This is a genomic window from Pseudomonas sp. PF05, from assembly GCF_056521845.1.
The window spans coordinates 170,577-285,919 of the sequence record NZ_JBWLPW010000006.1 but is presented as its reverse complement, the minus strand read 5'-3'; the positions used below and the strand labels follow the sequence as shown (position 1 = coordinate 285,919).

General features: G+C 61.8%; 94 protein-coding genes and 3 pseudogenes (2 of these 97 cut by a window edge). 49 read left to right on the top strand and 48 right to left on the bottom strand.

The genetic code is table 11. The features are described from left to right. Window positions 1-19, top strand: the 3' end of a protein-coding gene (gene trxC, locus AC09SL_RS13135) for a thioredoxin TrxC (RefSeq protein ID WP_058546359.1). Its footprint begins 404 nt before the window's first position; the window shows 19 of its 423 coding nt (coding positions 405-423); its start codon lies beyond the left edge, outside the window; the stop codon is at window positions 17-19. Window positions 20-109: 90 nt separating this feature from the next. Here trxC and AC09SL_RS13130 read toward each other — a convergent pair whose 3' ends face one another. Beyond that, the gene (locus tag AC09SL_RS13130) at window positions 110-880 is read right to left on the bottom strand and encodes a ParA family protein (RefSeq protein ID WP_058543716.1); all 771 of its coding nucleotides are present in this window, start codon (window positions 878-880) and stop codon (window positions 110-112) included. A 350-nt stretch (window positions 881-1,230) separates the two neighbouring features. Between AC09SL_RS13130 and AC09SL_RS13125 the strand changes: the two genes are divergently transcribed. From AC09SL_RS13125 to AC09SL_RS13030, 20 genes and pseudogenes are all read left to right on the top strand, one after another. Then, on the top strand, window positions 1,231-1,959 hold the full coding sequence (locus tag AC09SL_RS13125; RefSeq protein ID WP_058543717.1) for a beta-ketoacyl synthase chain length factor: 729 nt from the start codon (window positions 1,231-1,233) through the stop codon (window positions 1,957-1,959). Then, on the top strand, window positions 1,935-2,744 hold the full coding sequence (locus AC09SL_RS13120) for a lysophospholipid acyltransferase family protein (RefSeq protein ID WP_058543718.1): 810 nt from the start codon (window positions 1,935-1,937) through the stop codon (window positions 2,742-2,744). Before AC09SL_RS13125 ends, AC09SL_RS13120 begins: the two co-directional genes overlap by 25 nt. After that, window positions 2,725-2,982 carry a phosphopantetheine-binding protein gene (locus tag AC09SL_RS13115; protein WP_058543719.1) on the top strand — a complete coding sequence of 86 codons (258 nt, stop codon included), beginning with the start codon at window positions 2,725-2,727 and terminating at the stop codon, window positions 2,980-2,982. The genes AC09SL_RS13120 and AC09SL_RS13115 overlap by 20 nt, the downstream gene beginning before the upstream one ends. 9 nt (window positions 2,983-2,991) lie before the next feature. Then, entirely contained in the window at window positions 2,992-3,246 is a 255-nt protein-coding gene (locus AC09SL_RS13110) for an acyl carrier protein (protein ID WP_058543720.1), read from the top strand. Continuing rightward, the gene (locus AC09SL_RS13105; RefSeq protein ID WP_058543721.1) at window positions 3,243-3,788 is read left to right on the top strand and encodes a COG4648 family protein; all 546 of its coding nucleotides are present in this window, start codon (window positions 3,243-3,245) and stop codon (window positions 3,786-3,788) included. Before AC09SL_RS13110 ends, AC09SL_RS13105 begins: the two co-directional genes overlap by 4 nt. Then, the gene (locus AC09SL_RS13100) at window positions 3,785-5,464 is read left to right on the top strand and encodes an ApeI family dehydratase (RefSeq protein WP_064106956.1); all 1,680 of its coding nucleotides are present in this window, start codon (window positions 3,785-3,787) and stop codon (window positions 5,462-5,464) included. Before AC09SL_RS13105 ends, AC09SL_RS13100 begins: the two co-directional genes overlap by 4 nt. Window positions 5,465-5,688: 224 nt before the next feature. Further along, window positions 5,689-6,423 carry a glycosyltransferase family 2 protein gene (locus AC09SL_RS13095; RefSeq protein WP_058546436.1) on the top strand — a complete coding sequence of 245 codons (735 nt, stop codon included), beginning with the start codon at window positions 5,689-5,691 and terminating at the stop codon, window positions 6,421-6,423. Further along, on the top strand, window positions 6,420-7,364 hold the full coding sequence (locus tag AC09SL_RS13090; protein WP_064106957.1) for an LpxL/LpxP family acyltransferase: 945 nt from the start codon (window positions 6,420-6,422) through the stop codon (window positions 7,362-7,364). The genes AC09SL_RS13095 and AC09SL_RS13090 overlap by 4 nt, the downstream gene beginning before the upstream one ends. Then, window positions 7,345-8,889, top strand: a complete 1,545-nt coding sequence (locus tag AC09SL_RS13085; RefSeq protein ID WP_064106958.1) for an HAL/PAL/TAL family ammonia-lyase — start codon at window positions 7,345-7,347, stop codon at window positions 8,887-8,889. The genes AC09SL_RS13090 and AC09SL_RS13085 overlap by 20 nt, the downstream gene beginning before the upstream one ends. Continuing rightward, entirely contained in the window at window positions 8,882-9,307 is a 426-nt protein-coding gene (locus tag AC09SL_RS13080; protein ID WP_058543758.1) for an acyl-CoA thioesterase, read from the top strand. Before AC09SL_RS13085 ends, AC09SL_RS13080 begins: the two co-directional genes overlap by 8 nt. After that, window positions 9,304-9,912, top strand: a complete 609-nt coding sequence (locus AC09SL_RS13075) for an outer membrane lipoprotein carrier protein LolA (protein ID WP_058543757.1) — start codon at window positions 9,304-9,306, stop codon at window positions 9,910-9,912. The genes AC09SL_RS13080 and AC09SL_RS13075 overlap by 4 nt, the downstream gene beginning before the upstream one ends. Further along, window positions 9,896-12,238: an MMPL family transporter gene (locus tag AC09SL_RS13070; protein WP_058543756.1), complete on the top strand. Its 2,343-nt coding sequence runs from the start codon at window positions 9,896-9,898 to the stop codon at window positions 12,236-12,238. The genes AC09SL_RS13075 and AC09SL_RS13070 overlap by 17 nt, the downstream gene beginning before the upstream one ends. Before the next feature lie 23 nt (window positions 12,239-12,261). Then, window positions 12,262-13,521: an NAD(P)/FAD-dependent oxidoreductase gene (locus tag AC09SL_RS13065; RefSeq protein ID WP_058543755.1), complete on the top strand. Its 1,260-nt coding sequence runs from the start codon at window positions 12,262-12,264 to the stop codon at window positions 13,519-13,521. Continuing rightward, a complete protein-coding gene (locus AC09SL_RS13060; RefSeq protein ID WP_058543754.1) occupies window positions 13,518-14,246 on the top strand; it encodes a class I SAM-dependent methyltransferase in 729 nt (242 codons plus the stop codon). Before AC09SL_RS13065 ends, AC09SL_RS13060 begins: the two co-directional genes overlap by 4 nt. Beyond that, window positions 14,243-14,725 (top strand): DUF3261 domain-containing protein, encoded by a 483-nt coding sequence (locus AC09SL_RS13055; RefSeq protein WP_058543753.1) that lies wholly within the window; start codon window positions 14,243-14,245, stop codon window positions 14,723-14,725. Before AC09SL_RS13060 ends, AC09SL_RS13055 begins: the two co-directional genes overlap by 4 nt. Then, window positions 14,722-15,918, top strand: a complete 1,197-nt coding sequence (locus tag AC09SL_RS13050; RefSeq protein ID WP_058543752.1) for a beta-ketoacyl-[acyl-carrier-protein] synthase family protein — start codon at window positions 14,722-14,724, stop codon at window positions 15,916-15,918. The genes AC09SL_RS13055 and AC09SL_RS13050 overlap by 4 nt, the downstream gene beginning before the upstream one ends. Further along, complete coding sequence (locus tag AC09SL_RS13045; protein ID WP_058543751.1) at window positions 15,915-16,382, top strand: hotdog family protein; 468 nt, start codon at window positions 15,915-15,917, stop codon at window positions 16,380-16,382. Before AC09SL_RS13050 ends, AC09SL_RS13045 begins: the two co-directional genes overlap by 4 nt. After that, window positions 16,379-17,107: a 3-ketoacyl-ACP reductase FabG2 gene (locus AC09SL_RS13040; RefSeq protein WP_058543750.1), complete on the top strand. Its 729-nt coding sequence runs from the start codon at window positions 16,379-16,381 to the stop codon at window positions 17,105-17,107. Before AC09SL_RS13045 ends, AC09SL_RS13040 begins: the two co-directional genes overlap by 4 nt. Then, the gene (locus AC09SL_RS13035; protein WP_058543749.1) at window positions 17,107-18,333 is read left to right on the top strand and encodes a beta-ketoacyl-ACP synthase; all 1,227 of its coding nucleotides are present in this window, start codon (window positions 17,107-17,109) and stop codon (window positions 18,331-18,333) included. Before AC09SL_RS13040 ends, AC09SL_RS13035 begins: the two co-directional genes overlap by 1 nt. Window positions 18,334-18,375: 42 nt before the next feature. Next, a pseudogene (locus AC09SL_RS13030) lies at window positions 18,376-18,522 on the top strand (excinuclease); the annotation flags it as partial. Window positions 18,523-18,852: 330 nt separating this feature from the next. Here the strand turns inward: AC09SL_RS13030 and AC09SL_RS13025 are convergent. After that, complete coding sequence (locus AC09SL_RS13025; protein WP_058543748.1) at window positions 18,853-19,386, bottom strand: PAAR domain-containing protein; 534 nt, start codon at window positions 19,384-19,386, stop codon at window positions 18,853-18,855. Window positions 19,387-19,700: 314 nt separating this feature from the next. Between AC09SL_RS13025 and AC09SL_RS13020 the strand changes: the two genes are divergently transcribed. Continuing rightward, the gene (locus AC09SL_RS13020) at window positions 19,701-23,747 is read left to right on the top strand and encodes a dermonecrotic toxin domain-containing protein (protein WP_058543747.1); all 4,047 of its coding nucleotides are present in this window, start codon (window positions 19,701-19,703) and stop codon (window positions 23,745-23,747) included. Between the two features lie 99 nt (window positions 23,748-23,846). On the opposite strand, the gene AC09SL_RS13015 is transcribed toward AC09SL_RS13020, so the two are convergent. Then, the gene (locus tag AC09SL_RS13015) at window positions 23,847-24,737 is read right to left on the bottom strand and encodes a LysR family transcriptional regulator (RefSeq protein WP_058543746.1); all 891 of its coding nucleotides are present in this window, start codon (window positions 24,735-24,737) and stop codon (window positions 23,847-23,849) included. 141 nt (window positions 24,738-24,878) lie between these two features. Here AC09SL_RS13015 and AC09SL_RS13010 point away from each other — a divergent pair, with 141 nt between their 5' ends. Beyond that, entirely contained in the window at window positions 24,879-26,135 is a 1,257-nt protein-coding gene (locus tag AC09SL_RS13010; protein ID WP_413468842.1) for an MFS transporter, read from the top strand. 177 nt (window positions 26,136-26,312) lie between these two features. Here the strand turns inward: AC09SL_RS13010 and AC09SL_RS13005 are convergent. The 12 genes and pseudogenes from AC09SL_RS13005 to AC09SL_RS12950 form a co-directional block, all read right to left on the bottom strand. Then, a pseudogene (locus tag AC09SL_RS13005) lies at window positions 26,313-26,489 on the bottom strand (type II secretion system protein GspL); the annotation flags it as partial. Window positions 26,490-26,730: 241 nt separating this feature from the next. Then, window positions 26,731-27,798, bottom strand: a complete 1,068-nt coding sequence (gene hemE, locus AC09SL_RS13000) for a uroporphyrinogen decarboxylase (protein WP_058543744.1) — start codon at window positions 27,796-27,798, stop codon at window positions 26,731-26,733. A gap of 253 nt (window positions 27,799-28,051) precedes the next feature. After that, the gene (locus AC09SL_RS12995) at window positions 28,052-29,470 is read right to left on the bottom strand and encodes an FAD-dependent oxidoreductase (RefSeq protein WP_003196992.1); all 1,419 of its coding nucleotides are present in this window, start codon (window positions 29,468-29,470) and stop codon (window positions 28,052-28,054) included. Window positions 29,471-29,503: 33 nt separating this feature from the next. Further along, entirely contained in the window at window positions 29,504-33,952 is a 4,449-nt protein-coding gene (gltB, locus tag AC09SL_RS12990) for a glutamate synthase large subunit (RefSeq protein ID WP_058542659.1), read from the bottom strand. 350 nt (window positions 33,953-34,302) lie between these two features. Next, a complete protein-coding gene (locus AC09SL_RS12985) occupies window positions 34,303-35,856 on the bottom strand; it encodes an AAA family ATPase (protein ID WP_058542658.1) in 1,554 nt (517 codons plus the stop codon). A gap of 9 nt (window positions 35,857-35,865) precedes the next feature. After that, complete coding sequence (aroB, locus tag AC09SL_RS12980) at window positions 35,866-36,966, bottom strand: 3-dehydroquinate synthase (RefSeq protein ID WP_058542657.1); 1,101 nt, start codon at window positions 36,964-36,966, stop codon at window positions 35,866-35,868. Between the two features lie 148 nt (window positions 36,967-37,114). Beyond that, window positions 37,115-37,633 carry a shikimate kinase AroK gene (gene aroK / locus AC09SL_RS12975; protein ID WP_003196983.1) on the bottom strand — a complete coding sequence of 173 codons (519 nt, stop codon included), beginning with the start codon at window positions 37,631-37,633 and terminating at the stop codon, window positions 37,115-37,117. 4 nt (window positions 37,634-37,637) lie between these two features. Next, window positions 37,638-39,725 carry a type IV pilus secretin PilQ gene (locus tag AC09SL_RS12970; protein WP_058542656.1) on the bottom strand — a complete coding sequence of 696 codons (2,088 nt, stop codon included), beginning with the start codon at window positions 39,723-39,725 and terminating at the stop codon, window positions 37,638-37,640. Then, window positions 39,722-40,267 carry a pilus assembly protein PilP gene (locus AC09SL_RS12965; protein WP_058542655.1) on the bottom strand — a complete coding sequence of 182 codons (546 nt, stop codon included), beginning with the start codon at window positions 40,265-40,267 and terminating at the stop codon, window positions 39,722-39,724. The genes AC09SL_RS12970 and AC09SL_RS12965 overlap by 4 nt, the downstream gene beginning before the upstream one ends. Beyond that, the gene (gene pilO, locus AC09SL_RS12960) at window positions 40,264-40,887 is read right to left on the bottom strand and encodes a type 4a pilus biogenesis protein PilO (protein WP_058542654.1); all 624 of its coding nucleotides are present in this window, start codon (window positions 40,885-40,887) and stop codon (window positions 40,264-40,266) included. Before pilO ends, AC09SL_RS12965 begins: the two co-directional genes overlap by 4 nt. Then, window positions 40,884-41,450 carry a PilN domain-containing protein gene (locus AC09SL_RS12955; RefSeq protein ID WP_058542653.1) on the bottom strand — a complete coding sequence of 189 codons (567 nt, stop codon included), beginning with the start codon at window positions 41,448-41,450 and terminating at the stop codon, window positions 40,884-40,886. The genes pilO and AC09SL_RS12955 overlap by 4 nt, the downstream gene beginning before the upstream one ends. Then, entirely contained in the window at window positions 41,450-42,514 is a 1,065-nt protein-coding gene (locus tag AC09SL_RS12950; protein ID WP_058542652.1) for a pilus assembly protein PilM, read from the bottom strand. The genes AC09SL_RS12955 and AC09SL_RS12950 overlap by 1 nt, the downstream gene beginning before the upstream one ends. A 207-nt stretch (window positions 42,515-42,721) precedes the next feature. Here AC09SL_RS12950 and AC09SL_RS12945 point away from each other — a divergent pair, with 207 nt between their 5' ends. Then, window positions 42,722-45,166 (top strand): penicillin-binding protein 1A, encoded by a 2,445-nt coding sequence (locus AC09SL_RS12945; protein ID WP_196764470.1) that lies wholly within the window; start codon window positions 42,722-42,724, stop codon window positions 45,164-45,166. Window positions 45,167-45,417: 251 nt separating this feature from the next. Here AC09SL_RS12945 and AC09SL_RS12940 read toward each other — a convergent pair whose 3' ends face one another. The 3 genes from AC09SL_RS12940 to rpmE all read right to left on the bottom strand — a co-directional run bounded on the left by AC09SL_RS12940 (window position 45,418) and on the right by rpmE (window position 47,919). Then, window positions 45,418-46,686 carry a malic enzyme-like NAD(P)-binding protein gene (locus AC09SL_RS12940; RefSeq protein WP_058542650.1) on the bottom strand — a complete coding sequence of 423 codons (1,269 nt, stop codon included), beginning with the start codon at window positions 46,684-46,686 and terminating at the stop codon, window positions 45,418-45,420. A 181-nt stretch (window positions 46,687-46,867) separates the two neighbouring features. Then, window positions 46,868-47,653 carry a thermonuclease family protein gene (locus tag AC09SL_RS12935; protein WP_058542649.1) on the bottom strand — a complete coding sequence of 262 codons (786 nt, stop codon included), beginning with the start codon at window positions 47,651-47,653 and terminating at the stop codon, window positions 46,868-46,870. Window positions 47,654-47,694: 41 nt separating this feature from the next. After that, window positions 47,695-47,919: a 50S ribosomal protein L31 gene (rpmE, locus tag AC09SL_RS12930; RefSeq protein ID WP_058542648.1), complete on the bottom strand. Its 225-nt coding sequence runs from the start codon at window positions 47,917-47,919 to the stop codon at window positions 47,695-47,697. 285 nt (window positions 47,920-48,204) lie between these two features. Between rpmE and AC09SL_RS12925 the strand changes: the two genes are divergently transcribed. From AC09SL_RS12925 to AC09SL_RS12880, 10 genes are all read left to right on the top strand, one after another. Further along, window positions 48,205-50,424, top strand: coding sequence for a primosomal protein N' (locus AC09SL_RS12925; protein ID WP_058542647.1), 2,220 nt, complete (start codon window positions 48,205-48,207; stop codon window positions 50,422-50,424). Window positions 50,425-50,686: 262 nt separating this feature from the next. After that, window positions 50,687-52,423: an arginine--tRNA ligase gene (gene argS / locus AC09SL_RS12920; RefSeq protein WP_058542646.1), complete on the top strand. Its 1,737-nt coding sequence runs from the start codon at window positions 50,687-50,689 to the stop codon at window positions 52,421-52,423. A gap of 1 nt (window position 52,424) precedes the next feature. Further along, window positions 52,425-53,129: an SPOR domain-containing protein gene (locus AC09SL_RS12915; RefSeq protein ID WP_064106960.1), complete on the top strand. Its 705-nt coding sequence runs from the start codon at window positions 52,425-52,427 to the stop codon at window positions 53,127-53,129. A gap of 264 nt (window positions 53,130-53,393) precedes the next feature. Then, window positions 53,394-53,924, top strand: a complete 531-nt coding sequence (hslV, locus tag AC09SL_RS12910; RefSeq protein WP_003186641.1) for an ATP-dependent protease subunit HslV — start codon at window positions 53,394-53,396, stop codon at window positions 53,922-53,924. A gap of 56 nt (window positions 53,925-53,980) precedes the next feature. Beyond that, window positions 53,981-55,318 (top strand): ATP-dependent protease ATPase subunit HslU, encoded by a 1,338-nt coding sequence (gene hslU / locus AC09SL_RS12905; protein WP_058543901.1) that lies wholly within the window; start codon window positions 53,981-53,983, stop codon window positions 55,316-55,318. Window positions 55,319-55,545: 227 nt separating this feature from the next. Continuing rightward, on the top strand, window positions 55,546-55,923 hold the full coding sequence (locus AC09SL_RS12900; protein ID WP_018606686.1) for a gamma-butyrobetaine hydroxylase family protein: 378 nt from the start codon (window positions 55,546-55,548) through the stop codon (window positions 55,921-55,923). A 279-nt stretch (window positions 55,924-56,202) separates the two neighbouring features. Further along, entirely contained in the window at window positions 56,203-57,882 is a 1,680-nt protein-coding gene (gene phaC, locus AC09SL_RS12895) for a class II poly(R)-hydroxyalkanoic acid synthase (protein ID WP_058543902.1), read from the top strand. Between the two features lie 260 nt (window positions 57,883-58,142). Next, the gene (gene phaZ, locus AC09SL_RS12890) at window positions 58,143-59,000 is read left to right on the top strand and encodes a poly(3-hydroxyalkanoate) depolymerase (RefSeq protein ID WP_003186648.1); all 858 of its coding nucleotides are present in this window, start codon (window positions 58,143-58,145) and stop codon (window positions 58,998-59,000) included. A gap of 112 nt (window positions 59,001-59,112) precedes the next feature. Continuing rightward, a complete protein-coding gene (gene phaC, locus AC09SL_RS12885; RefSeq protein WP_058543903.1) occupies window positions 59,113-60,795 on the top strand; it encodes a class II poly(R)-hydroxyalkanoic acid synthase in 1,683 nt (560 codons plus the stop codon). A 60-nt stretch (window positions 60,796-60,855) separates the two neighbouring features. Further along, complete coding sequence (locus tag AC09SL_RS12880; protein ID WP_058543904.1) at window positions 60,856-61,476, top strand: TetR/AcrR family transcriptional regulator; 621 nt, start codon at window positions 60,856-60,858, stop codon at window positions 61,474-61,476. Between the two features lie 128 nt (window positions 61,477-61,604). Here the strand turns inward: AC09SL_RS12880 and AC09SL_RS12875 are convergent, their stop codons facing one another. The 3 genes from AC09SL_RS12875 to AC09SL_RS12865 all read right to left on the bottom strand — a co-directional run bounded on the left by AC09SL_RS12875 (window position 61,605) and on the right by AC09SL_RS12865 (window position 63,467). After that, on the bottom strand, window positions 61,605-62,498 hold the full coding sequence (locus AC09SL_RS12875; protein WP_064106961.1) for a phasin family protein: 894 nt from the start codon (window positions 62,496-62,498) through the stop codon (window positions 61,605-61,607). Window positions 62,499-62,508: 10 nt separating this feature from the next. Continuing rightward, the gene (locus AC09SL_RS12870) at window positions 62,509-62,931 is read right to left on the bottom strand and encodes a phasin family protein (protein WP_058543905.1); all 423 of its coding nucleotides are present in this window, start codon (window positions 62,929-62,931) and stop codon (window positions 62,509-62,511) included. Window positions 62,932-63,191: 260 nt separating this feature from the next. Next, window positions 63,192-63,467, bottom strand: a complete 276-nt coding sequence (locus AC09SL_RS12865; protein ID WP_058543906.1) for a polyhydroxyalkanoic acid system family protein — start codon at window positions 63,465-63,467, stop codon at window positions 63,192-63,194. A gap of 155 nt (window positions 63,468-63,622) precedes the next feature. On the opposite strand from AC09SL_RS12865, the gene ubiE reads away from it, so the two are divergent. The 11 genes and pseudogenes from ubiE (at window position 63,623) to AC09SL_RS12810 (ending at window position 73,243) form a co-directional block, all read left to right on the top strand. Next, window positions 63,623-64,393, top strand: a complete 771-nt coding sequence (gene ubiE, locus AC09SL_RS12860; RefSeq protein ID WP_003196937.1) for a bifunctional demethylmenaquinone methyltransferase/2-methoxy-6-polyprenyl-1,4-benzoquinol methylase UbiE — start codon at window positions 63,623-63,625, stop codon at window positions 64,391-64,393. Then, a pseudogene (locus AC09SL_RS12855) lies at window positions 64,393-65,017 on the top strand (ubiquinone biosynthesis accessory factor UbiJ). Before ubiE ends, AC09SL_RS12855 begins: the two are co-directional and overlap by 1 nt. Then, complete coding sequence (gene ubiB / locus AC09SL_RS12850) at window positions 65,014-66,618, top strand: ubiquinone biosynthesis regulatory protein kinase UbiB (protein ID WP_058543907.1); 1,605 nt, start codon at window positions 65,014-65,016, stop codon at window positions 66,616-66,618. Before AC09SL_RS12855 ends, ubiB begins: the two are co-directional and overlap by 4 nt. 81 nt (window positions 66,619-66,699) lie before the next feature. Beyond that, a complete protein-coding gene (gene hisI / locus AC09SL_RS12845; RefSeq protein WP_003196931.1) occupies window positions 66,700-67,098 on the top strand; it encodes a phosphoribosyl-AMP cyclohydrolase in 399 nt (132 codons plus the stop codon). Further along, window positions 67,091-67,423 (top strand): phosphoribosyl-ATP diphosphatase, encoded by a 333-nt coding sequence (locus tag AC09SL_RS12840; protein ID WP_003186671.1) that lies wholly within the window; start codon window positions 67,091-67,093, stop codon window positions 67,421-67,423. The genes hisI and AC09SL_RS12840 overlap by 8 nt, the downstream gene beginning before the upstream one ends. Before the next feature lie 24 nt (window positions 67,424-67,447). Continuing rightward, entirely contained in the window at window positions 67,448-67,735 is a 288-nt protein-coding gene (locus AC09SL_RS12835; protein WP_058543908.1) for a twin-arginine translocase TatA/TatE family subunit, read from the top strand. A gap of 10 nt (window positions 67,736-67,745) precedes the next feature. Then, a complete protein-coding gene (gene tatB, locus AC09SL_RS12830; RefSeq protein WP_058543909.1) occupies window positions 67,746-68,165 on the top strand; it encodes a Sec-independent protein translocase protein TatB in 420 nt (139 codons plus the stop codon). Then, the gene (tatC, locus tag AC09SL_RS12825; RefSeq protein ID WP_058543910.1) at window positions 68,162-68,959 is read left to right on the top strand and encodes a twin-arginine translocase subunit TatC; all 798 of its coding nucleotides are present in this window, start codon (window positions 68,162-68,164) and stop codon (window positions 68,957-68,959) included. The genes tatB and tatC overlap by 4 nt, the downstream gene beginning before the upstream one ends. Further along, window positions 68,956-69,663, top strand: coding sequence for a 16S rRNA (uracil(1498)-N(3))-methyltransferase (locus AC09SL_RS12820; protein WP_058543911.1), 708 nt, complete (start codon window positions 68,956-68,958; stop codon window positions 69,661-69,663). The genes tatC and AC09SL_RS12820 overlap by 4 nt, the downstream gene beginning before the upstream one ends. Window positions 69,664-69,793: 130 nt before the next feature. Next, on the top strand, window positions 69,794-71,710 hold the full coding sequence (locus AC09SL_RS12815; RefSeq protein ID WP_058543912.1) for a methyl-accepting chemotaxis protein: 1,917 nt from the start codon (window positions 69,794-69,796) through the stop codon (window positions 71,708-71,710). Between the two features lie 1,191 nt (window positions 71,711-72,901). Next, entirely contained in the window at window positions 72,902-73,243 is a 342-nt protein-coding gene (locus AC09SL_RS12810) for a DUF6124 family protein (protein ID WP_064106962.1), read from the top strand. A gap of 94 nt (window positions 73,244-73,337) precedes the next feature. Here the strand turns inward: AC09SL_RS12810 and srmL are convergent, their stop codons facing one another. Further along, a complete protein-coding gene (gene srmL, locus AC09SL_RS12805; RefSeq protein WP_058546438.1) occupies window positions 73,338-74,480 on the bottom strand; it encodes a PheS-related mystery ligase SrmL in 1,143 nt (380 codons plus the stop codon). 430 nt (window positions 74,481-74,910) lie between these two features. Here srmL and AC09SL_RS12800 point away from each other — a divergent pair, with 430 nt between their 5' ends. After that, window positions 74,911-75,834 carry a CgnE/CgnB domain-containing protein gene (locus tag AC09SL_RS12800; protein WP_058546439.1) on the top strand — a complete coding sequence of 308 codons (924 nt, stop codon included), beginning with the start codon at window positions 74,911-74,913 and terminating at the stop codon, window positions 75,832-75,834. A 94-nt stretch (window positions 75,835-75,928) separates the two neighbouring features. Here AC09SL_RS12800 and mdoH read toward each other — a convergent pair whose 3' ends face one another. The 17 genes from mdoH to hutC form a co-directional block, all read right to left on the bottom strand. After that, on the bottom strand, window positions 75,929-78,499 hold the full coding sequence (gene mdoH / locus AC09SL_RS12795; protein ID WP_058546440.1) for a glucans biosynthesis glucosyltransferase MdoH: 2,571 nt from the start codon (window positions 78,497-78,499) through the stop codon (window positions 75,929-75,931). Next, on the bottom strand, window positions 78,492-80,261 hold the full coding sequence (locus AC09SL_RS12790) for a glucan biosynthesis protein G (RefSeq protein WP_058546449.1): 1,770 nt from the start codon (window positions 80,259-80,261) through the stop codon (window positions 78,492-78,494). Before AC09SL_RS12790 ends, mdoH begins: the two co-directional genes overlap by 8 nt. A 321-nt stretch (window positions 80,262-80,582) precedes the next feature. Continuing rightward, complete coding sequence (gene dtd, locus AC09SL_RS12785; RefSeq protein WP_058546441.1) at window positions 80,583-81,020, bottom strand: D-aminoacyl-tRNA deacylase; 438 nt, start codon at window positions 81,018-81,020, stop codon at window positions 80,583-80,585. Continuing rightward, window positions 81,017-81,988 (bottom strand): prolyl aminopeptidase, encoded by a 972-nt coding sequence (gene pip / locus AC09SL_RS12780; protein WP_003196909.1) that lies wholly within the window; start codon window positions 81,986-81,988, stop codon window positions 81,017-81,019. Before pip ends, dtd begins: the two co-directional genes overlap by 4 nt. A gap of 105 nt (window positions 81,989-82,093) precedes the next feature. Then, window positions 82,094-83,008 (bottom strand): alpha/beta hydrolase, encoded by a 915-nt coding sequence (locus tag AC09SL_RS12775; RefSeq protein WP_058546442.1) that lies wholly within the window; start codon window positions 83,006-83,008, stop codon window positions 82,094-82,096. A gap of 160 nt (window positions 83,009-83,168) precedes the next feature. After that, complete coding sequence (locus AC09SL_RS12770) at window positions 83,169-84,116, bottom strand: choline ABC transporter substrate-binding protein (protein ID WP_058546443.1); 948 nt, start codon at window positions 84,114-84,116, stop codon at window positions 83,169-83,171. A 297-nt stretch (window positions 84,117-84,413) separates the two neighbouring features. Then, on the bottom strand, window positions 84,414-85,217 hold the full coding sequence (hutG, locus tag AC09SL_RS12765; protein ID WP_058546450.1) for an N-formylglutamate deformylase: 804 nt from the start codon (window positions 85,215-85,217) through the stop codon (window positions 84,414-84,416). Window positions 85,218-85,228: 11 nt separating this feature from the next. Next, a complete protein-coding gene (gene hutI / locus AC09SL_RS12760) occupies window positions 85,229-86,431 on the bottom strand; it encodes an imidazolonepropionase (RefSeq protein ID WP_058546444.1) in 1,203 nt (400 codons plus the stop codon). Window positions 86,432-86,598: 167 nt separating this feature from the next. Next, window positions 86,599-88,131, bottom strand: coding sequence for a histidine ammonia-lyase (gene hutH / locus AC09SL_RS12755; RefSeq protein WP_058546445.1), 1,533 nt, complete (start codon window positions 88,129-88,131; stop codon window positions 86,599-86,601). A 129-nt stretch (window positions 88,132-88,260) separates the two neighbouring features. Continuing rightward, window positions 88,261-89,784 (bottom strand): histidine ammonia-lyase, encoded by a 1,524-nt coding sequence (gene hutH, locus AC09SL_RS12750; protein WP_058546446.1) that lies wholly within the window; start codon window positions 89,782-89,784, stop codon window positions 88,261-88,263. 175 nt (window positions 89,785-89,959) lie between these two features. Continuing rightward, entirely contained in the window at window positions 89,960-90,790 is an 831-nt protein-coding gene (locus tag AC09SL_RS12745; RefSeq protein ID WP_058546447.1) for a quaternary amine ABC transporter ATP-binding protein, read from the bottom strand. Beyond that, window positions 90,787-91,638, bottom strand: a complete 852-nt coding sequence (locus tag AC09SL_RS12740) for an ABC transporter permease (protein ID WP_058546448.1) — start codon at window positions 91,636-91,638, stop codon at window positions 90,787-90,789. Before AC09SL_RS12740 ends, AC09SL_RS12745 begins: the two co-directional genes overlap by 4 nt. Window positions 91,639-91,709: 71 nt before the next feature. Continuing rightward, complete coding sequence (locus AC09SL_RS12735) at window positions 91,710-92,678, bottom strand: ABC transporter substrate-binding protein (RefSeq protein WP_064106963.1); 969 nt, start codon at window positions 92,676-92,678, stop codon at window positions 91,710-91,712. 70 nt (window positions 92,679-92,748) lie between these two features. Beyond that, entirely contained in the window at window positions 92,749-94,215 is a 1,467-nt protein-coding gene (locus tag AC09SL_RS12730; protein WP_058546163.1) for a purine-cytosine permease family protein, read from the bottom strand. A gap of 154 nt (window positions 94,216-94,369) precedes the next feature. Further along, the gene (hutU, locus tag AC09SL_RS12725; RefSeq protein ID WP_064106964.1) at window positions 94,370-96,055 is read right to left on the bottom strand and encodes a urocanate hydratase; all 1,686 of its coding nucleotides are present in this window, start codon (window positions 96,053-96,055) and stop codon (window positions 94,370-94,372) included. Between the two features lie 473 nt (window positions 96,056-96,528). Beyond that, window positions 96,529-97,098, bottom strand: coding sequence for a HutD/Ves family protein (locus tag AC09SL_RS12720; protein WP_058545650.1), 570 nt, complete (start codon window positions 97,096-97,098; stop codon window positions 96,529-96,531). After that, window positions 97,095-97,805, bottom strand: coding sequence for a histidine utilization repressor (gene hutC / locus AC09SL_RS12715; protein ID WP_175360504.1), 711 nt, complete (start codon window positions 97,803-97,805; stop codon window positions 97,095-97,097). Before hutC ends, AC09SL_RS12720 begins: the two co-directional genes overlap by 4 nt. A 143-nt stretch (window positions 97,806-97,948) precedes the next feature. On the opposite strand from hutC, the gene AC09SL_RS12710 reads away from it, so the two are divergent. Further along, on the top strand, window positions 97,949-99,313 hold the full coding sequence (locus tag AC09SL_RS12710) for a formimidoylglutamate deiminase (protein ID WP_064106965.1): 1,365 nt from the start codon (window positions 97,949-97,951) through the stop codon (window positions 99,311-99,313). A 121-nt stretch (window positions 99,314-99,434) separates the two neighbouring features. Here the strand turns inward: AC09SL_RS12710 and AC09SL_RS12705 are convergent, their stop codons facing one another. Both AC09SL_RS12705 and AC09SL_RS12700 read right to left on the bottom strand, forming a co-directional pair. After that, window positions 99,435-100,004: a lipocalin family protein gene (locus AC09SL_RS12705; protein ID WP_058545946.1), complete on the bottom strand. Its 570-nt coding sequence runs from the start codon at window positions 100,002-100,004 to the stop codon at window positions 99,435-99,437. A gap of 31 nt (window positions 100,005-100,035) precedes the next feature. Next, window positions 100,036-100,290, bottom strand: coding sequence for a hypothetical protein (locus AC09SL_RS12700; protein WP_058545945.1), 255 nt, complete (start codon window positions 100,288-100,290; stop codon window positions 100,036-100,038). Between the two features lie 282 nt (window positions 100,291-100,572). Here AC09SL_RS12700 and AC09SL_RS12695 point away from each other — a divergent pair, with 282 nt between their 5' ends. After that, on the top strand, window positions 100,573-102,465 hold the full coding sequence (locus AC09SL_RS12695; protein WP_196764469.1) for a methyl-accepting chemotaxis protein: 1,893 nt from the start codon (window positions 100,573-100,575) through the stop codon (window positions 102,463-102,465). 108 nt (window positions 102,466-102,573) lie between these two features. On the opposite strand, the gene AC09SL_RS12690 is transcribed toward AC09SL_RS12695, so the two are convergent. From AC09SL_RS12690 to AC09SL_RS12670, 5 genes are all read right to left on the bottom strand, one after another. Next, window positions 102,574-103,170: a DUF924 family protein gene (locus tag AC09SL_RS12690; protein WP_058546249.1), complete on the bottom strand. Its 597-nt coding sequence runs from the start codon at window positions 103,168-103,170 to the stop codon at window positions 102,574-102,576. 3 nt (window positions 103,171-103,173) lie between these two features. Next, window positions 103,174-104,184, bottom strand: a complete 1,011-nt coding sequence (locus tag AC09SL_RS12685) for a class 1 fructose-bisphosphatase (RefSeq protein WP_058546248.1) — start codon at window positions 104,182-104,184, stop codon at window positions 103,174-103,176. A 238-nt stretch (window positions 104,185-104,422) separates the two neighbouring features. Continuing rightward, on the bottom strand, window positions 104,423-105,763 hold the full coding sequence (locus tag AC09SL_RS12680) for a DUF3999 domain-containing protein (RefSeq protein WP_419555149.1): 1,341 nt from the start codon (window positions 105,761-105,763) through the stop codon (window positions 104,423-104,425). 29 nt (window positions 105,764-105,792) lie between these two features. After that, window positions 105,793-109,416: a DUF2339 domain-containing protein gene (locus tag AC09SL_RS12675; protein ID WP_058546246.1), complete on the bottom strand. Its 3,624-nt coding sequence runs from the start codon at window positions 109,414-109,416 to the stop codon at window positions 105,793-105,795. Between the two features lie 322 nt (window positions 109,417-109,738). Further along, window positions 109,739-112,189, bottom strand: coding sequence for a glycogen/starch/alpha-glucan phosphorylase (locus AC09SL_RS12670; RefSeq protein ID WP_058546245.1), 2,451 nt, complete (start codon window positions 112,187-112,189; stop codon window positions 109,739-109,741). A 252-nt stretch (window positions 112,190-112,441) separates the two neighbouring features. On the opposite strand from AC09SL_RS12670, the gene AC09SL_RS12665 reads away from it, so the two are divergent. Beyond that, a complete protein-coding gene (locus tag AC09SL_RS12665; RefSeq protein ID WP_003196865.1) occupies window positions 112,442-112,879 on the top strand; it encodes a YkgJ family cysteine cluster protein in 438 nt (145 codons plus the stop codon). Between the two features lie 206 nt (window positions 112,880-113,085). On the opposite strand, the gene typA is transcribed toward AC09SL_RS12665, so the two are convergent. Then, complete coding sequence (gene typA, locus AC09SL_RS12660; RefSeq protein WP_058546244.1) at window positions 113,086-114,906, bottom strand: translational GTPase TypA; 1,821 nt, start codon at window positions 114,904-114,906, stop codon at window positions 113,086-113,088. Window positions 114,907-115,044: 138 nt separating this feature from the next. Next, window positions 115,045-115,343 carry the final stretch of a tRNA uracil 4-sulfurtransferase ThiI gene (gene thiI, locus AC09SL_RS12655; protein ID WP_058546243.1) on the bottom strand. 1,156 nt of this gene lie beyond the right edge of the window, so the window shows 299 of its 1,455 coding nt (coding positions 1,157-1,455); its start codon lies off the right edge, out of view — the gene reads right to left on this strand; the stop codon is at window positions 115,045-115,047.

The following is a 115,343-nucleotide window of genomic DNA, read 5'->3' as shown; positions in this document are numbered from 1 at the left end:
GCGCAGCCAGGGGATTTGAAGCACAGCCTGGAAAGATCGCAGCCTTCGGCAGCTCCTACAGGGTTAGCGCTCATCCTGTAGGAGCTGCCGAAGGCTGCGATTTTTTGCTTCAAGCCTGCTCCAGCAACCCATGCAACTCCACGAACTGCTGGGTCAGCTTGTGCCGCGGGTCAAGGTGGATCAGCGGCAGGCTGGCCTGGTGGGATTCGCGCATGCGCACCGAACTGCTCAGGTACACCGGCAATACCGGCAAGCCTTCGGCGATCAGTTCGTCGAGAATCTGCTGCGGCAGGCTGGCCCGGGCCTGGAACTGGTTGACCACGATGCCTTCGACTTGCAGGCCTTCGTTATGGTCGTCCTTGAGCTCTTCGATTTCCGCCAGCAGACCATACAGTGCCTGTCGGGAGAAGCTGTCGCAGTCGAACGGGATCAGCACCCGATCAGCGGCGATCAATGCTGAAACCGCATAGAAATTCAGTGCTGGCGGGGTGTCCAGGTAAATCCGGTCGTAATCCTCCCCCAGCTCCTCGAGCAGTTTGCGCAGCTTGTTGATCTTGTGCTTGGCCTCAAGCTTTGGCTGCAGATCCGTCAGCTCCGCCGTGGCCGTGATCACGTGCAAGTTGTCGAACGGCGTTTCGTAGATATCCACCTTGTTCTTTTTCGAGAAAGGCCCGGACGACAGGGTCTGCTTGAAGAAGTCGGCAATGCCCATGGGAATGTCATCGCCGGTCAGGCCAGTCAGGTATTGAGTGGAGTTGGCCTGGGCATCCAGGTCCACCAACAGCGTACGATAGCCCTCGCTGGCGCTGACTGCCGCCAGATTGCAGGCGATGCTGGATTTGCCCACGCCACCTTTCTGATTGAACACCACACGCCGCATGTCAAAACCTCCGTGTATCAAAGATTCCCGAGTGTAGTAGTCCGCGGCACCGCTTAGCTACCTTCTGCGTAGAAGGACTACAGCAACAGTGGCTTTTCCAACGATTCAAGCGTCAATTCGCCCAGACCGTAACAGAAACAACCTACAGACAGGCTCGTGCTGATCACGACAATGGTCCAAGCCTGGTCTTAAGCGGACCAACTCGTACATTTCACTGGACAAAATGTAACCAGTATTTGCTACAAGCCAACCGCACCGGGATAATGCGCGCCACTTGTGTCGCAAGGCCATGCAGGGTTGGACGCGGGTCAAACCACTGAACCGTGACAATAAAAGCCCGCAGGGGTGGGATGAATTTTGTGATCAATTTCAATATCGCCCAATGGCGCGCATGGGCCCCTGGGCTCGAAAGCGTGGACGATTGGCAGGCGTGGAGCCGACAGCCGGTCGTATTGCCAGCCAGCGATGCCGCCCCTGACGTTTCGTTCCTGCCGGCCATGCAGCGCCGGCGCCTCAGCCGCCTGGCGCGGATGGCCTTCAGTGTCGGCTGGCCGCTGGCCGAGGGCCGGCCGGACCTACCGTTGGTCTTTATTTCCCGCCACGGCGAAACCCCGCGCACTTTCGAGATTCTCAAGGACCTGGCAGCCGACCAGCCTTTGTCGCCGACCCAATTCAGCCTGTCGGTGCACAACGCGGTGATTGGCCTGTGGTCGATCATGCGCGGCGAAACCAGCGAAATGACGGCCCTGGCCGCTACCGGCGATGGCTTGGAACACGGCGTGCTTGAGGCCGTCGCGCTGTTGAACGAAGGCTCGCCGGCGGTGTTGCTGGTGATCACCGAAGAACAACCGCCGCAGGTCTACGCACCGTGGGTCAATGACGTGCCGTTTCCCTATGCCATGGGCCTGCTGCTGACCCCGGGCGACGATTGGCAACTGGATCTGCGTACACAGGACGACCAATTACCTGGCAGCGACTGGCCCCATGCCCTGGATCTGTTGCGTACCCTGCTTGATAACGAAACCACCTGCCAACATGCCTGGAAGAATCGTGTATGGACCTGGCAACGCAACCGGTGAACGGTAAACCTCGCGACGCCTATTACTGGCGCCTGGTCGCGACGGCCGCAAGCTTCGCCCTGTTCGGGCTGGGTGGGCTGTGCCTGCGTTTGCTGGTGTTCCCGTTGCTGGCCTGGTGGCCCGGCGATGCCCAGGCCCACCGCCAGAGGGCCCGTCGCACGGTCGGACGGCTGTTCTGGTTCTTCATCCGGTTCATGGCCCGCACCGGGGTGCTCACCTACCAGATCGATGGCGCCGAACGGCTCGGGCGCCCCGGGCAGATGATCATTGCCAACCACCCGTCGCTGATCGACGTGGTGTTCCTGATCGGGCTGGTGCGCGACGCCAACTGCGTGGTCAAGCAAAGCCTCTGGGACAACCCCTTTACCCGTGGCCCACTGCGTTCGACCCAATACATCAGCAACGACGGCAGCATGGACATGCTCGATGCCGCCAGCGATGCCCTGCAAGAAGGCCAGACGCTGATCGTCTTCCCCGAAGGGACGCGTACCCAGCCAGGCCAGGTGCCGGCCTTTCATCGGGGGGCGGCGGCTATCGCCCTGCGAGGTGCGAAAATTCTCACACCCGTCACGATCAAGGTCTGCCCCACGACCCTGACCAAGGCTGAACCCTGGTATCGCATCCCCCGGCGTCGCGTGCACTTCAGTTTTCGCGTCGGGGCCGATATAGACCCACAGGCGTTCGCCGCGCTCGGCCCGCCACCCCAGGCTTCGCGCAGGCTCAACGATTTTTTGCATCACTATTACATCAAGGAGCTCGCCGAAGATGAGCGATCTGCACCGTGACATCAAACAGCTGATCATCGACGCCCTCGGCCTGGAGGACATTGGCATCGACGACATCGGCGACGACCAGACCCTGTTTGGCGAAGGCCTGGGCCTGGATTCGGTGGATGCCCTGGAGCTCGGCCTGGCGATTCAGAAACAGTACGGCATCAAGATAGACGCCGACGCCAAGGACACCCGTAACCATTTCAGCAATGTGGCAAGCCTTGCGGCCTTCGTCACTGCAAAACGCCCCTGAGACCGGATCATGCAAACTCGTGACGATATTTTCCACACCCTGCGCGATGCTCTGGTCGAGCTTTTCGAGCTGGACCCCAAGCGTGTGACGCTGGAATCGAACCTCTATCAGGACCTGGAAATCGACAGCATCGATGCGGTCGACCTGATCGACCATATCAAGCGTCAGACCGGCAAGAAAATCGCCGCCGAAGAATTCAAGTCGGTGCGCACCGTCAATGACGTGGTCGAGGCGGTCTATCGACTGGTCCAACCGGCCGCATGACCCGGCTGATTGGCCTCGGCCTGCTGCTGGCGGGCCTGCTCTACCCCTTTGCGGTGTATTTCGGCATGGAGCACTTCGCCCCGTGGCAGTTCGGGCTGTTGCTGGGAAGCCTGTGGCTGGCCCGGGCATTGCTTGGCAAGGGTGGGGCCGGCAGCCGCTGGATGGCGGCCACGGCAATCGTGTTTTGCATATTGCTCGCGCTGTTCGACAGCCCGCTCCTGCTGCGCTGGTATCCGGTGCTGATCAGCGCGTTCATGCTCGGGCTGTTCGTGCTGAGCCTGAAATACGGCCCGCCGATGATCGAGCGCCTGGCCCGCCTGCGTGAACCGCAGTTGCCGGCCAAGGCGGTGGTGTATACCCGCCAGGTCACGGTGGCCTGGAGTGTGTTTTTCCTGTGTAACGGTTTGCTCGCCGCCGCCCTGACCCTCTGGGCGCCGCTGAGTTGGTGGATGTTGTACACCGGCCTGATTTCCTACGGATTGATGGGGCTGCTGTTTGCCATTGAATGGCTCATACGACAACGGGTAAGAGGCCGCCCATGAATTGGATAACACTTGAGCAGATGCTGCTCAAGGCTCAGCCGGAACGCGCCGTTGCGGTCGATCCGGCGCTGAATCACTCGCAACTGCGGGACGCGGCGTTGCGCCTGGCGGCCGGCCTGCATGCCCGGGGCGTGCGGCATGTGGCAGTGCACCTGGAAGATGCCGCCGACCTGGCCGTCGCCCTGCTCGGAGCCTGGCGCGCCGGGGTCCGGGTCCTGCTTCCCGCCGACCTGCAAGCGCAGACACGCCAGCGCTGGACGGCGGACGTGGACCTGTGGCTGACCGACCAGCCCGGCGATACACACCCCGGCGACCTGCAACAGGCGCCGATGGACGCCGCCGAGCTGGACCTCGATCACTGCTGGCTGAGCCTGTGCACTTCCGGCTCCAGCGGCGAGCCCAAGCGCATCGAGAAAACCCTGCGCCAGTTGAGTAACGAGGTCCAGGCCCTGGAACACCTGTGGGGCGCCGACCTGGGCCCGGCCTGCATGATCGGCAGCGTTGCCACCCAGCACATCTACGGCCTGCTGTTCCGCGTGCTATGGCCGCTGTGCGCCGGGCGTACCTTCGTGCGGCGGCAATTGGCCTTCCCCGAAGACCTGCAACGCGCCAGCCGCGAACAGCCGGACTTCGCCTGGGTCGCCAGCCCGGCGCTGCTCAAGCGCATGGGCGACAACCTCGATTGGCCGGCCTTGAGCTGCGTGCGCCGGGTGTTCTCCTCTGGCGGCGCCTTGCCGGCCGAGGCTGCGCAAAGCTTGCAGCGGCGCCTGGAGCAATGGCCGACGGAAATTTTCGGCAGTTCGGAAACCGGCGGCATCGCCTGGCGCCAGGGTGGCGGATTGTGGGAACCCTTTGCCGACGTCAAGCTGAGCCAGGACAGCGACGGCGCCCTGCTGATCGCCTCGCCCTATCTGCCGACCGGGCATGTGGAACACACCGCCGACGCGGCGCGAATCGCCGAAGATGGCCGCTTTGAACTGCTCGGGCGACTGGACCGTATCGTCAAGCTCGAAGAAAAACGTATCTCCCTGCCGATGCTGGAACAAGCGCTGGTGACCCACGACTGGGTCAGCGAAGCGCGGCTGGGGGTGGTGCAAGAGAATCGCGCCTCCCTCGGCGCGCTGTTGGTGCTGAGCGACGCCGGCCTGCTTGCCTTGCGCAACCAGGGCCGACGCGCCGTCACCGAAGGCCTGCGCCGGCACCTGAGCGAACATTGCGAAACCCTCGCCCTGCCGCGGCGCTGGCGCTGGTTGCGGCAGTTGCCGCTCAACGCCCAGGGCAAGCTGCCCCAGGCCGAGGTCGAGGCGCTGCTGATGGCGCCGCGCCCCAAGGCCCCTGAGGTATTGGAGCACGTCGAAACCGACGGTGAGTGGAGCCTGCAATTGGTCGTGCCGCCAGACCTGGCGTACTTCAGCGGCCACTTCCCCACCGCGCCGGTACTGCCGGGCGTGGTGCAGGTCGACTGGGCCTTGAGCCTGGGCCGGCAACTGCTGGACCTGCCGCCCCGGTTCGTCGGCATGGAAGTGCTGAAATTCCAGCAACTGGTGCGCCCCGGCGATGAAATCCAACTGCACCTGCGCTTCGACCGCGAGCGCGGCAAGCTGTACTTCGCCTACCGCAATGACACGGCGGCCTGCTCCAGTGGGCGGATTGTGTTGGGGGAAAACAATGCCTAGGCACCTGCACGTATCACTGTGGCGAGGGAGCTTGCTCCCGCTGGGCTGCGTAGGAGCTGTCGAGTGCAACGAGGCTGCGATCTTGTCTCTATCAATTGAGTCCAAAGCGAAAGATCAAAAGATCGTCCGAACGCGGCACCGAGCCTCCGGCAGCTCCTACGGCGGGAGCAAGCTCCCTCGCCACAGGGAAGCGCTGCACAGTGGATTTGTGGAGGGCAGAAAATATGCATAACCCCTGCGCCGTCATCCCGGTCTACAACCACGAAACCGCCATCTCGGCCGTGGTCCAGGCGTTGCTCGCCAACGGCCTGCCCTGCGTGCTGGTGGATGACGCCAGCAGCCCGGCGTGTGCCGCCGTGCTGGAGCGGCTGGCCGAGGGCGAGCGGGTTCATCTGGTCAGGCTGGCCGTCAACCAGGGCAAGGGCGGCGCGGTGATGACCGGCCTGCGCGAGGCTTCGCGCCTGGGTTTCAGCCACGCCTTGCAAGTGGACGCCGACGGCCAGCACGACCTGGGCGACGTGAAGACGTTCATCGAACAGTCCCGTGCCCACCCGGACGCGGTGATCTGCGGTTATCCGCGCTACGACGCCAGCGTGCCGAAAGGTCGCCTGTATGCGCGCTACCTGACCCACGTCATGGTCTGGATCAACAGCCTGTCCCTGCAAATCCGCGACTCCATGTGCGGTTTTCGGGTCTATCCCCTGGCACCGACCCTGGCGCTGATCGACTCGGCCAAGATCGGCAAGCGCATGGATTTCGATTCGGACATCCTCGTGCGCCTGGCCTGGCGCAATCAGCCGATGCACTGGCTGCACACGCGGGTCCATTACCCTCAGGACGGGGTCTCGCACTTTCGCCTGTTCCACGACAACGTGCTGATTTCCAGCATGCACACCCGGTTGTTCTTCGGCATGCTCGTGCGTTCCCCCCTGATTCTCTGGCGACGGTGGCGGGCATGAGCCTTCAGGAAGACAAGCAACATTGGGCCGACCGCCAGGAGCGCGGCAGTTTCTGGCTGATGAAACTCACTGCGGTCGCCGCCAAGGTGCTCGGTCGACGCTTGCTGACCCCGGTGCTGTACGGCATCGTCCTGTACTTCTTCATTTTCGGTCGCAGTGCCCGCCAGGCGGCCTGGCAATATCAGCAGCGCCTGGCCGACTGGAGCGCACGTCCCGAGCTGCGCCCGACCCGTTGGCGGGTATTCGGCCAGTTCATGGCCTTTGCCGATTCCCTGCTGGACAAGCTCGACGTCTGGAACGGCAAGCTGAGCATCGACCAGATCGAAATCGTCGACACGGCCCTGTTGCGCAATCATCTGCGCGATGCCCGCGGACAAATGCTGGTGGGGGCGCACCTGGGCAACCTGGAAATGTGCCGGGCCCTGGCCGAGCTGGGCGAGAAAGTCACCATGAACGTGCTGGTGCACACCAAGCACGCCGAGCAGTTCAACCGCTTGCTGGGCGAAGCCGGTGCCACGCACCTGCGGCTGATCCAGGTCAGCGAGCTGGACCCGGTGATCATGTTGCAGTTGAGCGAACGCCTGGAGCGCGGCGAGTGGCTGGCAATTGCCGGCGACCGCGTACCGCTGCACGGCGGGCGCAGCGTGACCGTGGACTTCATGGGCCACCCGGCCGCCTTTCCCCAGGGCCCCTGGCTGCTGGCCGGCCTGCTGAAATGCCCGGTCAACCTGCTGATGTGCCTCAAGCACGAGGGGCGCTATCGCGTCACCCTCGAGCCCTTCGCCGATGCCGTGGTGTGGAAACGCAACGACCGCGAGCAAGTGATCGCCCACTGGGCCGGCCGCTACGCCGAGTGCCTGGCGCAATACTGCCTCCAGGCCCCCCAACAGTGGTTCAACTTTTACCCTTTCTGGAAGACCGATGACGATGCCCACTCCTGAGCCGGTAACCTTCGGCGAACGCCCCTTGCGCATCGAAGATGTGCTGGCCCTGGCCAACCACCAGGCACCGACCCGGTTGCAGCATGACCCGGCGTTCCGCCAACGCATTGCCAAGGGTGCGCAATTCCTCGATTCCCTGCTGGACAAGGAAGGCGTGATCTACGGCGTGACCACCGGTTACGGCGACTCCTGCGTGGTGGCCGTGCCGTTGCACCACGTCGAGGCCCTGCCGCGTCACCTGTACACGTTCCACGGCTGCGGCCTGGGCAAGCTGCTCGACGCCCAGGCCACCCGTGCGGTGCTGGCGGCGCGTTTGCAGTCGCTGTGCCACGGCGTGTCGGGGGTGCGGGTGGAACTGCTGGAACGCCTCCAGGCCTTTCTCGAACACGACATCCTGCCGCTGATCCCAGAGGAAGGTTCGGTGGGCGCCAGCGGCGACCTGACACCGCTGTCCTACGTCGCCGCCACGCTGTCCGGCGAACGGGAAGTGATGTTCCGTGGCGAACGGCGGTTGGCCGCTGATGTGCATCGCGAACTGGGCTGGACTCCGCTGGTGCTGCGACCCAAGGAGGCCCTGGCGCTGATGAACGGCACCGCCGTGATGACCGGCCTGGCCTGCCTGGCCTTCGCCCGCGCCGACTACCTGCTGCAACTGGCAACCCGCATCACCGCGCTGAACGTCGTCGCCCTGCAAGGCAACCCGGAACACTTCGACGAACGCCTGTTCGCCGCCAAGCCACACCCGGGGCAGATGCAAGTCGCCGCGTGGCTGCGCAAGGACCTGGCGATCGACGCCCCAACCGCGCCGCTGCATCGCCTGCAAGACCGCTATTCCCTGCGCTGCGCGCCCCATGTACTTGGGGTATTGGCCGACAGCCTGGGCTGGCTGCGCGCGTTCATCGAAACCGAACTCAACAGCGCCAACGACAACCCGATCATCGACGCCGAAGCCGAGCGCGTGCTCCACGGCGGGCATTTCTACGGCGGGCACATCGCCTTCGCCATGGACAGCCTGAAAAACCTGGTGGCCAACGTCGCCGACTTGCTGGATCGCCAGCTCGCACTGCTGGTGGACGAGCGCTACAACCATGGCCTGCCAAGCAACCTGTCCGGCGCCAGCGCCGAGCGGGCGATGCTCAACCATGGCTTCAAGGCCGTGCAGATCGGCACCAGTGCCTGGACCGCCGAAGCCCTGAAGAACACCATGCCGGCCAGCGTGTTCTCGCGTTCCACCGAGTGCCACAACCAGGACAAGGTGAGCATGGGCACCATCGCCGCCCGGGACGCGATCCGCGTGCTGGAGCTGACCGAACAAGTTGCCGCCGCCACCTTGCTGGCCGCCAACCAGGGCGTGTGGCTGCGCAGCCGTGCCGAAGACGCGCGCCCACTGCCGCCGGCCCTGGCCGCCATGCACCAGCAACTGACCGAGGATTTCCCCCCTGTGATCGAAGACCGCGCCCTGGAAGGCGAACTGCGCCTGTGCCTGCAACGCATCGCCGAGCAACACTGGAGGCTGCATGCGTAACCAAGGTGTCTTGCACGTCGACACGCAGATCGTGGTGCCGTTTTTCGATGTCGATTCGATGAACGTGGTCTGGCACGGCCACTACGTCAAATACCTGGAAGTGGCCCGCTGCGCCTTGCTCGACCTGATTGGCCACAACTACAACGACATGCTCGAATCCGGCCACGCATGGCCGATCATCGACCTGCAACTGCGCTACGTGCGCAGCGCCGTGTTCGGCCAGGCCCTGACCGTACGCGCCAGCCTGGTGGAGTGGGAAAACCGGCTGAAGATCAACTACCTGATCAGCGACGCGGCTACCGGTGACCGCTTGACCCGTGCCAGTTCCGTGCAAGTGGCCGTGGACCTCGCCAGTCGCGAAATGCTGCTGGCCTCGCCCCGGGTGTTTGTCGAAGCCGTGGAAAGGAAACTGCCATGAAGCGCCTGTCTGCCCGGCTGTTGCTGTGCTGCCTGTTGCTAAGCTGCCTGGCGCCCCTGGCCCAGGCGTTCGACTTGCAACAGCTGAGCGACCAACTGGCCCGCCCGGAGGTGATCCACGGGCAGTTCATCCAGGAAAAACACCTGCGCGCCCTGCCCCAGCCCCTCACCAGCAAGGGGCGCTTCGTGCTGGCGAAAAACCACGGCCTGCTGTGGCTGCTGCAAACCCCGCTGCAACAGGATTACCGCATCACCCCTCAAGGCATCGCCCGACGAGACGGTAGCACCTGGCAGATGCTGCCGAACAAGAGCGCCGGCGCCGAGCAGAACCGATTGTTCCTGGCAGTGTTGCAGGGTGACAGCACAGGCCTGCAGCGGGATTTCGAACTGAGCCTGTCGGGCGAGCCGCAACGATGGAAGCTCACCCTGACCCCGCGCTCGGTGCTGCTCAAACAGGTTTTCAATCAAATCAACATCGACGGCGGCGAACTGGTGCAGCGCATCGAACTGCTGGAAACCCAGGGCGACAGCACCGTGCTGCGCATGCAGGACGCTACCGGCGCGCAACCTTTGAGCGAAGCGGAGCAACATGATTTTGCCGAGTGAGCGGATGCTGCCCCGGCTGTTCCTGATCCTGCTGCTGGCGGTGCTCGCGCTCGCCGGTTGGCAATGGCGCAACGGCGCGCCGCTGTCGGTCAACCTCATGGAGCTGGTGCCGGGCACATCACCCGATGCCCTGGAGCTGGTCGCCGAACAACGCATGCAGGAGCCGCTCAATCGCGAGGTGCTGGTGCTGGTCGGCCACGCTGATCGCCAGCAAGCCATCGCCCTGGCGCAAACCCTGGGCGAGCAGTGGCAGGCCAGCGGCCTGTTCGACAAGGTCCAGTGGACGTTGCAGACCGACTTGCCAGCGCTGCGCAGGCAATTGCTCAACGGGCGATTGGCGATGCTCTCGGCGGCGGACCGACAGCAACTGATCGAGCAGCCCGAGGCATTCATCCAACAGCGCGTGCAGGCACTGTTCGATCCGTTCAGCGGTTTCAGCCTGGTGCCGAGCCAGGACGACTGGCTCGGCCTGACCGGGCGCATCCAGAACAGCCAGCCGCAACGCGGCGCGATAAAATTCGACATCGGCAGCGGTGCGTTAGTCGCCGATGCCGACGGTAAAAGCTGGGTGATGCTGCGGGCCCGCGCCCAGGGCAACGCCTTCGACATGAACCTGCCATTGCAAGTGGCCCAACTGCTGCAACGCAGCCGCGACCAGGCGGGCCAGGCCCAAGGGCAACTGCTGGCGGCCAGCGGCCTGCTGTACGCCGCCAGCGGCCAGCAACAGGCCTCGCGGGAAATCACCTGGGTCGGCGGTGGCGCGACCGTCGGCATCTTGCTGCTGCTGTTGCTGGCCTTCCGACGCCTGCGCGTGTGGCTGGCGTTCGTGCCGGTGCTGGTGGGCGTGCTGTTTGGCGCGGTGGCCTGCGTGGCCATGTTCGGGCGCATGCATGTGATGACGCTGGTACTGGGCTCCAGCCTGATCGGCGTCGCGGTGGACTACCCGCTGCATTACCTGTCCAAGAGCTGGAGCCTCAAGCCGTGGCGTAGCTGGCCGGCCTTGCGCCTGACCCTGCCGGGGCTGAGCATGAGCCTGGTGACCACCTGCATCGGTTACCTGGCCCTGGCCTGGACGCCCTTCCCGGCCCTGACCCAGATCGCGATATTTTCCGCCGCCGGTCTGCTCGGCGCCTACCTGACCGCGGTCTGCCTGCTGCCGGCGCTGCTCAAGGGCGCAGAGCTGCGTCCGGCCCAATGGCCGCTCCAGGTCTGCCAATACCTGCTCAAGGCTCGCGAAGCCCTGCTGAAACGGGTACGCACGCCGGTCCTGCTGATGTTGCTGCTGACGTTCTGCGCAGGCGGCCTCTGGCACCTGACCACCAAAAACGACATCCGCCAGTGGATCGGCACGCCCCAGCACCTCACCGACGAAGCCCGCGACGTCGCGCGCATCACCGGTTTCCAGCCCACCAGTCAGTTCTTCCTGATCCGCGCCGACGACCAATCCCAACTGCTGGAGCGCCAGACCGCCCTCAACGAGCGGCTGGATCAGTTGATCGGCCTGGAAAAACTCCAGGGCTACCTGTCGCTGAACCAACTGGTCAGCCCGCCCGCCGAACAGCAGAAAGTGCGTGAGGCCCTGGCCCGCTTGCCAGCCTTCTGGCAACCGCTGCTGGACCTGGGCGTCCCGGTCGCTGCGTTGCAAGCGGAGCTGGCGCAATTACAGGCCCTGCCGGTGACCGACATTGACGCCGCCCTGGCAGGTCCCTTGGCCGAGCCATATCGCACACTCTGGCTCGGATCAACAGCGCCAGGCGTCGCGGCGGTGGTCAGCCTGCAAGGTTTGAACGATGCGGCGCTGCTGCGGGTACAGGCGGCAGATTTGCCGGGTGTCCAACTGGTGGATCGCCTGGGCGACCTCAACCGGGTCTTCGCCGCCACGCAGGTCAGCGCCGCCGAGTTGAAACTGGCTTCCTGCGTACTGATTGTGCTGGTACTGATCTGGCCGTTCGGCGTCGGCGGCGCCTTGCGCATCGTGGCATTGCCGCTGCTGGCCGCGCTGTGCAGCCTGGCGAGCCTCGGCTGGCTGGGGCAGCCACTGACCTTGTTCAGCCTGTTCGGCCTGTTGCTGGTGACAGCCATCGGCGTCGACTACGCGATCCTGATGCGCGAGCAGATCGGCGGCGCGGCGGTGAGCCTGCTGGGCACATTGCTGGCGGCAATCACCACCTGGCTGTCGTTCGGCCTGCTGGCGTTGTCCAGCACACCGGCGGTGAGTAATTTCGGCCTGGCGGTAAGCCTGGGGCTGGCCTTCAGCTTCATGCTGGCGCCGTGGGCCGGACGTCAGGAACACCCCACACCCGCTCAAGGACAAGACCTACGATGACTATGGATATTCGAGGAATTCCAATGCCTGTTACTGAAACGGAATATCGCCAGGTCGTCATCATCGGCGCAGGCCCTTCCGGCGCCATCGCCGCCGCGCTGCTCAAGCGCAAGGGCCATGATGTGCTGGTCATCGAGCGCCAGCATTTCCCCCGGTTCTCCATCGGTGAGAGCCTGCTGTCCCATTGCCTGGATTTCGTCGAAGAAGCCGGCATGCTCGAGGCGGTGAATGCCGCCGGGTTCCAGCGCAAGAACGGTGCCGCGTTTGCCTGGGGCGAGCGCTACAGTGCCTTCGATTTTGGCGATACCTTCAGCAACGGCAAGCCTACGACCTTCCAGGTACAACGCGCCGACTTCGACAAGTTGCTGGCCGACCAGGCCGCCCTGCAAGGCGTGGAGATCCGCTACGGCCAAGCGATTGCCAGCGCCGATTTCAGCCTCGCCAAGCCACAACTGGGCGTGCTGCGCGAAGATGGCAGCGAGTACCGGGTCGAGGCCGACTTCGTGCTCGATGCCAGCGGCTATGGCCGGGTCCTGCCGCGCCTGCTGGACCTTGAGGCCCCGTCGAATTTCCCGGTGCGCCAGGCGGTATTCACGCACATCGAAGATCGCATCGACGCACCGGCGTTCGACCGGGAGAAAATCCTGATCACCACCCACCCGAGCAAACGCGACGTGTGGTTCTGGACCATTCCGTTCAGCGGCGGGCGCTGCTCGGTGGGCGTGGTCGCGGCGGCGGAACATTTCGCCGGCCGCACCGACGACCTCGATGCCTGCCTGCGCGGTTTCATCGATGAAACCCCAAGCCTGGCCGGCGTGCTGCAAAACGCCGTGTGGGACACCCCGGCGCGGACCATCGGCGGCTACTCGGCCAACGTCAAGACCCTGCACGGCCAAGGCTTCGCCCTGCTGGGCAACGCCGCTGAATTCCTCGACCCGGTGTTCTCCTCCGGCGTGACCATTGCCATGCGCTCGGCGAGCATGGCCGCCGCCGTGCTCCATCGCCAGTTGCAAGGCGAAAGCGTGGACTGGCAACGCGAGTTTGCCGAGCCGCTCAAGCGCGGCGTCGACACCTTCCGCTGCTACGTCGAGGGCTGGTACGCCGGCACCTTCCAGGACGTGATTTTCTACACCGAAGGTTCGGCCGACATCCGGCGCATGATCAGCTCGATCCTGGCCGGCTACGCCTGGGACTCGCTTAACCCGTTCGTCAGCGAACCCAAGCGGCGCCTGCGCATGCTTTCGGAAATCTGCGCGAGCCCGGCGCCGAGTCAGCAACCATGAGCTACCTGAGCGACAACTACGTCGAAGAAACCCGCTTCGGTTTCTGGTTCCTGCGCAGCCACACCTGGCAGCACCATGTATTGCGCGTTGCGATCAACGACCTGTGCAGCCTGTTCAGCACCCCGCTGCCGACCAACCCGGTGCTGCTGGACGCCGGCTGCGGCCAGGGCAAGTCGTTTCAATACCTGCGCCAGGTGTTCGCGCCGCAGCGCCTGATCGGGGTCGACGCCGATCCCCACAGCCTCGACCTGAGCCGGGAGGAAGCCACGCGCCAGGACATGGCCGTGGAACTGATCGGCAGCGACTGCGCGACCTTGGCGGTGCCCGATGCCAGCGTCGACCTGTTGTTCTGCCACCAGACCTTCCATCACCTGGTGGAGCAGGAAAAAGCCCTCGCCGAGTTCTATCGCGTGCTCAAGCCCGGTGGTTACCTGATGTTCGCCGAATCCACCGAGGCCTACATCGATACCTGGGTGATCCGCTGGCTGTTCCGTCACCCCATGCACGTGCAGAAAAGTGCCACCCAGTACCTGGAGATGATCCGCAGCCAAGGCTTGCAATTCGAAGCCCGCAATGTGTCCTATCCGTATCTGTGGTGGAGCCGCGCCAAGGACTTCGGCTTGTTGGAGCGTTTTGGCCTGCGCCGTGCCAAACCGTTCGGCGAGCGAGAGGAAACCCTGGTCAATGTAGTGGCTCGCAAGCCCATCGAAGGGGCCCCCGGATGATTCGTGCCCTGCTTCTCGGCTGCCTGTTGCTGCTCAGCGCCTGCGCCAGCCATGCGCCGCTGCCCGAGCGCACGCCAACCCTGGCCTTGCCGATGCAACTGCACATCGAGCGGACAATGGCCGGCCAACGCCAGGACTGGCTGCTGGTGATCCAGCGCGAAGACGCAGGCCTTCGCTGGTCGATGATGGACCCGCTGGGCATTCCCGTGGCCCGCCAGCGCCTGGTCGCTGGCCGGTGGCAGGCTGACGGTCTGCTGCCGCCCAATGCCGAGGCCCGGGAGTTGTTCGCGGCGCTGTTGTTCGCCCTGACTCCTGAAACCGAACTGTCCGACAACTACCCGGCCGCCCGGCAACAGGCGTCGCAACGGACGCTCGATAGTCGCTGGCAGGTGCGCTACACGCAGCCGCTGGATTTTGAAATGAGCCTGCTCCAAGGCCCACGCTACCGCATCACACCGTTGACCGAGAACGCCCCATGACCGCCTATTTGAATGCCCTCGGGGTGATTTGCGCCCTCGGCCGCAACAAACATGAGGTGGCACGCAACCTGTTTGCCGGCGACTGCTCGGGCGTGCGTATCAAGGACGGCTGGGTGGCCGAACGTGCATTGCCGGTTGCCGCAGTGCCGGGTGAACTCGCCCCCATTCCCCCAACCCTGTTGGCGCACCGCAGCCGTAACAATCAACTGCTGCTGGAAGCCGGGTTGCAGATTCGCGCCGAGATCGACCAGGCCATCGAGGCCTACGGTCGCGCCCGCATCGGCATCGTGTTGGGCACCAGCACTTCGGGGATCGATGAAGCCAGCCAGGGCATTGCCCATTACCTGCGCGAGCAGCGCTTCCCCGATGGCTACGACTACCAGCAACAGGAACTCAGTGCGCCGGCCAATTTTCTTTCCGAATGGCTCGGCCTGAGCGGCCCGTCGTACGTGATTTCCACGGCCTGCACCTCCAGCGCCCGCGCCTTGATGAGCGCCCGGCGCCTGCTGGACCTGGGCCTGTGCGATGCCGTGCTGTGCGGTGGCGTGGACAGCCTGTGCAAACTGACCCTCAACGGTTTTTCCGCACTGGAAGCGGTGTCGAACGAACGCTGCAATCCGTTTTCGGTGAACCGCAGCGGCATCAACATTGGCGAAGCAGCGGTGCTGTTTCTCATGAGCAAGACGCCAGGCGAAGGCACACCGATTGCCTTGCTCGGCGACGGCGCCAGTTCCGATGCCCACCATATTTCCGCACCTGAACCCAGCGGTCGCGGCGCCCGCCAGGCCATGGAAAAAGCCCTGCGCTGCGCCGGCCTCGAGGCCAGCCAGATCGACTACCTGAACCTGCACGGCACCGCCACGCAACACAATGACGCCATGGAAAGCCAGGCAGTGGCCGGGCTGTTTCCGGCGGGCGTGCCCTGCTCGTCCACCAAGCCCATGACCGGCCATACCCTCGGCGCGGCAGGGGCATTGGAAGCAGCATTCTGCTGGCTGGCCCTGAGCACCGAAAACACCGCCCTGGCCTTGCCGCCGCATGCCTGGGACGGCCAGGCCGATCCGGCCCTGCCGGCACTGGACTGGGTCACCGCCGGCACCCGCCTGAACCCGGCCACCCCACGCCGCCTGATGAGCAATTCATTTGCATTCGGCGGCAACAACGTCAGCCTGATTATCGGAGACGCCCCATGATTGACTGGCCGCTCGCCGAACTGCTGCCCCATGCCGGCGACATGATCCTCATCGACCGGATCCTGTCGTTCGATGACGAACAGATCCATACCCACGCCACCGTCAAGCCCGGCGGCTTGTTCAGCCGCGACGACGGCGCGCTGCCGGCCTGGGTCGGCATCGAGCTGATGGCCCAAAGCGTCGCGGCGTTTGCCGGTTGCCATGCACGCCAACGGGGTGATGCCGTGGCGCTGGGCTTTTTGCTCGGCACTCGCAAGTTCGAATGCAACGTCGAGTGTTTTCCCGCGGGCGTCGAACTGACCATCCACGGTGTGCGCTCCCTGGAAGACGACAACGGCATGGGCGTGTTCGAATGCCACATCCGCGGCCCCGGCATCCATGCCACGGCCCGGCTCAACGTATTCCGTCCGCCCCAGGCCGCCCATTACCTTCATGAACCGTCCGCAACAGGAAACCCGTCATGACTGAATCCGTACTGGTCACCGGCTCCAGCCGTGGTATCGGCCGCGCCATCGCCCTGCGCCTGGCCCAGGCCGGGCACGACATCGTGCTGCACTGCCGCAGCGGCCGCGCCGAGGCCGAGACGGTCCAGGCGCAAATCCAGGCCCTGGGCCGCAATGCCCGAGTGCTGCAATTCGACGTGGCCGACCGTGCCGCGTGCAAGGCCATTCTCGAAGCCGATGTCGAAACCCACGGTGCCTATTACGGCGTGGTGCTCAACGCCGGCCTGACCCGCGATGGTGCCTTCCCGGCCCTGAGCGAAGACGACTGGGATGTGGTGATGCGCACCAACCTCGACGGGTTCTATAACGTGCTGCATCCGGTGATGATGCCGATGATCCGTCGTCGCGCCGCCGGGCGGATCGTCTGTATCACCTCGGTTTCCGGCCTGATCGGCAATCGCGGCCAGGTCAACTACAGCGCCTCGAAGGCCGGTTTGATCGGCGCGGCCAAGGCGTTGGCAATCGAGCTGGGCAAGCGCAAGATCACCGTCAACTGCGTCGCGCCAGGCCTGATCGACACCGCCATGCTCAATGAAAACGTACCCGTGGAAGAACTGATGAAAATGATCCCCGCCCAGCGCATGGGCACCCCGGAAGAAGTGGCCGGCGCGGTGAATTTCCTGATGTCCGCCGAAGCCAGCTACATCACCCGGCAGGTCCTGGCCGTCAACGGAGGCTTGTGCTGATGAAGCGCGTCGTCGTCACCGGCATGGCCGGCATCACCTCCATAGGCAGCGACTGGGAGACCATCGCCGCCAACTTCGCCGCCAACCGCAGCGGCATCCGGCGCATGGATGAGTGGGACCGTTTCACCGAACTGAACACCCGCCTGGCCGGCCCCATCGACGACTTCCAGGTCCCGGCCCACTGGACCCGCAAGCAACTGCGCAGCATGGGCCGGGTTTCGCGCCTGGCGGTCGCGTCGGCGGAACAGGCCCTGGCCGACGCCGGCCTGCTGGGCGACGCGTCGATCAAGGACGGGCGCATGGGCGTGTCCTGCGGTTCGTCCACCGGCAGCACCGACGAGATCAAGGCGTTCGGCAACATGCTGCTCAACAGCGTGGCCGAAGGGCTGAACGCCAACTCCTATGTGCGGATGATGCCCCACACCACGGCGGCCAACATCAGCATCTTCTTCGGGCTGACCGGGCGCCTGATTCCCACCTCCAGCGCCTGCACCAGCGGCAGCCATGGCATCGGCTATGCCTACGAGGCCATCAAGTTCGGACGCCTGCCGCTGATGCTCGCCGGTGGCGCCGAAGAGCTGTGCCCGACCGAAGCGATGGTGTTCGATGCGCTCTACGCCACCAGCCTGAAAAACGATGCGCCGCAAACCAGCCCGCGTCCCTACGACAAGGACCGCGATGGCCTGGTGATCGGCGAAGGCGCCGGCATCTTGGTACTCGAAGAACTGGAACATGCGTTGGCGCGCGGCGCGCGGATCCATGCCGAGATCGTCGGCTTTGGCAGCAATGCCGACGGCCAGCACGCCACCCGCCCCGAACTCCTCACCATGCGCCGGGCCATGGAACTGGCCCTGGAAGATGCCGGCCTCGAACCTTCGGCCATCGGCTACGTCAACGGCCACGGCACCGCCACCGAACAGGGCGACATTGCCGAAACCCTGGCCACCAGCAGCCTGTTTGGGGAACACATGCCCATCAGCTCGCAGAAAAGCTTCCTCGGTCACACCCTGGGTGCCTGCGGGGCGCTGGAGTCCTGGTTCAGCATCGAAATGATGAACCGCGACCTCTACGTGCACACCTTCAACCTCGATGAGGTTGATCCCCAATGTGGCAAGCTCGATTACCTGCGTAACGAGTTACGGTCGATGAGCCACGAATATGTGATGAACAACAACTTCGCCTTTGGTGGGGTCAACACCTCGCTGATTTTCCGCCGCTGGCACTGAATCGGATTCAAAACCCTGTTACTCCTCGTCAAGGAGACCTTGATGTCGTTGAAGAAAATCGCCGTGACCGCCGCCCTGTTGCTCAGCACCCTGCCAAGCCTCAGCCAGGCCCGTGATACCGCGCTGCTCCTGCCATTCGACAAAGCCGTGGCCGAAGCCATCAGCACCGGCGCGATCATGGCGGGGGTTGCGTTGAAAGGGGATTTGGCGAAGGTGCAATAACACCTTTTGAAGCCCCTCCGGAATGTAGGAGCTGTGTAGGCGCTGCGTAGGAGCTGTGTAGGAGCTGTCGAGTGCAACGAGGCTGCGATCTTCCCCCAGACACCCGAGTCTCAAGCGAAAGATCAAAAGATCAAAAGATCAAAAGATCAAAAGATCAAAAGATCAAAAGATCGTCCGAACGCGGCCCGAGCCTTCGGCAACGCCTACAGGATTCGATAGCGGAGAGTCAGTGCCAGTGATGTCGGCTGTGCCACCGTCATCGCGAGCAAGCTCCCACAGGTTTGAAGTAACCCTCACTCATTGGATGTCCTCCTTCATCGCATTCGAGTGCAAACAATGAACCTGCGCCAGCCTAAGCGCAGGCAAGAAATCCTCCGCCATCGGCACACCTTCACGCACGATGATCAAGAAACGTTTCTGAAGCGTATTGATGATTTCGTCGCCATTGCTCAAGCGACTGCCAACCAGTGCGATGTTGCTATTGTTTTCCCCGGCGCCGGTGATGATCCGTGCCGTGCTGCCATCGGCATACACCACCTGGTCGCCTTTCTGCGCGGCGCGTACTTTCCAGCCATTGTCCAAGGTGAACGTCAACGAAGATGACACCTGTTGGATCGTTCCGCCGTTACGCGTCTGGCTGCCTTCGGTGGCCACTCGATAAATAGCGATGGGCGGATGAGCTTCGACGAATGCTTTTTGTCGATTAACGAATGCCGCGACTTCTTCGCCGTAACCCTCCAGGTGGCGTTGCTCCAGGTACAAGTCATCCAAATGACGGAGCGCTTCACGGGAGATTTCGTTGGTGTAGCGGGCATCCAAAGATGAGTGCATTTCCAGGGGCCTTATTCATGGGCTTCAGGCTGCGTCCCTTGCCGCTGGGGAGGAGCACTGAGCCGGACGATTCGGAATGATGAATAAGACGTTGCAGCGCAGGCGAGCCGCAATCCCAGCGATGTGGTATCTGGTACGAATAGGAAGTGTCGCAACTCGAAATGCGCGTTTTCCTACAATCCAACGGCCCCTGACCATGGGTCAACACCGGACGTCGTACACCGCCTCCCTTGCTTATGTGCGGTATCCATCTACCACCCTATCGTCGCCCGCCCCCAATAAGTTGCTCTTCCGAAAACTCTCAGGATGAGAACATGCAGGAAGACACTTCCCCCACACCGCCTCTCGACTCGCCACAGGCCGACATCAGTCTGCTGATGACTTCGCAGCAACACATGCTCCGCTTGAATGGCGCCGTTCCAACGCCTTCAACGATCACAAGGCAGCACCTGAAGCAGTGGTTCAACGACAACTTCCCGGTATCGGCAAGCGACCTGATGGTCGAAGATTTATCTGTACGCACGCTGCAAGAGGAGCCGATCCCGCTCTCGGAGCGCGTGCCCGATGGGCCGACGTCCAGGCGGACAGTGGCGTCCATGTCGTACCTCGAGACGCTGTTCTGGCGTGCCGTCGCCGGTCAGATGGACATCCAGGCGTTTTTCTCCGAGATGGACTATCTCGAAGTTGTCGTCAATAACGGCTCCTCCACACAAACGCCCGCCGCGCTGAACAGCCGTGAAGCGAAGGAGCAAATCAAGCGGCTGCTGAACACCACGCAAGCATCCTATGAACAGCTGCTGACACAGAAACTGGACGAGTTCTGGACGACACCGGCCGACTTCACCCCGGGCCGCAGTGTCGCCGACTGGTTGGCCGAAGAACTCGGTACGCAACTTAAGGCGCAAGCGGATCTTCATCTTCGGGATACGACGTTGGACCGGGCCACCCACAACGCGGTGACGCGCCATGTGGCTGCAGCCTCGGGCCTTGGGGGCGCTCGCGCAACATCCGGCGTCTTCAGCTTGAGCCTGAGCCTCCAGCCTTGGGAGTTCAGCCTGCCGGTACGGGGTGCCGTCGTGCTGACACGGCCCGACGATGCCAGTCATTCGACGGGGTTCGTCTTGTACCGTCCAGGTCATCCGTTGGAAGTGTTCGCCAGTCAGGCGCTACTGACGTCCAGTTTGAAGAACGACGATGAGGCTGGGAGTGAGCTGGACACCGTACCACTGGCCAAGAACTTTCTGGTTCATCTGGTCGACGATTTGCGCTCGACGCAAAAAACAGCCATCAGCAATACGTTTTTGAATGGTCCCGTCGAAGGAGAGGGCATCGCGGCCTGGGTAAGACGGATGGATGCCGCGGCCGACATAGGCAATACGCTGGACCTGGCGGGCGTCATGGACGAGCGTGAACTGCGACTGAACCTGAAAAGACTGGACGAATGGCTTCACGATTCGCCACACATCACTGGTGCTGACCGCCTCGCCTGGTGGAAGGCTATCCAGGCGCTGCACCAGAGCATGGTGGACACGCCGCCTCCCCCGGACCCGGTGATGTTGGCCACTCCAGAGGCGCTCGAAGAACGGAGCCGCACGCTGCTTGCCCGCTATATCGCAGAAAAATACCCACCGGTTGACCCTGACAGCGTCTCGTTGAGTTTCAGAAGAGAACTTGTCGACCCGCGTGCGCCGACGGGCACATCGCCGTTTGGCTCCGGACTCTCGCAAGACCGCGTGAGAGGGATCGTTGATGACCAGCGCTCCATGACGCAATGGGCCATGTCCAACCTGACCCACGACGAACGTAACGCAGCCCACCCGACCGTCGTCGGGCCACTGAGCTTTGCGCAGATTGTCGAGGTCATTGAACGGGCAGACCTCGGTCGCCGGCTTCCGGCCGAACTGCAACTCGCTGCCCGGGAGCGGAAATCGCAATGGCTGGCCCTGAAAGCGAAGCAGATGCGGGCACAGGTCTGGGCGGCTCACATCTCGGGGGACTTGAGGCATGACAAGGACAATACCGGACTGAACCTGGTGCTGGCAGCGCTGGACAGTCCCACGCCGGATCGGCGCGCCAAGGTCAACGGGCACGAGGTGGTGGTCCGCCAGTTGCAATGGGGCGACAGCGTTTTGAAGTCGATCGTGGCATTTGGAGTCAGGAGCGTGGCGAGCCGTCCGTCGCTGACGTTGTATACGCCGGACGCGCCGGATGGCAAAGCGTTCAGGGACGTGGACGCTGCCAGCGGCCGGACATTGGAAGCCGCCCTGGCGCAGGCACTCACCGCTACGCCGCAGATGACCCGCTGGCTCATCGCGCAACTGCCGCTGCTGGAGCAGACCGCGCAACTCGCCAGCATGGTGCCGACCCCGGAAAACCTGACCCTTGATGAAAAGATCAAGAAGGTCACGCAATCCACTTTCACCTGGGCGAGGGCCAGGGCTCAAGCGGATTTTACAGCGAAAATTTCTTCGCCCATCGTAGGAGGGAATCTGTTCGAAGCACTGCATGAGACGCAAATCACCCATGCAATAAATACGGCGCAAACGCTGACAGTGAGCAACGCGCAGCGTGACAGCACGGCGGCGCGGGAAGGACGCCGCAACGGTGTCATGCTGTTGACAGGCGCGATGTCGATGGTGGCTGGCGGTCGGCTGGGCAGCCTATTCGGGCTGGCGATTCTGCCGACCATGGCCGGGGGCGCCGCAGTGTCGGCGATAGACAACGAGGGCGGCAGCTTCAGCCAGTGGACAAGTGATTTCATCAGTGGGATGGGTGAGGTCTTGGTCGAAGCCGGACAGGACGTGATCATGGCTCGCGCAAGCCGTATCCGACGCCAGGCATGCCCGATGCTCTCGTCTCTGCCCAGAATGCCGGATCCGGAGCTGGAACCCTTTCATCTCAAGGGGTTTGACGGCAAAGGGTTGGTGGCAGAGGGCCGTAATCGCTACCAGGACACGAACGGGCAGGGTTATCTGAAAATAGGCAGCAAGTACTTCAAGTCAGCCATGCAGGAAGGCGAGCGGATTATCTATGCCCCCAACAACCGTACGAACCAACGCCCGGTCACCTGGAAAAACGGCCGATGGCAGATCGAGGCGCCCTTGCGGCTACTTGGTGGCGGTGCTGTACAGAGTCTGATCAGTCGCTACCGGGAAACCCCGGAACAGAAGAAATACAACATATTAGTGGAGGGCGCTTTGATAACTGAATTCAGCCCCCCTGTCGAACTGGCCAACACAGTAAAACGTGTCGTTAACTCCATGCCTGAAGAGCTGGTTGTACGAATACTCCAGGAAAGCATGCAAGAGGTGGGCATACGAGACTTGGATACTTATCGCTCGCAACTAAGCCAGGTCTATCAAACACGCATAACCGCACACGAGAAGCTCTTACATAAAATCAATATGTGGATGCACGTCGACTCGGCAGCTAACTACATCGAAGCGAGGCCCGATGGCTTCACCCTGACGGCCGCCCAACAAATACTCATCTTCAATAAGATTGAACGACTGGGAGGCAGGCTGATTGATCGCAAAGGCAAATTCAAGACGGTGGTCTCCTCGTTGGAGGACAACGTAACGGGTGCAACATTCCTGGCAATCACCCCTGAGAAAGGAAAACTGAGAGAAGCCGTGCGTAAAATCTCAGATGCCCACGAAGACGTATTGAAAACGACAAAAAAGCAAATCCTGGACGAGCTACAACCGCTATTCCCGGGAGATGGACCTGATATAGAGACTGCCAAGTGGAAATATATTGCCTCTCCCGAACATCGCGAAGAGTACAAAACGAAATTCATCAGTATCTTCCGCGTGGAAATGCGCCGCAGAAACATGCCAGGACTCCTGACCGAGATCCGGCAGAACAGTCTTCCCTACGTCATTGTCAACCGAGGTAGATCACAGCAGAAGACGATGCTTGTTACCGAGGAAGACATCACGAGGTTCACCGGAAAACTATTAAGCTATGACGCGTTCGACATCGAGGTGATGACCCAGGCCCGCACAAATAAAGTGACAGGCACACAACCTCCAGCTGAGTCCCCAGCGCCAACGGTTCTCTTGTCAGCGCCGGACAAGTTCACGGTCAATACGAGCCCACTGGCTGAGTCACAAATGGCTTATGACAACTTTCCCGAAGCTGCCAGAACGAAAGTGCTTGAAATCATGGATGACATTCGTGCCGGCAGGGTGACCACAAAGAAAATCAACCGGTATTACTGGTACGACATGGCCAGGCTGGCGCCAGGGGGTGGCAGGGGCGCGTGGCGCGCCGCGTTCGAACGCCAGCGCGATACCTGGACACTCCAGGGCTTCTTTGACTACCACGCCAACAAACCTGCGACCGTTTGGGGGGATTGAGCCCGCTCCACAGGCGTTTTGCGCAGAGTGAAGGTGCTGCGACCACCCACGGTCAAGGGTGGGGCTTGCTCGCGAACACAGGCGTTTTTCGCTTAACCGCTACTCGGTATTGCCAGTCAACAACGCCACGAACGCTGCCGCCATCGGCGAACGCTGATCCTTGCGCTGTACCAGCCACACCGCCGACACCGCCGCCGGATCGAGCAGCGGGCGGTAGACAACCCCATCGATACGCATGCGCTGGTAAGACGCCGGCAATACCGAGACCCCCAGCCCCGCCGCGACCAGGCCGATGATGGTCATGGCTTCGCCGGCTTCCTGGGCGAAATGCGGGCTGAAACCGGCGTCGCGGGCCAGGTTCAGGAGTTGGGCGTAGAGGCCGCTGCCGTAGCTGCGGGGGAAGAACACGAACGGCTCCTGGGCCAAGGCCGAGAGGAACAGGCCGTCTTCATTGCCCTGGGCCAAGGGATGCTTGGCACTGAGCACGGCTACCAGCGGTTCGCGGCTGAGCTCGATTTCCGTCAGGGTGTCGGGCAGCGGCAATGGGCGCATGATGCCCACCTCGATCACTTCGTCCAGCAGTGCGTCGGCCACTTGGGTACTGCTCATTTCCCGCAGGTTCAGGTGCACCGCCGGGAAGCGTTGCCGGAATGAAAAAATCGCCTGGGGGATGGTGGAATTGAACGGTGCCGAGGAGGTGAAGCCGATTTTCAGCTCGCCCAATTCCCCCAGTTGGGCGCGGCGGGCGACGTCGGCGGCTTTGTCGACCTGAACCAATACCCGCCGCGCTTCTTCAAGGAACAACCGTCCGGCCTCGCTCAATTCGACCCGACGATTAGTACGCTCGAACAGCCGCGCGCCAATCTCCTGCTCCAGCGCCTGGATCTGCTGGCTCAAGGGCGGCTGGGAGATGCCCAGGGCCAACGCGGCACGGCCGAAATGCAGTTCTTCGGCAACGGCGATGAAGTAACGCAGGTGACGCAATTCCATGGGGCAATCCAATAGGTCGCAAAACGTCTTAAACAGGTCGAACAATATATTGGATAGAATCATTAGCCGGCTATATGCTTTTTTCATTGCCTGCCTGATCGTGCCCTTGCGAGGTCCACCGTGAAAATTGCTGTCGCTCCACTGGCCCATGAAATCCCACTGCGTACGCAGGATGATGCCGTCGCCGAACTCAAGGACATCTACATCGAGAAAGGCACGCCGATGTTCATGCGCACGGTGCTGGCGCTGTTCTGTGGTGGCTTTGCGACCTTTGCCCTGCTGTATTGCGTGCAACCGATGATGCCGCTGTTGTCCCGGGAGTTTTCCATCAATGCAGCGCAGAGCAGCCTGATTCTGTCGGTGGCGACCGGCCTGCTCGCGATCGGCCTGTTGATCACCGGTCCGATTTCCGACCGCATCGGGCGCAAGCCGGTGATGGTCGCGGCGCTGTTCGCCGCCTCAGTGTGTACGATTGCCAGCGCCATGATGCCGACCTGGCAGGGTGTATTGCTGCTGCGCGCCTTGGTGGGGTTGTCGTTGAGCGGGTTGGCAGCGGTCGCGATGACGTATTTGAGCGAAGAAATCCATCCCAGGCACATCGGCCTGGCGATGGGGCTGTACATCGCCGGCAACGCCATCGGCGGCATGTCCGGACGCCTGATTGCCGGGGTCTTGATCGACTTCGTCAGCTGGCACACCGCGATGCTGGTGATTGGCGGCCTGGCGCTGATCGCAGCAGCGGTGTTCTGGAGAATCCTGCCTGAGTCACGCAATTTCCGTCCCCGTTCGCTGCACCCGCGCAGTCTGCTGGACGGTTTCACCATGCACTTTCGCGACGCCGGCTTGCCGCTGCTGTTTCTTGAAGCCTTCGTGTTGATGGGCGCGTTCGTGACGCTGTTCAACTACATTGGCTACCGCCTGCTGGCCGAGCCTTATCATTTGGACCAGGCCTTTGTCGGGTTGCTGTCGGTGGTGTACCTGTCGGGCATCTACAGCTCGGCCAAAGTCGGCGCATTGGCGGACAAACTCGGCCGGCGCAAAATGCTCTGGGCAACCATCGCGCTGATGCTGGCCGGCCTCGTGCTGACCATGGCCACCCCGCTGTGGCTGGTGGTCCTGGGGATGCTGGTGTTCACCTTCGGCTTCTTCGGCGCCCACTCGGTTGCCAGTAGCTGGATCGGCCGCCGCGCCCTCAAGGCCAAGGGTCAGGCTTCGTCACTTTATTTGTTCAGTTATTACGCCGGCTCCAGCGTTGCGGGCACGGCGGGCGGCGTGGCCTGGCACCTGGGCGGGTGGAACGGTGTCGGCTTGTTCATCGGTGGTTTGCTGGTGGTCGCGTTGTGGGTGGCGGTGAAGTTGGCCAAATTGCCGTTGTTGCCGGGGAATGTTCAGGTTTAAGCCACACGCGGTCCCTGTCCAAACCTGGTGTAGGAGCTGCCGAGTGCAACGAGGCTGCGATCTTGTCACGGACAATTGAGTCGCAAGCGAAAGATCAAGAGATCGCAGCCTTCGGCAGCTCCTACAAAGCCCAAACCAGCGCACGCCAATTGCCTGGTCGCCGGCAAGCAGGTCGGCATCGACATGCACCGCACGCACATCGATGCCCTGCGTGGTGAGTAACGCCAGCAACGCCTGGAAACGGTCTCGCTGCGTCACCATCAGCGGATAACGGTGCTGACGGTCGCGCGGGCCGATGCTGATGTGCAGCGCCTCCAGGTTTTCACTCAGTTGCTCTTCGACGGCAAATGCCAGAAAGTTGGACTACCCCTATGTAGGATAAGTCTCTCAACATAGAAGGAAGGATCTCTGATTCTATTCTTCTTACATAAATAGAGAAAACCCTTACAAATAGAACTAGCTATCAAACACAGCACAAAAAAACAGAAACACCGAATAAAACAACCGACTAATTTCACGCAATATCTATCAAAAAAAGGACATTAAAAAGCCTGTCCGGCACAGGTCCGGACAGGCTGGGTGACAAGGGCCGCAATCAGAGGTGATATTGCGCCGACAACTCATGCACCGCCCGCAGGAAGGCGCCGGCATGTTCCGGGTCGACTTCCGGGGTGATGCCATGGCCGAGGTTGAACACATGGCCGCTGCCACTGCCGTAGCTGGCCAGGATGCGCCCGACTTCAGCGCGGATGGCTTCAGGCTTGGCGTAGAGCACAGTCGGGTCCATGTTGCCTTGCAGCGCGACCTTGTGACCGACGCGCTCGCGCGCATTGCCAATGTCGCAGGTCCAATCCAGGCCCAGGGCGTCGGCGCCAGCATCGGCGATGCTTTCCAGCCACAGGCCGCCGTTCTTGGTGAACAGGATCACCGGGACTTTGCGACCTTCGTGCTCGCGGATCAGGCCGCTGACAATCTTGCGCATGTAGGCCAGGGAGAATTCCTGGTACGCCGCCGCCGACAGGTTGCCGCCCCAGGTATCGAAGATCTGCACCGCTTGCGCACCGGCCAGGATCTGGCCGTTGAGGTAGGACGTCACCGACTGGGCCAACTTGTCCAGCAACAAGTGCATGGCCTGCGGGTTGTCGTAGAGCATTGCCTTGGTCTTGCGGAAGTCCTTCGACGAGCCGCCTTCGACCATGTAGGTGGCCAGGGTCCATGGGCTGCCGGAGAAACCGATCAGCGGTACGCGACCGTTGAGTTCACGGCGAATGGTGCTGACCGCGTCCATGACATAGCCCAGGTCTTTCTGCGGATCGGGAATCGGCAAGGCCTCGATGTCGGCCAGGGTGCTGATGACTTTTTTGAAGCGCGGGCCTTCGCCGGTCTCGAAATACAGGCCCTGGCCCATGGCATCGGGGATGGTGAGGATGTCGGAGAACAGGATCGCCGCGTCCAACTGCGGATACCGATCCAGCGGCTGCATCGTCACTTCGCAGGCGAACTGGGGGTTCATGCACAGGCTCATGAAGTCACCGGCCTTGGCGCGGCTGGCGCGGTACTCCGGCAGGTAGCGACCCGCCTGGCGCATCATCCACACCGGGGTGACGTCTACGGGTTGCTTGAGCAGGGCGCGAAGGAAACGGTCGTTCTTCAGGGCAGTCATGTCGGCATCCGGAAAAAAAGTGCGGGCATTTTCTCAGAGCGCGAGGCAAAAGGCACGGCAAGAGCCGTGCCTTTTATCTATCGGGGCAATTTGTCGCGGTGCAACACAACTTTCGCAACAGCACAACACACCTGTGGGAACAGTTTTTTGTGGGAGCAAGGCTTGCCCGCGATGAAAACACCTCGGTCTCTTGGGTACCGAGGCGCCTGGATCGCGAGCAAGCTTTGCTCCCACAGGGTTTTGTGTCGTTCGGTCAGACTTGCAGGTAATCGAGGATCCCTTCCGCCGCATTGCGGCCTTCGAAGATCGCCGTCACCACCAGGTCGGAACCCCGGACCATGTCGCCACCAGCGAAGATCTTCGGGTTGCTGGTCTGGTGCTTGTACTGACCTTGTTCCGGGGCCACGACGCGGCCCTGGCTGTCGGTCTGGATGCTGAACTGCTCGAACCACGGCGCCGGGCTTGGGCGGAAGCCGAAGGCGATGACCACGGCGTCGGCCGGGATGATCTCTTCGGAACCTGGGATCGGCTCGGGGCTGCGACGGCCACGGGCGTCCGGTTCGCCGAGACGGGTCTCGACCACCTTCACGCCTTCGACCTTGTCTTCACCGACAATGGCGATCGGCTGGCGGTTATAGAGGAACTTCACGCCTTCTTCCTTGGCGTTCTTCACCTCTTTGCGCGAGCCGGGCATGTTGGCTTCGTCACGACGGTAGGCACAGGTCACCGACTTGGCGCCCTGGCGAATCGAGGTGCGGTTGCAGTCCATCGCCGTATCGCCACCGCCGAGCACCACGACCTTCTTGCCCTTCATGTCGACGAAATCTTCCGGCGACTTTTCAAAGCCCAGGTTGCGGTTGACGTTGGCGATCAGGAAGTCGAGTGCGTCGTAGACGCCTGGCAGGTCCTCACCGGCAAAGCCGCCCTTCATGTAGGTGTAGGTGCCCATGCCCATGAATACCGCATCGTATTCTTCGAGCAGTTGCTCCATGGTCACGTCCTTGCCCACCTCGGTGTTCAGGCGGAACTCGATGCCCATGCCGGTGAAGACTTCGCGACGATTGCTCAGCACGGTCTTTTCCAGCTTGAACTCGGGGATACCGAAGGTCAGCAGACCGCCGATTTCCGGGTTCTTGTCGAACACCACCGGGGTCACGCCACCACGCACCAGCACATCGGCACAGCCCAGGCCCGCCGGGCCCGCACCGATGATCGCCACGCGCTTGCCGGTCGGCTTGACCTTGGACATGTCCGGACGCCAGCCCATGGCGAACGCGGTGTCGGTGATGTACTTCTCCACCGAACCGATGGTCACCGCGCCAAAACCGTCGTTGAGGGTGCACGCACCTTCGCACAGGCGATCCTGCGGGCACACCCGGCCGCAGACTTCCGGCAGGGTGTTGGTCTGGTGGGACAGCTCGGCGGCCTGGAGGATGTTGCCCTCGGCCACCAGTTTCAACCAGTTGGGAATGAAGTTGTGCACCGGGCACTTCCATTCGCAGTACGGGTTACCGCAGCCCAGGCAGCGGTGGGCCTGGTCGGCCGACTGCTGGGGTTTGAAAGGCTCGTAGATTTCCACGAACTCTTTCTTGCGTTGACGCAACAGTTTCTTCTTCGGATCCTTGCGCCCGACATCGATGAACTGGAAGTCGTTATTCAGACGTTCAGCCATTGTTAAAACCTCATCAAACTCTTCAGGCGCATATCACTGCGGGTTGGCACGAGTGCTGGAAAGCAACGATTTCAGGTTGGCAGCCTTGGGCTTGACCAGCCAGAAACGGCGCAAGTAGTCATCGAGGTTCTCGGCGAGTTCACGACCCCACTCGCTGTCGGTTTCCGCGACGTACTCGTTCAGCACGTTTTGCAGGTGGCTGCGATAGGCTTCCATCGCCTCGCCACTGATCCGCTGGATTTCCACCAGTTCGTGGTTGACCCGGTCAACGAAGGTGTTGTCCTGGTCGAGCACGTAGGCGAAACCGCCAGTCATGCCAGAGCCGAAGTTATAACCGGTCTTGCCCAGCACGCAGACAAAACCACCGGTCATGTACTCGCAGCAGTGATCACCGGTGCCTTCCACCACAGTGTGGGCCCCGGAGTTACGCACGGCAAAACGCTCGCCCGCGGTGCCGGCGGCGAACAGCTTGCCGCCCGTTGCGCCGTAGAGGCAGGTGTTGCCGATGATGGCACTGTCCTGGGACTTGTAGACGCTGCCCTTGGGCGCAACGATGACCAGCTTGCCGCCGGTCATGCCCTTGCCCACGTAGTCGTTGGCATCGCCTTCCAGGTACATGTTCAGGCCACCGGCGTTCCAGACGCCGAAGCTCTGGCCCGCGGTACCCTTGAAGCGGAAGGTGACCGGCGCCTTGGCCATGCCCTGGTTGCCGTGCTTGCGCGCGATTTCGCCGGAGATCCGTGCGCCGATGGAACGGTCGCAGTTGCAGATGTCCAGGTCGAACTCGGCACCGCTCAGGTCGTTGATCGCCGCAGCGGCCATGTCGACCATCTTCTCGGCCAGCTCACCCTTGTCGAACGGCGGATTGCGGTCGACCTGGCAGAACTGAGGCTTGTCTGCCGGGATGAGATCGCTGCCCAGCAACGGGGTCAGGTCCAGGTGATGCTGCTTGGCGGTCTGGCCTTCGATCACTTCCAGCAGATCGGTACGCCCGATCAGCTCTTCAAGCGAGCGTACGCCCAGCTTCGCCAGCCACTCACGGGTCTCTTCGGCCACGTAGGTGAAGAAGTTCACCACCATGTCGACGGTACCGATGTAGTGGTCCTTGCGCAGCTTGTCGTTCTGGGTCGCCACGCCGGTGGCGCAGTTGTTCAGGTGGCAGATACGCAGGTATTTGCAGCCCAGGGCGATCATCGGCGCGGTGCCGAAGCCGAAGCTCTCGGCGCCGAGGATGGCGGCCTTGATCACGTCCAGGCCAGTTTTCAGGCCGCCGTCGGTCTGCACCCGGACCTTGCCGCGCAAATCGTTGCCGCGCAGGGTCTGGTGAGTTTCAGCCAAGCCCAGTTCCCACGGCGCGCCAGCGTACTTGATCGAGGTCAGCGGCGATGCGCCGGTGCCGCCGTCGTAGCCGGAGATGGTGATCAGGTCGGCATAGGCCTTGGCCACGCCGGCCGCGATGGTGCCAACGCCCGCTTCCGCTACCAGTTTCACCGAGACCAGCGCCTTGGGGTTCACCTGCTTGAGGTCGAAGATCAGTTGCGACAAGTCTTCGATCGAGTAGATGTCGTGGTGCGGTGGCGGCGAGATCAGGGTCACGCCAGGGACCGCATAGCGCAGCTTGGCGATCAGCCCATTGACCTTGCCGCCGGGCAACTGGCCGCCTTCGCCGGGCTTGGCGCCCTGGGCAACCTTGATCTGCAGCACTTCAGCGTTGACCAGGTATTCCGGCGTCACACCGAAGCGGCCGGTGGCCACCTGCTTGATTTTCGAGCTCTTGATGGTGCCGTAGCGCGCCGGGTCTTCGCCGCCCTCGCCGGAGTTGGAACGCGCACCGAGGCGGTTCATGGCTTCGGCCAGGGCTTCGTGGGCTTCCGGGGACAAGGCGCCCAGGGAAATACCGGCCGAATCGAAGCGCTTGAGCACCGATTCCAGCGGCTCTATTTCACTGATGTCCAACGGCGTGTCGAGGGTCTTGACCTTGAGCAGGTCGCGAATCATCGACACCGGACGGTTGTCCACCAGCGAGGTGTATTCCTTGAACTTGCTGTAGTCGCCCTGTTGCACGGCCGCTTGCAAGGTGCTGACCACGTCCGGGTTGTAGGCGTGGTATTCGCCACCATGGACGAACTTCAACAGGCCGCCTTGCTGGATCGGCTTGCGCGGGCTCCAGGCTTCGGCGGCCAGGGCCTTCTGCTCGGCTTCGATGTCGACGAAACGCGCACCTTTGATGCGACTCGGCACGCCACGGAAGCTCAGCTCGCAGACTTCTTCGGACAGGCCGATGGCCTCGAACAGTTGCGCGCCACGGTACGAGGCGATGGTCGAGATGCCCATCTTCGACAGGATCTTGAGCAGGCCCTTGGTGATGCCCTTGCGGTAGTTCTTGAACACCTCATAGAGGTCGCCCAGCACTTCACCGGTACGGATCAGGTCGCCCAGCACTTCATAGGCCAGGAACGGATACACCGCCGAGGCACCGAAACCGATCAGCACCGCGAAGTGATGCGGATCGCGGGCGGTGGCGGTCTCTACCAGGATGTTGGAGTCGCAGCGCAGGCCTTTTTCGGTCAGGCGATGGTGCACCGCGCCGGTGGCCAATGAGGCGTGGATCGGCAGCTTGCCCGGCGCGATATGACGGTCGCTCAGCACGATCTGGGTACGACCGGCGCGCGCGGCTTCTTCAGCCTGATCGGCAACGTTGCGGATGGCCGCTTCCAGGCCGACGCTTTCGTCGTAGTTCAGGTCGATGACCTGGCGCGCGAAACCCGGGCGGTCGAGGTTGGTCAACGAGCGCCACTTGGCCGGGGAAATGACCGGCGAGCTGAGGATCACCCGCGAGGCGTGTTCCGGCGACTCCTGGAAAATGTTGCGCTCGGCACCGAGGCAGATTTCCAGGGACATCACGATCGCTTCGCGCAGCGGGTCGATCGGTGGGTTGGTCACCTGGGCGAACTGCTGGCGGAAATAGTCGTACGGCGTGCGCACGCGCTGCGACAGCACGGCCATCGGCGTGTCGTCACCCATGGAACCGACCGCTTCGTAGCCCTGCTCGCCCAGCGGACGCAGCACCTGGTCACGCTCTTCGAACGTCACCTGGTACATCTTCATGTACTGCTTGAGCTGGTCGACGTCGTAGAACGCCGAGCCGTGGTCGTTGTCTTCCATGGTCGCCTGGATGCGCAAGGCATTCTTGCGCAGCCATTGCTTGTACGGATGACGGGACTTGAGGCGGTTGTCGATGGCGTCGGTGTCGAGGATCTGGCCGGTCTCGGTGTCCACGGCAAAGATCTGGCCCGGACCTACGCGGCCCTTGGCGATGACGTCTTCGGGCTGGTAGTTCCAGACGCCGATTTCCGACGCCAGGGTGATGAACCCGTTGGTGGTGGTGACCCAGCGCGCCGGACGCAGGCCGTTACGGTCCAGCAGGCACACCGCGTAGCGGCCGTCAGTCATGACGATACCGGCCGGGCCGTCCCACGGTTCCATGTGCATGGAGTTGTATTCGTAGAAGGCGCGCAGGTCCGGGTCCATGGTCTCGACGTTCTGCCACGCCGGCGGCACCAGCATGCGCACGCCGCGGAACAGGTCGATACCACCGGTCACCATCAGTTCCAGCATGTTGTCCATGCTCGAGGAGTCGGAACCCACGCGGTTGACCAGCGGGCCGAGTTCTTCGAGGTCGGGCATCAGGTCGTTGGCGAACTTGGTGCGACGGGCCACGGCCCAGTTGCGGTTGCCAGTGATGGTGTTGATCTCGCCGTTGTGGGCGAGGAAGCGGAATGGCTGGGCCAGCGGCCATTTCGGCAGGGTGTTGGTGGAGAAGCGCTGGTGGAACACGCAGATTGCGGTTTTAAGGCGCTCGTCGCTCAGGTCCGGATAGAAGGCGGTGAGGTCCGCCGGCATCATCAGGCCTTTGTAGATGATGGTCTTGTGGGAAAAGCTGCAGATGTAGTGATCGGTGTCGGCGGCATTGGCCACGGACGAGCGACGACGGGAGCTGAACAGCTTGATCGACATGTCCTGGTCGCTCAGGCCGTCGCCGGCGATGAACACCTGTTCGATCTGCGGCAGGCGCTCAAGCGCCAGGCGGCCGAGGACACTGGTGTCGATCGGCACTTTGCGCCAGCCCACCAGTTGCAGGCCGGCGGCCAGGATCTCGCGATTCATGTTTTCGCGAGCCGCTTGGGCCTTTACCGGATCCTGGTTGAAGAACACCATGCCCACGGCGTACTGCTTGGGCAGGGTCACGCCAAACGTTTCCTGGGCAATGGCACGCAGGAACTCGTCAGGCTTTTGAATCAGCAAGCCACAACCGTCACCGGTCTTGCCGTCGGCGTTGATCCCACCGCGGTGGGTCATGCAGGTCAGGGCCTCAATGGCCGTTTGCAAAAGGGTATGGCTCGGCTCGCCCTGCATGTGGGCTATCAGGCCGAAACCACAGTTATCCTTGAATTCATCTGGTTGGTACAGACCTGCTTTCATAGACACTTTCTCACCAGGCTGCCTCTTATCGAGGCAAATTTCTTTTCAATTCAACCAGTTGCGTTCCGCGCCGAACGTACGCCAGCTTTGCGGGGGCAAAAGGGAGGTCATTGTACACACCGACACAGAGGCTCACAAATTTGACGACGAACTGTCGCAAATCCATGTCGCATTTGTGAAAGGTTTAAAGCTATACGCTGTGCTAGTCAAAACTTTTTTGGGTTCGACCGCTACGACTCAAACACTACTGTGACGCAGACACCACAAGGCGCGCGGCCTGAAAGGTCGCCCGCCCCTGCGGAATTTTTGAGGTTGCCGGGAGAGGCGGCCTGGGTAAGGCCGCCGAATCTTCAGCGAGTTGCTGCCAGTTCCTGTTGGACGCTGGCGACAGTGCGAGGCCAAGGTTTACCAGCCTGAACCTTCGCTGGCAAGGCCTTGATGGCGGAAACGGCGGCATCACGATTGGCAAAGCTGCCGTAGGTGACGACATACAACGGCTTGCCGTTGAGCAATTTCTTGAAATAGCGGTACTCGCCGCCCTGCTCCTTGACGAAGTTCTGTGCCGAGGCCTCGGAACTGGTGCCGAGGATCTGCACCACGTAGTTGCTCGGTGCCTGGCCGGCGTACCAGCTACCGCCCGAGGCCTTGGCAGGAGCAGGGGCAGGCTTGGCGGCTGGCGCTGGCGCCGGGGCAGGCTTGGCAGTGGCGACCTGGGTGGGCGCCGGGGTCGGCTTGGCGGCCGGGGCAGGCGTCGGGGCAGGACCTGCCGGCACGCCCTCAGGCGGTGCGGTGGTGGTCACGGTCGGCGGCGTGTCGCTGCTGTCGTCGATCGGTGGCGCTGCGCCGTCGTCGCCCTCGTTGATGCCACCGGCTGCTTCAGCCAGCGGGCTGCGCATGACCGGCTGCGACTGGCCGACCAGCGGCAACGGCATCGGCTGGGTGTTGCCGGCGAATTCCACTGCCGGCGCACTACCGCTGGGTTGCGAGGTCCCTTGACCGAGGGGCAGTTGCGCTTGTTCGTTGGCAGGGGCACCCGTGGTGGGTGCCTTGGTGCGACCCGGCATCAGCCAGGCGGCGGCAACCGCGACCACGACGACGGCGGAAATTGCCAATACGTGTTTCTTCGGCATGTTGAACCCCATACTTGGACGCTTCACCGCTGAGCGGCTGGCAATCATGACTTCGATCAGAGCATCGCGGGCGACCTGGTTGATGTTGCCAGGCCATCCGTCGGAGCTTTCGTGAATCTCAGAGATCTGATCGGCGGTGAAAAGTTCGATACCCCGGCCCGCCCCCTCAAGACGCTGGGCCAGGTATTCACGCGTCTCTTCCTCGGTATAGGGCGCCAGCTCGATGACGTGGAAGCGCTCTTGATCAAGGTTCAATTGGTCCAGGTCGGCGATCAGCGACGACTCGCCGAACAGGAACACATGAGGGCGACCCTCCGGCGCACCGGCCGCCAGGGCCAGCAGGGCCTCGAGGGCCGACTCGTCGAGTTGCTCGGCATCGTCCACCAACAGATAGACTTCCTGCCCGGTCAGCGCGAGCTGCACGATCTGATCGAGAATTGCACCGATCTCAGCCTGCGCGACGTTCAGCGCCTGGGCCACCTGACGCAATACACCGCCTGCATCGCCAGCGCCACGGGCCGACACCACCACGCTTTGCACGGACTGTTTGTTGGTGCTGGCCACCAGGGCCTGGCGCAGCAAGGTCTTGCCGCTGCCCTGGGGACCGGTGACCACCAGCAGCAACTGGCTGTAGCGCGCCAGGTGATGCAACTGGCCCAGCACCGGCTTGCGCTGGGCAGGGAAGAATTTGAAGCCCGGGACCCGTGGGGCAAAAGGGTCATGACTCAATTGGAAATGGCCGAGGAAAGCCTCGTCGGCATGCAAACTAGTCATCGGATCTTATTAACCTTTAAGCTGAGCCAGGGCGCGGTAGTCCGCTCCCAGCGTGGCCTGTAGAACTTCTTTCGGATAATCGTCGGTCACCACCGCTTCGCCCATGTGGCGCAGCAGCACCAGACGCAGACGACCGTCGATCACTTTTTTGTCGATTGCCATGTGTTCAAGAAAATCCGCCTCGCTCATTTCCTCGGGCGGAACCACCGGCAGCCCGGCGCGCTGGAACAGACGAATACCGCGATCACGCTCCTGTTCGCTGATCCAGCCCAGGCGCGAAGACATCTCCAGGGCCATGACCGTACCGGCCGCAACCGCTTCACCGTGCAGCCAGACACCATAGCCCATGTGGGTTTCGATGGCATGGCCAAAGGTGTGACCCAGGTTGAGGGTGGCGCGCACTCCCGACTCACGCTCATCGGCACCCACCACGGCAGCCTTGGCGGCGCAGGAACGTTCGATAGCGTAGGTCAGCGCCACTTGATCCAGCGCACGCAGACGGTCGACATTCTCTTCGAGCCAGCCCAGGAACGGTTCGTCGCAGATCAGCCCGTACTTGATGACTTCCGCCAGCCCCGCAGACAGTTCGCGGGCCGGCAAGGTATTGAGGGTGGCGGTGTCGATCAGCACCACGTTGGGCTGATAGAAAGCACCGACCATGTTCTTGCCCAGCGGATGGTTGATCCCGGTCTTGCCGCCCACCGATGAGTCGACCTGGGACAGCAGCGTGGTAGGAATCTGGATGAAATCGACGCCGCGCTGATAGCAGGCGGCTGCAAAACCGGCCATGTCGCCGATCACACCGCCACCCAGGGCAACCACCGTGGTGCGGCGATCATGGCGCGCGGTCAGCAGGCCGTCGAAGATAAGTTGCAGGGTTTCCCAGTTCTTGAAGGCTTCGCCGTCGGGCAACACCACGGAAATGACCGAGAAGGCCGACAGGCTGCGGGTCAGACGTTCCAGATACAGGGGCGCGACGGTCTCATTGGAAATGATCGCCACCTGCCGTCCGGCGATATGCGGCGCCAGCAGTTCGGGCTGGTCCAGCAAGCCTTCGCCAATATGAATCGGGTAGCTGCGCTCGCCCAGGTCGACCTTAAGTGTCTGCATGTGTCCCCACAGTGAAGATGGAATCAGGCGTCCTGCCTGCAATTAACGAAAGTCCACGGTGCTTGTTCTGGGGCCAGTTAATGGCCATCCGCCACGCCCCAGGCGGGCCATGACGGGACGTCGAGGATAGCGCATTTCGCCATGCGCATTAACGGGGAGGCAGTTGCTGAAGGCGATCGAGAATGTCCAGCACCACCATCCGCGGCGGCCGCTCATCGGTTTCCACCACCAGGTCGGCGATTTCCCGATACAGCGGGTCACGCAGCTCCAGGAGGTCGCGCAGGGTCTTGGCCGGGTCGGCGGTGCGCAACAGCGGCCGGTTGCGATCCCGGGCGGTGCGACCGACCTGCTGCTCGACAGAAGCATGCAGATAGACCACTCGTCCGCCGGCATGCAGCGCCCGACGATTGGCTTCGCGCATCACCGCGCCGCCACCGGTGGCGAGCACCACGCCATCGAACGCGCACAGCTCGGCGATCATCGCCTGCTCACGGTCACGAAAGCCCGGTTCGCCTTCCTTGTCGAAAATCCATGGGATATTGGCGCCCGTGCGCAATTCAATTTCCTTGTCGGAATCTTTGAATGGCAGGCGCAGCTCTTTGGCCAGCAAACGGCCGATGGTGCTTTTTCCAGCGCCCATCGGCCCAACAAGAATCAAATTTCGCACAGAATCAACGACTCACAGCAATCGCCTGGTTATTCATGATACGCGGAGTGAGGAACACCAGCAGCTCGGATTTGCTATCCGAAACCACATCACGCCGGAAAAGGCGGCCAAGATACGGCACATCGCCAAGAAATGGCACCTTATCTACAACCTTGCTCTGAGTATTTGAGAAAACCCCGCCAATCACAATGGTCTCGCCATCATTGACCAGGACCTTGGCATTGACCTCGTTTTTCTTGATCGGCGGCACATCATTCACCTTGTTCAGGTAGTCCGGCTCATCCTTGGTGACCTTGACCTCCATGATGATCCGGTTGTCTGGGGTGATCTGCGGGGTCACCTCCAGCGATAGCGAAGCCTCCTTGAACGATACCGACGTAGCGCCGCTGGAGCTGGCTTCCTGATAAGGAATTTCCGTGCCCTTGAGGATCTTTGCGGTCTCCTTGTCGGATGTCACCACCTTGGGCTGGGAGACAATCTCCCCATTACCGGTTTTCTCCATGGCCGTCAGCTCAAGGTCCAGCAATACGTTGTCGGTGATGAAGGCGATGCCGATGCCCGAGGTGTTGCCCGAGGCGCCCAGGTCGACGAACGGCTGGTTGGTGCTGGTGCTGCCCGGCGTGCCGATAGTGGTGGAGTCGCCCGTGGTGACCCCCGAGGAGCTCCAGTTGCCCTTGTTTTGAACCGAACCGCCCCAGCGTACGCCCAGGCTTTTGTCGTAGTCGACGTTGGCCTCGACAATCCGCGCCTCGATCATCACCTGGCGCACTGGAATATCCAGCTGCGCCACGATCCGGCGCAGTTCGTCGAGGCGGTCCTGGGTCTGGTAGGCAATGATGTTGTTGGTGCGCTCATCGACCGTGATCGTGCCGCGCTCATCGGCTTTCGCCTCGGCACTGGTCACCGATTGGAACAACTTGGCGATGTCCGCCGCCTTCGCATAGTTGACCTGCAACAGTTCACGCCGCAGCGGTGCCAGGTCGGCGATCTGCTTCTGCGACTCCAGTTCCTGACGCTCACGGGCGGCAATTTCATCGGCCGGCGCCACCAACAGCACGTTGCCGACCTTGCGCTTGTCCAACCCCTTGGTCTTGAGCACCAGGTCGAGCGCCTGGTCCCAGGGCACATTCTGCAACCGCAGGGTGATGCCTCCTTGCACTGTGTCGCTGGCCACGAGGTTGAGGTTGGTAAAATCGGCAATCAGTTGCAGGACCGACCGCACCTCGATGTCCTGGAAGTTGAGCGAGAGCTTCTCGCCAGTGTAGGCCGCGCGGTCGGCGTTGCGTTTTTGCAGGTCGTCGACGGTCATGGGCCGGACGCTGACGGTGAGCTTATTGTCGGTCTGGTAGGTCGAGTAGTCGAAGGTGCCGCTGGGTTCGATGCTGATGGTCGCCCGCTCACTGCCGGCACTGGCATTGACGAATTGCACCGGGGTGGCGAAGTCCTTGACGTCCAGGCGCACCCGCAGTGGCTCGGGCAATTGGGTCCTGGCGAAATTGAGGATGATCTTGCCTTCGCGCTCCTGGATGTCCGGGGTGATGGACGGGTCAGACAGATCGATCACCACGTTACCTTCGCCCTGGGTCCCGCGCTGGAAGTCCACTCCACGGATCGCCTTGCCCACCGGCGCACTGGCCCTCGCAGGCGCAGCGCTGGCAACCGCCGGGCGCGAGGCTTGGGCCGCGCTCTTCGGTGCAGTGCCCGTCGAGGTGGCGCCCTTGCCAACCACCACGAACAGGTTGTTACCTTCGACCCGGGTGTCATACGGCGCCAGCTGGGTAAGACCGATGATCAACCGGGTGCGATCCCCAGCCTCGACCACGGTAGCGCTACGTGCATTGCCCCCGCCCAGGTCGTGGCGCTTGCTGGCCAGTTGATTGGTCACGCCCGGCAGATCCAGTGCAATCCGCGCCGGTTGTTCGGTGGTGTAGCCCCGGGGCGTCGGCGGCGGCCCATCGAAGGTCAGCTTCAACTCGACACGGTCCCCCGGCAACGCCGCCACATCCAGCGTCTTCAGGCTGGCCCCATGAACCATCGGCGACAACAGCGCTATCCATAGCGAAATACCGAGGGCTGGAAAAATCCTGTTCATTGTTCGAGTTCCACTAATGAGTGCTCTTTCAAAGGAATGGTCTTTGGTCGCTCCAGCCAGGCACCCTCGCCATCGGGAACGAGCTCGATCACATCGACCTGGGTGGCACTGATGTTGACGATCCGCCCGTCGTTGCGCCCCAGATAGTCACCGACCTTGAGCCGATGCACCCCGCCCGCGCCTCGCAGAAGCGCGAAGGAACCACCGGCGTTGGAGATCGTACCGACCATTTCAAACTGCTCGATGTTGAAGCCTTCCAGGTACTGCTTGACCCGGTTCGGGTCGGGCCGGACGTTGCGTGAACCCCGCTGCCGGTCGGCCTGGTCCACGCGGATCTGCCGGGAAAACGGGCTGCGCAGGTTGGCGGCACTGTAGGTAAAGGTCTCGTGGGGCCTGAACGTCGGCGTCGGCTCGATCTTGCCGGGTGGCCGCAGGCGCACTTCGTTCATGTAGGCGTCCAGGTCGCTGAAACCGTCGTCGTTGTTGCACCCCGCCAGCGCGACCAGGCCTGCCAGCAGACAGATGCGACACACCGACCTCATGGTTGCGCCTCCTGCTCGTTGTATCGGTAGGTCTTGGCCTGGATGCTCATGCGCAGCTTCGCGCCTGCCTCGGGTTCCGTCGGTGCAATCTCGAAATCGTGCAGCGTGACAATCCGGGGCAGCCCGGCCACCCCACTGACGAATGTCGCCAGGTCGTGATAGCCGCCGGTCACGGTGATCTGGATCGGCAACTCGATGTAGAACGGTTGGGTGACCTCCGGCAGCAGCTTGATTTCCTCGAACTCCAGGCCGCTGCCCAGGCCAGTGCGGGTAATGTCCTCCAGCAGGCCCGGCACTTCGGTATCGCTGGGCAATTGCCGCAACAGCACACCAAAGGATGTTTCCATCTGCTTCATCTGCTCGGTGTAGCGCTCCAGGTTCGCGGCCATGTGGGCCTTGCCCGCGAATTGCGCCTTGAGGGTGTTTTCTTCTTCGCGCACCTGCTGCAACTGGTTCTCCAGGTCACTCAAGGCAAAGTTATAGCCCAGCCCCAGCACCAGGACCACCAGCAGGATACCGGCCAGCCATTTGATGGGTGCCGGCCAGGAACCGATGTTGTTGGTGTCCAGGTCACTGAGGTCGATCTTGCGCAGCGCGTCGAACCACTCCCCAGGTTTCATTGGGCGTCCTCCGCATCGGCAGGGCGGGTCTGGCGAACCGTCAGTTGGAAAACGTTGGCCTGGTCGAGCTGCCCGGCGGTGGTGGCCTTGACCTCCGTCAGGCTGGGCGTGTCGAACAGGTCCGACGAGTCCAGGTTGCGCATCAGGTCCGAGACCCGGTTGTTCGATTGCGCGGCCCCCTTGATCGAGAGCGTCCGGTCTTCCATCTTCACTTCAGTGAAATACACCCCATCCGGCAAGGTCCGCACCAACTGGTCGAAGATGCGCCCGCTCACCGGCCGGTTCCCTTGCAGATCCTGGATGATGCGCATGCGCTCCAGCAACTGCTGGCGACGAGCCTTCAATTCGCTGATCTGCTTGATGCGCTCGTCCAGTACGGCGATCTGCTCGGAGAGATGGCTATTGCGAGCGACCTGGTGGTCGATGGCGTTGTCGATGTACCGGATCGCAACCAGGACCACGCCGACCGCACCGACCAGCGCCCCCACCAGGGCCAGCAAAAAGCGTTTGCGCCGCTCTTCGCGCAACTCTTCGCGCCACGGAAGCAGATTGATCCGTGCCATCAGTCGAAACTCCTGAGGGCCAGCCCACAGGCAATCATCAGTGCGGGCGCATCACCAGCCAGGGCGCCGGCATTGACCTTGCTGCTCAGGGCCATGTTGGTAAACGGGTTGGCCACCTGGGTCGGCGTGCCCAAGCGCTGCTCGATCAGCCGATCCAGGCCGGCGACCGAAGCCGTGCCCCCGGCCAGCAGAATGTGGTCCACCGCACTGTACTGGCCCGAGGCGAAGAAGAACTGCAGGGACCGCGAGACCTGCTGTACCAGGGCCTCACGAAAAGGTTGCAGCACTTCGCTGAGATAATCGTCCGGCAGGCCACCCTGCTTCTTTGCCAGGCCGGCCTGCTCGGGAGTCAGGCCATAGCGGCGCTGGATTTCCTCGGTCAGCTGGCGGCCACCGAACAATTGTTCGCGGGTATAGATGATGCGTCCGTTGTGCAGCACGCTGAGGGTGGTCATGGTGGCGCCGATGTCGACAACCGCCACGGTCAGCCGCTCCTGGGACGCGGCCAGTTGCGTGGCGAGCATGCCAAAAGCCCGCTCCAACGCATAAGCCTCCACATCGACCACCCGCGCCGTCAGCCCGGCGAGCGCCAACGCGGCCTCGCGGACCTCGACGTTTTCCTTGCGGCACGCCGCCAGCAGCACTTCGACGCGCTCGGTACTGCGCGGCGAAACACCCACCACTTCGAAATCGATGGCCACCTCATCCAGGGGATAAGGGATGTACTGATCGGCCTCGATCTTGAGCTGGTTTTCCATGTCATCGTCGGACAGACCGGCGTCCATCTCGATGGTCTTGGTGATCACCGCCGAACCCGCCACGGCCACCGCCACGCTACGCAAGGGCGTCTTGGCCTTGGCCAACAGCCGCGACAACGCCTGGCCCACCCCTTCGAGCTCGGCGATGTTCTTCTCGACCACGGCGTTGACTGGCAGCGGTTCGACCGCGTAGGACTCGACGCGGTATCGCTCGCCCTGGCGGCTCAACTCCAGCAGCTTCACCGACGTCGAACTGATGTCGATCCCCAGAAGCGCATGGGCTTTTTTATTGAAGAGTCGTAGCACTACCAATTCCCTATGACTATCCGTGAGTTACGGACTCTCTAATACGCATTGCGTTCAATCACTCCAGCCCGACGGACGTCCGGATGGCATTCCCGACGAAAAAAAATGCTTATAATGCCCAGCGTTTTTTTTCGCTTTGTTGCAAGCACGGGTCCATCCCTGCACCTGGCGCCTTTTCATTCTTTGCCTGGATATCCAAAAGCCTTGATTCGTCTGCTGAAATTTTTCGGATGGTCCATCGTCGCCGTTTTCTGCGGACTGCTTTTGGGCCTGAGCGGTGCCTTTCTTTACCTTAGTCCGGGATTGCCGTCCGTGGAGGCGCTGAGAAGCATTCAGTTGCAGATTCCCCTGAGGGTGTACAGCAGCGACGACAAGTTGATCGCCGAATTTGGCGAAATGCGCCGCACACCGATCCGTTTCGCCGACATTCCCCCCAATTTCATCAATGCGTTACTAAGTGCTGAAGACGATAACTTCGCCAACCACTATGGCGTCGATCCAGGCAGCCTGATGCGCGCCGCCAGCCAGTTGATCAAGAGCGGACACATCCAGTCCGGCGGCAGCACCATCACCATGCAGGTGGCCAAGAACTTCTTCCTGACCAGCGAACGCAGCTTCTCGCGCAAGACCACCGAGATTCTCCTGGCCCTGCAAATCGAGCGGCAGCTGACCAAGGATGAAATCCTCGAGCTGTACGTGAACAAGATTTACCTGGGTAACCGCGCCTACGGCATCGAGGCGGCGGCGCAGGTGTATTACGGCAAGTCGATCCGCGATGTGAGCCTGGCACAGATGGCGATGATTGCCGGCCTGCCCAAGGCACCCTCGCGCTTCAACCCGTTGGCCAACCCGGCGCGCAGCAAGGAGCGTCGCGACTGGATCCTGGGGCGCATGTACAAGCTCGGCAAGATCAGCGAGGCCGACTACACCGCCGCGATCAATGAGCCACTGAACGCCAGCTATCACGTACCTACCCCGGAAGTGAATGCCCCGTATATCGCCGAGATGGCCCGTGCCGAGATGGTCGGGCGCTATGGCAGCGAGGCTTACACCGAAGGTTTCCGCGTGATCACCACGGTGCCGAGCAACTTGCAGGAAATGGCCACCACCGCGTTGCACGAGGGCCTGATGACCTACGATCAGCGCCACGGCTACCGCGGCCCCGAATCGCGCCTGCCGGGCAAGACCAGGGAAGCCTGGGCCCTGGAGTTGTCCAAGCAGCGCACCATCAGCAGCCTGGAGCCGGCGATTGTCACGTCGGTGGACAAGGACGGCATCAAGGTGCTGACCCGTAACGGCGAACAGGAGGAACACGTGGCCTGGGACACCATGAAATGGGCCCGTCCGTTCCTCAATACCAACAGCATGGGTGCCAACCCACGACAACCGTCGGACGTCGCCCAGGTCGGCGACCTGATCCGCGTCCAGCGCCAGGCGAACAACACGCTCAAATTCAGCCAGATCCCGGCCGCCCAAGGCGCACTGGTGTCCCTCGACCCGCAGAACGGTGCCATCCGTTCGTTGGTGGGTGGCTTCGCCTTCGAGCAAAGCAACTACAACCGGGCATTGCAGGCCAAGCGCCAGCCAGGCTCGAGCTTCAAGCCGTTCGTCTACAGCGCTGCCCTGGATAACGGCTACACCCCCGCCAGCCTGGTGAACGACGCGCCGATCGTGTTCGTCGATGAGTACCTGGACAAAGTCTGGCGACCAAAGAACGACACCAATACGTTCCTCGGCCCGATTCGCTTGCGTGAGGCGCTGTACAAATCCCGCAACCTGGTCTCGATCCGCCTGTTGCAGGCACTGGGCGTAGACCGCACCATCGACTACATCACCAAGTTCGGCTTCAACAAGCAGGACCTGCCGCGCAACCTGTCCCTGGCCCTGGGCACCGCAACCTTGACGCCGATGGAAATCGCCACGGGCTGGAGTACGTTTGCCAACGGCGGGTACAAGATCACCCCCTACCTCATAGACAAGATTGAAAGCCGCAACGGCGAGACGCTGTTCGTCGCCAACCCGCCACGCGTTCCCACGGGTGAGCAGGCCAGCGATGGCGTCGCCGCACCGGCCACCGAGTCGTTCACGGTCAATGCGACAGCGGGTGAAGCCACTACGGCCCCGGGCCTGCCGCAGGCACCCGCCATCGCCGAGCGCATTGTCGATGGCCGCACCACCTACATCCTCAACAGCATGCTGCAAGACGTGATCAAGCTCGGCACCGGCCGCCGCGCCCTGGCCCTGGGTCGCACCGACCTGGCGGGCAAGACCGGCACCACCAACGAATCCAAGGACGCTTGGTTCTCCGGCTACAACGCCGATTACGTGACCACTGTCTGGACCGGTTTCGACCAGCCTGAAAGCCTGGGTCGCCACGAGTTCGGCGGCACCGTGGCGCTGCCGATCTGGATGAGCTACATGGGCGCCGCCCTCAAGGACAAACCACCTCACACCCAGCCGGAACCGGAAGGCATCCTCAGCCTGCGGGTCGACCCGGTCAGTGGCCGCGCTGCGACACCAAGTACTCCGGGTGCGTACTTCGAACTGTTCAAGAGCGAAGACACGCCACCGTCGGTCAACGAACTGGGCAACGGCGTCGCACCGGGCAGCCCGCTGCCGGCGGACGAAGCAGCGCCGATCGACCTGTTCTGACCGGACACCATCCAAAAGCCCCGCCTTCGGAAGAAGTGCGGGGCTTTTTTCAACCCCTCAAAATACCCCCCCTGTGAGCCGAGCTTGCTCGCGATGGCGGCGGGTCAGCTTGCATCCATGTTGAATGCCAGACCGCAATCGCGAGCAAGCTCGGCTCCCACAGGGATTTGCGGTGGTCACACAAGATCGGCATGCACAAAAAAGCCCCGGCTCACAGGAGCCGGGGCTTTTTGTTGAAGCGCTACAACGGCTTAGCCGTTGAACACATCATCCACGCTCTTGAGCGGGTAGTTCTTCGGATACGGCAGGGTGGCCACACCAGTCTCGATCGCGGCCTTGGCCACGGCGTCGGAGATCAGGGTGATCAGACGGGCGTCCATTGGTTTCGGAATGATGTACTCACGACCGAATTCCAGCTTGATGCCGCCGTAGGCGTCGCACACTTCCTGAGGCACCGGCAGCTTGGCCAGTTCGCGCAGGGCGTTGGCGGCCGCGACTTTCATTTCTTCGTTGATGCGCTTGGCGCGAACATCCAGGGCACCGCGGAAGATGAACGGGAAGCCCAGTACGTTGTTGACCTGGTTCGGGTAGTCCGAACGGCCGGTGGCCATGATCACGTCGTTACGAGTCGCGTGAGCCAGTTCCGGGGCGATTTCCGGGTCCGGGTTCGAGCACGCGAACACGATTGGGTTCGGCGCCATGCGCAGCAGGTTTTCCGCGCTCAGCAGGTTCGGACCCGACAGGCCCACGAACACGTCGGCACCGTCCAGCGCGTCCGCCAGGGAGCGCTTCTCGGTTGCGTGGGCAAACACAGCCTTGTACTGGTTCAGGTCGTCACGGCCGGAGTGGATCACGCCGGTACGGTCAACCATGAAGATGTTTTCGATCTTGGCGCCCATGCTCACCAGCAACTTCATGCAGGAGATGGCCGCAGCGCCGGCGCCCAGGCAGACGATCTTGGCTTCCGGCAGGGTCTTGCCGGCGATTTCCAGGGCGTTGATCATGCCGGCCGCGGTCACGATCGCGGTGCCGTGCTGGTCATCGTGGAATACCGGAATGTCGCACTGCTCGATCAGGGCGCGCTCGATCTCGAAGCACTCAGGTGCCTTGATGTCTTCCAGGTTGATGCCGCCGAAGGTGATGGAGATGCGCTTGACGGTGTCGATGAAGGCTTGCGGGCTCTCGGAATCGACTTCGATGTCGAATACGTCGATACCGGCGAAGCGCTTGAACAGCACGCCCTTGCCTTCCATGACTGGCTTGGAAGCCAATGGGCCGAGGTTACCCAGGCCGAGAATCGCGGTGCCATCGGAAATGACTGCAACCAGGTTGCCTTTACCGGTGTATTTGTAGGCCAGTTCAGGGTCGCGAGCGATTTCGCGGACTGGTTCGGCTACGCCGGGGCTGTAGGCCAGCGACAAGTCGCGAGCAGTAGCGGTGGCCTTGGTGAGCTCGACACTCAGCTTCCCTGGACGAGGATTAGCGTGATATTCGAGAGCGGCAGTTTTCAGATCAGACATGTGGGCATTCCGCTTTTTACTGTGTTGGACAGACGGACCGCCGAGGATACGCGCCTCGCAAAGTCCCCACAAGACTGACCAGTCACTGCTGTCAAGCGCCCTGCCCTACGACTTTGGGCCAAGAGCCGCGAAACACAAGGGCTACATGCATACAATCCAGCAAGTAAATGTCTACAATTTTCTATCGAGGCGTTGCGCCCAACATGGCCGGATCCGTCAACGGCAGCAGCCAGCGCGCCTGGCCTTGCTTAAGCCCACCACGCCGTGAACGATCAACCAGCCAGCCACGGGCTTCAATCTGCCGACCTTTGAACCCCTCAAGCGAAGCCTTATCGAAACGACTCACGAGATTGGGCGCAACATGCAATACAACCGAATCCGGCAATTGGAGCCATATACCGCCCCGATTACGCCTGACTTCACTCACGCGCCCGCTGAGCACGGCGAAACCCGATGCCTTGATTTGCCATGTGTTGAGCACAGGCGAGCGTTTCCACAGCCCTAGCCCCGCTGCACGCGCCTGACGTTCGGCAGCACGTTGGCAGGCCACCAGGTCGACATTCGGTGCCACCGCCACATGAAAACCCAAACCCTCGGCGAGCAATTGCGCTTCGAGATTCGCGCCCTGGCTACTGTAGACATGGGCCAGGGTTCGACCGTAGCGGTCCTTGCCTTCCTTGCCAGGCAGCAATCCCACGCGCCCCTCGCTGTCAGCCACCAGCGCCTGGAGCCGACGGCGAGCCGCAACAGCGAAGGGTTCATCGGAACGCCCTTGCCGCCCCAGCTCAGGGCTATTGAGGCCGATCATGCGCACGCTGCGGCCATCCGTCAGGCGTAACGTATCGCCATCCACCACCCGCTGTACCGTCACCGGGACAAGACCCGCCGGCGCCGGGCAAAAGGCCTGGGCATCCGCCAGCCAAATCGCAGACACAAAAAAGGCGCCCACAAGGGACGCCTTTTTCATCAGTCTGGAGCGGTCGAGACGACCATCCAAAATGATCAGCCTCAGGCTTTTGGAGTAACTTTGCCGAAAGCACCGAAACGATCGGCGAACTTCTGAACACGGCCGCCGGTATCCAGAGTCTTTTGCTTGCCGGTGTAGAACGGGTGGCATTCGTTGCAAACGTCGATCGCCATGGCTTTGCCGTAGGTCGAACGCGTTTCGAACTTGTTGCCGCAGCTGCAGGTTACGGCAATTACTGGGTATTCCGGATGGATATCGGTTTTCATGCTGTTTTCCTCAGGCTAGCGTGCCGCCACCCAACACTATTGTTGAATACCGCACGTAATTAGGCCGCGGATTCTACCAGACAACATCAATCACGCAAGCTATGACTTGTACCAACCGTCTGCTAGGCTCCCGGCCTCATGCGCGATCCCTGTGGGAGCGGGCTTGCTCGCGAAGGCGGCGTGTCAGGCACGTCATTTCTGCCTGATACTGCGCCTTCGCGAGCAAGCCCGCTCCCCCATTCAGCGCCAGCCTCACCAAATGCCTGTTTATTGAGATTGCCCCGCGTGCCCGACGCCATCCTGCGCCTCGCCCTGCCTTCGCCCCTGCGCCGCCTGTTCGACTATCGCGCCCCGGCCGGGGTCCTGCGCGCCCAGTTGCATCCGGGCATGCGCCTGCGGGTGCCGTTCGGCCGGCGGGAGATGATCGGCATCCTGGTGGAGGTCACCGACCACAGCGAGGTCCCGGTCGACAAGCTCAAACCGGCCCTGGCTCTGCTCGATGCCACGCCACCGCTGCCCGCCGCGCTGTTCAAGTTGTGCCTGTGGACGTCCCAGTATTATCAGCACAGCCTCGGCGACACCCTGAGCTGGGCGCTGCCGGTGCTGCTGCGCCAGGGCGAACCGGCCGAGGCGCGCCAGGAGCGGTTCTGGTCGGTGGCACCCGGCGCCTCGCTGGACGATCCACGCATCGCCCGCGCGCCACGCCAGCGTGAGGCCTTGGCGACCCTGGCCCAACACCCCCACGGCGTGGCTCATCAATTGCTGAGCAAACTGATGCTCAGCAAGGACAGCCTCGACCTGTTGCTGGCCAAGGACCTGGTCCAGGTGGAAGTGCGCAGGCACGCCCCCGGCGCCCGCCATGAACATTGGCTGGCCCAGCCGGAACTGCCGCTCAACGCCGAACAGCAGGCCGCTTGCGAAGCGATTCGCGCAGGTTTCGACAGTTATCACGCCTTTCTGCTGGCAGGTGTCACCGGCAGCGGCAAGACTGAGGTCTACCTGCAACTGATCCGCCAGGCCCTGGAGGCCGGCAAGCAGGCGCTGGTGCTGATTCCGGAAATCAACCTCGGCCCGCAAACCCTGGCGCGCTTCGAACAGCGCTTCAACGCCCGGATCGCCCTGGTGCACTCGGCGGTCAACGACCGCGAACGCCTGGAGGCCTGGCTCGCCGCCCGTGACGGCGAGGCCGATATCATCATCGGCACCCGTTCGGCCCTGTTCACGCCGATGAAGAACCCCGGCCTGATCATCATCGACGAAGAACACGACGGCTCTTATAAACAGCAAGAAGGCCTGCGCTATCACGCCCGCGACCTGGCGCTGGTGCGCGCCCGCCAGGAAAACATCCCGATCGTCCTCGGCTCGGCCACGCCATCGCTGGAAAGCCTGCACAACGCCTACACCGGCCGCTACGGCCTGCTACGCCTCAATGAGCGGGCCGGCGGCGCCAAGCAACCGCGCTTCCTGCGCCTGGACGTGAAAAGTCGCCCGCTGGACAGCGGTATTTCCGGGCCGATGCAGCAAGCCATCGGCCAGACCCTGGCCGCCGGGCAACAGGTCCTGGTGTTCCTCAATCGCCGCGGTTTTGCCCCGACCCTGTTATGCCACGACTGCGGCTGGATGTCCGGCTGCGAACGCTGCGACGCGCGGATGACCGTGCATCAACGCCATGGCGAGTTGCGTTGCCACCATTGCGGCCACGTCGAGCGCGTGCCAAGGCACTGCCCCCAGTGCGGCAAAGTGGACTTGCGCCCGGTCGGCGCCGGCACCGAGCGTGCCGAAGAACGGCTGGGCATTCTGTTTCCCGATTACCCGGTCTTGCGGGTGGATCGCGACAGCACTTCGCGCAAGGATGCGATGAACCAGTTGTTCGCCACGATCCAGAAGGGCCAGCCGTGCATCCTGGTGGGCACGCAGATGCTCGCCAAGGGGCATCACTTCCCACGGGTTACGCTGGTGTCGATCCTCGACGCCGATGGCGGACTGTTTTCCGGTGACTTCCGCGCCAGCGAGCGCATGGCCCAGTTGATCGTCCAGGTCGCAGGCCGGGCCGGGCGGGCCGAGGAGCCGGGCAAAGTGATCATCCAGACCCACCTGGCCGATCATCCATTGCTGATCCAACTGACCGAGCAAGGTTATTTCGCCTTCGCCGAACAGGCCTTGAGCGAACGCCGCAGCGCCGGCCTGCCGCCGTTTGCCCACCTGGCGCTGTTGCGGGCCGAAGCCCACAAGCCGGGGCAGGCCGAAGGCTTTCTCGATGAGGCCTGCAGCGAGGCAGAGCGCTTGCTGGCGCAGCAGAACCTCACCGGCATCGAACTCTTGGGCCCGGTGCCGGCGCCGATGGAACGGCGGGCCGGGCGCTATCGCGCGCAGCTTTTATTACAGGCCAATGCCCGGGCACCGCTGCATCGACTGCTGAACGCCTGGCTGCTGGTGCTGGAACAGATGCCCAGCGGGCGTGCGGTGCGCTGGTCGCTGGATGTGGATCCGGTGGATTTGTATTGAATGGATTGCAAGCCTGGCCTCTGTGGGAGCGAGCTTGCTCGCGATAGCGGTCTGGCATTCAACATCAATGCAAGCTGACCCGCCGCCATCGCGAGCAAGCTCGCACACAGAGGATTGTGTACATCCAGGCCACCAAGAATAGTCACCACACATCCCCAACCAACCCGCTACAGTTGGCAAGCCCGTCTTCGCCACGGATAATGCTCAGTTTTTCCACCAGCGCATCGAAGCGCCGCCGCGCCTGCGGTTGAAAGAGAAGACCATGAAAGACACCATTCGCCAGCTCATCCAGCAAGCCATCGCCCAACTCGTCACTGAAGGTGTGCTGCCAGAAGGCCTGTCGCCGGCAATTCAGGTCGAAAACACTCGCGACAAGACCCACGGCGACTTCGCCAGCAACATCGCGATGATGCTCGCCAAACCGGCCGGCATGAAACCCCGCGACCTGGCGGAAAAAATCATCGCCGCGCTGCCTGCCGACGAGAACGTCACCAAGGCCGAGATCGCCGGGCCGGGGTTCATCAACTTCTTCCAGAACACCCAGGCCCTGGCCTCACGCCTCGACGCAGCCCTGGCCGACGAACGCCTCGGCGTACGCAAGGCGGGCCCGGTGCAGCGCACCGTGGTCGACCTCTCGGCCCCCAACCTGGCCAAGGAAATGCACGTCGGCCACCTGCGCTCGACCATCATTGGCGATGGCGTGGCCCGGGTCCTGGAGTTTCTCGGCGACACCGTGATCCGCCAGAACCACGTCGGCGACTGGGGCACCCAGTTCGGCATGCTGATGGCCTACCTGCAGGAAAACCCCATCACCAGCAATGAGCTGTCGGACCTGGAGAACTTCTACCGCGCCGCCAAGCAACGCTTCGACGAGTCGCCCGAATTCGCCGACCGCGCCCGTGGCCTGGTGGTCAAGCTGCAGGCCGGCGATGCCGAGTGCCTGGCGCTGTGGAGCAAGTTCAAGGACATCTCCCTGTCCCATTGCCAGAAAATCTACGAGCTGCTGAACGTCAAATTGACCATGGCCGACGTGATGGGTGAAAGCGCCTACAACGACGACCTGATCAACGTGGTCAACGATCTCAAGGCCAAGGGCATGCTGGTGGAAAGCAACGGCGCCCAGTGCGTGTTCCTCGACCAGTTCAAGACCGCCGATGGCGAGCCGCTGCCGGTGATCATCGTCAAGGCCGACGGGGGCTACCTCTATGCCACCACCGACCTGGCGGCCGTGCGCTACCGCAACCGCGTGCTCAAGGCCGATCGGGTGCTGTACTTCGTCGACCAGCGCCAGGCCCTGCACTTCCAGCAAGTGTTCGAAGTCGCGCGCCTGGCCGGTTTCGTCACCCATCCGATGGACATGGAGCACATGGGCTTCGGCACCATGAACGGCGCTGACGGCCGCCCGTTCAAGACGCGCGACGGCGGCACGGTGAAGCTGATCGACCTGCTGACCGAAGCCCAGGACCGCGCCTACACCCTGGTCAAGGGCAAGAACCCGGACCTGGCCGAGGACGAACTGCGCAAGATCGCCAAGGTCGTGGGCATCGACGCGGTGAAATACGCCGACCTGTCCAAGCACCGCACCAGCGACTACAGCTTCAACTTCGACCTGATGCTCAACTTCGAAGGCAACACCGCGCCGTACCTGCTGTACGCCTACACCCGCGTGGCGGGAGTGTTCCGCAAGCTCGGCAAAAGCTTCAACGAAGTGGACGGCCAGATTGTGCTCGAGGCCCCTCAGGAACAGGAGCTGGCGGCTAAGCTGGCGCAGTTCGGCGAGGTGCTGAACAACGTCGCCGACAAGGGCACGCCGCACACGCTGTGCGCCTACCTGTACGATGTCGCCGGCCTGTTCTCCAGCTTCTACGAGAACTGCCCGATCCTCAGCGCGCAAACCCCAGGGCAAATGCAGAGCCGCCTGCGCCTCGCCGCGCTGACCGGGCGTACGCTCAAGCAAGGCCTGGAACTGCTGGGCCTGGAAACCCTGGAGCGCATGTAAGTTGGCCGCCAAGAAAAAACCTGCACCCAAACGCGGCGCCAGTCGTTACCAGCCTCCAGCCAAAAAACCGATTCCGGGCTGGTTGTGGATGGCCATCGGCCTGACCGTCGGCGCTTTCATTGTGTTTCTGATGAAGCTGGAGCCGGGCCAGGGCGATGACGTCAAGCGCGTGCGGCAAGAGCAGCAGAAAGCCACGCGGATCGCCGAGGCCAACAAGACCCCGCCGAGCCCGACGCAACCGGTGAAGCCGAAGTACGACTTCTACACCTTGCTGCCGGAATCGGAAGTCATCGTGCCGCCCGAGGCCGTGCCGGAGAAAACCCTGCCGACACCGCAAGTACCGCAGGTACCCGCCACGCCAGTGACCCCGGCCGAAGCGGCGAAGATCGATACCGCTCGCGCCCAGGCAGCCCTGGCCGGCATCACGCCGCCACCGGCCCCGCCGGTGCAGAAAGCCGCGCCGGTGACGAAGTTCTTCCTGCAGGCCGGTTCGTTCCGCAAGGAAGCCGACGCCGACAAGGTCCGGGCGCAGATCATTCTGCTGGGCCAATCCGTGTCGGTGGAGTCCGGCACCGTGAAGGACGAAACCTGGTACCGAGTACTGGTCGGCCCGTTCAGCAACCGCGAGGAACTGACCAAGGCCCAGAAACAGCTGGCCGGCAGCGGGTTCAGCAATTTGTTGTTACAACAACGCCAGAGCCGCTGATTTCCGCCGAGGACAGGCTTTTGTGGCCGCTGGGTTTGTAGGCGCTGTCGAGCGCAGCGAGGCTGCGATCTTTTGATCTTTTGATCTTTTGATCTTTTGATCTTTCGCTTGGGACTCAATTGGCTGGGGAAAGATCGCAGCCTCGCTGCGCTCGACAGCTCCTACGTGACTCGCACCACTCGTCCCCCGCAGTTGAAAAACCCCACGCCACCCCCATATGAGTTCCATCCGGGCATTTTCGCCCCGCTGCGTGGAGACTCTCCCTTGACCACCATCGTTTCAGTCCGCCGTCATGGCAAAGTCGTCATGGGCGGCGACGGCCAGGTTTCACTGGGCAACACCGTGATGAAAGGCAACGCGAAGAAAGTCCGCCGCCTGTATCACGGCCAGGTCATCGCCGGCTTTGCCGGGGCCACTGCCGACGCCTTCACCTTGTTCGAACGTTTCGAAGGCCAGCTTGAGAAACACCAGGGCCACCTGGTCCGTGCCGCCGTGGAACTGGCCAAGGAATGGCGCACCGACCGCTCCCTGAGCCGCCTCGAAGCCATGCTCGCGGTCGCCAACAAGGACGCGTCCCTGATCATCACCGGCAACGGCGACGTCGTTGAGCCCGAAGACGGCCTGATCGCCATGGGTTCCGGCGGTGCCTATGCCCAGGCTGCGGCCAGCGCCCTGCTGAAAAAAACCGACCTGTCGGCCCGTGAGATCGTCGAGACTGCCTTGGGCATTGCCGGCGATATCTGTGTCTTCACCAACCACACCCAGACCATTGAGGAGCAGGACCTCGCGGAATAAGCCTGTCCAGGCGACCCACGCCACGGCCCGTTCCTGCTTGAGGACCACCTATTATTATGTCCATGACTCCCCGCGAAATCGTCCACGAACTCAACCGCCATATCATCGGCCAGGACGATGCCAAGCGCGCCGTCGCCATCGCCCTGCGTAACCGCTGGCGCCGGATGCAACTGCCCGAAGAACTGCGCGTCGAAGTGACCCCCAAGAACATCCTGATGATCGGCCCGACCGGCGTCGGTAAAACCGAGATCGCCCGTCGCCTGGCCAAACTCGCCAACGCGCCGTTCATCAAGGTCGAAGCCACCAAGTTCACCGAAGTCGGCTATGTCGGTCGCGACGTCGAGTCGATCATTCGTGACCTGGCCGATGCCGCCATCAAGTTGCTGCGCGAACAGGAAATCACCAAGGTCCGCCACCGCGCCGAAGACGCCGCCGAAGAGCGCATCCTCGACGCCCTGCTGCCACCGGCGCGCATGGGTTTCAACGCCGACGCCGCCGCGACCCAGGATTCCAACACCCGCCAGCTGTTCCGCAAGCGCCTGCGCGAAGGCCAGCTGGACGACAAGGAAATCGAGATCGAAGTGGCCGAAATGGCCGGTGTCGACATTTCCGCGCCGCCAGGCATGGAAGAGATGACCAACCAGTTGCAGAGCCTGTTCGCCAACATGGGCAAGGGCAAGAAGAAAAACCGCAAGCTCAAGGTCAAGGAAGCGCTGAAACTGGTGCGCGACGAAGAAGCCAGCCGCCTGGTCAACGAAGAAGAGTTGAAGGCCAAGGCGCTGGAGGCGGTCGAGCAACACGGCATCGTGTTCATCGACGAAATCGACAAGGTCGCCAAGCGCGGCAATGTCGGCGGTGCCGATGTGTCCCGCGAAGGTGTGCAACGCGACCTGCTGCCGCTGATCGAAGGCTGCACGGTCAACACCAAGCTGGGCATGGTCAAGACCGACCACATCCTGTTCATCGCCTCCGGTGCGTTCCACCTGAGCAAGCCGAGCGACCTGGTGCCGGAGTTGCAGGGTCGCCTGCCGATCCGTGTCGAACTCAAGGCACTGACGCCGGAAGACTTCGAACGCATCCTCAGCGAGCCCCACGCGTCCCTGACCGAACAGTATTGCGCGCTGCTCAAGACCGAAGGCCTGAGCATCGAGTTCACGCCAGAAGGCATCAAGCGCCTGGCCCAGATCGCTTGGCAGGTCAACGAGAAGACCGAGAACATCGGCGCCCGTCGCCTGCACACGCTGCTCGAACGCCTGCTCGAGGAAGTCTCGTTCAGCGCCGGCGACCTGGCCAGCGCCCACAACGAAACGCCGATCCTCATCGACGCCGAGTACGTCAACAGCCACCTGGGTGAGCTGGCGCAGAACGAAGACCTGTCGCGGTATATCCTGTAAGCCACACCCAATGTGAGCGAGCTTCTGTGGCGAGGGAGCTTGCTCCCGCTGGGCTCTGTAGGAGCTGTCGAGTGCAACGAGGCTGCGATCCTTCCACCGCCAATTGAGTCTGGCGTGAAGATCAAGATCAAAAGATCGCAGGCTTCGCCAGCTCCTACATCGTCCAGCGGGAGCAAGCTCCCTCGCCACATATCGTGCATGCAAGGCTTCAAGAGACTGACGACCCCATGACCAAACTCCCCACCGCCATCAACTTGCACAAAGCCTCCAGGACCCTGACGCTCAAATACGCGCCGGACGAGGAGTATCACCTGCCCGCCGAATTCCTGCGGGTGCACTCGCCTTCGGCCGAGGTCCAGGGCCATGGCAAACCCATCCTGCAATACGGCAAGCTCAACGTTGCCCTGACCAAGGTCGAACCGGCCGGCCAGTACGCACTGAAATTGACCTTCGACGACGGCCACGACAGCGGGCTGTTCACCTGGGACTATCTCTACCAGTTGGCGGTGCGCCAGGAAGACTTGTGGAACGATTATCTTGGCGAACTCAAGGCCGCCGGAAAAACCCGCGATCCGAACGAGTCCGTCGTCAAGCTGATGCTCTAATTCAAGGGCTGGCGCTTTAGGGCGAATTTTCTAGACTCATCTGCTTGAATGCCCGCGCGGCAACGTCAATGACTGGCCTGCTTGCGAAAAAAATTAAACTCGGGTAACCAATGGAGCTGGCAAGTTACCTGCAGAGGAACTGCCGAGTTCCTGGCACACGCTTCCTCATTGGCCCCTCGATGCGGAATTAATGGTCACCCGAGCAGCGTACCTGGTATTGGCTGTGTGGCTTCATGGCACGATCCGGGTACTCGTCTGAAGGACAATGGAGCGTCGTAGATGAGCAACAAGAACAACGATGACCTGAAGTATCAAGCCTCGGAAAATACCCTGGGGTTGAATCCCGTCGTCGGCTTGCGCAGAAAAGATCTGCTGGCCTCTGCCCGCATGGTGCTGACCCAGGCCATCAAGCAACCGCTGCACAGCGTCAAGCACGTCGCCCATTTCGGCGTCGAACTCAAGAATGTCCTGTTCGGCAGATCCGAACTGCAACCGGCCGGCGACGACCGTCGCTTCGCCGACCCGGCGTGGAGCCAGAACCCCCTCTACAAACGCTACCTGCAAACCTACCTGGCGTGGCGCAAGGAGCTGCACGCCTGGATCGACGACAGCAACCTCTCGCCCGCGGACATCAGCCGTGGCCATTTCGTGATCAATCTGATGACCGAAGCCATGGCCCCGACCAACTCGGCGGCCAACCCGGCGGCGGTCAAGCGCTTCTTCGAAACTGGCGGCAAGAGCCTGCTCGATGGCCTCTCCCACCTGGCCAAGGACCTGGTGCACAACGGCGGGATGCCGAGCCAGGTCAACATGGGCGCGTTCGAGGTCGGCAAGAGCCTGGGCGTGACCGAAGGTGCCGTGGTGTTTCGCAACGACGTGCTGGAGCTGATCCAGTACCGGCCCATCACCGAGCAGGTCCACGAGCGACCGCTGCTGGTGGTGCCGCCACAGATCAACAAGTTCTACGTATTCGACCTGAGCCCGGACAAGAGCCTGGCGCGCTTCTGCCTGCGCGGCAACGTGCAGACCTTCATCGTCAGTTGGCGCAACCCCACCAAGGAGCAGCGCGAGTGGGGCCTGTCGACCTACATCGAGGCGCTCAAGGAAGCGGTGGACGTGGTCACGGCCATCACCGGCAGCAAGGACGTGAACATGCTCGGCGCCTGCTCGGGCGGCATCACCTGCACCGCGCTGCTGGGCCATTACGCCGCCCTCGGCGAGAAAAAGGTCAATGCCCTGACCCTGCTGGTCAGCGTGCTCGACACCACCCTGGACACCGACGTGGCGTTGTTCGTCGACGAGCAGACCCTGGAAGCGGCCAAGCGCCACTCCTACCAGGCCGGTGTACTCGAAGGTCGCGACATGGCCAAGGTGTTCGCCTGGATGCGCCCCAACGACTTGATCTGGAACTACTGGGTCAACAACTACCTGTTGGGCAACGAGCCACCCGTGTTCGACATCCTGTTCTGGAACAACGACACCACGCGGCTACCGGCAGCGTTCCACGGCGACCTCATCGAAATGTTCAAGAACAACCCACTGATCCGCCCCAACGCACTGGAAGTGTGCGGCACGCCCATCGACCTCAAGCAGGTCACCGCCGACATCTTCTCCCTGGCCGGCACCAACGACCACATCACGCCGTGGAAGTCCTGCTACAAGTCGGCGCAGCTGTTCGGCGGCAAGGTCGAGTTCGTGCTCTCGAGCAGCGGCCATATCCAGAGCATCCTCAACCCGCCAGGCAACCCCAAGTCACGCTACATGACCAGTGACGACATGCCGGCCAAGGCCGAGGACTGGCAGGAGAACTCAACCAAGCACACCGACTCCTGGTGGTTGCATTGGCAGGCCTGGCAGGCCGAACGCTCGGGCAAACTGAAAAAAGCCCCGACCGTGCTGGGCAACAAGGCCTACCCGGCCGGTGAAGCGGCGCCCGGCACTTATGTGCATGAGCGGTAATGGATGCAACTCGTCTGCTGCGGGGGTGGGCTTGCTCACGAATACATCCCGCCAGCCGACACTGAATGCAAGGCCCACAGCGCTGGGGAACATACAACTCATGTTCACAGCAGATCCCATGTGGGAGCGAGCTTGTTCACGATGACGGCGGTACATTCAACACCTGTATGTGCTGACACATCGCAATCGCGAGCAAGCTCGCTCCCACAGGGGGTAGGGGAAAAATGAAAGACAGCGACCCAACCCACAGGGCTTGAAGCATGCCGCAACCGTACATCTTCCGTACCGTCGATCTGGATGGCCAGACCTTGCGCACCGCGGTACGTCCCGGCAAGCCTCACTTGACGCCGCTGCTGATTTTCAACGGCATCGGCGCCAACCTCGAGCTGGTGTTCCCGTTCATCCAGGCCCTGGACCCGGACTTGGAAGTCATCGCCTTTGACGTTCCCGGCGTCGGTGGTTCATCGACGCCCAACCGGCCGTATCGCTTTCCTGGCCTGGCCAAACTCACCGCGCGGATGCTCGATTACCTGGACTACGGGCAGGTCAACGTGATCGGCGTGTCCTGGGGGGGCGCCCTGGCCCAGCAGTTCGCCTATGACTACCCCGAGCGCTGCAAGAAGCTGGTACTGGCGGCCACGGCGGCCGGGGCGGTGATGGTGCCGGGCAAACCGAAGGTGCTGTGGATGATGGCCAGCCCCCGGCGCTACGTTCAACCGTCCCATGTGATGCGTATCGCCCCGCTGATCTACGGCGGTTCGTTCCGTCGCGATCCGAGCCTGGCGGCCAGCCATGCGGCCAAGGTTCGTTCGGCGGGCAAGCTCGGTTATTACTGGCAACTGTTCGCAGGCCTGGGCTGGACCAGCATCCATTGGCTGCACAAGATCCACCAGCCGACCCTGGTGCTGGCCGGCGACGACGACCCGCTGATCCCGCTGATCAACATGCGCATGCTGGCCTGGCGCATTCCCAACGCCCAATTGCACATCATCGATGACGGCCATCTGTTCCTGATCACCCGGGCCGAGGCAGTGGCGCCGATCATCATGAAATTCCTGGAGGAAGAACGTCAGCGTGCAGTGATGCATCCGCATCCCTCGCCGCTGGGCGGCGGCTGAAACCGCCCATTTGCGCCTGGCAGGACGCCGGACCGCGCAGCGACCCGAAACAGCGACTATGTTGTCTGGTTCGGTGTGTTTGTTTTTTGCCTGATGACGAAGGAGTTGACTCATGCGCGACAAACCGGCGAAGGGTTCCATGCCCGCCCCTGCCAGCTTCATCAACGTACAAAGTGCGGTCACCGGCCTGCGTGGCAGGGACCTGCTGTCCACCTTGCGCAGCGTTGCCGTACACGGCTTGCGCAACCCGGTGCACAGTGCCCGGCATGCGTTGAAGCTGGGCGGTCAACTGGGTCGCGTGCTGCTGGGCGAGACCCTGCACCCCACCAACCCCAACGACCAGCGTTTCGCCGACCCCACCTGGCAGCTCAATCCGTTCTACCGCCGCAGCCTGCAGGCCTACCTGAGCTGGCAGAAACAGGTGACGAGCTGGATCGACGAAAGCACCATGAGCCAGGATGACCGCGCCCGCGCCCACTTCGCCTTCGCCCTGCTCAACGACGCCGTTTCGCCGTCCAATACCTTGCTCAACCCGCTGGCGGTCAAGGAACTGTTCAACTCCGGCGGCACCAGCCTGGTTCGAGGCCTCAGCCACCTGGTGGACGACCTGCTGCACAACGACGGGTTGCCGCGACAAACCACACCCCATGCCTTTGAAGTCGGCAAGACCCTGGCGACCACCCCCGGCGCGGTGGTGTTTCGCAACGAATTGCTCGAGCTGATCCAGTACCGGTCCATGAGTGAAAAGCAATACGCCAAGCCGTTGCTGATCGTGCCGCCGCAGATCAACAAGTTCTACATTTTCGACCTGAGCCCTTCCAACAGCTTCGTCCAGTACGCCCTGAAAAACGGCTTGCAGGTCTTTATCATCAGCTGGCGCAACCCTGACATACGCCACCGCGAATGGGGCCTGTCCAGCTACGTCGAGGCCGTGGAAGAAGCCATGAACGTCTGCCGGGCGATCACCGGCGCCCGCGAGGTCAACCTGATGGGTGCCTGCGCCGGGGGCATGACCATCGCCGCCCTGCAAGGCCACCTGCAGGCCAAGCGCCAGCTACGCCGGGTCGCCAGTGCCACCTACCTGGTGAGCCTGCTGGACAGCCAGATCGATAGCCAGGCCACGCTGTTCATCGACGAGCAGACCCTCGAAGCCGCCAAGCGCCGCTCCTACCAGAAAGGCATCCTCGATGGCCGCGACCTGGCCCGGGTGTTCGCCTGGATGCGCCCCAACGATCTGATCTGGACCTACTTCATCAACAACTACCTGCTGGGCAAGGAGCCACCGGCCTTCGACATCCTCTACTGGAACAACGACTGCACCCGCCTGTCGGCTGCTTACCACGGCGACCTGCTGGACTTCTTCAAGCACAACCCACTGACCCATCCCGGCGGCCTGGAAGTGTGCGGCACACCCATCGACCTGCAGAAAGTGACAGTGGACAGTTTCAGTGTGGGCGGCATCAATGACCACATCACGCCGTGGGACGCGGTGTATCGCTCGACGCTGCTGCTCGGTGGCGAAAAACGCTTCGTGCTTTCCAACAGCGGCCATGTCCAGAGCATCCTCAACCCGCCGGGCAACCCCAAGGCCAACTACATCGAAAGCGCAAAAATGAGCAGCGACCCACGGGCCTGGTACCACGACGCCAAGCACGTCGATGGCAGTTGGTGGACCCAATGGCTGGGCTGGATCCAGGAACGTTCCGGCGCCCAGCACGAAACCCAGATGACCTTGGGCAACGCGAACTACCCGCCCCTGGACGCAGCTCCCGGCACCTATGTTCGCGTGCGCTGAAAGCCTTACCCCACGGCCAGGCGATTGGCCGTGGCACGACTTGATCATTAAGAAGACCGGATGAAAACCCGCGACCGCATCCTTGAATGTGCCCTGCAGTTGTTCAACGAAAAGGGCGAACCGAACGTCTCCACCATGGAAGTTGCCAACGAAATGGGCATCAGCCCGGGCAACCTCTATTACCACTTTCATGGCAAGGAACCGCTGATCCTCGGGCTGTTCGAGCGATTCCAGGGCGAACTGGCACCGCTGCTGGACCCTCCGTCAGACGTGCAGTTGGCGCCGGAAGACTACTGGCTGTTCCTGCACTTGATCGTCGAGCGCCTGGCCCAGTACCGCTTTCTCTTCCAGGACCTGTCGAACCTGGCCGGGCGCCTGCCGAAGCTCGCCAAGGGCATCCGCCAGTTGCTCAATGCCCTGAAGCGTACCCTCGCCTCACTGCTGGCGCAGCTCAAGGCCCAGGGGTTGCTGGTCAGCGACACCCAGGCCCTGGGTCAGTTGGTGGAGCAGATCACCATGACCTTGCTGTTCTCCCTGGACTACCAGCGGATCCTGGACCGCGAAGGCGAGGTGCGGCTGGTGGTCTACCAGATCATGATGCTGGTGGCCCCACACCTGCCGCCCGCGACCAAGGTAGCGACTGAGCAACTGGCGTTGCGCTACCTGGAAGAACACGAGTAACCACCGGCAGTGGCAGATCCATTGTGAGCGAGCCTTGCTCCCACAAGGCTCGCTCCCACAGGTTGACCTGCGTACAAACAAAAACGCCCGACCTTCACAGGCCGGGCGTTTTTGCATGTCCCGCAGAATCAGGACTGGGTGGTAGGCGTCGTTGGAGCCGACGCTGGAGTTGGCGTGGCGACCGGGGTCGGAGCAGCGGCAGAGTTCGCCGTGCTCATCGGGGCCGTTGGTTTGGCGGCCGCGGTCGGCGCCTTCGGTGCAGCGGCTTTCGGCGCGGCCGGTTTTTTCACGGCCGGTTTTTTCGCCGCAGCGGGTTTGGCCGCCGCTTTTACCGCAGGCTTGGCGGCGGGCTTGGCTGCCGGTTTGGCTGCCGCCTTAGCCGCGGGTTTGGCCGCAGGCTTGGCTGCCGCTTTGGCCGCAGGTTTAGCCGCTACCGGTTTGGCCGCCGCCTTGGCAGCAGGCTTGGCCGCAGCAGTTTTAGCCGCAGGCTTGGCCGCTGCTTTCGCCGCAGGTTTGGCAGCGGGTTTTGCCGCAGCCTTGACCAGTGGCTTGGCCGCCGTTTTAGCGGCCGGCTTGGCCGCTGCAGTCTTGGTCGCCACCGGTGCGACTTTGGCGCCGGTGAGTTTTTCGATCTGCTTGGTCAGGGTGTCGACCTTGCTGTGCAGTGCCTTGACTTCATTACGGCTCGGCACACCCAGGCGCGAGATCGCACTGTTCAGGCGCTTGTCGAAAGCCCCTTCCAGTTCGTCCCATTTGCCCAGTGCCCGATCCTTCACGCCGCCGATTCGCGACTTGGCGGACTCGGCAGAGTCCTTGGCTGCATCGACTTGTTTGCCGACTGCCGTCTTGGTGAGTTTTTCGGCCTTTTCGCCGTCCTTAACCAGGGACTCGAAGAGCTTGCTGCCGTCAGTGTCGATCTTCGAGTACACGCCTAAACCAGCAAGCCAGATTTTGCGGGAATACTTTTCAATCTTCCCGGCCCACGAGCTGCCCTCTTTTTCTGTGATTTTTTTGCCAGCCATCCCGTTCTCCTTAATGTTTACGCGCGACACGTTCGAGCAATGCTGTCAGCTCATCGAGCTTAGCAGAGAGTGTCTCAACGTCATGTTTAGACGGAATGCCGATACGATTCAAGGCACTTGCAACACGGGCATCGAATACCTTCTCGACTTTATCGAGTTGTACTTCAACCCGGGCCTTGAAAGTATTGACGTCGCTCTTGGCTTCAATCAATTCGCTGTTGGCCGCTTCAAGTTTCCCGGCAATTTTCTTTTTGCCTTTGGTTTCAATAACTTCACCAGCCTTTACCAGCTCCTGGAAGTACTCGCTGCCTTCCTGGCCAACCTTCGTGTAGGCGCCCAGGCCAGCCAGCCAGATCTTGCGCGCGTACGTTTTCACGTCGCCGAGCGTGGAAGATTCAACGTCGGTTTTTTTCTTCAGAATAACTTTGGCCATGGTGCACCTCACTCGAAAAAGGTTTGAGGAACTGCCCGCACATGGACGGGCTCAGGCACAAAGTAGTGACAATAATTAGAAAGGGCACCCTAACAACTGACACAAACTGGATAGCGAGTGGCCTCATGTGGGAGCGGGCTTGCTCGCGAATGCGGTGGGTCATTCACTATTGATGTTGACTGGTCCAACGCTTTCGCGAGCAAGCCCGCGCCCACAGAGTTTGGGGGTGAACTTGAGTGCTGCATCCTCCTTTCGATCAATCAGGCCAACGCCTTATCCAACGCCTTTTCGATTTCCGTCTTGATCGTGCCGCTCATGGCCGACATCAACATGCCCAGCTCCACGTCGACGCGGATCGAGTCATCGCCCACATGCACCTCGCCCTTGACCCCGGAACGCTTGAGTTTCAGGGTGTCGCCCACCCACTGCGGCTCCAGGCCATAGCTGTCGGACAACTTCTGCGCCAGCTTGTCGGCTTTCTCTCGTGCCGCTTCCTTGCCCAGGCCATGGGCACGCTCAACAGTTATACGGGCCATCGGGTAACTCCTGCTCTATCGGGACTTGCCTGAACGTTTCAGACCCTGGCTGCGTCAAAACGTCCCGGCGGTAGCCCATCTTACCTTCAGCCTTGCCAAGACAAAGCCCTCCACCGGGATTAGAATGTCCCGCATTCTTTTTTGGTGACCGCGATATGACTGATCAGCGCAAAGGCAGCGATGCCGAACCCACCACTCACTTCGGCTTCAAGAACGTGCCGGAAAGCCAGAAAGCGGAAAAAGTCGCTGAGGTTTTCCACTCCGTCGCCGCCAAGTATGACTTGATGAACGACCTGCTCTCGGGCGGCATGCACCGCCTGTGGAAGCGTTTCGCGATCGAACTGTCGGGCGTGCGCAGCGGCAATCGCGTGCTGGACATCGCCGGCGGCACGGGCGACCTGACGAAGAAGTTTTCCCACATCGTCGGGCCGACCGGCCAGGTGGTCCTGGCCGACATCAACGAATCCATGCTCAAGGTCGGTCGCGACCGCCTGCTGGACCTGGGTGTGGCCGGCAATGTCGAGTTCGTCCAGGCCGACGCTGAAAAGCTGCCGTTCCCCGACAACCATTTCGACTGCGTGACCATCGCCTTCGGCCTGCGCAACGTCACCCACAAGGAAGATGCCCTGCGCTCGATGCTGCGAGTGCTAAAGCCCGGTGGCCGCCTGCTGGTGCTGGAATTCTCCAAGCCGACCAACGCGCTGATGTCCAAGGCCTATGACGCCTACTCGTTCGCCTTCATGCCGCTGATGGGCAAGCTGATCACCAACGACTCGGAAAGCTATCGCTACCTGGCCGAATCGATCCGCATGCACCCGAACCAGGAAACCCTGAAGTCGATGATGGTCGAGGCCGGTTTCGACCGAGTGACCTACCACAACATGACCGCAGGCATCGTCGCCCTGCACCGCGGTATCAAGCCCTGATGCTGCTCACCGGCCTGCTCGCCAGCGTCGAACTCGGCCTCAACCGGATGCTGCGCCTGGACAGCACGGCGCTCGCGCGCCTGGCGCGCTTGAGCGGCCGCGTGATCGCCGTCGACTGCCGCAGCCCGGCGTTGCGGTTGTTCATCCTGCCCAGCGACGAAGGCCTGATGCTCGCCGCGCACTGGGAAGCCGAGGCCGACTGCACGCTGCGCGCCCCGGCGTCGAGCCTGCTGAACCTGGCCCTGGGCAAGGACAAGACCGCGGTGCTGCATAGCCCCGACGTGGAGCTGGACGGCGACAGCGGCGTACTGCTGGAGCTGGCGGCGATTCTCCAGGACCTGGAGCTGGACTGGGAATACGAAGTGTCCCGCTGGATCGGTCCGGTGGCGACCCAATTGCTCAGCGGCCATTTGCGCAGCCGCAGCCGCTGGTATCGCCAGGGGTTCGCCAGCCTGGGGCAGAATCTGAGTGAATACCTGGCCGAAGAATCGCGTACCCTCGTAGGCCAACGCGAAGCGCAAGCCCGTTTTGATGAACTGGACCGGGTCAAACTTGACCTGGAACGTCTCGAGGCGCGTTTCGAGCGCCTTTCCCGATCCCTTGAAACCAAGCGATAACGCATGAAGCTGCTTGCCGTCCGCCGTTTGTTGCGCATCCAGCGCGTCGTGATCCGCTACCGCCTCGATGACCTGCTGTTCGCCCTGCCGCTGCCCTGGTTTCTCCTGGCCCTGCGCTTCGTGCTGCCGTGGCGCTGGTTCCCCCGGCGCCCCCTGGACCTGAGTCGCGGTGCACGCCTGCGTCTGGCCTTGCAGGACCTGGGGCCGATCTTCATCAAGTTCGGGCAGATCCTTTCGACCCGTCGCGACCTGTTGCCCGAAGACATCGCCGATGAACTGATGCGGTTGCAAGACCGCGTGCCGCCGTTCGATTCCAAGGTATCGGTGGCGCTGATCGAGGAACAACTGGGCAAGAAGATCGGCGAAGTCTTCAGCCGTTTCGATGTCGAGCCCCTGGCTTCGGCCTCCGTCGCCCAGGTTCACGCCGCCCAGCTCAAGAGCGGCGAAGAAGTGGTGGTCAAGGTCATCCGCCCGGGCCTCAAGCCGATCATCGCCCAGGACCTGGCGTGGCTGTTCATCCTCGCTCGTGCCGCCGAGCGGTTGTCGGCCGATGCCCGCCTGCTGCACCCGGTGGACGTGGTCCAGGACTACGAAAAAACCATCTACGACGAACTCGACCTGCTGCGCGAGGCGGCCAACGCCAGCCAGTTGCGTCGCAACTTCGAAGGTTCGCCGCTGCTGTATGTACCGCAAGTCTATTGGGACTGGTGCCGGCCGAAAGTATTGGTGATGGAGCGCATCTACGGCATCCAGGTCACCGACCTGGCGACCCTGGCCGACCAGCGTACCGACATGAAGATGCTCGCTGAACGCGGCGTGGAAATCTTCTTCACCCAGGTGTTTCGCGACAGCTTCTTCCACGCCGACATGCACCCGGGCAACATCTTCGTCAGCACGGTGCAGCCGTGGAGCCCGCAATACATTGCCATCGACTGCGGCATCGTCGGCAGCCTGACCCCCGAAGACCAGGACTACCTGGCGCGCAACCTGTTCGCCTTTTTCAAGCGTGACTACCGTCGCGTCGCCCAGTTGCACATCGATTCGGGCTGGGTGCCGGCCGAGACCAAGCTCAACGAATTCGAAGCGGCGATCCGTACCGTGTGCGAACCGATCTTCGAAAAACCATTAAAAGATATTTCCTTCGGCCAGGTGCTGATGCGCCTGTTCCAGACTGCACGACGCTTCAACATGGAAGTCCAGCCACAGTTGGTGCTGTTGCAGAAAACACTGTTGAACATCGAAGGTCTCGGCCGCCAGTTGTACCCGGACCTCGACCTGTGGAACACCGCCCAGCCGTTCCTCGAACGCTGGATGCGCGAGCGTGTCAGCCCCAAAACCTTGCTGGGCAACGTGCAGAGCCAGTTCGAGCAGCTCCCGCACCTGGCCAACATGACCCGCGACCTGCTCGAACGCATGTCCCAACCCCACGCCCACGACCCGGCGCCCCCATGGCACCGCCGCAAGGACGACTGGCTGTTGCGCCTGCTGGGCGCCGCTCACCTGGGAGGCGGCGCGGTGCTGGCGACCGGTGGGCCGCTGAGCCAAATGGGTCACTGGCCCGCCGGTATCATGATGGTGGTCGGTCTGTATCTGGTCGTTCGCCGATAGCCAGCACCGGTTCACGCTGGCACACTGTTTCAACGCTGGGCCCGCCGTCCTCAGGTGCGCGGCCCATGGTCGGAGTCAAAGATGAAAAACTGGCAGGACGAGATCAAATGGGACGCTGACGGCCTGGTGCCGGCCATCGCCCAGGACCACAAGACCGGGCGCGTATTGATGATGGCCTGGATGAACCGCGAGGCGTTGGCCCTGACCGCCGCCGAGAACCGCGCCATTTATTGGTCACGTTCGCGTGGCAAGCTGTGGCGCAAAGGTGAAGAGTCCGGGCATGTCCAACACCTGCATGAGATGCGCCTGGACTGCGACGGCGACGTCATCATCCTGATGGTCGAGCAAGTCGGTGAGATTGCCTGCCACACCGGCCGTCAAAGCTGCTTCTATCGCGTCTTCGAGAACGGCGACTGGAAAACCGTCGACCCGGTGCTCAAGGACCCGCATGCCATTTATTCAGGACATACCCATGAGTGACACCCTGACCCGCCTGGCCCAGGTGCTGGAAGAGCGCAAGGGCGCCGCGGCCGACAGTTCCTATGTCGCCAGCCTGTACCACAAGGGCTTGAACAAGATTCTGGAGAAAGTCGGCGAAGAGTCGGTCGAGACCATCATCGCCGCCAAGGACGCCGCCATCAGCGGCGATTGCAGCGACGTGATCTACGAGACCGCCGACCTGTGGTTCCACAGCCTGGTCATGCTGGCCCAACTGGGGCAGCATCCGCAGGCCGTACTGGATGAACTGGACCGTCGCTTCGGTCTGTCCGGGCACGTCGAGAAAGCCTCGCGCCCGTCTGCCTGATCAACTTTTGAGAGGAATAGTCCCATGGGTATTTTTGACTGGAAACACTGGATCGTCATCCTGGTCGTCGTGGTGTTGGTATTCGGTACCAAGAAACTGAAAAACCTTGGCACCGATGTTGGCGAATCGATCAAGGGCTTTCGCAAAGCCATGAACGATGACGAAAAACCGACCGATCCGACGGCGGCTCCTGGCCAACCGGCGCAGCCGACCCAACCGGTACACCCCCAGGCCGCCCAGCCTGTGAATGCGCCGCACACCATCGACGTGCAGGCCCAGAAAGTCGAAGAGCCCGCCCGCAAAGACTCGTGAGCACTGACTAATGTTTGGGATCAGCTTCACTGAACTGCTGCTCGTCGGCCTCGTCGCCCTGCTGGTACTGGGCCCCGAGCGTCTGCCGGGTGCTGCGCGCACCGCCGGTCTGTGGATCGGGCGCCTGAAGCGCAGCTTCAATGCGATCAAACAGGAAGTTGAACGTGAAATCGGTGCCGACGACATCCGTCGGCAACTTCACAACGAACATATTCTGTCCCTGGAGCAAGAAGCGCGGAAAATCTTCACGCCGACCCAACAGGAACCGACGCCGGTCCAACCTGCGGTCGAGCCGACGATTGCGCCACAGGTGCCGGTGGATGACCCGGCGCCCGTGGTGGCCGAGCCTGCCAAACCGGTGGAACCCGCCCCGACGGCGACAACGCCAGAAGTGCCCAACGACCCTACATTGCCGTCGCGAGCCCCATGAGCAATATCCCAGAGAACGACCAGCCGATGCCGCTGGTATCGCACCTTACCGAGTTGCGCACCCGCCTGCTGCGTTGCGTCGCGGCGATTTTCATCATCTTCGCCGGGTTGTTTGCCTTCACCCAGCAGATCTACACCTTCGTCTCCACACCGCTGCGCCAGTACCTGCCGGAAGGCGCAACGATGATCGCCACAGACGTGTCGTCACCGTTCCTGACGCCGCTCAAGCTGACGATGATGGTCTCGCTGTTCCTGGCGATCCCGGTGATCCTGCACCAGATCTGGGGCTTCATCGCGCCAGGCCTGTACAAGCATGAAAAACGCATCGCCGTGCCGCTGCTGATGTCCAGCATCCTGCTGTTCTACACCGGCATGGCCTTCGCCTATTACCTGGTGTTCCCGCTGATCTTCAAGTTCTTCGCCGCCGCAACCCCGGCGGGCGTAGAGATGATGACCGACATCACCAGTTACCTGGATTTCGTCATGACGCTGTTCTTCGCCTTCGGCGTGGCGTTCGAAATCCCCGTGGCGGTGGTGCTGCTGGTGTGGATCGGCGTGGTTGACGTGAGCTACCTGAAGAAGGTCCGCCCCTACGTGATCATCGGCTGCTTCGTGGTCGGCATGATCCTGACCCCGCCGGACATCTTCTCCCAGACCCTGCTGGCCGTGCCGATGTGGTTGCTGTTCGAGATCGGCATCCTGTTCGGTGGCCTGGTGCGCAAGCGCCGGGAAGAAGAGCCCGAGGAACAGCCAGCCGATGACCACAACGACCAGCCGCCAGCGACCCAAGCGTGAACCTGCTGCTGCTCGAAGAGGCCGACTTCATCGGGCCTGACCGCGTGATCCTGGGTGATCGCCGGTTGACCCACATGCAGGAAGTCCATCGCTGCGCGGTCGGTGACAGCCTGCGGGTCGGGCGCATCGGTGGGTTGATGGGCACGGCCCAGGTGCTGCGCCTGGAAGCCCGCGAGGCCGAACTGCAAGTGACTCTCGACCAGCCGGCACCGGCCAAGTTGCCGCTGACGCTGGTGTTGGCACTGCCGCGTCCGAAAATGCTCCGAAGGGTGTTCCAGACCATTGCCACCATGGGCGTGCCACGCGTGGTGCTGGTCAACAGTTATCGCGTGGAAAAGAGCTTTTGGCAGACGCCATTCCTTGAGCCCGAGGCCATCCGCGAGCAACTGATCCTGGGCCTGGAACAAGCCCGGGACAGCGTACTGCCAGAAATCATCATCGAAAAACGCTTCAAACCCTTCGTCGAAGACCGCCTGCCGGCCATGACCGACGGCACCTTGGGCCTGGTCGGTCACCCCGGCAACTACCCGCCCTGCCCTCGCGCACTGACCGAACCGGTGACATTGGCCATCGGCCCGGAAGGCGGCTGGATTCCATACGAGATCGACCTGCTGGCCAAGGCCGGCCTGCAACCGGTGCAGCTGGGCGAGCGGATCCTGCGGGTCGAGACGGCGGTTGCAGCGCTGCTTTCGCGGTTGTTCTGAGAGGTATCGCTGCTTTCCCCTCGCCACAAACAACCCACTTCGAGATTCCTGAGCTCATTTCTACAGATCCCGCCCAAGCCGCCGATATAGTCCCCATAAAACCAATACAACGCTCCAAAGGAGTATCAGCATGGTCCGGTGGCTTGCCCAAGGCTTGGGAAACGTAAGCGTTAATCGCAAACTCGGCGCAGGCTTCGGCCTGGTGCTATTCCTCACCTTGATGATTGCATTCACCGGTTGGTCCGGCCTGGGCAATGTCATCAGTCGGGGTGACAAACTGGGGTTCATTGCCAGTCTCAACGACTTGAGCAAAGACTTGAACCTGGCCAGCATCGACTACAGCACCACGCGGGGCGAGAAAGGGCCACAACAGGTCAACGACCTGCTGGCCAAGCTCGAAGAGGGCCTGCAGACTGCTCGCCAATTGATCGAACAACCGGCCGATGTGGCGCTGATCGATGCGCAACTGGCCGCCGTCGCCGAATACAAAAGCGCCTTCGCCCTGATGACCAGCGCCACCGTCAGCCGCGAAGACGCCCGCAGCAAGCTCGGCGCCAGCGCCGACAACGCCGTGGCCCACGTCGCCAAGGTGGAAAAAGCCTCGCTGCAAAGCGGTGATATAACCCAGTTCAACAGTGTGGTGGCCCTGAGCAAGGCGATCCAACAGGCGCGCTATCAGGTTCGCGGCTACACCTACAGCGGAAAAAGCGAGGCCCAGCAGCCGGCCATCGATGCTATCACCGATGTCCTGAAGCTACTGGCACGCTTGCCGGCCCAGCTACCCGAGGAACACGCCGATACCCTCCAACAAGCCAGCGACTCGATGAACGTCTATCGCGCGGCGGTCAGCCAGTTCCGCGACTCCCAGTTGGATAACGGTGCAGCACTGCAACGAATGAGTGAGCAAGGCAAGGTACTGATCGACTCCAGCCAGAAGCTCACCGTATCCCAGACGGCCGTGCGTGACCATGATACCGGCCAGGCCAAGTCTGTCCTGATCGCCGCCGCCGCCCTGGCGCTGCTGTTTGGCGTGATCGCTGCCCTGTTCATCACCCGGCAGATCGTCGGTCCACTCGGCGAAACCTTGAAGGTCGCCGAGCGCGTGGCCGCCGGCGACCTGACCCACAATCTCACCTCAGAACGCCGCGACGAACTCGGCCAATTGCAACGCGCCATGCAAAGCATGACCGTGGGCCTGCGGCAATTGATCGGTGGCATAGGCGAAGGTGTTACCCAGATCGCCAGCGCCGCCGAACAACTCTCGGCCGTGACCGAGCAGACCAGCGCCGGGGTCAACAGCCAAAAAGTGGAAACCGATCAGGTGGCCACCGCCATGCATGAAATGACCGCTACGGTGCAAGAAGTCGCCCGCAACGCCGAGGAAGCCTCCGAAGCCGCCGTCGCCGCCGATCAGCAGGCGCGCGAAGGTGAAAAAGTGGTCGGCGAAGCCATCGCCCAGATCGAACGCCTGGCCCTCGAAGTGGGCAACTCCACCGCCGCGATGGGCGACCTGAAGCGTGAAAGCGACAAGATCGGCAGCGTGCTCGACGTGATCAAGTCCGTGGCCCAGCAAACCAACCTGCTGGCCCTCAACGCCGCCATCGAAGCGGCCCGCGCAGGGGAAGCCGGACGTGGCTTTGCGGTCGTGGCCGATGAGGTTCGCAGCCTGGCGCAGCGCACCCAGAAGTCCACTGAAGAAATCGAAGAGCTGATCGTCGGCCTGCAATCGGGCACCCAGCAGGTCGCGACCATCATGGACAATAGTCGCAACCTGACCGACAACAGCGTCGAGCTGACCCGCCGCGCCGGGGGCTCGTTGGAGAACATCACCCGTACGGTTTCGGCGATCCAGTCGATGAACCAGCAGATCGCGGCGGCAGCCGAGCAGCAGAGCGCAGTGGCTGAGGAGATCAACCGTAGTGTGCTGAATGTGCGTGATGTGTCGGAGCAGACGGCGTCGTCCAGTGAAGAGACTGCGGCCTCCAGTGCTGAGCTGGCGCGGTTGGGGGTGCATTTGCAGACGTTGGTGGGGCGGTTTCGGGTTTGATTTGGGTATTGGTTTCGTGGGTATATCCGTTATTTAGGTAACGGCTACTTAGGGTTCCGCTCTTACAGCGGCTCACTTTTGAGAAGCGCAAAAGTAAGCAAAACGCTTCTGCCCCACCACTTGGTGCCTCGCCTAGGCTCGGCATGCCCTCACTCCGGTATTGCTCCGTGGGCCGCCGCGAAGGGCCATCCATGGCCCAGCGCGGCTAACCCGGCATCCATGCCGGGTTGCCCACTGCGCAATGCCTGCGTTCGGCCATCGTGGTTAACGGGGCGCCCGAGATCAACGTCCACCACGAGGCGGCCTAGTAGCCGACCTGGTTCTTGATGGGGACCGCGTTCCTCCTGTGGGAGCGGGCTTGCTCGCGAAAGCGGTGGGTCAGTTTGCATCAGTATTGGATGTGCCGCCGTCTTCGCGAGCAAGCCCGCTCCCACATTAATTGGCTCGGAGTACGACCGGGAGAACCAAGCCGGCTGTCAGGCCGCCTCGCGAGCGAGCTTTGCTCCCACAGATCTGACGGGTGTATGACCGGGAGAGCCAGGTCGGCTACCAGGCCGCCTCGTCGTGGATGTTGATCTTGGCGCCCCGTTAACCACGCTGGCCGAACGCAGGCATTGTGGAGTGGGCATCCCGGCATGGATGCCGGGATAGCCGCGCTGGGCCATGGATGGCCCTTCGCGGCGGGCCCACGGAGCAATGCCGGAGTGAGGGCACACCGAGCCTAGGCGAGGTGCCAAGTGGTGGGGCATAAAGCGTTTTGCTTACTTTTGCGCTTCTCAAAAGTGAGCCGCTGTAAGAGCGGAACCGTCAGCAGCCGTGACCTAAATAACGGATATACATACAAAAATACCTGCGTCCCACAATCCGTCATCCCAAGGCTACGGAGCCTTGCGCCATTGCCTACAACTACGCCAGAATCCGCCGGCTTGTGCGCCTTGGCCCTGGGCTCTAACGTTTGCGGGTCGCTGTCAGTTCAGCGATCGGGTTTAGCAGCCTGGACAATCCTAGACGTACACTCTCCACATGCGTGAGCAGGCTTCAGCGCCTGCGCATCTTTGTCATGGCGGTTGTGCGTGGGAGACCTTAGGGTCTGCCGGGTTCTAGGGTCCCGGTCTGCTAACCCGCGTACAGTCGCCACCATTCTCGTTTAGCAGCGATATCTGGCGGCTCCATTACCCTAGGAGCGTCACTATGTACAAAGTCACACCCAACCCTCCAGAACCAGAAACCGACCCCAAGAAAATCCAAGAAGCCATCGATCGCACGCTCGATGACTACCTGAATCCCAAACAGGCCAAATCCGGGAAGAAAGCGTCGCCAGGCCAACTCTTCACCGTCATCGACGACATCGACACCGAAAGCCTGCTGGCCAACCTCAGTGAAAACCTGGCCTCAGCCGATGCCATGGTCAGCGACCTCGCGTTCGACCTGAAAGGCTCGCGGCGCCACGTTGCCTTCGGCATTCAGCAACTGATCGAACTGAGCAGGTTATTGGCAAACCGGATGTTGGATAGCATCAATCCACAACATTGACCGACATCGCCACAATAAATAGCCCCGCACTCTTTCAGAAGCGGGGCTATTTTGATTTATCTGGGAGACGCAACCAGCACAATTGGCGAGTGCATTAACGTACCGTCAAATCCATTCTGTACCCTGCTCCCGGAGCGCCCTCGTGCAACGCCGACTGAATCCTTTCATACAAAGCATTGGCCTCCGCAGTCGTGATTGACCGAGAACAATCACGCAGTACGACGCGCAGTAGAACATTCTCCTGATCGGCCAGAAGGCCGAGCCGCTCAATAGCTTGGGGGGGCAATTCAGACGAGACCCAACGTCCTTTGATCTGCATTTCCTCGATCCAGCCAGAACAGTCCCCGGCCGCCTGCAGCATCCTTTCAGTCAGCACCTCCTCACTCAATCCAGGAGACACCGCCACCGAAATATCCCTAGAAATCGAAGGCAAGCGCGAAACGGCGTTCCACGGCCGCAGATCTTGCATTTGGGCCTGCACCCGCTCGTTAGAGTCACGCAACAAACGGATATCTGGAATGCCCTTGCGTAGCATCGTCAGCCGATCCAGGCCCATTCCCAACGCCAGTCCACCATGGCGCCGAGGATCAATTTCTAATCGCCGCAGCAGCGAAGTGGCGATAAGGCCACATTCGAGTACTTCAACATGGGCGCCGTCGTTCAATACATTCACTTCGATTCCGCCCTCGGTGTAGTGATGCGGGCTGTCGCTGTAGACCCAAGGTTTATCGGGTACCGCGGCGCCGAGAATATCGCCGACCAGACGCAACAGATGCTCGCGATCCGAAAGTTCTGGATCGCCCAGAACCCAAATATCCATTTGATGCGGTTCAGCGCAATGCCATCTATCCCGACTGTCGCGGCGAAAGGTGATGCCCGGAGCGGCCAGCAGGATCATCGCCCCCTTCTTGCGCTCTTGAGCAGCCCGTTGAAGGGCGGCGGGAATCTGGCTGGTGGTTTGCGTGCGCAGTAGCGAATGTTCGCTCACCCAGCGAGTGTGTTCACTGCCCAAGGTGATCTCTGCCGGGTCGTAGCCTAGCAGTCCATAGTTTTCTTCAGCAGATACGATACGCGGGCCAGTCTGAATACGTGCCCGAGGCCAGCCTCTACGGATCAATCCCTCGACAATTTCATTAACCATCAGCCGAACCGCATGGACGGGTGTTTCCGTCAGGTCTGTTACGGACAGCGCCTGCTGGAGAGCTGCATCAGACAAATATTTTTTTGTACCTGCCATTTCCGACCCCTCAGTTTAAAACCTCAAACGGATAGCAATAAAACCTATCAACACTAGACCACCAAAACAATGTCAGAGAGTCATTTACTTAAATTTCAGAAATCCGCTACAGACACTTCCCACACAAATAACCTATTCACAGACGACCGACAAAAAACAGCACGATTCATTCTAATAACCCTCCAACAAATCCATTCCAAATTTTAGAAAAACTTGAATTAATAGACCTCCCCTGTTCGACAAAGGGGTTCCCAACAAAAAGGAGGGTACATATGGAACAGCAAATAGATACATCAGAGAAACTGAGTCGCCTGAGCTCGGGCCCGGAAAACTTTGGATGGGCTCCATTGGCTTGGGCCTACACGGAGGACTGACTTCCGCTAACCAGCGGACGGCATGTACATGCCGTCCGCCTATCCAGGAGCACCCCATGTCATCCATGACCAATATCCACACACTTTTTGGAGAAGAAGAATTCTGGGTTATCGCAGACTCACAAGAATTCCTTGATGAGTGCAGTCATCAAGGATTGAACACAGCGCACATTCACGAGCTCAGCACTCTTCCTCGAAATAGCATAATTTTCTCGTTCAGCAATACCGCGGCCAAGCTCACATTGGAGATTGCCAAGGCCACCCCAGTCAAGAAAAGCGTTTTCTGCGCAGCACAGGTCTTTGATCCGTCTTTCAGAAGCGCGAACTACAGTTTGCATTTACTGCTTAACAGCGATTTCAAAAAATCATTAGAAAGACAGCGTTTCTTTTTAAACATGCTTAACTCCCATGGCTCATTCTTCCTATCAGGCGAAGGCACTTCCGGAATAGTCACACTCCGCTGCCAAGCAGAACCCTACGCGTTGATAGAGGAAGACGTTTCAGAGAATTTCATACACTCAGCAGCCGAGTTCTTCGAAGTGCACTATGCCCACATGAATATCCATGAAAGCTGTCCGTTTTGCTTGAACGGAAAACTTAAGATTTCTGGAATCTTAACGGTATTAAGAAAAGCCAATCCACAACTACCTGATAACATTCGAGTCATGCTCGAACAGTTATCAGATTCGATAGCCAAGGCGGGGGGGTGGCTGACAGTCGTGGAAAACAAGGTCACGTCCCTACAAGCCGACAACGAGGAACATATCGAAACCTTGAAATCAGCTGCCGGGGTTCGAGGACTCGGACTGACCGAATTCGCCATCGGCGTCAACGAAGAAATAGCAGCCTTCATAGATTACAAGGTGAACTCTCAAATGAATGAGGGTATCAACGGTGTCCATTTAGCTATCGGAGATGGCTCCAGCGGTTTTCACATTGACTTCCTCAGTCCAGACGTCAATGTCACCCCAGTTGTTTAACAACGCTGGTCGCTCGAAATCCGGAAGTCCCAGGCACAAACCCTCAAGCCAACAAAAAGCCCCGCTTCCTTCCAGAAGCGGGGCTTTTTGCGTATCAGGCCACCTGAGGCTGTGCGCTCACCGGCTGTAGCGGCAACAGCGGTGCATGGGGATCGGCCTTGACCGACTCACGCCACGCCGCCAGCCACTCCGGATGAGCCTCGCTCCAGACCTGCTCATGCAGGCGGGACAGGGCGACCGGGTCGCTCAGCAGGGCCAGTCGCTCGGCGTTGCTGAGACCGGCCGGGCCGACCTTCAGGGCGTGACGAACACGTTCGACCCGCAGCCATTCGATCGGCTCGGCCTTGCCGTGACGCGAGGTTGCCAACGCATACGCCAAGGCATTCTGTTGCGGATCGACCACCGCCCGGATGAAACCGTCTTTGAGCGCATGCCAACGGTTTTCATGGGTGTACTGGTCTGTCGACAGCAGCTCCTGTGGCGGTGCGTATTCCTCAGGGATCAGGAACAGGCTTTCATCACGGGACTTCAAGCCCAGGCCCACGCGGCTGGAAATCACCGATACCGGGATCGACAGCATCAGCGACCCGACGATCGGCACCAGCCACCACAGGAAGCTTGGGTTCAGCCAGATCACCAGCAAGGCCCAGAAGAAGCCCAGCAAGGTTTGCGGACCGTGGCGCTTGACCGCTTCGCTCCATGGCGTGGAGTCGTCGTCACGCTGCGGCGAGTTCCAGGTTGCGGCCCAGCCCAGGAATGCGGCGAGCACGAAGCGGGTGTGGAAAATCATCCGCACCGGCGCCAGCAGCATGGAGAACAGCATCTCCAGCAGCATCGACAGCGTCACCTTGAACTTGCCGCCGAACTCCTTCGCACCCTTGGCCCAGATCAGCACAATGCTCAGCAGCTTGGGCAGGAACAGCAGCACGATAGTGGTGGAGAACAGGGCGATGGCCTTTTCCGGGTGCCATTGTGGCCACAACGGATAGAGCTGGCGCGGCTCAAGGAAGTACTGAGGCTCCATCAGCGTGTTCACTGCCAACAACGCAGTGGACAGCACCAGGAAGAAGAACCACAGCGGCGCCGACAGGTAGGACATCACGCCGGTCAGGAATACCGCACGGTGCACCGGGTGCATGCCCTTGACCAGGAACAGCCGGAAGTTCATCAGGTTGCCGTGGCACCAGCGACGGTCACGCTTGAGTTCGTCCAGCAGGTTCGGCGGCAGCTCTTCGTAGCTGCCCGGCAAGTCATAGGCAATCCACACGCCCCAGCCGGCGCGGCGCATCAGCGCAGCTTCGACGAAGTCGTGGGACAGGATGGCACCGGCGAACGCGCCTTTACCGGGCAGCGGCGCCAGGGCGCAGTGCTCGATGAACGGTTTCATGCGGATGATCGCGTTGTGGCCCCAGTAGTGGGATTCACCCAACTGCCAGAAGTGCAGGCCGGCAGTAAACAGCGGACCGTACACCCGGGTGGCGAACTGCTGCATGCGCGCATACAGCGTGTCCATGCCCGAGGCGCGTGGCGCGGTCTGGATGATGCCGGCGTCCGGCGTGGCTTCCATCAGGCGCACCAGGCTGGTCAGGCACGTACCGCTCATGACGCTGTCGGCGTCGAGCACGACCATGTACTTGTAGTCGCTGCCCCAACGACGGCAGAAGTCGTCGAGGTTGCCGCTCTTGCGCTTCACGCGACGGCGACGGCGGCGATAGAAGATCTTGCCGAAGCCACCGGCTTCACGGCAGACGTCCAGCCAGGCCTGTTGTTCGGCGACGCAGATATCGGTTTCGTTACTGTCGCTGAGCACGAAGAAGTCGAAGCGATCCAGGTCACCGGTGGCGGCCACAGACTCGAACGTGGCGCGCAAACCGGCGAATACCCGTGGCACGTCTTCGTTGCAGATCGGCATCACCAGGGCGGTGCGGGCGTCCTTGGGAATCGGTTCGTTGCCGGCGCTGGCACCGGAAATACGGTATTTGTCATGGCCGGTGAGCAATTCGAGAAAGCCCATCAGCGCCGTCCAGAAACCTGCCGAGACCCAGCAGAACAGGATCCCGAACAGAATCAGGATGCTGGTTTGCAGCGCATAGGGCAGCACCTGCGTGGCGGTCTGCAACAGCGGTTGATGCAGGACTTCTTCCAGGTCCACGAACGACCAGCCCTGGTACGGCATGATGCCTTTCATGTACCAGCCGGCGACGATGGTCTGGCCAAGCATCAATATCAGCAGGATGTAGCGGCGGGTCGAGCCCACGGTACGCCAGCGTGCATGGGGCAGCACGCGCTCATCCTTGGGCGGCTTCGGCGGGTTGGTACGACCGGTCAGGCGCCGCCAGGCGCGCACCAGGATATTGGTGCGCCACGGCTCCGGCACGACCTTGGTCCGACGAATGGGCGGCGTGGCTTTCAGGCACACCCGACCACTGGTGTCGAGCCCCAGCATTTCGGCGTCCTCGAGCTCTTCGGCAGTGCTCAGGGTCAGCCGGCGGCCCACCGAAGCTTGCGCCGCCTCGGCAGGCGCGTCAAAGGTCGAGGAGGACAGGCGTTCGTGCAATTCGCTGAAGGACTTGCAGCCCGCCAGTTCGGCGCGCTGCTCGTCGGTCATGGGTAAATGGGCCAGGTACTCGCTGAGCGTCTCTGGCTGTACTGGAGTATTACTCATCGGCTGGCAACTGATAGCTCCAGGTCTCGGTCAGGACTTGTTCAGTCGGTTCCGGTTCCTGCTGGGTTGGGGTCGGTTCAACAGCAGCGTCCGCCGTCTTGACGGCCTTGGCTTCGTCTTTCGCTTTTTCTTGGGCGAGTTCTCTTTCGGTCTGCTGCCGGGCAACCTTATCGGCCTTGGCCAGGGTCGTGGTCACGGAGTGCGAGGCGGCCGGGGCTTCGACAGGCGTCAATGGACGAACCAGCGCCGCGCGCATTTCGGTGGCCTGTTTCGAATCCTTGATCTTCAACCGCAGGGTCAAGCGCCAGCCCTTGGTTTCAGGGTTGTAGCGCACGCTATTCTCGACGATCTCGCCGTTTTCGCCGACGCTCACCTGGCTACGCACATCGGCGTCTTCCGGCAGCGCTTGCAGGGACGGACCTTCGAAATCCACCAGGTAGGCCACGCTGCCATCCGGCTGACGAATCAGGTTGGACTGCTTCACGTCACCGGTGGAGCGCAGGGTCTGCTTGACCCAGGCGCTGTCAGGCGAGTGCAGGCTGGCTTCGTCGAGGGTCCAGTGCAGGCGGTAGCTGAAGTCCAGCGGCTGGCCTGGCTCCGGCAGTTTTTCCGGGCTCCAGAAAGCAACGATATTGTCGTTGGTTTCGTCGGCGGTCGGAATTTCTACCAGGTCGACCGACCCCTTGCCCCAATCGCCTTTAGGTTCGATCCAGGCACTTGGACGCTTGTCGTAGCGGTCATCCAGGTCTTCGTAATGGCTGAAGTCACGCCCCCGTTGCAGCAGGCCGAAACCACGCGGGTTTTCTACCGAGAAGTTGCTCACGGCCAGGTGTTTCGGGTTGTTCAGCGGGCGCCAGATCCACTCGCCGTTACCGGCATGGATCGACAGGCCACTGGAATCGTGCAGTTCGCGACGGTAGTTCAGCACCTTGGACGGTTGGTTGGCGCCAAACAGGAACATGCTGGTCAACGGGGCGATGCCAAGCTTGTTGACGCGATCACGCAGGAACACGCGCGACTTCACGTCAACGATAGTGTCGGTGCCCGGGCGCAAGATCAGCCGATAGGCGCCAGTGGCCCGCGGCGAATCCAGCAGGGCGAAGATCACCAGGTGCTTGTCGGTCGGTCTCGGACGCTGGATCCAGAATTCGCGAAAGCGTGGGAACTCTTCACCTGATGGCAACGCGGTGTCGATGGCCATGCCACGAGCCGACAAGCCATAGACCTGGCCCTTGCCGATGACGCGGAAGTAGCTCGCGCCCAGCATGGTCATGATTTCGTCTTGCTTGTCTGCCTTGTTGATCGGGTACAACACGCGAAAACCGGCGTAGCCCAGTTGCTCGGTAGCCTTGGGATCGAATTTCACGTCGCCGAAATCGAAGCGCGACGGGTCGTACTTGATCTCATCGACGGTGGTCGCGGTGATTTCGTTGATTTTCACCGGCGTGTCGAAATGCATGCCCTGGTGATAGAAGGACAGCCTGAACGGCGTCTTCTGGTCGGCCCATTCGGCCTTTTCGGTGCGGAAACGGATTTTTTGATAGTCAGCGAATTTCATATCGCGGAATTCATTCGGCAGATTGCTGCGCGGGGCTTCGAATTTTTGCCCGGCCAGTTCTTGAGCCTTCGCCGATACATCATCGAGGCTGAATGCCCACAGTTGGCCTGCGCCGAACAGGCAAAGCAGGGCCGAGCCCGCTACCAAAGCGCGTCTAAACCGTTTGGCAGTCATTTTTGGTGCATTACAGGGACTAACAATCACGAGCAACCCTCGCCGAAAACTGATCAAAAAACCAACGGCCAGATAAAGTATCTGCACGGTAACGGCGCTGAAAAACCGTTCCTGCTGACCACTCTTGCCAAGTTGGCGAGCATTGTTCCGACTCCGATGGGACAAAATGATTCCCCAAACGGTTCAGGACAAGTCTCTACCTAAAGTCAAATGGACCAGCGAGCGCTGATCCCCCGTAGCGCGCGATTATCTAGTAGCCCGCGTGACAACGCATCAGGGGCCGCAAAGTATTTATCGAGAAAACACCCTGTTTTGCCCCGAAACAGGACCGAAAAGATGTTTCAAACGCTTTCAGGCCTGTAACAGGAAGGTTACCGGGCCATCATTGACCAAATGCACCTGCATGTCGGCGCCGAATCTACCTGATGCCACAGTGCCATGCACCTGTTTCGCCTGGCTCAGCAGATAGTTGAACAACTCTTCTCCCAGGGCCGGTGGCGCGGCGGTCGAAAAGCTCGGGCGCAAACCACTTTTGGTGTCTGCCGCCAAGGTGAACTGCGACACCAGCAACAAGCCACCACCGACATCCACCAGGGACAGGTTCATCTTGCCGTCGGCGTCACTGAACACTCGATAGTTAAGCAGTTTATGCAAGAGCTTGTCGGCACTGGCCCGGGTATCCCCGGGCTCGACGGCCACCAACACCAGCAAGCCTTGATCCACCGCCCCGACGATCTCGCCTGATACTTCGACCCGCGCGCCGCGAACTCGTTGCAACAGCCCCTTCATGCTTCTTCAGGCGGCAGGTCGAGCAGGCGCCGGGCCATTTGCGCAGCGGCGCGCACCAGTGCGTCGGTGATCCCAGGCTCCGAAGCGGCGTGACCTGCGTCGCGAATCACCTGCAGTTCGCTGTTGGGCCAGTTCTGGTGCAGCTCCCAGGCATTGTCCAGTGGGCAGATGACGTCGTAGCGGCCATGCACGATGACGCCCGGCAAATGGGCGATCTTGCCCATGTCGCGAATCAACTGGTTGGGTTCGAGGAAGGCGTTGTTGGTGAAGTAGTGGCATTCGATCCGGGCGATCGACAGCGCCCGCTGCGGCTCGGAGAAGCGATCGACCACCAGCGGGTTCGGACGCAGGGTCGCGGTGCGCCCTTCCCAGGTGGACCAGGCCTTGGCCGCGTGCATCTGGGCGATCTGGTCATTACCGGTCAGGCGCTTGTGGAAGGCGCTGAGCAGGTCATCGCGCTCGTCCAACGGGATCGGGGCGATGTAGTCCTGCCAATAGTCGGGAAACAGACGACTGGCGCCGGCCTGGTAGAACCACTCGATTTCCTGCGGCCGGCAGAGAAAGATCCCACGCAGGATCAGGCCATGTACCCGCTCCGGATGAGTCTGGGCGTAGGCCAGGGCCAGGGTCGAGCCCCAGGAGCCGCCAAACAGCACCCACTTCTCGATACCCAGGTGCTTGCGGATGCGCTCCAGGTCTTCGACCAGATCCCAGGTGGTGTTGTTTTCAAGGCTGGCATGAGGGGTGGACCGACCGCAGCCGCGCTGGTCGAAAGTGACGATGCGGTACAGGTTCGGATCGAAGTAGCGGCGGCTCTGCGCATCGCAGCCAGCACCCGGGCCGCCGTGAATGAACACCACCGGCAGGCCTTCGGGGGAGCCGCTTTCATCGACATAGAGCGTGTGGGTGTCATCGACAGCCAGATCGTGCCGGGCATGGGGTTTGATCTGCGGGTACAAAGTCTGCATTGCGCGCTCCGTAAGGGGTCGAGTCATCCCTGTGGGGACGTCTATTTAGTCTGCCGTCCGGCATCATAAACCCGAATTACCTTAATGAGCATGTCCCCTGCGCAGTCAAAGCATGTCAGCCAGGTACGCCAGCAGCGTGCGATACATCTGATCGACCTCCGGCACCTGGCCCCGACCGCGCAGGCAACCGTGGACCAACCCTTCGCCGACAGACAGCGCAGCCGCTACCCCTGCGGCGTTCAGCCGCTCGCTATAAAGGACACCATCGTCGCGCAGCGGGTCCCATTGCGCCACGAGGATCAGTGCCGGCGGCAGGCCGCCCAGGTGATCTGCAAGCAACGGCATGGCATAGGGCGAGGGCCGAACGCCCCCCAGGTACAGCGCCTCATAGCACACCAATTCGCGGCTACTCAGGAGTGGCGCATCGAAACATTCGTGACGCGAGGGCAGGTCCGCGGGGCCACCGAGCGCCGGGTAAATCAAGACCTGAGCCCGGGGCACCGGTTGCCCCGCATCGCGCAAGGCCAGGCACAACGCGGCGGCGAGATTGCCGCCGGCACTGTCGCCGACCACCAGCCGGCGACATGGGTCAATGGCCAAGGGCGCGGCTGCCAGATGACGCCACACGGCGAGGCAATCGTCCAACCCGGCTGGAAACGGATGCTCTGGTGCCAGCCGATAATCCACCGCCAACACCAGCACACCCAGGGCAGCCGCCAGCTCCATGCAGATGAAGTCATGGGAGTCCAGGTCCCCCACTACCCAACCACCACCGTGCAGATAGAGGATGCACGGCCAGCCGGCGGGTGGCGCGGCGCCCCGTGGGTGATAGGCGCGCACGGCCACACCGGCCAGTTCGAAATCCTCGATGGCCAGTGTTGGCGGGCATGCCGGGGTGAACGCCCGGCACATTTGGCTGTAGGCCTGGCGCAGACCGGCGAGGCTGTCGTCCGGGCTGGTGAAGCTCAGGGTTTTGTCGATGAAGGCTGACATCTGTTCTGAGAGTGGATATGAGGCCATGAAGAACACCACCTATTGAAATGTGGGAGCAAGGCTTGCCCGCGATGGCGGTGTGTCAGTCGACATAATGTTTGGCTGTACCACCGCCATCGCGGGCAAGCCTTGCTCCCACAGATAGCTCACTCCACCACAGATAGATCGCCCGCCACGATATGCAAGGTCACTTCTTGAGACTGGCCTGCACCGCCGCCACGCCATCCTTGCCATCGAAGCTGGTCACGCCAGCCAGCCAGCGCTGCAAATCTTCGGGATGCTCGCGCAGCCATTGCCGGGCGACGTCCTGGGGCGTCTTGCGCGCCATGATCGGCACCATCAACTGACTCTCCTGGGCGGCGGTGAAGGTGAGGTTTTCCAACAAGCGGTTCACATTCGGGCACCGTTGGGCGTAGTCCGGCGCGGTGACGGTGGAGACGGTCGCGGCGCCTTCGTTCGGGCCATAGACGTCCTCGCTGCCGGTCAGGTAGGTGATGTTCATGTTGATGTTCATCGGGTGCGGGGTCCAGCCGACGAAGACCACGAACTCCTTGCGATTCACCGCCCGCTGCACCGCGGCCAGCATGCCCGCTTCACCGGATTCGATCAGCTTGAAGTCCTTGAGGCCGAAGTGGTTGGTTTCGATCATGGTCTTGATGGTGGTGTTGGCCCCACTGCCCGGCTCGATCCCGTAGATCTTGCCACCGAGCTGGTCCTTGAACCGGGCGATGTCGGCAAAGGTCTTGAGCCCCGCCGCCGCCACGTAGTCTGGAACAGCCAGGGTGGCCTGGGCGTCGGCCAGGCTCGGCTGGTCCAATACCTTCACTTGGTTGGCCGCCAGGAACGGCGCGATGTTCTTGTCCATCGCCGGCTTCCAGTAACCCAGGAAGATGTCGAGGCGCTTGTCGCGGATGCCGGCGAAGATGATCTGCTGCACGGCGCTGGTCTGCTTGCTGTCGTAGCCCAGCCCGGTGAGCAACACATCGGCCATGCCGCTGGTGGCGATCACGTCGGTCCAGTTGACCACGCCCATGCGCACGGTCTGGCACGACGCAGGCTCGGCGGCCATCGCCCCGACGCTCAAGAGGGTGGTACCGCAGAGGATCGACAGACAGCGTTTGAACAGTCTTTTCATCGGGAAGGTCTCGTGCGGCAGCGGATTATTGTAGGTCGGTGTCTTGCTGCACCGTGCCCAGAACATTACGCAGCGCCGAGGGGCTGAAGATGAACTGTGGCGACTCGGTTTTGCACGGTGGCGACAGTTCCCATTCCAAGGAATCAGGACACATACACTTGTGGCGAGGGAGCCTGTGGGAGCAAGGCTTGCCCGCGATGAAAACAACGCGATCGCTCTGAAACCGCGGCGCCTGTATCGCGAGCAAGCTTTGCTCCCACAGATAAATCCCCTCGCCACAGGATATTGGGTAGGCGTTTATTTTTTGTAGGTTCGTTGTCCCCACGCCAGGAAGCCTTCCAGCAACTCCCTGAGCACCACCTGAGTCGGTGCCGCCAAATCAGCGCGGTAGTTGAACGGTTCGAACTCTTCCATGTAAGTGCTCTGGCACAGTTCCAGTTGCACCGCGTGGATGTCTTCGGCCGGGTTGCCGTACTGCCGGGTGATGTGTCCGCCCTTGAACCGCCCATTGAGCACGTGAGTGAACTGACCGTGACGGGCGCAGATGGCTTCGAGCTGGCTGGCCACGATCGGGTCGCAACTGGCACCGTTGAACGTGCCGAGGTTGAAGTCCGGCAGCTTGCCGTCGAACAGGTGCGGGATCACCGAACGGATCGAATGGGCATCGAACAGCAAGGCATAGCCGAACTCGGCCTTGAGCCGCGCCAGTTCCTGCTGCAGCGCCTGGTGGTAAGGCATCCAGACCTGTTGCAGATACGTCGCCCGCTCCTCGGCCGACGGTTCCAGCCCTTCGCGAAACAGCGGCACGCCATCGAACAGCGTCGCCGGGTACAAACCGGTGGTGGCGCCGACGTACATCGGCTTGTCATCGGAGGGGCGGTTGAGGTCGACGACGAACCGCGAGTACTCCGCGGCCAGGGTGCTGGCGCCCAGTTCGGCGGCGAACTCGTAGAGCCTTGGGATGTGCCAGTCGGTGTCTGGCAGGCTCTGGGCCTCGGGGATCAACCCGGCCTGTACCGCCGGGGTCAGGCGCAGGCCGGCGTGAGGCATGCTGATCAACAGCGGCACGCGCCCTTGCTTGAAATTCAGGACCTTCTCCACAACCATTCTCCTCAATCGATTTCCACGCCGTGGCGCACGACGCGTTTTTCCAGATCGCCACCGAGCCAGTACGCCAGGTCGGCCGGGCGGTCGATGTGCCAGGCGACAAAGTCCGCGACCTTGCCGGCTTCCAGCGAACCGTGGGTGTCAGCCATGCCCAAGGCCTGGGCGGCATGAATCGTCGCCCCGGCCAGGGCTTCTTCCGGAGTCATCCGGAAACAGGTGCAGGCCATGTTCAACATCAGGCGCAACGACAACGCCGGCGAGGTGCCAGGGTTGAGATCGCTGGCCACGGCGATTTTTACGCCATGCTTGCGCAGGGCTTCCATGGGCGGCAGTTGGGTTTCGCGCAGGAAATAAAACGCGCCCGGCAACAGCACTGCCACGGTGCCTGATTCGGCCATGGCCTTGGCATCGTCCTCGGTCATGAACTCCAGGTGATCGGCCGACAGCGCCTGGTAACGCGCCGCCAGGCTTGAACCGTGCAGGGATGACAACTGCTCGGCGTGCAGCTTCACTGGCAGCCCCAGTTGTTGCGCGGTGATAAACACCCGCTCGACCTGCGCCGGGGAAAACGCCAGGTATTCGCAAAAGGCATCCACCGCATCCACCAGCCCTTCGGCCGCCAGGGCCGGAAGCATCTCGGTGCAGATGTGCTCGATGTAGTCGTCGGCGCGATCCTTGTACTCCGGTGGCAAGGCGTGGGCCGCCAGGCAAGTGCTGCGTACGCTGACTGGCAGTTCGGCGCCGAGGCGTCGGATGACCCGCAGGATCTTGCGCTCGCTGGCCAGGTCCAGGCCGTAGCCTGATTTGATTTCCACTGTGGTCACACCGTCGCGCATCAGGCTTTTCAGGCGTTTGGCGGCGCTGGCGAACAGTTCGTCTTCACTGGCGGCGCGGGTGGCGCGCACGGTGCTGGCGATGCCGCCACCGGCGGCGGCGATCTCGGCGTAGCTGACGCCTTGCAGGCGCTGCTCGAACTCACCGCTGCGGTTGCCGCCGAACACTGTATGGGTGTGGCAGTCGATCAGCCCCGGCGTGACCCAGGCGCCCTTGAGGTCGTTGACCGCCGGGTAGTCACCCGTCGGCAATTCGGCACGCGGGCCGATCCACTGAATGTGCTCGCCTTGGGTGACGATCGCGGCGTCTTCGATGATCGAGTAGACGCCCTGGGCCATGGTGGCGGCGTGGCAGTTTTGCCAGAGGGTTTTCATCCCGATGCCTCCGTATGATTAATGACAAGCGCACACGTAGGAGCTGCCGAGTACAACGAGGCTGCGATCTTTCCCCAGACAATTGAGTCGTGAGCGAACGCACAACAGATCAAGATCAAAAGATCGCAGCCTTCGGCAGCTCCTACAGGATGCACGCTCTTGAGCAGTTAAAGGCTCGGCAACAACTGCGCCGTGACCAATTCGTTCAGGCACCGACTCGCCAGCAATTCAGTGGCCGCATTGATGTCCGGCGCAAAGAAGCGGTCCTTCTCATAAAACGGCACTTCTGCACGCAGGAGTGCCCGGGCTTGCTCCAGCTTGGCCGAGGTCTTCAAACCGCCGCGCAAATCCAGCCCCTGGCATGCTGCGAGCCATTCCACCGCGAGGATCCCACGGGTGTTCTCGGCCATTTCCCACAAGCGCTTGCCAGCGGCCGGGGCCATGGAAACGTGGTCCTCCTGGTTGGCCGAGGTCGGCAGGCTGTCCACCGAATGGGGATGGGACAGCGCCTTGTTTTCACTGGCCAGGGCGGCAGCGGTGACCTGGGCGATCATGAAACCGGAGTTCACCCCGCCATTGGCCACCAGGAACGGCGGCAGTTGCGACATGTGCTTGTCCATCATCAACGAAATACGGCGCTCGCTCAGGGAGCCAATCTCGGCAATCGCCAAGGCCATGTTGTCGGCCGCCATCGCCACCGGTTCGGCGTGGAAGTTGCCGCCGGAAATCACGTCGCCCTCGGCGGCGAACACCAGCGGGTTATCCGACACCGCGTTGGCCTCGATCACCAACACTTCGGCGGCCTGGCGGAACTGGGTCAGGCAGGCGCCCATCACTTGCGGCTGGCAGCGCAAGGAGTACGGGTCCTGGACCTTGTCGCAGTTCTGGTGCGAATCCGACACTTCGCTGCGCTCGCCCAGCAGATCGCGGTAGGCAGCGGCGGCGTCGATCTGGCCCTTCTGGCCACGGGCGGCATGGATGCGCGCATCGAATGGCGAACGCGAGCCGAGCACCGCTTCCACCGTGAGGCTGCCCAGGGCCAGGGCCCCGGCGAACAGGTCTTCACCTTCGAACAGACCACGCAGGGCAAACGCGGTGGACACCTGGGTGCCGTTGAGCAGCGCCAGGCCTTCCTTGGCGGCCAGGGTCAGCGGCGCGAGGCCCGCCACTTTCAGCGCGTCGACGGCCGGCAGCCATTCGCCTTTGTAGCGAGCCTTGCCTTCTCCCAACAACACCAGGGACATGTGGGCCAGCGGCGCCAGGTCACCGGACGCACCCACCGAACCCTTGAGCGGAATGTGCGGGTAGACCTCGGCATTGATCAGCGCAATCAGCGCATCGATCACCTTGCGGCGGATGCCGGAAAAACCTCGGCTCAGGCTGTTGACCTTGAGCACCATGACCAGCCGTACCAGCGCATCGCTGATTGGCTCGCCCACCCCGGCGGCATGGGACAGCACCAGGGAGCGCTGCAGGTTTTCCAAGTCTTCGCTGGCGATGCGGGTCGAGGCCAGCAGGCCGAAACCGGTGTTGATGCCGTAGGCGGTGCGGTTCTCGGCAAGAATCTGTTCAACGCAGGCAACGCTGGCTTCGATCTGTGCCGAGGCGCTGGCGTCGAGACTCAAGGTAACCGGCTGCTGATAGATGTCACGCAATTGAGCCAGGCTCAGTTGGCCGGGAATCAGGTTTAAGGCAGTCATGTATTGCTCCTTTTGAGAGTTTTGTTTTCACCCGCCAGTCGCTCCGGAATGTTCCGTTATCCGTCACCTTCGCTTTGTGGGCGATGCCTTGTGGGCAAGAGGTGCCTTGGCACGCTGGCGCTTTTTTGATCAATTCAAATTCGGTAATACGCTGTGCAGCACGTTCGGGTCTTTGAGCAGACCGGCGGCACTGGCGATGTCCGGCGCCAGCCAGCGGTCCTGGTCGTAGGCCGGGACGCGCTCGCGCAGCAGTTTCCAGGCAATGCCGGTGCCGGCGCCGAAGCGCTGGGTCTTGAGAAACTCAAAGGCCTGGGCCGCCAGCAGGTATTCGATGGCGAGGATCTGCGTGCAGTTTTCCAGCGCCTGGTGCAGCTTCAGGGCCGCGTTGGTGCCCATGCTCAGGTGGTCTTCCTGCAACCCGGAGGTGACGAAATTATCGAGCACCGCCGGTTGCGCCAGTTGTTTGTTCTGCGCGCACAACGACGCGGCGACGTATTGCACGATCATCATCCCCGAGTTCACCCCGGGGTTGGCCACCAGGAAGGCCGGCAGGCCGCTGACGTGGGGGTTGATCAAGCGGTCGAGGCGGCGCTCGGCGATGGAGCCGATCTCAGCCATGGCAATCGCCAGCAGGTCCGCCGCCAGCGCCACCGACTGGCCGTGGGGATTGGCCTGGGACATGACCCGGAAGTTCTCCGGCGTACCCAGCAACAGCGGGTTATCGGTCACCGCGTTGAGTTCGGTTTCGATCTGTTGCCGAGCGTGGGCCAACTGATCGCGCGCCGCGCCGTGCACCTGGGGAATCGAGCGGATACTCAAGGCGTCCTGGGTGCGAATGCCCAGGCTCGCGGCGATGACTTCGCTGCCGTCGAGCAACGCGCGCAAATTGCTCCCGACCTGCTGCATGCCCGGGTGTGGCTTGAGGGCGATGACGTCGGCATCGAACGCGGCAATCTGTCCGCGCAGGGCCTCGAAGCTCATGGCACCGATCACGTCGGCCCATTGCACCAGCCGCGTTGCATCGGCCAGGGCCAGGCAGCTGAGGCCGGTCATGCACGGCGTGCCGTTGACCAGGCACAAACCGTCCTTGGCCCCCAGCTGCACCGGTTGCAAACCCTCTGCGGCCAGGGCCTGTTGCGCCGGGATTATTTGCCCGCGATAACTGACCTGGCCGACACCCAGCAGCGCAATGCCGATGTGGGCCATGTGGGTCAGGTAGCCCACCGAGCCCTGGGACGGCACTTGCGGCGTGATGCCGCGATTGAGCAGCGCCAACAGCGCTTCGACCACCCGGCGGTGAATGCCGGACTTGCCCTGGCTGTAATTGAAAATGGCGGCACAGAGAATCGCCCGGGTCTGCTCGTCAGAAAGCGGCGCGCCAACACCACAGGCATGGCTGAGCAGGGTGTTGCGCGACAGTTGGCTGAGTTGTTCGTCCTTGAGCGAAACATTGCACAAGGCTCCCAGGCCGGTGTTGACGCCGTAGGCGCGCTCGCCACTTTCGACGATGCGCTGGACGATGGCCTGGGCATTGTCGATCCGCGCCCAGGTCTGGGTCGACAGCTCGAGCACAGCGCCAAAGCGGGCAACGGCGACCACGTCCTGCCAACGCAATGGGGCGCCTGTGATTATGATTTTTTCAGCCTGGGACATCTAAAGCCTCATGCACATAAAGTTGCCAATAACATTTGTGGCGAGGAGCGGATATCTGTGGGAGCAAGGCTTGCCCGCGATAAAAACAACGCGATCTCTCTGGAACCGAGGCGCCTGTATCGCGAGCAAGCTTTGCTCCCACAGATAAATCCCCTCGCCACAACTGAGTCCTGCCTTACACCACCGCCGCCCTGCGCTGCACAAACCGATCGACATACTCATCCGCTGGCGAGTGCAGGATCTCCCGGGGCGTGCCGACCTGGATCAGCTTGCCATCCTTGAGAATCGCGATGCGGTTGCCGATGCGCACGGCCTCGTCGAGGTCGTGGGTGATGAAGACGATGGTCTTGTGCAGGGTCTTTTGCAGCTCCAACAACTGGTCCTGCATCTCCGCACGGATCAGCGGGTCGAGGGCGCTGAAGGCTTCGTCCATGAGGATGATGTCGGTGTCCGCCGCCAAGGCCCGGGCCAGGCCGACGCGCTGACGCATGCCACCGGAGAGCTGGTGCGGGTATTTGTTCTCGTAGCCTTTCAGACCCACGGTGTTGATCCAGTGCTGCGCCCGCTCGGAGCACACCTGCTTGCTCTCGCCACGCACTTTCAAGCCATAGGCGACGTTATCCAGCACGCTCTTGTGGGGCAGCAGGCCGAAGCTCTGGAACACCATGCTGATCTTGTGCCGGCGAAATTCGCGCAGGGCGTCCATGTCCAGTTGCAGGATGTCTTCGCCGTCCACCAGGATCGCGCCACTGGTAGGATCGATCAGCCGGTTGAAATGGCGCACCAACGTGGACTTGCCGGAACCGGACAAGCCCATGATCACGAAGATCTCACCGGTGCCGATACTCAGCGACAGGTCGTTGACGCCAACCACGCAACCGGTTTCGGCCAGCACCTGGTCCTTGGTCTTGTTCTGGCGGATCAGCTCCAGGGCGTCCTTGGAGCGATTGCCGAAAATCTTGAAGACGTTCTTGACTTCGATCTTGCTGATGGCTGCGTTGCTCATTTGCTCACCTCATGCCGAGGACGACCATAGGCCTGGGTAATGCGGTCGATGACCACGGCGAGAATCACGATGGCCAGGCCCGCTTCCAGGCCACGTCCAACGTTGAGGGTCTGGATGCCCACCAGTACGTCTTCACCCAGGCCACGGGCGCCGATCATCGAGGCGATGACGACCATCGACAGGGCCATCATGGTGGTCTGGTTGATCCCGGCCATGATGCTCGGCAGGGCCAGGGGCAGTTGCACGCCGAACAGTTGTTGCCAGCGGTTGGCGCCAAAGGCGTTGATAGCTTCCATCACTTCGCCGTCCACCTGGCGGATGCCCAGGTCGGTCAGGCGAATCAGTGGCGGCGCGGCGTAGATCACCGTGGCGAAAATCGCCGGGACCTTGCCCAGGCCGAACAGCATCAACACCGGAATCAGGTACACGAAGCTCGGCATGGTCTGCATGATGTCCAGCAGCGGCATCAGCACCGAACGCAGGCGATTGCTGCGCGCCGAGAGAATGCCCAGCGGAATGCCGATCAATACCGAAATGAATGTCGCCACCAGCATCAGGGCGAGGGTCTGCATCAGTTTGTCCCACAGGCCCACCGCGCCCACCAGGAACAGCAGGCCGACAATGATCGCCGTGGTTGCGACCTTGCGGGTGGCGTGCCAGGCGATGCCGCCGACGATGGCCAGCATCAGCCACCAGGGCGCCATGCGCAGCAGGCCTTCGAGGTTGACGATGGCCCACAGCAGGGTCTCGGAGATGTGCCGGAACACATCGCCATAGTTGGTCACCAGGGAGTCGACCCAACCGTTGACCCAATCGGCGATGGAGAAGGTAAAGCTTTCGGGAAACATAAGAGACTCTCGATCAAGTGGATGCGGTGAACGTCCCGGCCAGCCCCACGGTTGGCCGGGAAGTATTCGACCTACAGAGCCGCGTCGATTTTCTTGGCAGCGTCTTCGCTTACCCAGGCGTGCCAGACTTCAGGATGTTCCTTCAGGAAGATCTTCGCCAGTTTCGGCGACTCGATCCGCTCCTTGGCCATGCGCCCGAGGTTCTGGTTCAGGATATCGATCGGCAGGTTGACCTTTTCCAGCACCGCCACCAGTTCCGGGGCTTCGTCGTGGAAGGTCTTGGACAGGCCGACCTTGATGCTTACGCTCTTGTCCACGCCCGGTTTTTCTTCCAGCTTCACCAGGTCCACCTGGCCCATCAGCGGCGTGGGCGACCAGTAGTAGAACAGGATCGGCTCGCCACGCTTGTAGCTCGACAGCACCGCCGCATCCAGTGCCGGGCCGGTGCCTGGACGGAAGTTGGTGTAGGTTTTTTCCAGGCCGTAGCTTTTCAGCATTTCGCTGTTGTCCAGCTCGCAGGTCCAACCAGCCGGGCAGTTGTAGAAACGGCCCTTGGACGGTTCTTCCGGGTCCTTGAACACGGCGGCGTACTGGCCCAGGTCAGCGATGTTCTTCAGGCCCGGTGCCTTGGCTTCGAGCTTGCGCTTGGCGTCGCCTTCAACCACGTAGCGCGGCACGTACCAGCCTTCGATGGCGCCCACGACCGGGGCACCGACGCCGACTACCTTGCCGGCCTTCTCGGCCTTGTTCCAGACTTCACTGCGGCCGACCCATTCTTCGGCAAACACATGGATGTCGTTGCTGCCCAAGGCGTTTTCCATGGTGATGGAGTTGCCGGGCAGGCTGTCGGTCTTGCAGTCGTAGCCTTTTTCCAGCACCACTTGCATCACGTCGGTCAGCAGCATGCCGCTTTCCCAGTTCAGGCCGGCGAACTTCACCGGTTTACCCGACTCGCACCAACCCGCCGCTTGTGTGGCGCCGGCGCTGGCCAGCAGGCCCATGGCAAGCAATGTGGTCAGCAGGGTCTTGTTCGACTTCATTATGTGACGCTCCTAATCAGTTGGATTGGCTTACGGCAGTCAAGAGGCATCCAGCCCTGTCAACGTCCCATCAGACCGCTTGGATGCGGCCCGCCCTGCTCGGTTGTGCGTCAACCGCGTCCTGCTCGACCGGCAGGATCAATTGATCGGGTACTGCGCTGTGCCACTTCCTGGCGACGACGTAATACAACGCCGCCGGGACCACCAGGCCGATGATCCAGGAAATATCCACACCGCCCATGGCTTCCACCAGCGGACCGGTATAGAACTTGGTGGCGATGAACGGCAATTGAACCAGTACACCGAAGACATAAACGCTGATACCGAGGGCGTTCCAGCGACCGTAGCGACCGTTCGGGTCGGCCAGTGCCGGCACGTCATAGCGCTCACGAGTGATGCAGTAGTAGTCCACTAGGTTGATCGCGCTCCAAGGCGTGAAGAACGCCAGCAGGAACAGGATGAAAGACTTGAACGCACCGAGGAACGAGTGCTGGCCGAGCAGCGCGATCAGGGTCGCAGCGCCGACGATGACCAGCACGAAGACCAGACGCTGCAGGCGCGTTACGTTCAAGTGACCCCGAAAGCCGCTGATGATGGTCGCAATGCACATGAAACTGCCGTAGGAGTTCAGTGTGGAGATGGTGACCTTGCCGAACGCGATGCTGAAGTACAGCAGCGCGGCGGTGGCGCCGGTGCCCCCCAGGCCAACGATGTAGGCCACTTCGTGACCGGCAAACTGCCCGTTGGCCGAGGCCGCGGCAAACACGCCGAGGATCATCGCCACCTGTGCGCCGATGACTGAACCGGCGCCCGCGGCAAAAAAGGTTTTGACCGAGGACGTCTTGCTCGGCAGGTAACGCGAATAGTCCGCTACGTAGGGGCCGAAGGCGATCTGCCAGGAGGCCGCGAGCGACACCGCCAGCAGGAAACTGCTCCAGCTGAAATGGCGGATTTGCAGGAGTGCGCCAACGTCCGTCTGGCTCATCAGGCGAGCGAACAGGTAAACAAAGGCAATCACACCAAGGATGCTGGCGACACGGCCAATGAAGTGAATCACCCGATAACCGAGCACCGTGACCAGCACGATGACACTGGCAAAAATGAGGATGCCGACACTGTCGCTGACGCCAAACAACTGGCCCAGCGCCTGGCCGGAAAGCACGGTTCCCGTTGCGGTGAAACCCAGGTACATCAGGCACACCAGCACGATCGGGATGGCCGCGCCATACACACCGAACTGCACACGGCTGGAGATCATCTGCGGCAGGCCCAGCTTGGGCCCTTGCGCGGCATGCAACGCCATGACGCCACCGCCGAGCAGTTGGCCGATCAGCAAACCGATCAACGACCAGAACACATCACCGCCCAGCACCACCGCCAATGCGCCGGTGACAATGGCAGTGATTTGCAGGTTGGCCCCCATCCAGAGGGTGAACTGGCTCAACAATCGGCCGTGTCTCTCCGTTTCCGGGATGTAGTCGATCGAACGTTTCTCGATCAACGGCTTGCTGCTTGCGCGCGTGCTGGTGACAGCCATGGTTCAACCTCTGTGGATTGTTCTGGTCATTGGATAACGCCCCTGTAGGAGCTGCCGAGTGCAACGAGGCTGCGATCTTTCCCCTGACACTTGAATCTCAAGCGAAAGATCGAGACCAAGATCAAGATCAAAAGATCGCAGGCTTCGCCAGCTCCTACCCGGTAATCATCGGCAGGTTCAGCCCCTGTTCCTTGGCGCAATCAATGGCGATCTGGTAGCCGGCATCGGCATGGCGCATCACGCCCGTGGCCGGGTCGTTGTGCAGCACACGGGCAATGCGCTCGGCCGCTTCGTCGGTACCGTCGCAAACGATGACCATGCCCGAGTGCTGGGAGAAGCCCATGCCGACGCCGCCACCGTGGTGCAGCGACACCCAGGTCGCGCCGCTGGCGGTGTTGAGCAAGGCGTTGAGCAGCGGCCAGTCGGAGACGGCATCGGAACCGTCCTGCATGGATTCGGTTTCACGGTTGGGGCTGGCCACGGAACCGGAGTCCAAGTGGTCGCGACCGATGACGATCGGTGCCGACAATTCGCCGCTGCGCACCATCTCGTTGAACGCCAGGCCCAGCTTGGCGCGCTGGCCCAGGCCAACCCAGCAGATACGTGCCGGCAAGCCCTGGAAGCTGATGCGCTCGCGGGCCATGTCCAGCCAGTTGTGCAGGTGGGCGTCGTCGGGGATCAGTTCCTTGACCTTGGCGTCGGTCTTGTAGATGTCCTGCGGGTCACCCGACAGCGCAGCCCAGCGGAACGGGCCAATGCCACGGCAGAACAGCGGACGGATATACGCCGGGACGAAGCCTGGGAAATCGAAGGCATTTTCGACGCCCTCTTCCTGGGCCATCTGGCGGATGTTGTTGCCGTAGTCGAAGGTCGGCACGCCCATTTTCTGGAAGGCCAGCATGGCTTTGACGTGGACGGCCATCGATTGCTTGGCGGCCTTCACCACGGCGGCAGGCTCGGTCTTGGCACGGGCACGGTATTCGTCCCAGGTCCAGCCGGCCGGCAGGTAGCCGTTGAGGGGGTCGTGGGCGCTGGTCTGGTCGGTGACCATGTCCGGGCGTACACCACGGCGGACCATTTCCGGCAGGATCTCGGCAGCGTTCCCACACAGCGCGATGGAAATCGCCTTGCCTTCGGCGGTGTATTTCTCGATGCGCGCCAGGGCGTCGTCCAGGTCAGTGGCTTGCTCATCGACATAGCGGGTTTTCAGGCGGAAATCGATGCTCACCTGTTGGCATTCGATGTTCAGCGAACAAGCACCGGCCAGCGTCGCGGCCAACGGTTGCGCACCGCCCATGCCGCCCAGGCCGGCGGTCAGGACCCAACGGCCCTTGAGGTTGGAGTCGTAATGCTGGCGACCGGCCTCCACGAAGGTTTCATAAGTGCCTTGCACGATGCCCTGGCTGCCGATGTAGATCCAGCTGCCGGCGGTCATCTGGCCGTACATGGCCAGGCCCTTGGCGTCCAGTTCATTGAAGTGCTCCCAACTGGCCCAGTGCGGCACCAGGTTGGAGTTGGCGATCAATACGCGAGGGGCGTTGCTGTGGGTCTTGAACACCCCTACCGGCTTGCCGGATTGCACCAGCAGGGTTTCGTCGTCGTTCAGGTGGGTCAGGCTTTCGACGATCTTGTCGTAGCACTCCCAGTTGCGCGCCGCGCGGCCGATACCACCGTAGACCACCAGTTCCTTGGGGTTCTCGGCCACTTCCGGGTCGAGGTTGTTCATCAGCATGCGCAGCGGCGCTTCAGTCAGCCAGCTCTTGGCGGTCAGCGTGTTACCGCGAGGGGCGCGGATTTCAACGTCACGGTATTTTTCGGGTTTGCGGGTAGCGTCGGTCACAGCAAAAACTCCTCAGCGATCAATCCAGACCAGCCCGGGCAGTGGGCAGCGATTCAGTGAACGTTGCGTTGAATATCGGTGACTCATACGCATACGTCTTTACTTGTATGTACAAGCATATGCAATCAAGCGGCCAACTTGTTGGCGGCGGTGTTCAGAAATGGTTGGGGAATTGGCTGAAAGCCTTGTTATTTAAGGGTTGCTGAGCTGCATGAAATTTTTGAAGAGGGTTATCGAGGGGGAAATCGGAGGGGCACAGAAGCGTGGTATTGCGCCACGCTGGGGCATTCGGTAACAAGTTGGTGCGCACGGAAGGAACAATCAGGTGAGCTTTTGTGGCGAGGGGATTTATCCCCGCTGGGTCGCGAAGCGACCCCCTACGTTTTTCCTGATGTATCTAGGTGTCTGGATTCAGGGCTGCTTCGCAGCCCAACGGGGATAAATCCCCTCGCCACAAGGTGAGTGAAGCCGATTCAGCGGGCCGTCAGCTCGATCACGCAGCATTGGCCGTGGGTGGAAATGTTCACCAGCCCGGTGTTACCGCTCAGTTGTAAACAGTCGTAGAGGCCCAAGCCCACGGCGGACTCACCGATCTTGACGGCCAATCCCGGAGCCGCACTGAACACCAGCACCGTTTGCGCCTCGCTGAAAAACCGCTGCTGGCCACCCAGCCACTGCAACCGTGCGCGGTAACGCTGCGGCGCGTAGATCAGGTTGAAGTCGCGAATCGGTCCGCCCAGCAGCGTGCAATACACATGGCTCTGGCCGCTGAATGCAAAAGGGTCCAGCGGATGCAAAGCCCGCGTGGCCTGGCCATCGACATTCAGCGTCATGCCGTCTCCCTGCAAGACACTGATGACCCGCTCGTAACCGGCAAAAGTGGAAAACCCGCCCGACTCACCGATGTCGGCAATCGACAGCCGCCAGCCGAAACCTTCCAGGCCGGTGCCGGCATCACGGGTGATTTCTTCGGTGCTGCCGCCACCGTTTTTCCACGGCATGCGTGGGTAGTCTGCCGCGCGTAAAACCTTCAACTGGCTCATTTATGAAAGCGCCCTTCCAGACTGTGACGCGACCCCGGATGGATCAGGCGTGCGGCGGTCACCGGCTGGCGTCCGGACCAGGTACGGCGGCGGATCAACAGGCACGGCTCGCCCCTTTCGATCTGCAACAGCTTGCATTCGTTCGGCTCGGCCAGGATCGCCTCGACCACATGCTCGCCCTCGGTCAACGGCGCGACCTGATTCAGATAGGCATAGGGGGTTTGCACGGTGAAGTCCTGCTTGAGGTAGTCCGGCGCCACCAGTGCATTGACGAAACGGTCCTCGATTTGCACGGGGATGTCGTTCTCGAAATGCACGATCAGCGAATGGAACACCTTCTGGCCTTCGCGCATGTCCAGGGCCAGGGCCCGCTCGGAACCGGCCGCCTCTTCTTCCAGGGTGATGACCTTGCAAGTGTGGCGATGGCCACGGGAGGCGATTTCGTCGGCGATGTTATGCACTTCGAACAATGCGGACTGGCTCTTGGGCTCGGCCACGAAGGTGCCGACACCCTGCATGCGCACCAACAGGCCGTCGGCGGTCATTTCCCGCAGCGCACGGTTGATGGTCATGCGACTGAAGCCCAGTTGGCTGACCAGTTCGCTTTCCGACGGCACGCGGTAATGCGGCGGCCAGTTCCCACTGTCGATCTGCTGGGTAATCATCTGTTTGACGCGGGCGTACAGGGGTGCCGGACTGTCACCCATGTTTGCGGCCAGCGGCGGTTTGGCAGGCGGAGTCGGCACGGCGGTTCCCTGTTCTGCGGATAAGGTTGCTAGCTTGCCGGAGTTTACCGGCCAGGCAAACGTCTGTATATGTATATACAAATTACGCACGATGAGGTTGAACCATGTCCGCCTTCTTTGCCGAACGCGCGCTGCTGCCTAGTGGATGGGCCCATGATGTACGTCTCGAGGTCGATGCCAAAGGCGTCCTGACCCATATCCAGGCCGGTTCCCACGCAGACGGTGCCGAACGGCTGGGCGGTCCGCTGTTGCCGGGCATGCCGAACCTGCACTCCCACGCCTTCCAACGGGCCATGGCCGGGCTGGCAGAAGTGGCGGGCAATCCCAACGACAGTTTCTGGACCTGGCGCGACTTGATGTATCGCCTTGTCGGAAAAATCAGCCCCGACCAACTCGGCATCATCGCCCGCCAGCTGTACATCGAAATGCTCAAGGCCGGCTACACCTCGGTCGCCGAATTCCACTACGTACACCACGACACCGACGGCACGCCCTACGCCGACCCGGCGGAACTGGCCCTGCGCATCAGCCATGCCGCCAGCGCCGCCGGCATCGGCCTGACACTGCTGCCGGTGCTCTACAGCCATTCAGGTTTTGGCGGCCAGGCGCCCAATGACGGGCAGCGCCGGTTCATCAACAGCACCGAAAACTACTTGAAGCTTCAGTCCCGCTTGCAGCCAATCCTGGCCGGGCAACCGTCCCAGGCCCTGGGCTTGTGCTTCCACTCGTTGCGCGCCGTGACACCCGGGCAGATCCAGGACGTGCTGGCCGCCAGTGACCGTGATTGCCCGGTGCACATCCACATCGCCGAGCAGCAGAAGGAAGTCGACGACTGCCTGAGCTGGAGCGGCGCCCGTCCACTGCAATGGCTGTACGAAAACACCGAAGTCGACCCGCGCTGGTGCCTGGTCCACGCCACCCACGCCAACGCCCAGGAAGTCAGCCTCATGGCCAGGAGCCGGGCGATTGCCGGCCTGTGCCTGACCACCGAAGCCAACCTGGGGGACGGGATTTTCCCGGCCGTGGATTTCCTCGCCCAGGGTGGGCGCCTGGGGATCGGCTCCGACAGCCATGTATCGCTGAGCGTGGTCGAAGAATTGCGTTGGCTGGAATATGGCCAGCGGCTGCGGGATCAACGGCGCAACCGCGTGCATCGAGCGGATCAGCCGATGGTCGGCCGCACCTTGTTTGATGCCGCGCTGGAAGGCGGCGCCCAGGCCCTGGGGCAACCGATCGGCGCCCTCGAAATCGGCAAGCGCGCCGACTGGCTGGTGCTCGATGGCAGCGACCCGTACCTGGCCACGGCCCAGGGCGACGGGATCCTCAATCGCTGGCTGTTTGCCGGCGGCGATCGCCAGGTGCGCGATGTGATGGTCGGCGGACGGTGGGTGGTGCGCGATGGGCGGCATGCCGGGGAAGAGGAAAGTGCCCGGGCATTTACCCAGGTACTGCGCGAACTTTTAGGCTGACGCGGATAAAAAATGTGGGAGCGAGCTTGCTCGCGATGAGGCCTTCACATTCAACACTGAGGTTGATTGAAAGTCCGTCATCGCGAGCAAGCTCGCTCCCACATTGGTTCTCGGGAGGCAATCAGTCCGAGGTCTTGGCCATCTGTCGATCCGACGCGCGCCAGATCAGACGTGTCGTGTCGTAGCCCTGCTGGCGCGCCTTGCTCAGCAGTTCCTCGCGCACGATGCTATTGACGGTCGGTGTACGGGACAGCAGCCACATGTAGCGACGGCTTGGGTCGCCGACGATGGCGGTCTTGTAGTCATCGCTGACGTACAACACCCAGTATTGCCCTTTCGCCACGCCCGGCACGATCCGCGAAAACCAGTTGTCGAACTCGACCCACAGCTTGTCGGTCTTGCCCGGCACCTGCGGCGAGGCGGTGCCCCTGGCTTCTTCCCACTGCCAGTCCGAGGTCAGGCAGCGGTTGAACACATCCATATTGCCGTCAGGTTTGAGGGTGTAGTGCGCTTCGGATTGCGCGCAGTTGCGCTGGAAGTACATCGGTAGACGGGCCAACTCGTACCAGGTCCCTTGGTAACGCTTGAGGTTGACGCTGTTGACCGTCTTGGGCGCCAACGGATCTTCGCCAGAAGTGGCACAGCCAGCCAAAACCAGGCCGGCCAAAAGCACAAAAACTAACCGCATCATTATTTTTCTCCCGCAGGCCTCTGGCCTCGGTTTACTTCAGGCCTTGGCCGGAAAACATCAACACTTTGTCACCGGCGTACTGCACGCTGATAAAGCTTTTCTGGTCGCCCCAGGTGCAGCTGGACATGCCGAGCGCGCCTGAACAATCGGTCGGTTTCCCCAGCAACGATTCGACTTCGGACTTGGGCATGCCAGCCGACAGTTTCGAGTAGTTTTCCTGGTTGACCTTGCTGCATGCAGTCAATACGACGCACACAAACAACAAGGCGATAGATCGCAGCGACATGGTGTAACTCCTGGAACGGAAGGGGGGTGGCAGGTGCCAACCAGAAGCTTAGAAGAGAAAACCCCTATCTGGTTCCCTGACGGCCCCAGTATTTATTGGGCCTCGACAAGTGTTTCAACGATGAAACACCCGGTTTGTGACAGCGTCGTGCATTTCGTCGCAATGAATCGCTGATGATTGATGAGACGGGTTCCTGCGCCGATAAAAAGAAACAGCGCAATCGACTGCGTTATGGCAAATTGGCGCCCCGTCCTGACCCGTCCCTCCGCGGTAGTGTTATTAATGACCAGAAACATGAAATTCAGCCATAAAATCCTGTTGGCTGCCGCCCTCGTGGTGGCCGTTGCATTCGCCTGTTTCATCCTGTTCAACGACTATCGTCAACGTCAGAGCTTGAACACCAGCACCGAGACCTCCATGCAGGAGCTCGGCAGCCTGACCAGCCGCAACATCCAGACGTGGGTCGACGGCCGCATCCAGTTGCTGCAATCGCTGGCCCAACAGATCGCCGTGGACGGCAGCAGTGCCGACAGCCTCAAGCGCGCCGTGGGCCTGCCGGCCTACACCGGCAATTTCCAGCTCAGCTATTTTGGCGGCACCGACGGCGTGATGTTCTCGGTACCGGCCGGCAATCGCGCCGCCGATTACGACCCGCGCGCCCGTGGCTGGTACAAGGCCGCCAACAGCGCACAGCAAACCATCGTCACCGAACCCTACATTGCCGCCTCGTCGGGCAAGCTGGTGATCACCGTCGCCACCCCGGTGCAACACCAGAACCAGATGATCGGCGTGGCCGGTGCGGACATCGACCTGTCCAGCGTCAGCGCCATCATCAACTCGCTGAACTTCGGCGGCCACGGCCACGCGTTCATCGTCAGCGCCGACGGCAAGATCCTGATCCACCCCGACAGCAAGCGCGTGCTCAAGACCCTGGCCGAGGCCTACCCTAACGGCGCGCCTCAGATCAGCCCGGGCGTGAAAGAAGTCGATCTCGACGGCAAGACCCAATTCATCTCCTTCACCCACGTCAACGGCGTGCCGGGAGCCGACTGGTACGTGGCGCTGGTGCTCGACAAGGACACCGCGCTGGCGATGCTCAGCGAGTTCCGTACTTCGGCACTGATCGCCATGGTCATTGCCGTGGTGTTCATCATCGCCCTGCTCGGCCTGTTGATCCGTGTGCTGATGCAGCCGCTGCTGGCCATGGGCCGCGCCATGCATGACATCGCCGAAGGCGAAGGCGACCTGACCCGGCGCCTGGTCATCCATGGCCACGACGAGTTCGGTGCGCTGGGTACGTCGTTCAACCGGTTTGTCGAGCGCATTCATACCTCGATCCGTGAAGTGGCTTCGGCCACCGGGCAGGTCAACGAAGTCGCCCTGCGCGTGGTCAGCGCGTCCAACTCGTCGATGTTCAATTCCGACCAGCAGGCTTCGCGCACCAGCAGCGTGGCCGCGGCCATCAACCAGCTCGGCGCCGCCGCCCAGGAAATCGCCCAGAACGCCGCCCTCGCCTCACAGCATTCCAGCGAAGCCCGCAACCTGGCCGAAGATGGCCAGCACGTGGTGGATAAGACCATCGCGGCCATGCAACAGCTGTCGGCCAAGATCAGCGATTCGTGCGGCAACATCGAAACCTTGAACAGCAACACGGTGAACATCGGCCAGATTCTTGAGGTGATCACCAGCATTTCCCAGCAGACCAACCTGCTCGCCCTCAACGCCGCCATCGAAGCCGCCCGGGCGGGTGAAGCCGGACGCGGCTTCGCAGTAGTGGCCGATGAAGTGCGCAACCTGGCCCACCGCACCCAGGATTCGGCGCAGCAAGTGCAGAAAATGATCGAAGAGTTGCAAGTCGGCGCCCGGGAAGCGGTACTGACCATGACCGATAGCCAGCGCCAGAGCGAAGGCAGCGTCAGCATCGCCAACCAGGCCGGCGAACGCCTGGGCAGCGTGACCCAGCGTATTGGTGAAATCGATGGCATGAACCAGTCCGTGGCCACCGCCACCGAAGAACAGACCGCCGTGGTGGAGTCGATCAACGTCGACATCACCGAGATCAACACCCTGAACCAGGAAGGCGTGGAAAACCTGCAAGCCACCTTGCGGGCCTGTGCCGACCTGGAACAGCAGGCGGCGCGGTTGAAGCAGTTGGTGGGTAGTTTCCGGATCTAGTCTGGAAGGCCCCATCGCGAGCGAGCTCGCTCCCACAGGACTTTCAGCGAATGGAAATCCAGTGTGTGCGAGCTTGCTCGCGATAGCGGCATCAGCCTCACAGCAAAATCAGAACCTGGACCCAGGCCTGTTCAAAAACTCGATTTCCTCAGCCGTGGACTCCCGCCCCAACACCGCATTGCGATGAGGAAAGCGCCCAAACCGGGCAATGATCTTCTGATGCCGCTCGGCATAATCCAGGTTGTCTTCAAACACCGCCCGCTGCGCCTCCGGTTGTTCTCGCACCAGGTCGATAAACCGCGACACGGCTTCGTTCTGCACCGCCAGGTTTTCGCAGTGCTCGAGCACCAGGTAGATGAATACGCGCTGGATCGGTGTGAGTTGCCGGTCGAAACCCGCTGCCATGCCCTGGGCCACCAGCGCTTGGGCACGCAGGTCACCGGAGAAGGCCTTGGGGGTATCGCGAAAGATCATTCGCGGGAGTTGGTCCAGTAGCAGCACCAGGGCCAGCCAACCTTGCGGGCGTTGCGCCCAGTCGGTCAATCCGCCGGCCAGTGCCAGCTCGACCTGATCGCCAAAGCGCTCCTGCGCCTGGCGATCATGGCCTTTGCCAAACCACAGCTTGCCCTTGTCAGCGGATATTTCGTCTGGTGTCTTGGCTGAACCAAACCACCAATCGAGCAACGGCTGCCAGGGCTCGGCCATGATTCACTCCTTGTGGTAAGCCGTGGCGCGCGCCACTTCTTCTTTCGAGCCGAGGAACACCGCCACGCGCTGGTGCAGGCCTTCGGGCTTGATATCGAGGATGCGCTGATGGCCGTCGGTGGAGGCACCGCCAGCCTGTTCCACCAGGAACGACATCGGGTTGGCTTCGTACATCAGGCGCAGTTTGCCCGGCTTGGACGGCTCACGGCTGTCGCGCGGGTACATGAACAGACCGCCACGGGTCAGGATGCGGTGCACATCGGCAACCATCGCGGCGACCCAACGCATGTTGTAGTTCTTTTTCAACGGGCCTTCTTCACCCGCCAGCAACTCTGCAACGTAGCGTTGCACCGGGGCTTCCCAGTGACGCTGGTTGGACATGTTGATCGCGAATTCCTGGGTGCTCTCAGGAATGGTGATGTCTTCGTGGGTCAGGACGAAGCTGCCCATCTCGCGGTCCAGGGTAAAGCCCTTGACGCCGTCGCCCAGGGTCAGCACCAGCATGGTCTGAGGGCCGTAGATGGCATAACCGGCAGCGACCTGCTCGGTGCCTGGCTGCAGGAAGGCCTTTTCATTCAAGGCTTCGTTCTGGCTCAGGTACTCGTTCGGGCAGCGCAGTACCGAGAAGATGGTGCCAACCGGTGCGTTGATGTCGATGTTCGACGAACCGTCCAGTGGGTCGAACACCAGCAGGTAGGCACCCTTGGGGTATTTGCCCGGGATCTGGTAGGCATTGTCCATTTCTTCGGACGCCATGCCGGCCAGGTGGCCGCCCCATTCGTTGGCTTCGAGCAGGATTTCGTTGGACAGCACGTCGAGCTTCTTCTGCACTTCGCCCTGCACGTTCTCGGTGCCCATGCTGCCCAGGACACCACCCAGCGCGCCTTTGGAGACGGCGTGGCTGATTTCCTTGCACGCACGCGCCACCACTTCGATCAAAAAGCGCAGATCGGCAGGGGTGTTGTTGCTGCGGGTCTGCTCAATCAAATAGCGACTCAAGGTAACGCGGGACATGGACGGCTCCGAAGAATAGGGGGCGGAAAAACCAGCGCAGTTTAGCGCGAGTCGGGACTTAATTCCTCCTATGAGACGGGGAATGGTGGATTGAGTTCATATCCGGGCCTGCCAACCCGTGTAGGAGCTGTCGAGCGAAGCGAGGCTGCGATCTTTTGATCTTGATCCTTTCACTCAAGATTCAATTGTCTGGGACAAGATCGCAGCCTCGCTTCGCTCGACAGCTCCTACGCAGCTCCTACGGGGATCTGGCCGGTGGCTTGCGCAACAGGCTGAACGCCATCGCCGCGAGGAACAGCACGCTGAGCAGCAGCACCGCCCACAAACCGATTTTCTTCCAGTTGGTATCGACCGTCGCCGGCGCGGTTGCCGGGGCCGATGTCGACGGGGCCGCGCCGTTCACGGTCGCGGCACCCAGCGTCGCCAGGCGCGATGGCTTGTAGTCGGGCACCAGCGTGGTCAAGGGCAAGCTGGCCGCTTTCACTGTCGCACTGCCCAGGGCCAGGCTGTAGGGCCCTTCGCCGCGCGCCAGGAACACCACCTGGGTCGTACGCACGGCAAAGCGCAGGGCCGGGGCTTCGTTGCCCAGGCCGCCGCCACGCTCGTCCACGGTCAGTTTCAATTGCTGCACGGTCTGGCCAGACAGTTGCAATTGGTTTTGCAGCACATCCTGGCCATTCTGCGTCAGGCGATAGAGCAAGCCGCTGCCCAGCGGTTGCCACGGATGGCTGCTTTCACGGCGACCGCTCAGGGTCACCGGCGCCAGGCTGTTGGCCTGGCTCAACTCGATCTGCACCTGCTCGATGTTCAGCCCCATGGGCAACTGCCAGGTGTATTCGCCGGCCTTCACGGTGCTGCCGGCCAACGGCGGCGACCAGGCCAGCGGCAACGGCAGGCTTTCGCGGCTGGCGCTTTGCAGTTGGACCGAGGTCAGGATCGGCGCGGAGGACGGCGAATCCCACAACAACCGCAGGTAACGCGCCGATTGCCCCGGCAAGCTCACTTCATGCTGCTCGACCCGCTCATCGGCAAAGATCAAGCGCGCCACCTGGCCTTCACCCCACGACTGCCAGTGCTGCAAATCATCACTGGCTTCGATGGTGAACCGCTGGAAACCGTCGCGCTCACTGGTCCAGTCGAGGACCAACTGCTGCAACGGTGCCTTGATCGCGCTGGCATCCAACAACCAGCCACGCAACTCCTCCTCCCCTGCTTCGAGCCGGCTGGAGGGCTGGACTTGCACCAGGGTGCCGTTGGCGTTCGATTGCACCCGCACACTGGGCGCGCGCTCGTTGTCATCGGCAGCGTTGTACAACGGGAACCACTTCACGTCGGTGAGGCTGCGGTTTTCCCGGCTCTGGGCCGATTCGCGCACCAAAGCGTAGGCCTGGGCCTGGCCAGCCGCGTTGAAGACCCGCAGGTCGCTCAGGTCGGTCTGCCGCGCCTGCAACTGCACGTCCAGGGGCAATGGGAGGCGATACCACGGCCCTTCGCCGCTCAAGGCCAATGGCACCCGATGGGCAAAATCCGCCGGTTGCTCCTGGGCCATAGCCGACAATGCCACCCACAATCCGACCATACCCAGCCCGATCCGACTCAACTTGCGACTCAAGACGACACTCCCTCACTGACAGGCATCGGCGGCTCGTCCTGCGCGACCGTCTCCGGGCGCTTGGGCGGCAGCGGCGCAAAATAGCCCACTACCAGCAGCAACACGCCTACGCCGATAAACGACACGATCCGCGCCAGACCGCCACGGTTACTCAATTCGACAAAGAACAACTTGGCCACGACCACGGCGATCAACGCCGCGCCAATCAGCCACACTTCACGGCGATGGCGCAAATGCCCACCGATCATCAGGCCCAGGGCGATCAGGGTCCAGACAATGGACAGCCCAGCCTGTACGAACATCGACTCGAACAGCGCATCCAGTTCGAATGGCACGCCGATCCAATGGTGGGCACTGCGCATCACCAGGGCGGTGAAGAACGCGAACAGCGACACACCGGCGATCAACTGGGCAACGTGCTCGGCATGGGCCCAACGGATCGCCAGTTGCGCCAGCGCACTGCGTGCCCACACATAGACACCGAACAAGGCAAACAGCAGGCCCAGCTCCAACGGGTTGACCAGCGGCACATAAGGCAAGGGTTCGGCGCTACCGTCGCTGAAGGTATTGGCCAGCCAGAACCAACCGAGCATCAACAGCGCCAGGGGCGCCGCCGCGTAGATACGGTATTCGCGCGTTTGGGCCGATATCGGCCACGGCCAGGCGCGCGCAGCGGCCATCAGCACCAGGTAAAGGCTCGGCAGGATCGCCCAGCCCAGCCAGCGCCAGGCGTTGTACTGCTCGGACAACAACAGCAGGCTATAACGCAGTTCCAGCGCCAGCACGCCGATCAGCAACCAGCAACCGAGCACATGGGCTGTGCTGCGCGCCTGGGCCGGCAGCGTCGCGGCCAGGCGCTTGAGCGATAGCAAATGCACGGCAAACACCACCGTCCAGGCCAGCCAGCCAAAGTCCGCCGCCGGGTGATAGCGGCTGTGCCCAGTCGCAACGAGCACGCAGCCCGCCGCCGGAATCAGCAAGGTGCACAGCAGCCCCAGCGCCGGCCATTTCAAGCGCAGCGCCAAGACCGCCCCCACCGCCACGCTGATCGCCGCAACCATCAGCAGCCAGCTGCCTTGCAGGTTCGCCGGGGCAAAGCGCAATACTTCGCTGGTCCACGCCAGCGCCCACCAACCGGCGCCCCAGATCAGCAGCAGCTCGGACAAGCGCTGCAAGCTCAAGGCCTCGAGCTCCTGCGCCGCGTGTGCCCGTTGCAGGCGCCATGCGCCCACCAGCGCTGCCAGCCCCAGCACCAGCGGCGTCCAGAAACCGCTATGGGCCAGGGGCCGCAGATCCTCGGCGTCGAGCGGCCCCAACAGCGCCGGCCCCGCCGTCAAGAACGCCGCACCACCAAGCAATTGCAGCAGTAGGCCGAAGACAAAGCTCACGCGTTGTTTCAGGTACAGGCTCAGCCAGATGATCAACAGGCCGCTGGCCGCCCATACACCGCTCGCCGTTTGCCACGGCAGGACGAACAGCACCGCAAGATTGATCAGCACCAGCCCCGCCAGCAACACCACCGACAAGCCGCGCAGCAACCGGACATCGCTGCGCACCATGTCGTCACGTGCCGCCAGCAACATGCCGCCAATCAGCGCCAGGCCGATCAGCGAGGCACTGAGCAAACCGTTCCAGCCGGCACTGAACACCGCCGTCGAATCCACCTCGGCGCCTTGCAAGCGCAACAGGAACAGCGCGCCGCCAAGCAATTGCACCGCAAATGCAGTGAACAGGAAACTGCGCGATTGCAAGCGCAGGCCCACAAACAGTGTCGCCAAACCGGCCAGGGCCCAGGCGATGGCGGTGCCGTAGGTGAAGAAGAACAGCGGTGCCAGAAGATAGAGAAAACTCAATCCCAGCACAGCCAGCACCGGCAGGCCTTGGCGCTCCCAACCTGAGGTATGTTCAGGCTCAGCCTTGCGCAGTTGGTAAAAGGTGAACAGCAAGGCGCCGCCGAGCATCAACGCACCCAGCGCTGAACCATCGAGCAGGCTGCCGTCGCCGGTACGCAATTGGCTGACGAACGCCAGTGCCGAGCCCAATTGCAGCAACAAGGCAAAGGCCCGGGCGAGTGGACGTTGCTGGCGCAGGCCCAACCAGAAGATCCCCGCGCCTTCCACGGCCCACGCCGCAGCGGTCCAACGGGCATCGAGCCCCAAAGGGATCGCCAGGCTGGCAAAAATCACTCCCAGGGCCAGGCAGGTTTCGGCCAGCAGCAAGGCGCGACCGCCCATCAATACCCGCGCCAGGCCCATGTAGATCATGCCCAGGGCCAGAGCGCTGAACGCAGCGGCGAACTCCAGATGCTGCACCAACGCGAACTGCAAGCCCAAGCCCACCAACGGCGGGCCGAACAGCATGGTGCCGTCCACATAATCGCCCTTGCGCGCCGACCAGTGCAGCAGCGCGTCGCGGCTGGCGTCTTCAGGGGCATCGCTCATTTCCAATAGTTTGCGACGGGTGAACAGCAAGCCAATCGCCAGGTACATCAGGAAGAACAGAATCAGGAATGGCTCGGTGCTCCAGAACAGTTCCGGCGCGTAAGAGCGCAGGCCCCAGGCGAAACCGATGCCGAAGGTGCCGACAAAGCCGATCAGGTTGAGCAGGCGCCAGGCCTTGAACCAGGCAATCGCGAGGATGCCGGCATTGAGCAGGATGAAATAGCTGAACAGCGCGACGTGGTTGCCACTGCCGGTGGAAGTCAGGATCGGCGCGGCAAACCCGCCCAGCGCCGCAGCCGCAGCCAGGCCCAGGGCGTTCTGGGTAATCGCCAGGATGGCCGAGAACACCGTCACCGCGACTAGCAAGCCCAGGGCCGCCTTGGAATCGAGCAACGGATGCAGGCGCATGGCCGCGAACACCGTCAGGTACAGCACCGCGATCCCCGTGCCCTGGAGCATCAGCGCATAACTGCTGTTGCGCTGGCGCAACCACCAGCCCAGGCCCAACAGGCCCAACGCACTGGCCGCGACGCCGGCGTAACGCAATTCGATCGGCACCACCATGCCTTCGGTGGCGTAGCGCAGCAAAAACGCCAGGCCGAGGAACAACAGCACCACGCCGACCCGCAGCACCGTATTGCCGCCGAACAGCCAGTTGCGCGCACCAATTACGGCGCGGTCGAACAAATTCGGGCCACGGGGAGACGCGGGTTTCGAAGCCATCGGTTCCAGGGGCAACGGCGCGAAGTCGCGATCGGCACGCCCACTGGACGTGGTTGGCGCGGGTTTCCAAACGTCATCGGGCAATGGCTGGCTGGCCTGGGTGGCCATCGCGGGAACGGGTTCGAGGTCGGGCGGCAACTCCCAGATGAGCTCAGACGTCGTGCGCGTCTCGGGCGTCGCGGCCTGGGGCACGACAACCTCGGGCGCTGGCGCTGGCTCACTCGGTGCGGCAACGGTCCCACGCTCGAGCACTGCCAGGCGCGCCTCCAGCGTGAGCAAGCTCTGTTGGGCTTCTTGCAATAAGATCTGTTGCTTGGCCGCCTGGACACCCAACCGGCCCAGCCGAAACGATTGGGCGATGCCAAGCCCCACCAACGCGCCTATCAGCGCATCGGCGAACGACTCGTCCACCACCCAGCCGAGTGCCAGGCCCAACAGCGTCAAGATCCATTGCATGGTCGATATCCCTAAGCGGCCCGTTGCGGGCATAACCGGGGTGATGCGATGCCTGGATCAGTCTAGTGGAAACCCCCAAACCCTGTGGGAGCGGGCTGTGTGGGAGCAAAGCTTGCTCGCGATCCAGGCGCTGCGGCCCTCAAGAGACCGCGGCGTTTTCATCGCGGGCAAGCCTTGCTCCCACACAGCCCGCTCCCACATTGGAATATCGGCGCTGCCAATAATTGAGTCCGGCCACATCACAGCCCGGCGAAACTGGCGCCTAGTATATCGACGAAGCCCAACCGCCGTTGGGCTTCGCTCACATTTCTTGCAGCAAACGCTACTCCAAGGCCTTCCAGATGTCGGTCGCGTATTCACGGATGGTCCGGTCCGAGGAGAACCAGCCCATGCGCGCAGTGTTGAGCACCGCCGAACGCCACCATTGCTTGGAGTCATGCCAACGCTCTTCGACCTTGGCCTGGGCGTTCCAGTAGGAGTCGAAGTCGGCGCAGACCAGGAAGCGGTCATAGTCCACCAGCGAGTCCACGAGCCCGGCGTAGCGCATCGGATCATCCGGCGAGAACACCCCGCCGCGAATCGCCTGCAATACGTCGTTGAGTCGATGGGACGCGGCAATGTCCGGCGCGGCGCTGAATTCACCGTTTTGCTTGCGCGCTTCCACCTGCTCGGAAGTCAGGCCGAAGATGAACATATGTTCACCACCAATGCGCTCATGCATCTCCACGTTGGCGCCGTCCATGGTACCGATGGTCAGCGCACCGTTGAGGCCGAACTTCATGTTGCTGGTGCCTGACGCTTCGAAACCGGCCGTGGAGATCTGCTCCGACAGGTCCGCCGCCGGAATGATGCTTTCGGCCAGGCTGACGTTGTAGTTGGGCAGGAACACCACTTTGAGCAGGCCGCGCACGGTCGGGTCGTTGTTCACCACCCGGGCGATGTCGTTGGTCAGTTTAATGATCAGCTTGGCCTGGTGGTAACTGGCGGCGGCCTTGCCGGCGAAGATCTTCACCCGCGGCACCCAGTCCACTTCCGGCTCGGCGCGGATCGCCTGGTACAGCGCCACGGTGTGCATCAGGTTGAGCAACTGGCGCTTGTATTCATGGATCCGCTTGACCTGCACGTCGAACATCGCCGCCGGGTTCACGGCAATCCCCAGCCGCTCGTGGATCAAGTAGGCCAGGGCCTTCTTGCTGTGCAAGCGCTGCTCGGCAAACTGTTTGCGAAACGCTGGCTTGTCGGCGAACGGTTCCAGCTCGATCAAGCGTTCCTCGGGGTTGTCGAGCACGCTCGGGCCGAGGGCGTCGACCATCATCGAGGTCAATTCGGAGTTGGCCTGGAACAACCAGCGGCGGAAGGTGATGCCGTTGGTCTTGTTGTTGATTCGCTCCGGATAGAGCTTGTGCAACTCGGAAAACACCGTGCTGCGCATCAACTGGGTATGCAGCCCGGACACGCCGTTGACACTGTGGGAACCGAGGAATGCCAGGTTACCCATGCGCACCCGGCGGCCATTGTCCTCTTCGATCAGCGAAACCGAGCGCAGCACATCGAAATCGTGCACGCCCTTGGCCCGCAGCGAATCGATGTGCTGGGCGTTGATCAGGTAGATGATCTGCATGTGCCGGGGCAGCATGCGCTCCATCAACCCCACCGACCAGGTTTCCAGGGCTTCGGGCAGCAGCGTGTGGTTGGTGTAGGACAGCGTGTCCTGAGTGATCTGCCAGGCCGCGTCCCAAGCCACGTCGTAGACATCCACCAATTGCCGCATCAACTCGGCCACGGCAATGGACGGGTGCGTGTCGTTGAGCTGGATCGCGGCGTGGTCGCCCAGGGTCAGCACCGAGGTGTGCATGTTGCGATGACGGCGCAGCAAGTCCTGCAGCGAGGCGGCCACGAAGAAGTATTCCTGGCGCAAGCGCAGTTCCTGGCCCGCCTCGGTGCTGTCGGCCGGGTACAGCACGCGGGAAATACTTTCGGCCCGGGCCACTTCCGCCACCGCGCCCAAGTGATCGCCGGCATTGAAGCGTTCCAGGTGCAGCTCTTCCATGGCCCGGGCACGCCACAGGCGCAGGGTGTTGACGCTGGCACCGCGCCAGCCCACCACCGGCGTGTCATAGGCAATGGCCCGCACGGTTTCGCCCGGCGTCCAGACTTGCCGAGTCTTGCCCGCGTCATCGGTCACGGTCTCGACGCTGCCGCCAAAGCCGATCGGGTAAACCACCTCCGGCCGTTCGAACTCCCAGGGGTTGCCGAAATCCAGCCAGTGTTCGGTCTGCTCCTGCTGCCAGCCGTCAACGATGGCTTGGCGGAACAGGCCGTGTTCATAACGAATACCGTAGCCGTGGCCGGCAATGCCCAGGGTCGACATGCTTTCCATGAAACACGCGGCCAAGCGACCAAGGCCACCGTTGCCCAACGCCGCATCCGGCTCGAGCAGGCGGATACGCTCCAGGTCCACGCCCAGTTCGGTCAGGGCCTCGCGCGCCGTGTCCAGCAAGCCGAGGTTGCTCAGGCTGTCGTAGAGCAAGCGGCCGATGAGAAATTCCAGGGAGAGGTAATAGACGCGCTTCTGACCCTTGCGGTAGATCTGTCGCGTGTGGTCCATCCAGTGTTCGACCATGTGGTCGCGCGCAGCAAGGGCGATGGCTTCGAACCAGTCGTGATCAAACGCATGATCCGGGTCCTTGCCGACGGCATAAGTGAGTTTGGTCAACACGGCGTCGCGAAATGCCGCAACTTCGGCTTCGCGAACAAGTGGTTCTTGAGTCATTGATAAGACCTCGAACGAGCATGGAATTGTCTGAGCCTAGACGGTCTGACAGACGGTTCAGGCTCTTGGTTCGGTGGATTTCCCCGAGTGTCGGAGAATCGCCGCCAGGGAATTGCCGGATGGTCGAATGAATGCAGGGGCCGTGCCGATCCGGGCGGATTTGGCCGCGATGAAAAAAACTGGCGGATGGTCGTTCAAAATTTCACCAGTCCCGGTATGATCGCGCGCCCTGATGCATGCTGGTAAACCGTGATGATGAAGCCCAACCTGATCGCCGCCGCGGAGATCGACCGACTCGATACCTGGGCCAAGTACTCCGCCCCGATGTGCGGCTCCTGTGTGTCGAGCTGCTGCACGCTGCCAGTGGAGGTCAAGATCAAGGACCTGATCCGCATCGGCATCGTCGATGAGTTCGAACTGGGCGACCCGCCGAAGAACATCGCCAAGCGCCTGCAAAAGGAAGGGATCGTCGAGCGCTACAACCAGAAGTCCGAGATCTTCACGCTCCAGCGCATGAGCAACAACGACTGCCTTTATCTGGATCGCAAGAGCCGGTTGTGCACCATTTACGAGAAACGCCCGGACACCTGCCGCAACCATCCGCGGGTTGGACCACGGCCAGGCTATTGCGCCTACAAGCCCAAGGAAGTGGAGCGCGAGCGCAATCCGCGGACGTTGGACAAATTTTGATCGACTGCTGGTTCTGCTGTGTCTGAACCACCGTTATCGCGAGCAAGCTCGCTCCCACACGAAGTCTGTATCCACTGAAGATCCACTGTGGAGCGAGCTTGCTCGCGATAGGGCCCCTGACAGCCGCCACATAACTTCCAGGCATAAAAAAACGCCCCCGATCTCACGACCGGGGGCGTTTTTTTAGCTGCTAGCTAAGTCGAAACTCAGTTGCCGCTTTTCTTGGCAGCGCGGGTACGCTCGCTTTCGCCAAGGATCTTCTTACGCAGGCGAATCGACTTAGGCGTCACTTCGCACAGTTCGTCTTCCTGCACGAACTCCAGCGCTTGCTCCAGGGTGAACTTGACCGGTGGAACCAGGGCGATGGTTTCGTCCTTGCCCGAAGCACGCATGTTGTCGAGCTTCTTGCCTTTGGTTGGGTTCACGCCCAGGTCGTTGTCGCGGCTGTTCAGGCCGACGATTTGACCTTCGTAGATATCCTGGCCGTGCTCGACGAACAGCTTGCCGCGCGCTTGCAGGGTTTCCAGCGAGTAGGTCAGGGCCTTGCCGGTCGCAACCGATACCAGGACACCGTTCTGACGGCCGGACATGTCGCCGGACTTCATCACGTCGTAACGATCGAAGATCGAAGTCAGGATGCCGCCACCGGAGGTCAGGGTCAGGAACTCGTTACGGAAACCGATCAGGCCACGGGCCGGGATGTTGTACTCAAGGCGCACACGGCCCTTGCCATCCGGAACCATGTTGGTCAGGTCGCCTTTGCGCAGGCCCATTTGCTCCATGATCGCGCCCTGGGATTCTTCCGGCAGGTCGATGGTCACGTTTTCGTACGGTTCGTGCTTGACGCCATCCACCATGCGGATGATCACTTCAGGACGGCCCACGCCCATTTCGAAGCCTTCGCGACGCATGGTTTCGATCAGTACCGAGAGGTGCAGCTCGCCACGGCCGGAGACCTTGAACTTGTCGGCCGAGTCGCCTTCTTCAACGCGCAGGGCAACGTTGTAGAGCAGCTCTTTGTCCAGGCGTTCCTTGATGTTGCGGCTGGTCACGAACTTGCCTTCTTTACCGCAGAATGGCGAGTCGTTGACCTGGAAGGTCATGGAAACGGTTGGCTCGTCGACGGTCAACGGCTTCATCGCTTCGACGTTCAGTGGGTCGCACAGGGTGTCGGAGATGAACAGTTGCTCGAAGCCGCTGATGCAGACGATGTCGCCGGCCGCAGCTTCTTCAACGTCGATGCGGTGCAGGCCGTGGTGACCCATCAGCTTGAGGATACGACCGTTGCGCTTCTTGCCGTCGGCGTCGATGGCAACCACCGGGGTGTTCGGCTTGACGCGACCACGGGCGATACGGCCAACACCGATAACACCCAGGAAGCTGTTGTAGTCCAGTGCCGAGATTTGCATCTGGAACGGGCCGTCACGGTCGACTTTCGGCGCCGGTACGTCGTCGACGATCGACTGGTACAGCGGGGTCATGTCTTCAGCCATGTTGGTGTGGTCCAGACCGGCAATACCGTTCAGGGCCGAAGCGTAGACGACTTTGAAGTCCAGCTGTTCTTCGGTGGCACCCAGGTTGTCGAACAGGTCGAATATCTGGTCCAGGACCCAGTCCGGACGCGCGCCTGGACGGTCAACCTTGTTGATGACCACGATCGGACGCAGGCCGGCTTCGAAAGCCTTCTTGGTCACGAAACGGGTTTGCGGCATAGGGCCGTCCTGGGCATCGACCAGCAGCAGCACGGAGTCGACCATCGACATCACGCGCTCTACTTCACCACCGAAGTCGGCGTGGCCCGGGGTGTCCACGATATTGATGTGGTAGCCATTCCAGTTGATGGCGGTGTTTTTCGCCAGGATGGTAATACCGCGCTCTTTTTCCTGGTCGTTGGAGTCCATCACGCGCTCGTCGTTGAGCTCGTTGCGCTCCAGGGTGCCGGATTGACGCAAGAGTTTGTCTACCAGGGTGGTCTTACCATGGTCAACGTGAGCAATGATGGCGATGTTGCGTAGATTTTCGATCACTTGTGTATCTCGATCAGAGGATTCGGTGTGCTGACAGGTCGTGGCAGCGATTTACGTTGAGTCCGACAAAGCCGTTACAGCCTGTCGGCGGCGTCGGGGGGCCGGTGACGCAGGCCACAGGCAAACAGCCCCGGGCACTTAGCTCGGTCGATAAACGCGCACATTGGCATGCCCCTCACTGAGCAAATGGTGGGCATGCAGGCGACTCATCACGCCTTTGTCGCAATACAGCAGGTACTGGCGAGTAGGGTCCAGTTCCTTGAAACGCGCGTTCACTGCATAGAACGGCATCGTTTTTACCTCGATGCCGGCGATGCTCAGCGGGTCGTCTTCAGCGTCGTCCGGGTGACGGATGTCGATGATGATCTGACCGGCCAGCGCTTCGCCGACTTCTTCAATTTGTATGTCCTGGCCCAACTCATCGATGACTCGATCGA

Bases quoted from the DNA above. Each gene is read 5' to 3' on its own strand.
- AC09SL_RS13130 (WP_058543716.1), bottom strand. From the start codon at position 880: ATGCGGCGTGTGGTGTTCAATCAGAAAGGTGGCGTGGGCAAATCCAGC.
- AC09SL_RS13125 (WP_058543717.1), top strand. From the start codon at position 1,231: ATGAATTTTGTGATCAATTTCAATATCGCCCAATGGCGCGCATGGGCC.
- AC09SL_RS13120 (WP_058543718.1), top strand. From the start codon at position 1,935: ATGGACCTGGCAACGCAACCGGTGAACGGTAAACCTCGCGACGCCTAT.
- AC09SL_RS13115 (WP_058543719.1), top strand. From the start codon at position 2,725: ATGAGCGATCTGCACCGTGACATCAAACAGCTGATCATCGACGCCCTC.
- AC09SL_RS13110 (WP_058543720.1), top strand. From the start codon at position 2,992: ATGCAAACTCGTGACGATATTTTCCACACCCTGCGCGATGCTCTGGTC.
- AC09SL_RS13105 (WP_058543721.1), top strand. From the start codon at position 3,243: ATGACCCGGCTGATTGGCCTCGGCCTGCTGCTGGCGGGCCTGCTCTAC.
- AC09SL_RS13100 (WP_064106956.1), top strand. From the start codon at position 3,785: ATGAATTGGATAACACTTGAGCAGATGCTGCTCAAGGCTCAGCCGGAA.
- AC09SL_RS13095 (WP_058546436.1), top strand. From the start codon at position 5,689: ATGCATAACCCCTGCGCCGTCATCCCGGTCTACAACCACGAAACCGCC.
- AC09SL_RS13090 (WP_064106957.1), top strand. From the start codon at position 6,420: ATGAGCCTTCAGGAAGACAAGCAACATTGGGCCGACCGCCAGGAGCGC.
- AC09SL_RS13085 (WP_064106958.1), top strand. From the start codon at position 7,345: ATGACGATGCCCACTCCTGAGCCGGTAACCTTCGGCGAACGCCCCTTG.
- AC09SL_RS13080 (WP_058543758.1), top strand. From the start codon at position 8,882: ATGCGTAACCAAGGTGTCTTGCACGTCGACACGCAGATCGTGGTGCCG.
- AC09SL_RS13075 (WP_058543757.1), top strand. From the start codon at position 9,304: ATGAAGCGCCTGTCTGCCCGGCTGTTGCTGTGCTGCCTGTTGCTAAGC.
- AC09SL_RS13070 (WP_058543756.1), top strand. From the start codon at position 9,896: ATGATTTTGCCGAGTGAGCGGATGCTGCCCCGGCTGTTCCTGATCCTG.
- AC09SL_RS13065 (WP_058543755.1), top strand. From the start codon at position 12,262: ATGCCTGTTACTGAAACGGAATATCGCCAGGTCGTCATCATCGGCGCA.
- AC09SL_RS13060 (WP_058543754.1), top strand. From the start codon at position 13,518: ATGAGCTACCTGAGCGACAACTACGTCGAAGAAACCCGCTTCGGTTTC.
- AC09SL_RS13055 (WP_058543753.1), top strand. From the start codon at position 14,243: ATGATTCGTGCCCTGCTTCTCGGCTGCCTGTTGCTGCTCAGCGCCTGC.
- AC09SL_RS13050 (WP_058543752.1), top strand. From the start codon at position 14,722: ATGACCGCCTATTTGAATGCCCTCGGGGTGATTTGCGCCCTCGGCCGC.
- AC09SL_RS13045 (WP_058543751.1), top strand. From the start codon at position 15,915: ATGATTGACTGGCCGCTCGCCGAACTGCTGCCCCATGCCGGCGACATG.
- AC09SL_RS13040 (WP_058543750.1), top strand. From the start codon at position 16,379: ATGACTGAATCCGTACTGGTCACCGGCTCCAGCCGTGGTATCGGCCGC.
- AC09SL_RS13035 (WP_058543749.1), top strand. From the start codon at position 17,107: ATGAAGCGCGTCGTCGTCACCGGCATGGCCGGCATCACCTCCATAGGC.
- AC09SL_RS13025 (WP_058543748.1), bottom strand. From the start codon at position 19,386: ATGCACTCATCTTTGGATGCCCGCTACACCAACGAAATCTCCCGTGAA.
- AC09SL_RS13020 (WP_058543747.1), top strand. From the start codon at position 19,701: ATGCAGGAAGACACTTCCCCCACACCGCCTCTCGACTCGCCACAGGCC.
- AC09SL_RS13015 (WP_058543746.1), bottom strand. From the start codon at position 24,737: ATGGAATTGCGTCACCTGCGTTACTTCATCGCCGTTGCCGAAGAACTG.
- hemE (WP_058543744.1), bottom strand. From the start codon at position 27,798: ATGACTGCCCTGAAGAACGACCGTTTCCTTCGCGCCCTGCTCAAGCAA.
- AC09SL_RS12995 (WP_003196992.1), bottom strand. From the start codon at position 29,470: ATGGCTGAACGTCTGAATAACGACTTCCAGTTCATCGATGTCGGGCGC.
- gltB (WP_058542659.1), bottom strand. From the start codon at position 33,952: ATGAAAGCAGGTCTGTACCAACCAGATGAATTCAAGGATAACTGTGGT.
- AC09SL_RS12985 (WP_058542658.1), bottom strand. From the start codon at position 35,856: ATGACTAGTTTGCATGCCGACGAGGCTTTCCTCGGCCATTTCCAATTG.
- aroB (WP_058542657.1), bottom strand. From the start codon at position 36,966: ATGCAGACACTTAAGGTCGACCTGGGCGAGCGCAGCTACCCGATTCAT.
- AC09SL_RS12970 (WP_058542656.1), bottom strand. From the start codon at position 39,725: ATGAACAGGATTTTTCCAGCCCTCGGTATTTCGCTATGGATAGCGCTG.
- AC09SL_RS12965 (WP_058542655.1), bottom strand. From the start codon at position 40,267: ATGAGGTCGGTGTGTCGCATCTGTCTGCTGGCAGGCCTGGTCGCGCTG.
- pilO (WP_058542654.1), bottom strand. From the start codon at position 40,887: ATGAAACCTGGGGAGTGGTTCGACGCGCTGCGCAAGATCGACCTCAGT.
- AC09SL_RS12955 (WP_058542653.1), bottom strand. From the start codon at position 41,450: ATGGCACGGATCAATCTGCTTCCGTGGCGCGAAGAGTTGCGCGAAGAG.
- AC09SL_RS12940 (WP_058542650.1), bottom strand. From the start codon at position 46,686: ATGTCTGATCTGAAAACTGCCGCTCTCGAATATCACGCTAATCCTCGT.
- AC09SL_RS12935 (WP_058542649.1), bottom strand. From the start codon at position 47,653: ATGAAAAAGGCGTCCCTTGTGGGCGCCTTTTTTGTGTCTGCGATTTGG.
- rpmE (WP_058542648.1), bottom strand. From the start codon at position 47,919: ATGAAAACCGATATCCATCCGGAATACCCAGTAATTGCCGTAACCTGC.
- argS (WP_058542646.1), top strand. From the start codon at position 50,687: ATGAAAGACACCATTCGCCAGCTCATCCAGCAAGCCATCGCCCAACTC.
- hslU (WP_058543901.1), top strand. From the start codon at position 53,981: ATGTCCATGACTCCCCGCGAAATCGTCCACGAACTCAACCGCCATATC.
- AC09SL_RS12900 (WP_018606686.1), top strand. From the start codon at position 55,546: ATGACCAAACTCCCCACCGCCATCAACTTGCACAAAGCCTCCAGGACC.
- phaC (WP_058543902.1), top strand. From the start codon at position 56,203: ATGAGCAACAAGAACAACGATGACCTGAAGTATCAAGCCTCGGAAAAT.
- phaZ (WP_003186648.1), top strand. From the start codon at position 58,143: ATGCCGCAACCGTACATCTTCCGTACCGTCGATCTGGATGGCCAGACC.
- phaC (WP_058543903.1), top strand. From the start codon at position 59,113: ATGCGCGACAAACCGGCGAAGGGTTCCATGCCCGCCCCTGCCAGCTTC.
- AC09SL_RS12880 (WP_058543904.1), top strand. From the start codon at position 60,856: ATGAAAACCCGCGACCGCATCCTTGAATGTGCCCTGCAGTTGTTCAAC.
- AC09SL_RS12875 (WP_064106961.1), bottom strand. From the start codon at position 62,498: ATGGCTGGCAAAAAAATCACAGAAAAAGAGGGCAGCTCGTGGGCCGGG.
- AC09SL_RS12870 (WP_058543905.1), bottom strand. From the start codon at position 62,931: ATGGCCAAAGTTATTCTGAAGAAAAAAACCGACGTTGAATCTTCCACG.
- AC09SL_RS12865 (WP_058543906.1), bottom strand. From the start codon at position 63,467: ATGGCCCGTATAACTGTTGAGCGTGCCCATGGCCTGGGCAAGGAAGCG.
- ubiE (WP_003196937.1), top strand. From the start codon at position 63,623: ATGACTGATCAGCGCAAAGGCAGCGATGCCGAACCCACCACTCACTTC.
- ubiB (WP_058543907.1), top strand. From the start codon at position 65,014: ATGAAGCTGCTTGCCGTCCGCCGTTTGTTGCGCATCCAGCGCGTCGTG.
- hisI (WP_003196931.1), top strand. From the start codon at position 66,700: ATGAAAAACTGGCAGGACGAGATCAAATGGGACGCTGACGGCCTGGTG.
- AC09SL_RS12840 (WP_003186671.1), top strand. From the start codon at position 67,091: ATGAGTGACACCCTGACCCGCCTGGCCCAGGTGCTGGAAGAGCGCAAG.
- AC09SL_RS12835 (WP_058543908.1), top strand. From the start codon at position 67,448: ATGGGTATTTTTGACTGGAAACACTGGATCGTCATCCTGGTCGTCGTG.
- tatB (WP_058543909.1), top strand. From the start codon at position 67,746: ATGTTTGGGATCAGCTTCACTGAACTGCTGCTCGTCGGCCTCGTCGCC.
- tatC (WP_058543910.1), top strand. From the start codon at position 68,162: ATGAGCAATATCCCAGAGAACGACCAGCCGATGCCGCTGGTATCGCAC.
- AC09SL_RS12815 (WP_058543912.1), top strand. From the start codon at position 69,794: ATGGTCCGGTGGCTTGCCCAAGGCTTGGGAAACGTAAGCGTTAATCGC.
- AC09SL_RS12810 (WP_064106962.1), top strand. From the start codon at position 72,902: ATGTACAAAGTCACACCCAACCCTCCAGAACCAGAAACCGACCCCAAG.
- srmL (WP_058546438.1), bottom strand. From the start codon at position 74,480: ATGGCAGGTACAAAAAAATATTTGTCTGATGCAGCTCTCCAGCAGGCG.
- AC09SL_RS12800 (WP_058546439.1), top strand. From the start codon at position 74,911: ATGTCATCCATGACCAATATCCACACACTTTTTGGAGAAGAAGAATTC.
- mdoH (WP_058546440.1), bottom strand. From the start codon at position 78,499: ATGAGTAATACTCCAGTACAGCCAGAGACGCTCAGCGAGTACCTGGCC.
- dtd (WP_058546441.1), bottom strand. From the start codon at position 81,020: ATGAAGGGGCTGTTGCAACGAGTTCGCGGCGCGCGGGTCGAAGTATCA.
- pip (WP_003196909.1), bottom strand. From the start codon at position 81,988: ATGCAGACTTTGTACCCGCAGATCAAACCCCATGCCCGGCACGATCTG.
- AC09SL_RS12775 (WP_058546442.1), bottom strand. From the start codon at position 83,008: ATGGCCTCATATCCACTCTCAGAACAGATGTCAGCCTTCATCGACAAA.
- AC09SL_RS12770 (WP_058546443.1), bottom strand. From the start codon at position 84,116: ATGAAAAGACTGTTCAAACGCTGTCTGTCGATCCTCTGCGGTACCACC.
- hutI (WP_058546444.1), bottom strand. From the start codon at position 86,431: ATGAAAACCCTCTGGCAAAACTGCCACGCCGCCACCATGGCCCAGGGC.
- hutH (WP_058546445.1), bottom strand. From the start codon at position 88,131: ATGACTGCCTTAAACCTGATTCCCGGCCAACTGAGCCTGGCTCAATTG.
- hutH (WP_058546446.1), bottom strand. From the start codon at position 89,784: ATGTCCCAGGCTGAAAAAATCATAATCACAGGCGCCCCATTGCGTTGG.
- AC09SL_RS12745 (WP_058546447.1), bottom strand. From the start codon at position 90,790: ATGAGCAACGCAGCCATCAGCAAGATCGAAGTCAAGAACGTCTTCAAG.
- AC09SL_RS12740 (WP_058546448.1), bottom strand. From the start codon at position 91,638: ATGTTTCCCGAAAGCTTTACCTTCTCCATCGCCGATTGGGTCAACGGT.
- AC09SL_RS12735 (WP_064106963.1), bottom strand. From the start codon at position 92,678: ATGAAGTCGAACAAGACCCTGCTGACCACATTGCTTGCCATGGGCCTG.
- AC09SL_RS12730 (WP_058546163.1), bottom strand. From the start codon at position 94,215: ATGGCTGTCACCAGCACGCGCGCAAGCAGCAAGCCGTTGATCGAGAAA.
- AC09SL_RS12720 (WP_058545650.1), bottom strand. From the start codon at position 97,098: ATGAGCCAGTTGAAGGTTTTACGCGCGGCAGACTACCCACGCATGCCG.
- hutC (WP_175360504.1), bottom strand. From the start codon at position 97,805: ATGGGTGACAGTCCGGCACCCCTGTACGCCCGCGTCAAACAGATGATT.
- AC09SL_RS12710 (WP_064106965.1), top strand. From the start codon at position 97,949: ATGTCCGCCTTCTTTGCCGAACGCGCGCTGCTGCCTAGTGGATGGGCC.
- AC09SL_RS12705 (WP_058545946.1), bottom strand. From the start codon at position 100,004: ATGATGCGGTTAGTTTTTGTGCTTTTGGCCGGCCTGGTTTTGGCTGGC.
- AC09SL_RS12700 (WP_058545945.1), bottom strand. From the start codon at position 100,290: ATGTCGCTGCGATCTATCGCCTTGTTGTTTGTGTGCGTCGTATTGACT.
- AC09SL_RS12695 (WP_196764469.1), top strand. From the start codon at position 100,573: ATGACCAGAAACATGAAATTCAGCCATAAAATCCTGTTGGCTGCCGCC.
- AC09SL_RS12690 (WP_058546249.1), bottom strand. From the start codon at position 103,170: ATGGCCGAGCCCTGGCAGCCGTTGCTCGATTGGTGGTTTGGTTCAGCC.
- AC09SL_RS12685 (WP_058546248.1), bottom strand. From the start codon at position 104,184: ATGTCCCGCGTTACCTTGAGTCGCTATTTGATTGAGCAGACCCGCAGC.
- AC09SL_RS12680 (WP_419555149.1), bottom strand. From the start codon at position 105,763: ATGGTCGGATTGTGGGTGGCATTGTCGGCTATGGCCCAGGAGCAACCG.
- AC09SL_RS12675 (WP_058546246.1), bottom strand. From the start codon at position 109,416: ATGCAATGGATCTTGACGCTGTTGGGCCTGGCACTCGGCTGGGTGGTG.
- AC09SL_RS12670 (WP_058546245.1), bottom strand. From the start codon at position 112,189: ATGACTCAAGAACCACTTGTTCGCGAAGCCGAAGTTGCGGCATTTCGC.
- AC09SL_RS12665 (WP_003196865.1), top strand. From the start codon at position 112,442: ATGATGAAGCCCAACCTGATCGCCGCCGCGGAGATCGACCGACTCGAT.